Here is a 115343-nt window from a genome sequence, read left to right on the forward strand (position 1 = left end):
GGCATGTTCGCCTTGTTCCTGCTCACTGGCCGCTACCTCGAACGCCGCGCCCGCGAGCGCACCGCGGCAGCCACCGCGCAGCTGGTCAACCTGTTGCCGGCCTCGTGCCTGCGCCTGGACGCCAACGGCCAGGGCGAGCGCATCCTGCTCGGCGAACTGCAGTGCGGCGACCGGGTGCAGGTGCTGCCTGGCGCGGTGATCCCGGCCGACGGGCTGATCGTCGACGGTCGCTCCAGCGTCGACGAATCGCTGCTGACCGGCGAATACCTGCCCCTGGCGCGCCGCGTTGGCGACCGGGTGACCGGCGGCACCCTCAACGTCGAGAGCGCCCTCACCGTCGAAGTCCAGGCCCTGGGCCAGGACTCGCGCCTCTCGGCCATCGTCCGCCTGCTGGAGCGCGCCCAGTCGGAAAAACCGCGCCTGGCGGAAATCGCCGACCGCGCCTCGCAGTGGTTCCTGCTGTTCACCCTGGTGGCCGCCGCCGTGATCGGCGTGGTCTGGTGGCAACTGGATGCGCCACGGGCGTTCTGGATCGTCCTGGCCATGCTGGTCGCCACCTGCCCCTGCGCCCTGTCGCTGGCCACGCCGACTGCCCTCACCGCGGCCACCGGCAGCCTGCACAAGCTCGGCCTGCTGATCACCCGCGGGCATGTGCTGGAGGGGCTGAACCAGATCGACACGGTGATCTTCGACAAGACCGGCACCCTCACCGAGGGCCGCCTGGCCCTGCGCAGCGTGCGCCCGCTGGGCCAACTGGACAGCGACCAGTGCCTGGCGCTGGCCGCCGCCCTGGAAAACCGTTCCGAGCATCCCATCGCCCGCGCCTTCGGCCGCGCCGCCCAGGCCGCCGAAAGCGTCAGCACCCTGCCGGGGTTGGGCCTGGAAGGCGAGTTGGCCGGCCAGCACCTGCGCATCGGCCAGGCCGCCTTCGTCTGCGCCCTCAGCGGCGCCGAGGTCCCCGCCGTGCCGGAGCCACGCGGCCAATGGCTGCTGCTGGGCGACCGGCAAGGGCCGCTGGCCTGGTTCGCCCTGGACGACCGACTGCGCGATGACGCCCAGGACCTGGTGGCCGCCTGCAAGGCCCGCGGTTGGCAAACGCTGCTGCTGTCCGGCGACAGCTCGCCGATGGTCGCGGAAGTGGCCGCGCAGCTGGGCATCGACCAGGCCGTCGGCGGCCTGCGCCCGGACGACAAGCTCGCCCGCCTCAAGGCCCTGCAAGGTGAAGGACGCAAGGTGCTGATGCTTGGCGACGGCGTCAACGACGTGCCGGTGCTGGCCGCCGCCGACATCAGCATCGCCATGGGCAGCGCCACCGACCTTGCCAAGACCAGCGCCGACGCGGTGCTGCTGTCCAACCGCCTGCAAGCGCTGGTGCAGGCCTTCGACCTGGCCCGCCGGACCCGCCGCAATATTGTCGAGAACCTGCTCTGGGCGACGCTGTACAATGGCCTCATGCTGCCGTTCGCCGCGCTCGGCTGGATCACCCCGGTGTGGGCGGCGATCGGCATGTCGGTCAGTTCGCTGATCGTGGTGCTCAACGCCCTGCGCCTGACCCGGCTGCCCGCCGATGCGGCGCCGGCCGGGCGCGAGCCGGCGTCGCTCGAAAGGAAACCGCTATGCCCGCCCTCTACGTGATGATCCCCGCCGCCCTGCTGCTGGTCGGCGTCGCCGTGTACATCTTCTTCTGGGCGGTGGACAGCGGCCAGTACGACGACCTCGAAGGCCCGGCCCACAGCATCCTGTTCGATGACCAGGATCCGCGCCATCAGGCCGCCGTGAAGCCCGGGGACGAACAGCCCGACGACCAGGACCCCTCGCCACGTGCCTGAACTGATTCCGCTCCTGGGCTCGGCGCTGGTCCTGGGCCTGCTCGGCGGCGGCCACTGCCTGGGCATGTGCGGCGGCCTGATGGGCGCCCTCACCCTGGCCATCCCACCCGAGCAACGCGGCCGACGCCTGCGCCTGCTGCTGGCCTACAACCTCGGGCGCATCCTCAGCTATGCCGCCGCCGGCCTGCTGTTGGGCCTGGCCGGCGTGGCGCTGGCCAGCAGCCCGCTGGCCATCGGCTTGCGCGTCATCGCGGCGCTGCTGTTGATCTGCATGGGTCTGTACCTGGCCGGCTGGTGGAGCGGCCTGACCCGTATCGAGGCGCTCGGCCGCGGCCTGTGGCGCCATGTGCAACCCGTGGCCACCCGACTGCTGCCGGTGTCCAGCCTGCCTCGCGCCCTGCTGCTGGGCGCCCTGTGGGGCTGGCTGCCGTGCGGGCTGGTGTACAGCACCCTGCTGTGGGCGGCGAGCCAGGGCGATGCGCTGCACAGCGCGACGCTGATGCTGGCGTTCGGCGTCGGCACCTGGCCGGTGTTGCTGGCCACGGGGCTCGCGGCGGAGCGCGTGGGCGCCCTGTTGCGCAAGCGCGGTGTGCGCGTGGCTGGCGGATTGCTCGTGATCCTGTTTGGTCTGTGGACATTGCCAGGGCCGCATCAACACTGGTTGATGGGGCACTGATCGCGGGGCAAGCCCGCCCCACGCCAGCCCGGCGACGCTCGCCAACTCACCTTGATACAAATCAACACGACTTCTTACATCCGCCCCTAGACTCCGGACACTGCAGCTCTATCCGGGGACCACCCACATGCTCGACGACCTACGCTGGGACGCCGACCTGATTCGTCGCTACGATCTGGCCGGGCCACGCTACACCTCCTATCCGACCGCCGTGCAGCTGCACGGCGAAGTGGGCTCGTTCGACCTGCTTCACGCCCTGCGCGAAAGCCGCCGCGCCACGCGCCCGCTGTCGCTCTACGTGCACGTGCCGTTCTGCGCCAACATCTGCTACTACTGCGCCTGCAACAAAGTCATCACCAAGGATCGTGGCCGCGCCGCGCCCTACCTGCAGCGCCTGGAGCAGGAGATCCAACTGGTCGCCTGCCACCTCGACCCGAAACAGGTGGTCGAGCAGCTGCACTTCGGCGGCGGCACGCCGACTTTCCTCAGCCATGTGGAACTGCGCCAGCTGATGGCCACCCTGCGCCAGCACTTCCACCTGCTGGACGACGACTCCGGCGACTACGGCATCGAGATCGACCCCCGCGAGGCCGACTGGTCGACCATGGGCCTGCTGCGCGAGCTGGGCTTCAACCGCGTCAGCCTCGGCGTGCAGGACCTCGATCCGGCCGTGCAACGCGCGGTCAACCGCCTGCAGAGCCTGGAGCAGACCCGCACCCTGATCGAGGCGGCGCGCACCCTGCAGTTCCGCTCGATCAACCTCGACCTGATCTACGGCCTGCCCAAGCAGACCCCGGAAGGCTTCGCCCGCACCGTCGAGGAAGTGATCCGCCTGCAGCCCGACCGTCTGTCGGTATTCAACTACGCACACCTGCCCGAGCGCTTCATGCCCCAGCGGCGCATCGACAGCGCCGACCTGCCGGCACCGGCGACCAAGCTGGAAATGCTCCACGCCACCATCGACCAACTGACTGCCGCCGGCTACCGCTACATCGGCATGGATCACTTCGCCCTGCCCGACGACGAGCTGGCCATCGCCCAGGAGGAAGGCACCCTGCAGCGCAACTTCCAGGGCTACACCACCCACGGCCACTGCGACCTGATCGGCCTGGGCGTGTCGGCAATCAGCCAGATCGGCGACCTGTACTGCCAGAACAGCAGCGACCTCAACACCTACCAGGACACCCTTTCCACCGCCCAGCTGGCGACCCAGCGCGGCCTTTTGTGCAACCAGGACGACCGCCTGCGCCGGGCGGTGATCCAGCAACTGATCTGCCACTTCGAACTGGATTTCGAGGCGATCGAGCAGGCCTTCACCATCGATTTTCGCGGCTATTTCAAAGAGCTGTGGCCGCAGCTGCAGGCCATGCAGCGCGACGGCCTGATCAACCTGGACGCCAAGGGCATCCGCATCCTGCCAGCCGGCCGCCTGCTGGCGCGCTCGGTATGCATGGTGTTCGACGCCTACCTCGCGCAGCAGAATCGCCAGCGTTTCTCCCGGGTGATCTGAGGCGATTGAGGCGTTTCACCACATGGACAGCCCGCCTTTCGAGGCACACTATGGATAGTTGAACGGTAGCGGAACACCCCTTCCCTGCCGCCGCTAGCGTGCACCAAAAATGCGCACACTGGCCTACAGCCCATGCCACAGGTTATCCTTACGGCTTATGTGTGCTTTCCCACAAGGATCGAAAGAAATGTCCGAGCCAGTAAAACTGCGCCCACACAACCAGGCCCACTGCAAGGATTGCAGCCTGGCCCCCCTGTGCCTGCCCCTGTCCCTGAACCTGGAAGACATGGATGCACTGGATGAAATCGTCAAACGCGGTCGCCCGTTGAAGAAAGGCGAGTTCCTGTTCCGCCAGGGTGACAATTTCGGCTCGGTCTATGCGGTCCGCTCTGGCGCCCTGAAAACCTTCAGCCTCAGCGATGCCGGCGAGGAACAGATCACCGGCTTCCACCTGCCCAGCGAGCTGGTCGGCCTGTCGGGCATGGACACCGAAGCCTATCCGGTGTCGGCCCAGGCCCAGGAAACCACCTCGGTGTGCGAGATCCCCTTCGAGCGCCTCGACGAACTGTCGGTGCAACTGCCGCAGCTGCGCCGCCAGCTGATGCGGGTGATGAGCCGCGAGATCCGCGACGACCAGCAGATGATGCTGCTGCTGTCGAAGAAGACCGCCGACGAGCGCATCGCCACCTTCCTGGTCAACCTGTCGGCGCGCTTCCGCGCCCGCGGCTACTCGGCCAACCAGTTCCGCCTGAGCATGTCGCGCAACGAGATTGGCAACTACCTGGGCCTGGCGGTGGAAACCGTGTCGCGGGTGTTCACCCGCTTCCAGCAGAACGGCCTGCTCAAGGCCGAGGGCAAGGAAGTGCACATCCTCGACCCGATCCAGCTGTGCGCGCTGGCCGGTGGTGCGCTCGAAGCCTGATCGCCGCGTGAACAGGGTATACTGGCGCCGAGTTTTTCCAGGATACCCGCCCATGCACAGCGACACCTTCGACCTCAAAGCCCTGATCCGCCCGGTAGTGGACTTTCCCAAGCCGGGCGTGATCTTCCGCGACATTACCCCGCTGTTCCAGTCGCCGCGCGGACTGCGCTATGTCGCCGACCAGTTCATCGAGCGCTATGTCGAGGCCGAGTTCAGCCATATCGGTGCCATGGACGCGCGGGGTTTCCTGATCGGCTCGATCATCGCCCACCAGTTGAACAAGCCGCTGATCCTGTTCCGCAAGCAGGGCAAGCTGCCGGCCGACGTGTTGAGCGAGGGTTACCAGACCGAATACGGCGAGGCCTTCCTGGAAGTGCATGCCGACAGCCTCTGTGAAGGCGACTCGGTATTGATCTTCGATGACCTGATCGCCACCGGCGGCACCCTGCTGGCCGCAGCCAACCTGGTGCGCCGCACCGGTGCCCAGGTGTTCGAGGCGGCGGCGATCATCGACCTGCCGGAACTGGAAGGTTCACGCCGCCTGCAGGCGGCCGGGGTGCCGACCTTCTGCCTTACCGAGTTTTCCCTTAGCGAATACTGAGTTCGCGTCCAGAACGATCGCGGGGCAAGTCGCATCGGCGCACCGTCGCTCCCACGAGATCGACACGGATCGGCGTGGGAGCGGCGGTGCGCCGATGCGACTTGCCCCGCGATGCTTTACATGGACTTACAGCGAAATCGGCCTGCGCCCCGCGAAAGCATGGGCCAGCGTCCCGCCGTCCACCAGCTCCAGCTCCCCACCCAACGGCACGCCATGGGCAATGCGCGTGGCGGCCAGGCCCTTCTCGGCCAGCAGCTGGGCGATGTAGTGGGCAGTCGCCTCCCCTTCCACCGTGGGGTTGGTGGCCAGGATCACCTCGCTGAAGGTGCCCTGCTCTTCGATCCGCGCCATCAACTGCGGAATGCCTATCGCCTCCGGCCCCAGGCCATCGAGCGGCGACAGGTGCCCCTTGAGCACGAAGTAGCGGCCGCGATAACCGGTCTGCTCCACCGCGTACACGTCCATTGGCCCTTCCACCACGCACAGCTGGCTGTCGTCGCGGCGCGGATCGGCGCACTGCGGGCACAGCTCCTGCTCGGTCAGGGTCCGGCACTGGCGGCAGTGGCCGACGCCTTCCATGGCCTGGCTCAGGGCCTGGGCCAGGCGCGTGCCACCGCTGCGGTCGCGCTCGAGCAGCTGCAAGGCCATGCGCTGGGCGGTTTTCTGGCCAACGCCGGGCAGGATGCGCAGGGCGTCGATCAGTTGGCGGATCAAGGGGCTGAAGCTCATCTCGGCGGGCCGTCCAATTTCAGGAAACACAATGAACAAGGGAGCAACGTCCCGCAGGTCGTTGCTCCCCGGTGTGAAGCGATCAGCCGATCAGAACGGCATCTTGAAACCAGGCGGCAGTTGCATGCCGGCGGTCATGCTGCCCATCTTGTCCTGGCTGTTCTGCTCGATCTTGCGCACGGCGTCGTTCAGCGCGGCGGCGATCAGGTCCTCGAGCACTTCCTTGTCGTCCTCGTCGGTCGACATCAGGCTCTGGTCGATGCTGACGCGCTTGACGTCGTGGCGACCGGTCATCACCACGCTGACCAGGCCGCCGCCGGACTGGCCGGTGACTTCCGCGTTGGCCAGCTCTTCCTGCATCTTCTGCATCTTTTCCTGCATCTGCTGGGCCTGCTTCATCAGGCCGGCCATGCCACCTTTCATCATGGGGGTATACCTCGATTGGGTCATGTGATGCGGCCCCGCACAGGCGGGCCGCATGGTTATCCGTTCATTGGCCCTGGCTGGCCAGGGCGTCTACAGGCTCAATAGTATCCTGCCTGACCGTCGCGCCGAACTGCCGGATCATCTGCTGGATGAGCGGATCCTGCTCGATCGATACGACGGCGTCATGCTGGCGCTCGGCGCGCTTGCGCGAGGCGGCCTGGGCCGGCGTTTCCTGCTCGGGGCGAATCAACTCGATCTTCAGGCGGATCTCGCGGCCCAGCTGTTGGTTGAGCGCCTCGTTCAGCCGGCGCTGCTGGGTCGAGTTGAACAGCGCGCCCTGCCCCGGGTCCAGGTGCAGCAGCCAGTCATCGCCATCAGCGGCGATCAGCGTACAGTTTGCGGCGATGTTGCCTGTCATACCGGAGACAGGCAACTGTGGGAATAATTCCAGCCATTGCAGGGCCAGCCCGGTCGCCGGCATGGCCGCCGGCAGCGGCTCCGGCGCCTGGACGGGCGCCTCTTCCTGCACGTGCTCGGCCAGCTCGTCCAGGTAGCTGAAGCCGGCCGGGTCGCTGTCGGGCGTGTAGTAGTCCTCGTCCGCCGGCGGCTCGTCGTCCCGCTCCATGCCCGCTGGGCTGTAGGCCGACGGATCGAACGGCGGCTCGTCGTAGTCCGGCTGCGGGTTGGCGGCTTCGACCGCAGGTGCAGGCTCGGGCGGCTGCCCGGGTGCAACCGGCGCCGGCGCGGCAACGGGCTCCTCCCACGGCAGGTCGATGACCTCCTCGACGGGCTGCGGCTGTGGCTCGGGCTCTGGTTCCGATTGCGGCGCCTCGACAACCTCGGCAACGACCGGCACTTCGACGACTGGCGGCTCGGGCTGCTCGGGTGGCTCAGCCACGGGCACCGACGCGACCGCTTCAGCGACAGGGCTGGCGGCAGCGGGCGGCGCCACGGCCACAGCCGCCGCTGCCACCGGTTGGGCCGGATCAGCTGTGGCCTGGCTGATCCCCACCGGCTTTAGTAGCGGCTTCGGCGCATCGTCGGCGTCGGCCGGTCGGAACGCCAGCATGCGCAGCAGGACCATCTCGAAGCCGCCACGCGGATCCGGCGCCAGCGGCAGGTCGCGACGACCGATCAGGCCCATCTGGTAATAGAACTGCACATCCTCGGCCGGCAGGGCCTGGGCCAGCGCCAGCACGCGCTCACGGTCGCCCTGGCCGTTGTCGACCGCCTCGGGCAACGCCTGGGCGATGGCCACCCGGTGCAACACATTGAGCATTTCCGACAGCACGCCGTTCCAGTCCGGCCCTTGTTCGGCCAGATCGCGCACCGCCTCCAGCAATGCCCGGGCATCGCCTTCGAGCAACGCCTGCAGCACCCCGTACACCTGGCCATGGTCGAGCGTACCGAGCATCGCCCGCACATCGGCGGCCAGCACCTTGCCTTCGCCAAAGGCGATAGCCTGGTCGGTCAGGCTCATGGCATCGCGCATCGAGCCATCGGCGGCGCGGCCGAGCAGCCACAGGGCATCTTCCTCGAACGGCACGTTCTCGGCGCCCAGCACATGGGTCAGGTGCTCGACCACCCGTTCCGGGCTCATGTTCTTCAGCGAGAACTGCAGGCAGCGCGACAGGATGGTCGCCGGCAGCTTTTGCGGGTCGGTGGTGGCGAGGATGAACTTGACGTAGGGCGGCGGCTCTTCCAGCGTCTTCAACAAGGCGTTGAACGAGTGGGTGGAGAGCATGTGCACTTCGTCGATCAGGTAGACCTTGAAGCGCCCGCGGCTCGGCGCGTACTGCACGTTGTCGAGCAGTTCGCGGGTGTCCTCGACCTTGGTGCGACTGGCGGCGTCGATCTCGATCAGGTCAACGAAACGGCCTTCGTCGATCTCCCTGCACACCGAACAGGTGCCGCACGGCGTGGAGGTGATGCCGGTCTCACAGTTCAGGCACTTGGCGATGATCCGCGCGATGGTGGTCTTGCCCACGCCCCGGGTACCGGTGAACAGGTAGGCGTGGTGCAGGCGCTGGTTGTCCAGGGCGTTGATCAAAGCCTTGAGCACATGGGTCTGGCCGACCATTTCGCGGAACGAGCGCGGACGCCATTTACGTGCAAGAACCTGATAACTCATCAAAAAACCATCGTGACCGGAGCGGGCGGAAAGAGCGCTAATGCTAGCGGAGCGGGGCCGAAATTGCACCCTGCCGATCTCGTCTAAGCTCATTGGCGGGCACACCAGCGGCAGATCAGGGAGGATGAGGCGTGCGGCGAGTCCTGGCCATCCTGTTACTGTGGACCACCCACGGCCTGGCGCAACCGCCGGTGCTGCGCTTTTCCGTCGCCGAGAGCTGGAGCATGCCGTTGATGCGCACCGAAGACCAGCAACCGGTGGAAGGCATCCTGTTCGAGCTGATGCAGGCCATTGCCCGGGAGACCGATGCCCGCCCGCAATACCACGTGATGGCCCGCCTGCGCCTGCAGGAGGCGATGCAGGCCGGCGAAATCGACGTGCGCTGCTATGTCTCCACCCAGTGGCTGACCGACCGGCCGGGCGACTACCTGTGGAGCATCCCCATCATCGAGCAGCGCGACCTGCTGATCGGCCGCCCCGGCCACAGCGGCCCCACCCGCCCGGAAACGCTGCCGCCGCAAGCCATCGGCACCGTGCTCGGCTACACCTATCCCACCCTGGAGCCCCTGTTCAGCCAGGGCCGCCTGCAGCGAGAGGACAGCCGCAACCAGCTACTGGCCCTGCAGAAGCTCGAGGCCGGACGCTTTCGTCACGCGATCAGCAACCAGCTGTCATTGCAGTGGTACAACCGCTCACTGCCACCGGGGCAGCGCCTGCAAGCCTTGGCCGTGCTGGAAGAGCAAGCGCTGGGCTGCATGGTGCGCAACGATCCCCAACTGCCGACCCAAGGTGTGCTCAGGGCGCTGGTGCGGATCAAGGAGTCCGGGGAGATGCAGCGAATCGTCGAGCGGTATACCGATGATCGCCAGACCCGCCGGTTCGCCGATGACGAAGGGCCTCAAATACCTGCTGCCACGACACCCAGCGCCGCCAGGTAGAGGCCGATCCCGAACACGCAATGCGTCACCAGGCTGCGCAGACAACTCTTCAAGGGCGATGGCGTATTCGCAGCGAAGTACCCTGCACCCAATGCAGGCTGCACCACCACCAGCGGCACCAGCACCGAGACCACCCCGAACAGCAACGCGGGCCACAGGAACGGCGCCAGCAACCACCCCTCCCCGGCAATTGCCACCAGCAGCGCCGCAAACACCAGCCCCGTGGCATAGTGGAGCAACCAGCCCCATGCCAGTTCACCCCTGACCGGCGCTGCCTTGCCGATCGCCACATGCCGCCAGCGCCCCGCGAACAGGTGGCCCGCCCAGCGCCCGACCATCGCGTAGTTCAGCGTGGTGACGCCCAGGCGCCTGAGCAGCAGGGTCCACAGGTCCATGACCAGGGTAGCGCCGATGCCGATAAGCAAAATGGAAAATGCGAGAGAAGAAGCGCTCATGACGAAAGCCCTTGGCAGATTGACGGAAAGGTCGATGCCAAGCAGCATGCAAGTTGAAGTCAACTTCAAGTCAAGGGAGCTAAGATGGACATCGCCGATGTCGCCAGGCGCACCGGAGTGCCGGCGTCGACCTTGCGTTACTACGCGAACAAGGGCTTGCTCACATCGCTCGCCGGCCATGGCCAACGGCGGCAATTCCCGGCGGATACGCCAGAACGCCTGGCCCTGATCGCCCTGGGCCAGGCGGCAGGCTTTTCCCTGGACGAAGTGGCGGCGATGCTGGATGAGCAACGGGTTGACCGAGCGCTGCTGCTGGCCAAGGCCGATGAGATCGAGCGGAGGATCAAGCGCCTGCAGGCGATGAGCAAAGGGCTGCGGCATGCGGCAGTGTGCCCCGAGGAGAACCACCTGCAATGCCCGACCTTTCGGCGGCTGATGCAAGTGTCGGCCAGCAAGGGCAAGCGTGGGAGTCGCCCTGTCCCGCGATAAGGCCCGCCAGACCAAAGTACGACAGCGGGCTCAGTAGCCGTGCAACTCGCGGAACGGCTGGCCCTTGTGGTAGTTGATCCACTCTTCCACGTCATAGGGCAGGTACAACTGCCGACGCGCCCGCGACAGGGCGATGTACACCGCGCAGATCCGCGCATCGAAGGCGTAGGCGTCCTTGAAGCGCTGGGTGGTCATCAGCTCCGGCGTCAACAGCACCTGATCGAACTCCAGCCCACCGGCCTCCTCGGCCATCAACAGCGTGAGGCTGGCAGGCTGCGCGGCGACCCGCGCGTCCAGGCCGGTCAGGTCGGCAAGCTTGAAACCCGCCTCCAGCCGCGCCTCGACCCACTGGAACGCGGCATCGAAACGCTCGGACTCGCGCACCTGCTGCCAGTCGAGCAGGTGCGCGAAGTACGCATGCGGCCCTTCGGCGTCCTGTCCCGGTGCATAGAACGCCGCCCTGAACAGGCCAATCGCGGTGACCATGAACCGTCGCATGTCAGGCCAGTCGGGGAAGTTCAGCAGGCAGTTGGACTCGGCCATCTCCATGGCCCAGCGCATCGTGTCCCAGCGCGAGGCGGTCAGCACCACGCAGCCCTCGGGCGGGACGAACCCTTCGGGGAAGTGCTCGATGCCGACATCGACATGCCGCGCCGCCTCGAACGCGACCTTGGACTTCTTCGAGTGCACACCGATCAACGGGTTGATCAGCCGTTCCACCTTGGGCCCGGAGCGCACGGCGAAGGCCATGTCCTTCTGGCGCACCTGACGCTCGCGCCTGACCACCTCGCCGGAGGCCTTCTGGTACTCGTCGCCCAGGGTGATCAGCACCTGGCGGCCACGCTCGATAACCTGCAGCAGCGAGGCCGGCACGTCCTGGCTCTCGTCGATGATCACGTGGCTGAAACGCGCGGGCACGCTGCAGCCACCCAGGCTGGCGCGCTTGAGCAGCAGCAACGCCTCGAACCCGGTCTGCGCGCCCCAGGTCGGCTGCGCCTCCAGGTAACGCCACAGGCGGCTGGCGTACTCGAGCAGCACCTGGGCATCGAGGCCGGACAGCGCCTGGCGAAAATGCGGCAGGTGGCGGCTGGACAGGCTGTAGTCCCGCGACTCGCAATAGTTGCGCAGCACTTCCAGGCAGATATCCAGGGCGTGCTCGGCGTCGTACTGGCGCAGCCCGACGATCCCCAGCTCTTCGGCCAGCCGGCGCTTGCCGGGACCGCGCTGCGCCGTCCGGGCGGGAACCGGCCGGGTGTCCTTGAGCAGGGCCCGGGCGAACTGGCCAAAGGTCATGCCGACCTTGGCCTGGGCATCCAGCCCCATGCGTCGACGCAAGGTACCGAGCTTGGCCGGCGTGCGCGCCAGGGCCAGCACCCGGCCACGGGGCAGGCATTCCATCAGCGCGCCGAGCAGGTAGCTCTTGCCGATCCCGGCGTAGCCCTGCACATGGATGTCCTCGTCGAGGTTGGCCTGGATGACCTTGAGCAGCTTGTCCTGCTCGACGGTCAGCCAACGCTCGCTGTCGAAGCCGGTGGTCACCCGCTGGCTGAACGGGTTGTCACTGTGGTGCAGGCGGATACGGTAGTCAAAATCCCACTTGCCGTCCGCCAGCAGGTACTCCCGCGCCCGAACCTGTTCGGCATCGAGCAGGCGCAGCTTGGAGCCCTTGATCACCTCGAGACCAAAATAGAGCTTGCGCGCATCGAACAGCCGACGGGCCTCGGACAGCAAGCCCACGCCAGGCGAGTGCGCGCCATCGACCGCCCATGCCAACAGCTTGCCGAGCACCTTTTCCGCCGCCCGCGCATCGACCTGGCCCTGTGCCTGGGCCAGGTTCTGGATCACCAGTACGGCCGCCAGCTCCGGCTCGCCCAGGGCGTCAAGCGCAGGCGCGCCCTCGGCCTGCAGCAAGGCCTGGCACACCTCTGCGCTGACCGGCAGGTACACCGGATGGGAAAAGTCGAAGTGTTCGGGCTGCATGTCGGTATGGGTCCGGGGATCACTCAAGGTTTGTCGGATTCAGCGGCCTGACCCACCACCAGTTCGAAGCGGTAGGCCCCCAACGACCCCGACATGTCGCCGGGATAGCTGACACCCGCCCGCGGTGCCTCGAGGACGCCATCGAGCTCATGCAGCGCCAGTTCCAGCAGCTTGCGCAAGTCGCGCACCGACTGCGCCGACACCTGCACCTGCAGCTCGAAGGCCGCCGCATCAGCCGTTACTGCCACCGGCACGACCGCTGCCTCGAGGATGCGCTCGTGCTCTTCTTCCATCTGGTCGAGCACCTGCGACAGCTCCAGCACACGCTCGGGGCTGGCGGCCATCTGGTCCTTGATTTCCAGGCGGCGCAGCTGCCACTCGCGGATCTTCTGGCGGGTGAGGTCGTCGACATGTTCCACGGTCGTTATCTCCTGGCCGAATGGCCAACACGATGGGATGCATGATAAGGCGCTGCGCGGGATCGTGCAGGCGGAAAACAGTGCGAGGGTGTAAAGAAACGCGTCTGCTGGACGACGCCTGACAGGTACGCCGGAAAATTCCTGCGCCCAAAATGGAGGCGGCCCCACCAGCCACACCCCGGCACTCGATGTTCCCGCTATGGCTGCTCCCTTCCGGGCCTGACCAGGTTAACGGGTAATCAATGCGGGGGGACCGATGGGGCCACCACGACGGCTCGTCAGCTGACGAGCCGCGCCATTGTACAGCGCCGGGGCGAAGTTACAACCTTTGATCGTGAAAAAGCCATCATTTCTCAAGGACTTGTGGAAAATCTATCGCGGGGCAAGCCCGCGCCCACGCCTCATCACCCGCGGGAGCGGGCTTGCCCCGCGAAAGGCAAGCGGGTTCAGACGCCGATACCACGCTCCGCCAGGAAGCCCACGAACGCCTCCTCGTCCATCACCTCAACGCCCAGCTCGGCGGCCTTGGCCAGCTTGGAGCCGGCGCCGGGCCCGGCGACCACGCAGTGGGTCTTGCCGGACACGGAGCCCGCCACCTTGGCCCCCAGGCTTTCCAGCTTCTCCTTGGCGATATCACGGCTCATGCGTTCCAGGGTGCCGGTCAGCACCCAGGTCTGCCCGGCCAGCGGCAAGCCCTCGGCGGACTTCTTCTCGCACGACCAGTGCATGCCGAAGTCCAGCAACTGGGCCTCGATGGCACGGGCCAGTTGCTGGTTGGCCTCGACCTTGAAGAACTCGCGCACACCTTCGGCCTGCTTGGTGTTCAGGGCCTGGCGCAAGTCGATGCCATCGGCGGCGATGATCTTGTCCAGCGTGCCCAACTTGTCTACCAGCTTCTCGGCGCCGGTCGGGCCGACCGAGGGGATGTCGAGCTTGGCCAGCATTCCGGCCAGCGTGGTGCTGGCAGCGAACTCGGCGCCCAGCTCACCCTCGTCCTGCAACTGCATGCCGCAGGCCAGCAACTGCGCGATGACTTCGCGGTTGTGCGCGTCCTCGAAGAAGTTGTGGATCTCGTGGGCAACTTCCAGGCCGATGTCCGGCAGGTAGGTCAGTACCTGCGGCAACGCCACCTGCACTCGCGCCAGGCTGCCCAGGGACCGGGCCAGGACCTTGGCGGTCTCCTCGCCGACATCGGGGATGCCCAGCGCATAGATGAAGCGCGCCAGGCTCGGACGCTTGCTCGCCTCGATGGCAGCCAGCAGCTTGTTGCTCGACACCTCGGCAAAGCCTTCCAGCGCCACCACCTGGTCGAAGGTCAGGTGGTAGAGATCGGCCGGCGAGCGGATCAGGTTCTCGTCGACCAACTGCTCGACGCTCTTCTCGCCCAGGCCGTCGATGTCCATGGCCCGACGCGACACGTAGTGGATGATCGCCTGCTTGAGCTGGGCGGCGCAGCTCAGGCGCCCCACGCAACGGTACACCGCGCCTTCGCTGGTGGTTTCCTTGCCCTTGCTGCGCTTGACCAGCTGGGTGCGCTCGACCTGCGAGCCGCACACCGGGCACTGCGTGGGCACCTCGACCGGCCGGGCGTCCTGCGGACGGCGGTCGAGCACCACCTGCATCACCTGCGGGATCACATCGCCGGCGCGGCGGATGATCACCGTGTCGCCGATGCGCAGGCCCAGCCGGGCGATCTCATCCATGTTGTGCAGGGTGGCGTTGGACACCGTCACGCCGGCCACCTTGACCGGCTTGAGCCGCGCCACCGGGGTCACCGCGCCGGTGCGCCCGACCTGGAACTCGACGTCGAGCACCTCGGTGAGCTCCTCCATGGCCGGGAACTTGTGGGCGATCGCCCAGCGCGGCTCACGGGCGCGGAAGCCCAGTTCACGCTGGGAGGCCAGGCTGTTGACCTTGAACACCACGCCATCGATTTCGTAGGGCAGGCCGTTGCGGCGGGCGCCGATGTCGCGGTAGTAGGCCAGGCACTCCTCGATGCCGGCGGCATGGCGCAGCTCGCGGCTGATGGGCAGCCCCCAGGTCTTGAGTTTCTCGAGGATGCCGATATGGCTGTCGCCAAAGGCCTCGGACACCTGGCCGACACCGTAGCAACAGAACTCCAGCGGGCGGCTGGCGGTGATCTTCGAGTCCAGTTGGCGCAGGCTGCCGGCCGCAGCGTTGCGCGGGTTGGCGAAAGTCTTGCCGCCGGCTTCGGCCTGGGCGGCGTTGAGCCGGTCAAAACCCGCCTTGCTCATGTACACTTCGCCACGCACTTCCAGCACCGCCGGCCAGCCCTCGCCCTGCAGCTTGAGCGGGATGTTGCGCACGGTGCGCACGTTGGCGCTGATGTCCTCGCCGGTGGTGCCGTCGCCGCGGGTGGCGCCCTGCACCAGCTGGCCATCACGGTACAGCAGGCTCACCGCCAGGCCGTCGAGCTTCGGCTCGCAGCTGTAGTCCACCGCCGCCTGTTCGCCGCCCGGCAGGTCCAGCCCCTCCACCACACGGCGACCGAAATCGCGCAGGTCGTCTTCCTCGAAGGCGTTGCCCAGGCTGAGCATGGGCACTTCGTGACGGACCTGGCTGAACGCCGCCAACGCCGCGCCACCAACGCGCTGGGTCGGAGAGTCCGGGGTCACCAGGTGCGGGTGCTCGGCCTCCAGCGCCTTGAGCTCGTTGAACAGGCGGTCGTATTCGGCATCGGGCACGCTGGGTTCGTCGAGCACGTAGTAGCGGTAGTTGTGCTGGTCGAGTTCGGCGCGCAGGGCATGGATTCGGGATTCGGCGTTCATGTGTCGTCTTCTCTTGCAAAGCAAAAGAGCAGCCCCAGGCTGCTCTTTTGCTTGTGTCAGTGCGGCGCGGATCGAGGCTGGATCCGCCCGCTCGTAAACATCAGCGTTTCTGGGTCAGGGCGCGGCGCTCGAACTCGACGATGCGCTGGCGATAGTGCTCGATGGTCTGGGCAGTCAGCACGCTGCGCTGGTCGTCCTTGAGTTCACCGTTGAGCTCGTGGGCCAGCTTGCGCGCGGCAGCCACCATCACGTCGAAGGCCTGCTTGGGATGGCGCGGGCCGGGCAGCCCGAGGAAGAAGCTCACCGCACGGGTACTGAAGTGGTCGATGTCGTCCAGGTCGAACACGCCGGGCTTGACCGCGTTGGCCATGGAGAACAGCACTTCACCGTGGCCAGCCATGCTCTCGTGACGGTGGAAGATATCCATCTCGCCGAAGCGCAGGCCGCTTTCGAGGATGTTCTGCAGCAGTGCCGGACCCTTGAAGCCACTCTCGTCACGGGAAATGACGCTGATCACCAGCACTTCCTCGGCCGGTGGCAGCTCCTTGGCCGGCGTGCTCGGCGCGGTAAAGCCGTTGGCGCGGGTGTTGTCGGCGGCGAAATCGTCGTCGCCACCCTCGAACAGGTCGGGCTCGCGAGGCTCGGCGGCCAGGTTCAGGTCACCCTGCTGCGGCTCGCTGTGGTTGCGCTTGCCGCGCTTGGCCTTGGCCGGCCTGGGTTCGCGCTCGCGCTCCCGTTCGCGCGCAGGCGCGCTCACCGACGGCAGGTCGGACTCGTCCAGCTCGGGCTCTTTGTGGGTTTCCAGCACACGCGCAGGGCCGAGCACCTCGGCGCTGCCGCTGTCGTCGTCCGGGGCGTTGGCGTAGCTACGGTCCAGACGGAACTTCAACTTGCCCTTGCCGCCGCGCATGCGGCGCCAGCCGTCGAAAAGAATACCGGCGATGACAATGATGCCGATGACGATCAGCCACTCGCGCAGACCGATTTCCATGTAATCCCGTGCCTCTATAAAAAATATGCTTGAAAACAAAGGCTTCAAAGGCCTTTAACACGTGGCGCCAACTCTATGTTCTGACAGGCGTTTTACCCACGCAAAAAACAAGTGACATTAAGCTAGCACGACCAAAGGCAACTTTACACCGTCTGTCGCGTCTGCTGAGGCTTTTGCCTACATGTTCACACCCTTTCTTTACCCCTTACGCATCGACCATGGCCATAGCTTCTTCCACATCAACTGCTACAAGACGTGAACAGCCTGGCTCGTGCATGGTCACCCCCATCAACTGGTCGGCCATTTCCATGGCGATCTTGTTGTGGGTGATGTAGATGAACTGCACGGTCTCGCTCATTTCCTTGACCAGGCGGGCATACCGCCCGACGTTGGCATCGTCCAGCGGTGCATCGACCTCGTCGAGCATGCAGAACGGTGCTGGGTTCAGCTTGAAGATGGCGAACACCAGGGCCAGGGCCGTCAGTGCCTTCTCGCCGCCGGACAGCAGATGGATGGTGCTGTTCTTCTTGCCGGGCGGGCGCGCCATGATCGTCACCCCTGTATCGAGTAGATCTTCGCCCGTCAGTTCCAGATAAGCGCTGCCGCCACCGAAAACTTTTGGGAAAAGTGCCTGTAATCCAGCATTTATCTGATCAAAGGTATCCTTGAAGCGGTTGCGGGTTTCCTTGTCGATCTTGCGGATGACGTTTTCCAGGGTCTCCAGCGCCTCGACCAGGTCGGCGTCCTGGGCGTCCAGGTAACGCTTGCGTTCGGACTGCTGTTCGTATTCCTCGATGGCCGCCAGGTTGATCGCGCCCAGGCGCTGGATACGCGCCTCGAGCTGCTCCAGGGCCTGCTCGGTGCCCTGCTCGCTGGCGTCGGCCTCGAGCGTGGCGAGCACGCCCTGAAGATCGTAGCCGTCGGCGAGCAATTGTTCCTGCAAGGTCTTGCGCCGCACATCCAACCCCTGGGACTCCAGGCGCTGCTGCTCCAGCTGGCCGCGCAGCAGTTGCGACTGCTGCTCGGCCTGGGTACGGCGCCGCTCGGCATCGCGCAGCTCGCGATCGGCCTCATCCATGTGCAGGCGCGCCTGACGCATTTCCTCGTCGACGCTCATGCGTCGTTCCAGCAGTTCCTCGAGCTTGAGGCGCAATTCTTCCAGCGGTGCCTCGCCCTCCTCCAGGTTCAGGTTCAACTGCTCCTGACGCTCGCTCAAGCGCGCGGCCTGCTGCTCCAGGCGTTCAAGCGCCTGGCGGGTCGAGTCGTGCTGGGCGCGCAGCGAGCCCAGGCGCACGGCCAGCTGGTGGGCATGGTCCTTGTGCTGGCGGGCCTCCTGACGGATGCGGTCAAGGCCTTCGCGCAGGGTGTCGCGGCGCGCCATCAGCAGCTCGCGCTGTTCGGTATCCTGGGCCATCAGTTCCAGGGCTTCCTGCAGCAACAGGCGCGCCTCGCCCAGTTGCTCATGCTCCAGGGCACGCTGCTCCTGCAGCTCGGCCAGTTCTTCCTGCAGGCGGCGGCGACGCAGCTCCAGCTGTTCGGCACGGGCACGGCCGGCGGACAGGCGCGCCTTGAGCTCGCCATGCTGGCGGCTTTCGTCCTGGCTGCGACGGCGCAGTTGCTCGCGCTGCTCTTCCAGATCGAGCTGCTGCTCGCGCAGGCGTTGCAGCTGCTCATCGAGCTGCTCGAGCAAGGCCTCCTGTTCCAACTGCTCCCGGCCCAGGCGCTCGATCTCCTGGCCACGGGCCAGCACGCCACCTTGGGCCTCGCCCCCTCGGCTGACCCGCAGGAAATGCCGCCCGACCCAATAGCCGTCGCGGCTGACCAGGCTCTGCCCGGCGCCCAGCGAGGCCCGCCGGGCCAGGGCCTGTTCCAGGGTGTCCACCGGCATGACCTGGCCCAGCCAGGGCGACAGGTCGACGCTTCCTTCGACCTTGTCGAGCAGGCTGCCGGCGACGATCGTGCCCTCTCCCCCCGCCATCAGCAGGCGCAGTTCGCCCTGTTCCAGTGCGGCGAATTCCAGGCCGCTGAAGTCATCCAGCAGCACCGCCTGCAGGTCGGCGCCCAGCACCGTTTCCACCGCCAGCTCCCAGCCGGGCTCGACCCGCAGCCCCTCGGCCAGCCGCGGGCACTGCTCCAGGCCCTGGGTGCGCAGCCAGTCGGCGGCCCCTACACCCGGCTCCAGTGCGGCCTGCTGCAAGGCTTCGAGGGACGCCAGGCGTCCGCCCAGGCGCTGCAGGTCACCCTGCTGCTGTTGCTGCGCCTGGCTGGCCTGCTGCATCTGTTCGCGCAACGTTTCCAGTTGCTCGACCACCTGTTGCTCCTGCAACTGGAGGTCTTCGAGCAGCAACTCGCTGCCGGCCAGCTGTTCGCCCAGGTCGCTGGTCTCGGTATCCTGCGTATCCTCGCCGAGCTGGTCACGCTCTTCACCCAGCTTGCGCTGGCGCTCGGCCAGGCGCTCCAGGCTGGCCTCCAGCTGCGCCAGGCGCGCCTGCTGCACTTCGGCCTGGCGGCGCGGTTCGGCGGAACGGGTGTTGAAGCTGTCCCACTGCTCCTGCCAGCCGTGCATGCCCAGCTCGGCCTCCTCCAGGGTCGCGGCGGCCTCTTCGGCCGAGGCCAGGGTCAGCTCCTGCTCGGGCTCGAGCATCGCCAGCTCTTCACCGAGGGTCGCCAGCAAGGTGCGGTCGTGCCCCAGGTGCGATTCGGTTTCCAGGCGGCTGCGTTCGGCCTCCTTGAGGTCGTCCTGCAACTGGCGCAGGCGCTGCTGGCCGTGCTGGATGCTCTGCTCGACCCGGGCGATATCGCCGGCCACCGAATAAAAGCGGCCCTGCACCTGGTTGAAGCGTTCGGACAGCTCATGATGGCCGTCGCGCAGGCGCTCGATGCTGGCATCGGCATTGCGCTGCTCGGCCACAAGGGCCTCGAAGGCGATCTCCTGGTCGCCGATGACCGTCTCGCGCTGGCGCACCCGCTGGTCCAGGTCGCGCCAGCGCAGGGCCGCCAGGCGCGCCTTGAGCTGGCGTTCCTCGGCCTTGTACTCGCGGTACTTCTCGGCGGCCTGGGCCTGGCGGTGCAGGCGCTCGAGCTGGCGTTCCAGCTCTTCGCGCAGGTCGGTCAGGCGCGCCAGGTTCTCCTGGGTGCGGCGGATGCGGTTCTCGGTCTCGCGGCGGCGCTCCTTGTACTTGGAGATGCCTGCCGCCTCCTCGATGAAGTTGCGCAGCTCCTCGGGCTTGGCCTCGATCAGCTTGGAGATCATGCCCTGCTCGATGATCGAATAGCTGCGCGGCCCCAGGCCCGTGCCGAGAAAGATATCGGTGATATCACGGCGCCGGCACTTGGTGCCGTTGAGGTAATAGGTGTTCTGCCCGTCGCGGGTGACCTTGCGGCGGATCGAGATCTCGGCGTAGGCGGCGTACTCACCGACCAGGGAGTTGTCGCTGTTGTCGAATACCAGCTCGATGCTGGCCTGGCTGACCGGCTTGCGGCTGGTGGAGCCGTTGAAGATGACATCGGTCATCGACTCGCCACGCAGGTTCTTGGCCGAGCTTTCGCCCATCACCCAGCGCACCGCGTCGATGATATTGGACTTGCCGCAGCCATTGGGGCCGACCACGGCCGCCATGTTGCTGGGAAAGTTGACCGTGGTCGGGTCGACGAAGGACTTGAACCCGGCCAGGCGGATGCACTTCAGGCGCATCGATCAGACCCGCGCCAGCGCCGCCAGCACCAGTTCGCAACTGCGCTGGCAATAGGCGGTGAGCACCTCGCGGATGCGCGGCAGGTCGCGGGCGACCACGGCTTCGAGCAGGCGGGCGAACAGCTCCAGGTAATCGACCATGTTGGCCTGGCGCTGGTCCAGGGCCAGGTAGTAGGCGCGGCTCATCGCCGGCTGCAGGTTCTCGACGGTTTCCTGCAGGTACGGGTTGTTGGCGAACGGATAGGCGGCGCGCATCACCGCGAAGCTGTCGGCGACGAAGGCCTTGATGTCCTTGGCGGCATGGGCCTGCTTGAGGCGCTGCTGGATGTCCAGGAACGGGCGCAGGTCGCTGTCACTGCGCCAATGCTGGGCAACGGCGTTGCCCAGCAGGATGTAGAACTCGCCCATCAGGGTGCACAGGCTGCGCACGCTGTTGTCGTCCAGCTCGGTCACATGGGCCCCGCGGCGCGGCAGGATCGCCACCAGATGGCGGCGTTCGAGGATAAGCAGCGCCTCGCGCACCGAGCCACGGCTGACGTTGAGGGCCTGGGTGACCTTCTGCTCCTGGATGCGCTCGCCAGGTGCGAGTTCGCCGCGGATGATCCGCTCGGCCAGGTAGTGGGCAATTTGCTCGGAGAGGCTGTCCGGCGCCTTGAACGTCATGGTTTTCCTTCGCGATCTGGGTAGCTGTGCACAAGGGCGCGATTGTAGCGCACTTGTCCCGTGCCCGCGCAGCGGCGCGACGCGCTTTGTGCGACTGGCGGGTCAACTTTCCCACTCGGCGCGAACTATGCTTGGAGAAAGGCTCGATGAAGCGGTTCGGACGGCTTCCGGGCAAAATCTTGACCTTTGGGTCAGAAAATTATTGACCTCAGGGTCAAGCGTTGCTTAGAGTCCGCCCGAACAACAATAAAACCATTGCGAGGCCCTCCCCCGTGATCCAGTTTCTCGTCAACCAGGAGCTGCGCAGCGAGCACGCCCTGGACCCGAACATGACGGTGCTGCAGTACCTGCGCGAGCACCTGGGCAAACCCGGCACCAAGGAAGGCTGCGCCAGCGGCGACTGCGGTGCCTGCACCGTGGTCGTCGGCGAACTCGTCCAGGACGACCAGGGCAGCGACAGCATCCGCTACCGCAGCCTCAACTCATGCCTGACGTTCGTGTCCTCCCTGCACGGCAAGCAGCTGATCAGCGTCGAGGGTCTCAAGCACCAGGGCGAACTGCACAGCGTGCAGAAAGCCATGGCCGACTGCCATGGTTCGCAGTGCGGCTTCTGCACCCCCGGTTTCGTCATGTCGCTGTTCGCCCTGCAGAAGAACAGCGAAGGCCACGACATGCACCAGGCCCAGGAGGCCCTGGCCGGCAACCTGTGCCGCTGCACCGGCTACCGGCCGATCCTCGCCGCCGCCGAGCAGAGCTGCGCCCAACCCTGTCGCGACCAGTTCGACGCCCAGCAGGCGCAGACCATCGCCCGTCTCAAGGCCATCGCCCCGCAACAGACCGGCGAGCTCAACAGCGGCGACAAGCGCTGCCTGGTGCCGCTGACCGTGGCCGACCTGGCCGACCTCTATAGTTCGCACCCCGAGGCGCGCCTGCTGGCCGGCGGCACCGACCTGGCGCTGGAGGTCACCCAGTTCCACCGCACCCTGCCGGTGATGATCTACGTCGGCCATGTCGCCGAGCTCAAGCGCATCGACAAGACCGCCACCCACCTGGAGATCGGCGCCGCCACCCCGCTGACCGACTGCTACACCGCGCTCAACCAGGAATACCCCGACTTCGGCGACCTGCTGCACCGCTTCGCCTCGCTGCAGATCCGCAACCAGGGCACCCTGGGCGGCAACATCGGCAACGCCTCGCCGATCGGCGACTCGCCGCCCCTGCTGATCGCCCTGGACGCGCAGATCGTCCTGCGCCAGGGCGAGCGCCAGCGCACCCTGGCCCTGGAAGACTACTTCATCGACTACCGCATCACCGCGCGCCAGGACAGCGAGTTCATCGAGAAGATCATCGTGCCGCGCGCCAGCAATGACTGGGCGTTCCGCGCCTATAAAGTGTCCAAGCGCCTGGACGACGATATCTCCGCCGTGTGCGCGGCGTTCAACCTGAGCATCGAGAACGGCGTGGTCAGCGGCGTGCGCATCGCCTTCGGCGGCATGGCGGCGATCCCCAAACGCGCCCGCGCCTGCGAGGCCGCGCTGCGCGGCAAGCCATGGAACCAGGCCAGCATCGAGCGTGCCTGCCAGGCCCTGGCCGAGGACTTCACCCCGCTCAGCGACTTCCGCGCCAGCCGCGAGTACCGCCTGCTGACCGCGCAGAACCTGCTGCGCAAGTACTTCATCGAACTGCAAACGCCGCACATCGAAACCCGGGTGACCGCCTATGTCTAACCATCACGCCGTCAAGAGCCAGGCCGAGATGGCCGCACTGTTCAGCCAGGACCTGACCACCGGGGTCGGCCGCAGCCTCAAGCACGACAGCGCCGACAAGCATGTGGCGGGCGAGGCGGTGTACATCGACGACCGCCTGGAATTCCCCAACCAGCTGCACGTCTATGCGCGCACCGCGGATCGCGCCCATGCGCGCATCCTGCGCATCGACACCACGCCCTGCTACCAGTTCGAAGGCGTGCGCATCGCCATCACCCACGAGGACATTCCGGGGCTCAAGGACATCGGCCCGGTGGTGGCCGGCGACCCGCTGCTGGCCATCGACAAGGTCGAGTTCTTCGGCCAGCCGGTGCTCGCCGTGGCCGCCCGCGACCTGGACACCGCCCGCCGCGCGGCGATGGCGGCGATCGTCGAATACGAAGACCTGGAACCGGTGCTCGATGTAGTCGAGGCGCTGCGCAAGAAACACTTCGTGCTCGACAGCCACACCCACAAGCGCGGCGATTCGGACGCGGCCCTGGCCAGCGCCCCGCACCGCATCCAGGGCAGCCTGCACATCGGCGGCCAGGAGCACTTCTACCTGGAAACCCAGATCAGCTCGGTGATGCCCAGCGAGGACGGCGGCATGATCGTGTACTGCTCCACGCAGAACCCCACCGAGGTGCAGAAGCTGGTCGCCGAGGTGCTCGACGTGCCGATGCACAAGATCGTCGTCGACATGCGCCGCATGGGCGGCGGCTTCGGCGGCAAGGAAACCCAGGCCGCCAGCCCCGCCTGCCTGTGCGCGGTGATCGCGCGCCTGACCGGCCAGCCGACCAAGATGCGCCTGCCCCGTGTCGAAGACATGATGATGACCGGCAAGCGCCATCCGTTCTACGTCGAGTACGACGTCGGCTTCGACGACAGCGGCCGCCTGCACGGCATCAACTTCGACCTGGCCGGCAACTGCGGCTACTCGCCGGATCTTTCCGGCTCGATCGTCGACCGCGCCATGTTCCACTCCGACAACGCCTACTACCTGGGCGACGCCACGGTGCACGGCCACCGCTGCAAGACCAACACCGCCTCCAATACCGCCTACCGCGGCTTCGGCGGCCCGCAAGGGATGGTCGCCATCGAGCAGGTGATGGACCATATCGCCCGCCACCTGGCGCTGGACCCGCTGGCGGTGCGCAAGGCCAACTACTACGGCAAGACCGAGCGCAACGTCACCCACTACTACCAGACCGTCGAGCACAACATGCTCGAGGAGATGACCGCCGAGATCGAGGCGAGCAGCGACTACCACGAGCGCCGCGAATCGATCCGTCGCTTCAATGCCAACAGCCCGGTACTGAAAAAGGGCCTGGCGCTGACCCCGGTGAAGTTCGGCATCTCGTTCACCGCCACCTTCCTCAACCAGGCCGGTGCCTTGATCCACATCTACACCGACGGCAGCATCCACCTCAACCACGGCGGCACCGAGATGGGCCAGGGCCTGAACACCAAGGTTGCCCAGGTGGTGGCCCAGGTGTTCCAGGTCGACTTCAACCGTATCCAGATCACTGCCACCAACACCGACAAGGTACCCAACACCTCGCCGACGGCGGCTTCCAGCGGCGCGGACCTGAACGGCAAGGCGGCGCAGAACGCCGCCGAAATCCTCAAGAAGCGCCTGACCGAGTTCGCCGCCCGGCACTACAGCGTCACCGAGGAAGATGTCGAGTTCCGCAACGGCCATGTACGCGTGCGCGACCAGATCGTCAGCTTCGAGCAACTGGTGCAGCAGGCCTACTTCGCCCAGGTGTCGCTGTCGACCACCGGTTTCTACCGCACGCCGAAGATCTTCTACGACCGCGCCCAGGCCCGCGGCCGGCCATTTTACTACTACGCCTTCGGCGCGGCGTGCGTGGAGGTAATCGTCGACACCCTGACCGGCGAGTACAAGATGCTGCGCGCCGACATCCTGCACGACGTCGGTGACTCGCTGAACCCGGCCATCGATATCGGCCAGGTCGAAGGCGGCTTCGTCCAGGGCATGGGCTGGCTGACCACCGAGGAGCTGGTGTGGAACGCCAAGGGCAAGCTGATGACCAACGGCCCGGCCAGCTACAAGATCCCGGCGGTGGCCGACATGCCGATCGACATGCGCGTCAAGCTGGTGGAGAACCGCAAGAACCCCGAGGACACGGTGTTCCATTCCAAGGCCGTGGGCGAGCCGCCGTTCATGCTCGGCATCGCCGCCTGGTGCGCGATCAAGGACGCAGTGGCGAGCATCGCCGACTACCGTGTACAGCCCGAGATCGACGCACCGTCGACGCCGGAGCGGGTGTTGTGGGGCTGCGAGCAGATGCGCAAGGCGGTGGCCGCGGCTCAGCCTGCCGAACAGCAACTGGAACCCATGACGCACTGACGCCGCGCTCCCTGTAGGCGCGACCTTGCGTTGCGCCCACAGGGGACCGAGGAGGACTGAAGACATGCACCAATGGATCAACGCCCTCGCCGACCATCAAGCCCGCGGCGAACCCTGCGTCCTGGTGACCATCATCGAGGAACGCGGCTCCACGCCGCGCAACGCCGGCTCGAAAATGGTGGTCAGTGCCAGCGCGTTGTACGACACCATCGGCGGCGGCCACCTGGAATTCAAGGCCCTGCACATCGCCCGGCAGATGCTCGAGGAACATCGCAGCACCCCGCATCTGGAGCGCTTCAGCCTTGGCGCGAGCCTCGGCCAGTGCTGCGGCGGCGCCACCGTGCTGCTGTTCGAGCCGATGACCGGTGTGCAGGCCGAGATCGCCGTGTTCGGCGCGGGCCATGTCGGTCGCGCTCTGGTACCCTTGCTCGCCGCGCTGCCCTGCCGTGTGCGCTGGATCGACTCGCGCGAGCAGGAGTTCCCCGACGTCATCCCCAACGGGGTGAGCCGGATCGTCAGCGAAGAGCCGGTCGACGAAGTCGCCGACCTGCCCGCCGGCAGCTACTGCATCGTCATGACCCACAATCACCAGCTGGACCTGGAACTGACCGCCGCGATCCTCAAGCGCAACGATTTCACCTGGTTCGGCCTGATCGGCTCGAAGACCAAGCGCGTCAAGTTCGAGCACCGCCTGCGCGAGCGCGGTTTCGACGACGCCCTGATGGCGCGAATGCGCTGCCCGATGGGCCTGGCCGAGGTCAAGGGCAAGCTGCCGATCGAGATCGCCGTGTCCATAGCCGCCGAGATCATTGCCACCTACAACGCCTGTTTCGGCCAGCACGACGCTGCCGCCAACTCAGGCCCCATCGCCCAGTTGCTGCCGTCCTCGCGACGCAGCCAGACCCTTTGACGAGAGCCCCATGAGCGCAACCCGCAAAGCCTACCGAGCCGCCATCCTGCACAGCATCGCCGACCCCGCCGAGGTCGGCCTGGAGGCGTCCTGCGAATACTATGAAGACGGCCTGCTGGTGGTCGACAACGGCCGCATCAGCGCCCTGGGCCACGCCAGCGAGCTGCTGCCGACCCTCGACGCCGATATTCCGGTGCAGCACTACCAGGACGCCCTGATCACCCCGGGCTTCATCGACACCCACATCCACTTCCCGCAGACCGGCATGATCGGCTCCTACGGCGAGCAACTGCTGGACTGGCTGAACACCTACACCTTCCCCTGCGAGAAGCAGTTCGCCGACAAGGCCCACGCCGACCAGGTGGCGAAGATCTTCCTCAAGGAACTGCTGCGCAACGGCACCACCACCGCCCTGGTGTTCGGCAGCGTGCATCCGGAGTCGGTCAATGCCCTGTTCGAGGAGGCCGAGCGCCTTGACCTGCGCATGATCGCCGGCAAGGTGATGATGGACCGCAACGCCCCCGACTACCTGACCGACACCGCCGAATCCAGCTACCGCGACAGCAAGGCGTTGATCGAACGCTGGCACGGCAAGGGCCGCCTGCACTACGCGGTCACCCCACGCTTCGCGCCGACCAGCACGCCGGAGCAGCTGAGCGTGGCCGGCCAGTTGCTCAAGGAGCACCCGGGCGTGTACATGCACACCCACCTGTCGGAGAACCTCAAGGAGATCGACTGGGTCAAGTCGCTGTTCCCCGAGCAGAAAGGCTACCTGGACGTCTATGACCACTTCGAGCTGCTCGGCGAGCGCTCGGTGTTCGCCCACGGCGTCCACCTGTGCGACGACGAATGCCAGCGCCTGGCCGAGACCGGCTCGGCCATCGCCTTCTGCCCGACCTCCAACCTGTTCCTGGGCAGCGGCCTGTTCAACCTGCCCCAGGCCGAGCGTTTCAAGGTCAACGTGGGCTTGGGCACCGACGTCGGCGCCGGCACCAGTTTCTCGCTGCTCAATACCTTGAACGAGGCATACAAGGTGATGCAGTTGCAAGGCGCGCGCCTGCACCCGTACAAGTCGCTGTACCTGGCCACCCTCGGCGGCGCCCGCGCCCTGCGCCTGGACGACCGCATCGGCAGCCTGCACCCGGGCAATGACGCCGACTTCGTGGTGCTCGACTACAAGGCCACGCCGCTGCTGGACTACCGTCTGCAGCAGTCGAAGAACATCGAGGAGACCTTGTTCGTGCTCACCACCCTGGGCGACGACCGCACCGTACGCGAGACCTACGCCGCCGGGCGTTGCGTGCACCAGCGCTAAGGCTTTTTCGCCAGGCCTCGATAGAGCGCACCGCCGATCGCCGCGCCGATCAGCGGTGCCACCCAGAACAGCCACAGCTGCTGGACGGCCCAGCCACCGACGAACAACGCCGGCCCCGTGCTGCGCGCCGGGTTCACCGAGGTGTTGGTTACCGGGATCGAGATCAGGTGGATCAGGGTCAGCGCCAGGCCGATGGCGATCGGCGCGAACCCCGCCGGCGCCCGGGCATCGGTGGCGCCCATGATGATCACCAGGAACATCGCGGTCATCACCACCTCACTGGCAAAGCCTGCCGCCAAGGTGTACCCGCCGGGCGAGTGCTCGCCGTAGCCGTTTGAAGCCAACCCATTGGCCAGCTCGAAACCGGCCTTGCCGCTGGCGATGAAGTAGATCACCGCCGCGGCGAGGATCGCGCCGATCACCTGGGCGATCACATAGGGCAGTAATTCCTTGGCCGGGAAGCGCCCGCCCACCACCAGGCCGAAGGAGACGGCGGGGTTGAGGTGACAACCGGAGATATGACCGATGGCGAAGGCCATGGTCAGGACAGTCAGGCCGAAGGCGAAGGCGACACCGAGGACACCGATGCCGACCGGAGAGCTTGCAGCCAGCACCGCGCTGCCACACCCGCCAAGTACCAACCAGAACGTGCCGACCAGCTCGGCACCCATGCGCACACCCAGGGACGAACTCATGGAGCATTCCTCAAGTAATTGGACGCAACGACTGCGCAAGCCCAACTGCCTGATGAAGGTTTGCTGAAGAGAAATCTAGCAGACCTTTGGCCGGTGGCCAGAAACGACCAGGGGCCGCAAAGCGGCCCCTGGTTCATGCAGGCAAACGATCAACCCTTGGCGGTGGCCTTGGGCTTTTTCAGCAGGTGCGAGAACACCGCGTGCAGATCGTCCGAGGCGCTCTCCTCGTCGAGGTTGAGCTTGCTGTCGATATGATCCATGTGGTGCATCATCAGGCTCACCGCCTGTTCGGCGTCACGGGCCTCGATGGCGTCGATCAGTTGCATGTGCTCGTCGTACGAACAGTGCGAGCGGTTGCCGCTTTCGTACTGGGCGATGATCAGCGAGGTCTGCGACACCAGGCTGCGCTGGAAGCTCACCAGCGGCGCATTGCCTGCGGCCTCGGCCAGCTTGAGGTGGAACTCGCCGGACAGGCGGATACCGGCGCCGCGGTCGCCGCGGGAGAAGCTGTCGCGCTCCTCGCGGACCATCTGGCGCAGTTCGTTGAGCTGCTCGGCGGTGGCGTGCTGCACGGCCAGTTCGGTGATGGCGCGCTCGACCATGCGCCGAGAGAAGAACACCTGGCGCGCCTCTTCCACCGTCGGGCTGGCCACCACCGCGCCGCGGTTCGGCCGCAGCAGCACCACGCTTTCATGGGCCAGGCGCGACAGGGCGCGGCGGATGATGGTGCGGCTGACGCCGAAGATTTCGCCCAGTGCTTCCTCGCTCAACTTGGTGCCCGGGGCCAGGCGCTGCTCGAGGATCGCCTCGAAGATGTGCGCGTAGACGATGTCGTCCTGGGTACCGCTGCGGCCGGCCTTGCCGGTACGCGCAGGTTTTTTCAGAGGTTGCAGCTGTTCGTTCATGGGCGCTCGAGCACAAGGGATCTGCCAGTCGGACCGTGACTGTAATGCCCGTCGACGGGGGGATGGCAAGTCCGGAAAGAAGATAATGGGCCAAGGTATGGCGCCATTGTACACAGGCTGACCCGTTTCTGCAGGTGGCCTTTTACCTATATAGCCGTTGTACGACCGTTTGTACGCACAAAAGATAAAACATTATTTGCTTTATTTGTACACAAAAGCATAATCCTGCGAGCAACTTCCTGACCCATAAGTCAACAAAATGGTCGGACGTCTGCCACACCCTCCCTCGCGAAGCCCCCAAGTGCATCGGCTCAGGACCAGGCTTCGAACAACAAGAAAGACTTGAGGAGTACTCGCTGTGGAAAGCCGCAAATCCGAAGCACCTACGCTGGATCTCGCCCCACCGCTCGAATCGGGCTGGCTGGAGCGGATTTTCAAACTCAAGCGACACGGCACGACCGTCAGGACCGAACTGATCGCCGGGGTGACCACCTTCATCACCATGGCCTACATCATCTTCGTCAACCCCAACATCATGGCCGACGCCGGTATCGACCACGGCGCGGCGTTCGTCGCCACCTGCATCGCCGCCGCCCTGGGCTGCCTGCTGATGGGCCTGTACGCCAACTGGCCTGTGGGCCTGGCGCCGGGCATGGGGCTCAACGCCTTCTTCACCTACACCGTGGTCGGCACCATGGGCTACAACTGGGAAACGGCGCTGGGGGCGGTATTCGTCTCGGGCGTGCTGTTCATGTTCCTGACGGTTTCGCGGGTGCGCGAGTGGCTGCTCAACAGCATCCCGGTAAGCCTGCGCCATGCCATGGGGGCCGGCGTCGGATTGTTCCTCGGGCTGATCGGCCTGAAGACCGCCGGCATCATCGTCGACAGCCCGGCCACCCTGGTCAAGCTGGGCTCGCTGCATGAGCCCGGCCCGCTGCTGGCGGCCGTGTGCTTCCTGTTGATCGCCATCCTCAGCTACAAGCGGGTGTTCGGCGCGATCCTGATCAGCATCATCGGCGTCACCCTGGCCGGCTGGGGCCTGGGCTTGGTCAAGTTCGGCGGGGTGATGTCGATGCCGCCGAGCCTGGCGCCGACCTGGATGGCCATGGACGTGGCCGGGGTGTTCAACGTCAGCATGATCAGCGTGGTGCTGGCGTTCCTGTTCGTGCACATGTTCGACACCGCCGGCACGCTGATGGGCGTGGCCCAGCGCGCCAACCTGGTGGCGCCGGACGGGCGCATCGAGAACCTGTCACGGGCGCTCAAGGCCGACAGCACCTCCAGCGTGTTCGGCGCGGTGGTCGGCGTGCCGCCGGTGACCAGCTACGTGGAAAGTGCCGCGGGCGTGGCGGCGGGTGGGCGTACCGGCCTGACGGCCGTGGTGGTCGGCGTGCTGTTCGCTGCCGCGATGTTCTTCGCCCCGCTGGCCGGGATGATTCCGGCCTATGCCACCGCCGGCGCGTTGATCTACGTGGCGATGCTGATGATGGGCAGCATGGCGCATATCGAGTGGGACGAAGCCACCGACAGCATTCCGGCGATCGTCACGGTGATCATGATGCCGCTGACCTTCTCGGTGGCGGACGGCATCGCCCTGGGCTTCATCAGCTACGTGGCGCTAAAAGCAGGGACCGGCAAGTTCAAGGAGATTTCGGCCAGCCTGTGGGTGCTGTGTGCCATCTTCATTGCGAAGTTTGTGTTCCTCTGATCTTCACGGCCTTAACAGAGGGCGCTTCGGCGCCCTTACTTGTTGATCTTGATGATGTAGTTTTTTTCCTCGCGAAAATGCCCGTCCGCGAAAGGTTGGCTGGCTTTGTGTCAGGCGGAACCTCTTTTACAATTTCAATGACATCATAAGCCGCTGGCAGGATCGCGGTCACATCAAACGCATCCTTCTTGTAGCCTATGCCTGGTACCAAACTGACACCTTCTTGAAGAAGTGCCACTAAGGTAACACCCTCTATAGCGGCTTTACGGTAGCGTTCCACATATGCAGAATTTGGGCCGAGATAGAGAGCCTCCCCTTGAGCTTGCCTACCTGGCCTTGAATGGCCTCGGGCAACACCTTGCAACAGCCCTTGTACATTAAATCCATCTGTCGCATGAAACCCAAGCAATACACGCGGCGCAACCTTATTCAACAACATCACAGATGATCTAACATGGCCGCTCGGGTCTTGGTTGTTCACCGGATCCCTTTCACAGTAGCTGTATGCGTTCAAACCACCTATGGCGAACGGACTCAAACTGTCCGGGCTATTGAAATTCATTAAAGTCGGATTGTACGCTCTGTAACCATTACCCAAAAGGTAATGACCTGTTGCCTTTTCCACCCACTCGCCAGTGAACCCGAGCGAAAGTTGACCGAGCCGACGGTAGCCATAGGGTGCATATGCATATGTAGTGCTCATCAGGCGGGACACTCCAATGCGACTTGAAACCCGATGATCTCAAAAGACCGACAGACAGGCCACTGACAAAAATGTCAGTGGCACGCTCAACCCCTCCTGAAAAAGCTTATTCGGCAGACGAAAAAAAGCCCGCCAGTGTGAGAGCGGGCCAAGGACCTACGAAGATTCTTCTAGCGACCAACTAGCTTCCACGATAGGTCGAATAGCTGTACGGCGAGATCAGCAGCGGCACGTGGTAGTGCTCCTGCTGCTCGTCGATACCAAAGCGCAGCACGACCACGTCGAGGAACGCGGTGTCCGGCAGCTTCACGCCCTTGACGCGGTAGTAGTCACCGGCGCTGAACTGCAGTTGATAGACGCCGGTGCGGTAGTCGTCGCCCTGCAGCAGCGGCGCGTCGACACGGCCATCGCTGTTGGTCAGGGCGGTGTTCACCAGCTCCAGCTGCTGGCCTTCGACGCGGTACAGCTCGACCTTGATCGAGCTGCCCGGGCAGCCATGTGCGGCGTCCAGTACGTGTGTGGTCAAACGTCCCATTTGCTTGTCGCCTCTTGTCGTATGCGTGGGCAAAAAATACACGGCAATCACCGGGCACGGGGCCTACGGCGTGCGGGAATGACGACATTAAGACAGTTTTCCGTTAAATTGTACACAATTTTTTATCCCCTCCTGCGCAACCTCTACAAAACAAGCCACCAGTCGCGAAGACAAGCGCCATGCTGCCGCTCTCACCATTTACTGACCAATCGGGCAGGTTTCTTGCAAGCCATTCTCACGGGACAAATGGGAAGAAATGCGGAAAAACAGGCTTACAAAAGATTTCAGAAGTTGTATACAATCAGCCCATCCGGTGGTGCGACATCCCGACGCGGCCCGCCCCACCCACCGCATTAACGAACAAGAAGGAAGACTGCAGTGAGCGCTGACTACCCACGCGACCTGATCGGTTACGGCAACAACCCACCTCATCCGCAATGGCCGGGGAATGCCCGCATTGCACTGTCCTTCGTGCTCAACTACGAAGAGGGTGGCGAGCGCAACATCCTGCACGGCGACAAGGAGTCCGAAGCGTTCCTTTCCGAAATGGTCGCCGCCCAGCCGCTGCAGGGCGTGCGCAACATGAGCATGGAGTCGCTGTACGAATACGGCAGCCGCGCCGGCGTCTGGCGCCTGCTCAAGCTGTTCAAGGACAGCGGCGTGCCGCTGACCATCTTCGCCGTGGCCATGGCCGCCCAGCGCCACCCCGATGTGATCCGCGCCATGGCCGAGGCCGGCCACGAGATCTGCAGCCACGGCTACCGCTGGATCGACTACCAGTACATGGATGAAGCGCAAGAGCGCGAGCACATGCTCGAGGCCATCCGCATCCTCACCGAGATCACCGGCGAGCGCCCCGTGGGCTGGTACACCGGCCGCACCGGCCCGAACACCCGGCGCCTGGTGATGGAGGAAGGCGGCTTCCTCTACGACAGCGACACCTACGACGACGACCTGCCCTACTGGGAACCGAACAACCCGACCGACAAGCCGCACCTGGTGATCCCCTACACCCTGGACACCAACGACATGCGCTTCACCCAGGTCCAGGGCTTCAACTGCGGCGAGCAGTTCTTCCAGTACCTGAAGGACGCCTTCGACGTGCTCTACGCCGAGGGCGCCGAGGCACCGAAGATGCTCTCGATCGGCCTGCACTGCCGCCTGGTCGGCCGCCCGGCGCGCCTGGCCGCGCTCAAGCGCTTCGTCGACTACGCCAAGAGCCACGAACAGGTCTGGTTCGCCCGTCGCGCGGACATCGCCCGCCACTGGCACGCCACCCACCCGTACAAGAAAGAGAACGCCTGATGACCGCCTTCAAGACCCTCAAGCCTTCCACCCTCGAGCGCGCCGCCTTCGTCGCCGCCTTCGCCGACATCTACGAGCACTCGCCGTGGGTCGCCGAGAAAGCCTACGACCTGGGCCAGCTGGCCGAGCTGGACGAGATCGAGGCGCTGCATCAGCGCATGAGCGACATCCTGCTCAGCGCCAGCCATGCCGAGCAACTGGCACTGATCAACGCTCACCCGGACCTGGCCGGCAAGGCGGCCATCCAGGGCGCGCTGACCGAGTCGAGCACCAACGAACAGGCCGGCGCCGGCATCCACCAGTGCACCGCCGAGGAGTTCGCCCGCTTCACCGAACTGAACGACGCCTACAAGGCCAAGTTCCAGTTCCCGTTCATCATGGCGGTCAAGGGCAGCAACCGGCACCAGATCCTCGCCTCTTTCGAAAAACGCATCCACAACGACCAGGATGCCGAATTCAAGGAAGCCCTGGCACAGATCAACCTGATCGCCCTGTTCCGCCTGCTGCAGCTTTGAGGACTGCGTGCCCGCCTCGCCCGAGTGCGTGACGCGTCCGCACCCAGGGCCCGGCAGGCCGGTCCACCAGAATCCAGAACAACGAACATACAAGAGAGACCCGCATGCGCACCCTGATGATCGAGCCCCTGACCAAAGAAGCCTTCGCCCCCTTCGGTGACGTGATCGAAACCGACGGCAGCGACCACTTCATGATCAACAACGGCTCGACCATGCGCTTCCACAAGCTCGCCACGGTCGAGACCGCCGAGCCCGAGGACAAGGCGATCATCAGCATCTTCCGCGCCGACGCGCTGGAGATGCCGCTGACCGTACGCATGCTGGAACGCCATCCGCTGGGCAGCCAGGCTTTCATCCCGCTGCTCGGCAACCCCTTTCTGATCGTGGTCGCGCCAGTTGGCGATGCACCTGTATCAGGCTTGGTCCGAGCCTTCCGCAGCAATGGCAGGCAGGGCGTTAATTACCATCGCGGCGTCTGGCACCACCCGGTGCTGACGATCGAAAAGCGGGATGACTTCCTGGTGGTTGATCGCAGTGGTTCTGGCAACAACTGCGATGAGCATTACTTCCCCGAGGAACAGATGTTGATCCTCAATCCCCACCAATAAGAAAGGGTCGGTCATCGAGATGGTGACTGGCGAGAGGTACATACTGTGGAAGCACACCTTCACGAATGGCTGAACCTGAGCATTCGCTGGGTTCACATGATCACCGGCGTGGCCTGGATCGGTGCATCGTTCTACTTTGTCTGGCTGGAGAACCACCTGAACCGAAGCAACCCGCGCGATGGGTTGTCGGGTGACCTCTGGGCCATCCACGGCGGTGGTATCTATCACCTGGAGAAATACAAGCTCGCGCCGCCGAAAATGCCCGAGAACCTGCACTGGTTCAAATGGGAAGCCTACTTCACCTGGATGTCCGGGATCGCCTTGCTGTGCGTGGTGTTCTATTGGAACCCGAGCCTCTACCTGCTGGCGCCCGGCAGCACCCTGAGCGGCGCCGAAGGGGTGGCCATCGGGATCGGTTCGCTGGTTGCCGGCTGGTTCATCTACGACTTCCTGTGCGATTCGCCCCTGGGCAAGCAGCCGGCCCTGCTGGGCGCCGTGCTGTTCGTGCTGATCATCGCCGCCTGCTGGGGCTTCAGCCTGGTGTTCAGCGGCCGTGGCGCCTACCTGCACACCGGCGCGATCATCGGCACCATCATGGTCGGCAACGTGTTCCGCATCATCATGCCGGCCCAGCGCCAGCTGGTGGCGGCGATCGAGAACAACCAGACCCCCGACCCGGTGCTGCCGGCCAAGGGCCTGCTGCGCTCGCGCCACAACAACTACTTCACCCTGCCGGTGCTGTTCATCATGATCAGCAACCACTTCCCGAGCACCTACGGCAGCCAGTACAACTGGTTGATCCTGGCCGGGATCGCGGTGGCCGCGGTATTGATCCGTCACTACTTCAACACCCGCCACGACAGCAACAAGTACGCCTGGACCCTGCCCGTCGGTGCCCTGGCGATGATCTGCCTGGCCTATGTGACCGGTCCCAAGCCGCTGCCAACCGCACCCGAGCAGGCCGCCGCCAAGGTCGAGTACCAGCCGCTGCCGGCCACTGCCGTCGGTGGCAAGACCGCCGCCGAACTGCGCGCAGAGGAGGCCGCCAAGCCTGCCCAGGCACCCGCTGCGGAACCTGCCCAGGCTACGGCCCAGGCGGCCACCGGCAGCTTCGACAAGATCCACACCGTCATTCAGGAACGCTGCACCGTGTGCCACTCGGCCAAGCCGACCAGCCCGCTGTTCAGCGCCGCCCCTGCCGGCGTGATGTTCGACACCCCGCAGCAGATCCAGGCCCAGGCCGCGCGCATCCAGGCGCAGGCCGTCGCCAGCCAGATCATGCCGCTGGGCAACATCACCCAGATGACCGTCGAGGAGCGCAAGCTGGTCGGCGACTGGATCGCCAAAGGCGCGCAGGTCAACTGAGACACCCCACGATTGCGTGGGAGCGGGCTTGCCCCGCGATGAGGCCGGTACTCCCGGCCTCGCTTCCAAGCTCTACGTAACAAGCAAGCATCGAGCGTTCGGCTTCACGCGGGTCCCCAGCCTCCTTCACCGGAGCCTGCCACGTGAAGCCGCCCGCTTGGATCCGAGAATAAAAACAAAACTCGAGGTGCTGCATGTCCGAGTCACCCAAGGCGTACATCCCTGTTGCGCCACCACGACAGCCCCTGCCCTTGTTCCAGCTGATCCTGGTGGGTCTGCAACACGTTCTGCTGATGTACGGGGGCGCCATCGCGGTGCCGCTGATCATCGGCCAGGCGGCGGGCCTGTCCCGCGAAGAAGTCGCCTTCCTGATCAACGCCGACCTGCTGGTCGCCGGCGTTGCCACCATCATCCAATCCTTCGGTATCGGCCCCGTGGGCATCCGCATGCCGGTCATGATGGGCGCCAGCTTCGCCGCCGTCGGCAGCATGGTGGCCATGGCCGGCATGCCCGGCGTCGGCCTGCAGGGAATCTTCGGCGCGACCATCGCCGCCGGGTTCTTCGGCATGCTGATCGCGCCGTTCATGTCCAAGGTCGTGCGCTTCTTCCCGCCGCTGGTGACCGGCACGGTCATCACCTCGATCGGCCTGTCGCTGTTCCCGGTGGCGGTCAACTGGGCCGGCGGCGGCCATGAGGCGCAAGCCTTCGGCGCGCCGATCTACCTGATGGTCGCCGGGCTGGTACTGGCGGTGATCCTGCTGATCAACCGCTTCATGCGCGGCTTCTGGGTCAATGTGTCGGTACTGGTGGGCATGGGCCTGGGCTATGTGCTCGCCGGCTCCATCGGCATGGTCGACCTGTCGGGCCTGAGCGAGGCACCGTGGCTGCAGGTGGTCACCCCCCTGCACTTCGGCATGCCGACCTTCAGCCTGGCGCCGATCCTGTCGATGTGCCTGGTGGTGGTGATCATCTTCGTCGAGTCCACGGGCATGTTCCTCGCCCTGGGCAAGGTGACCGACCGTGAAGTCACGCCGGGCATGCTGCGACGCGGCCTGCTGTGCGATGCCGGCGCGTCGTTCATCGCCGGTTTCTTCAACACCTTCACCCACTCTTCGTTCGCCCAGAACATCGGCCTGGTGCAGATGACCGGGGTTCGTTGCCGCTACGTCACGGTGATGGCCGGCGCCCTGCTGATCCTGCTCAGCCTGCTGCCCAAGGCGGCCTTCCTGATCGCTTCGATTCCGCCCGCGGTACTGGGGGGCGCGTCCATCGCCATGTTCGGCATGGTCACCGCCACCGGGATCAAGATCCTCCAGGAAGCGGACATCGCCGACCGACGCAACCAGCTGCTGGTCGCGGTCAGCGTCGGTTTCGGCCTGATCCCGGTGGTGCGGCCGGAGTTCTTCGCGCAGATGCCGCAGTGGATGGAGCCCATCACCCACAGTGGCATCGCCATGGCCACCCTCAGCGCCCTGGTGCTGAACCTGCTGTTCAACATCCTCGGCGGCGCCGACCGCGCCGCGCACAACGATGCCTGTCACCAGCATTGAGTGACCTGGGGCGGTGCCGTAGCGGCCGCCCCGTTCCAACCACGCGGTAACGCTGGACCGTCGGCCCGCCGGAATGGGCCGCCCGGGGCGCTTGCGCGCCGAAAAAGCCCTTACAAAAACAATAAGTCCGGGAATCACAACATGAAGCGCATCACCACGTCCGTCCTGCTGGGCAGCAGCCTGCTGGCCACCCTCCCCGCCCACGCCGGCGAATGGCTGCAATGGCACGGCGAAAGCCTGTCCTACCTGTACGGCAAGGACTTCAAGGTCAACCCCGACATCCAGCAGACCATCACCTTCGAACATGCCAACAAATGGAAGTACGGCGACACCTTCCTGTTCGTCGACAAGATCTTCTACAACGGCAAGGCCGACCCCGGCAAAGGCGTGACCACCTACTACGGCGAGTTCAGCCCGCGCCTGTCGTTCGGCAAGATCTTCGAGCGCAACCTGGCCTTCGGTCCGATCAAGGACGTGCTGCTGGCCATGACCTACGAACGTGGCGAGGGCGACAACGAGGCCTACCTGATCGGCCCCGGTTTCGACCTGAACGTGCCGGGCTTCAACTACTTCACCTTGAATTTCTACGTGCGCAACACCGAAGGCAGCCGCCCCGGCGACAACGTCTGGCAGATCACCCCGGCCTGGTCGTACACCATCCCGGTGGGCAAGTCCGACATCCTGATCGACGGCTACATCGACTGGGTGGTCGATAACGACCAGACCCGTCGCGGCACCTACCACGCCAACCTGCAGTTCAACCCGCAGGTCAAGTACGACCTGGGCAAGGCCCTGAACCTGGGCGCCAAGCAGCTCTACGTCGGCTTCGAATACAGCTACTGGAAGGACAAGTACGGCATCGACAGCCGCGGCAACGTGGACAGCAACCAGAGCGTGGCCAGTGCCCTGGTGAAGGTGCACTTCTGAAAAACTGACCGAACGCCCAAATTTGCACCACCGTGCTCCAGGACGGAGCACTTGAGGCCCGGCGCGCAAGTGAGTAATCTGCGCGCCCCCTCGATCGGGGCGGGAAGGATCCCGCCCGCGTTTGCTGACCGCTCAGTCAATGTTTCCGGGCGGTTGGCCAACGTGTTGCCAGCGTGAAATACCCATTTCATCCGTTCAGAAAGACGTCGAGCAGGATGGTTGTGCCCAACGTGGAAAAGTTGGCGCAGCTCTTGCCAAACAGCTGTGGCCAATTGAAAAAAGCTGACCCAAAAGACAAGAACAGCGCCCGAGCGCTGACAACAGATCCAATCAAGGGAGCGACACTCGCAATGCGTACCATCAATAGCCTGATCCTCGCCGGTGGTCTGCTGGCCTGCGGCGCCAGCCAAGCCGGCGACCTGCTGCAATGGCAGAACAACAGCCTGACCTACCTGTGGGGCAAGAACTTCAAGGTCAACCCCGAGATCCAGCAGACCGTGACCTTCGAGCACGCCGATGCGTGGAAGTACGGCGACAACTTCTTCTTCCTCGACAAGATCTTCTACCAGGGCAAGAAGGACGCCAACAACGGCCCCAACACCTACTACGGCGAGTTCAGCCCACGCCTGTCGTTCGGCAAGATCTTCGACCAGAAGCTCGAGTTCGGCCCGGTCAAGGACGTGCTGCTGGCCATGACCTACGAGTTCGGCGAGGGTGATACCGAGTCCTACCTGATCGGCCCCGGCTTCGACCTGGCCATCCCCGGCTTCGACTACTTCCAGCTGAACTTCTACCAGCGCACCACCGACGGCAGCCGTCCGGGCGACAATGTCTGGCAGATCACCCCGGTGTGGTCCTACACCATTCCCGTGGGCTCGTCCGACATCCTGATTGACGGTTTCATGGATTGGGTGGTCGACAACGACGAGAACCGTCGCGGCACCTACCAGGCCAACCTGCACTTCAACCCGCAGGTCAAGTACGACCTGGGCAAGGCGCTGCACCTGGGCGAGAAGCAGTTGTACGTGGGTATCGAGTACGACTACTGGAAGAACAAGTACGGCATCAAGGACAGCGATGCCTTTACCACCGATCAGAACACCATGAGCTTCCTGGTGAAAGTGCACTTCTGATCACACAGCGCTCAGGCTCTGTCTGACGTGGGAGCGGGCTTGCCCCGCGATCGCTATCGCGGCGCAAGCCCACTCCCACGCCCCTGCGCTACTCAATGCGCAGGGCGTAGCGCCTGCCACAGCTTGCCGACGACGCTCACCACCGCCAGCACCACAGCTCCCGCAATCACCCCCGCCACACCATTGAGCAGCGCCCCGGTCAACGCCCCGCCCCGCCCTTCGCTGAACGCCTCGATGGCGTGATGCAGCGGCGCGATGCCGTGCACCAGGATGCCGCCGCCGACCAGGAACATCGCCGCGGTGCCGATCACCGACAGGCTCTTCATCATGTACGGCGCGGCGCGCAGGATACCGTTGCCCACCGCCTGGCTCAGCGCCGAAGCTTTCTTGGTCATCCACAGCCCCAGGTCATCGAGCTTGACGATGCCTGCCACCAGGCCATAAACCCCCAGGGTCATGACGATGGCGATCCCTGACAGCACGATGATCTGCTGGCTCAACGGCGCATCGGCCACGGTGCCCAGGGTAATGGCGATGATCTCGGCAGAGAGGATGAAATCGGTGCGCACCGCGCCCTTGATCTTGCTCTTCTCAAAAGCCACAAGGTCGACCTGCTCGTCCGCCACAGCCGCCTTGCGCGCCTCGTGCTGCGCCTCATCCTCGGCCTTGCTGTGCAGGAACTTGTGCGCCAGCTTCTCGAAACCCTCGAAGCACAGGTAGGCGCCGCCGACCATCAGCAACGGAATCACCGCCCAGGGAATGAACGCGCTGATCAGCAGCGCCGCCGGCACCAGGATCGCCTTGTTCACCAGCGAGCCCTTGGCCACCGCCCACACCACCGGGATCTCGCGCTCGGCGCGCACACCGGTGACCTGCTGGGCGTTGAGCGCCAGGTCATCACCCAGCACCCCTGCGGTCTTCTTCGCCGCGACCTTGGTCATTAACGAGACATCGTCGAGTACCGTGGCGATATCGTCGATCAATACCAGTAAGCTGCTTCCTGCCATGTCAAAATGTTTCCAGTAGGTTCGTATGGCCGGGATTCTAGCCCAAAGACGCTGCCTTGAGCGCTCGTCCGGGCGGGTGCTACCATGCCGGACCCCATTTGCAGGGGGCCAGACAACAGGAAGACCCCTGACAATGAGCACCATTCGCGAGCGCAACAAGGAACTGATCCTGCGCGCGGCCAGTGAAGAATTCGCCGACAAGGGCTTCGCCGCCACCAAGACCAGCGACATCGCGGCCAAGGCCGGCCTGCCCAAGCCGAACGTGTACTACTACTTCAAGTCGAAGGAAAACCTCTACCGCGAGGTGCTCGAGAGCATCATCGCGCCGATCATGCAGGCCTCGACGCCGTTCAACGCCGACGGCGATCCGAAAGAGGTGCTCAGCGCCTACATCCGCTCGAAGATCCGCATCTCCCGCGACCTGCCCCACGCCTCCAAGGTGTTCGCCAGCGAGATCATGCATGGCGCGCCGCACCTGTCGCCGCGCCAGGTCGAGCAGCTCAACGAGCAGGCCCGCCACAACATCGAATGCATCCAGCGCTGGATCGAGCGCGGTCAGATCGCCCACGTCGACCCGCACCACCTGATGTTCAGCATCTGGGCGGCGACGCAGACCTACGCGGATTTCGACTGGCAGATCGCCGTGGTGACCGGCAAGGCCAAGCTGGCCGACAGCGACTATGACGCGGCGGCGGAGACGATCATCCGCCTGGTGTTGAAGGGCTGCGAGCCCGAGGCGGCCTGATAGGGCCAATGGGGCCGCAGAGCGGCCCCAAAATGCCGAGCCTTACGCAGCAACCCCCGCATCCGCCGTCAGCCCCACCTCTTCGATCGCACTGATCGCGCACTGCTCGTCGATATCCGAGGTATCGCCGCTGATCCCGACGGCCCCCAGCACCTTGCCGTCACGATCACGGATCAGCACCCCGCCCGGCACCGGCACCACCGGCCGCTCGCCCAGCCCGTTCAGCGCGGCATAGAACGCCGGCCGCTGCTGCGAATCCAGCGCCAGCAGGCGCGAGCCCTTGCCCAGGGCCACCGCGCCCCAGGCCTTGCCGATGGCCACCTGCGGACGCAGCAGGGTGGCGCCATCCTCGCGCTGCAGCGCCAGCAGGTGCCCGCCGGCATCCAGCACCGCCACGGTCAGCGGCGCGGCGTTGATCTTGCGGCCCGCGGCCAGCGCGGCGTTCACCACGCCGACAGCGTCTTTGAGGGTCAATGCGTTCATGAAAAGGTCCTCTTCTTGTTGTGAGAAGCCCTGAGGGCAGTTGAAAACCAGTAGACAGAATAGAACACAACGAAGGCACGTTTTGTATACAATTATTTGGCTCAATCTCGCCAAGTGCGACGAAATGCCGCCTCATCGCCCAATGACCACTCAGTCAACGCCGCCGACGAAAATGGATTGACCTTTTGCGCCGAGCATGAATACACTCTGCCGCAACGCAAGTTGTATACAATTACAAAATCGATGAGGCACAAACCATGAGCAAAATGAGAGCAATCGATGCAGCCGTTCTGGTCATGCGCCGTGAAGGTGTAGATACCGCGTTCGGCATTCCGGGGGCTGCCATCAACCCGCTGTACTCGGCCCTGAAGAAAGTCGGTGGCATCGATCACGTCCTCGCTCGCCACGTCGAAGGTGCCTCGCACATGGCCGAGGGCTACACCCGCGCCAACCCGGGCAACATCGGTGTGTGCATCGGCACCTCCGGCCCTGCCGGCACCGACATGGTCACCGGCCTGTACAGCGCCTCGGCCGACTCCATCCCGATCCTCTGCATCACCGGCCAGGCACCGCGCGCACGCCTGCACAAGGAAGACTTCCAGGCCGTCGACATCACCAGCATCGTCAAGCCGGTGACCAAGTGGGCAACCACCGTCCTGGAACCAGGCCAGGTGCCCTACGCCTTCCAGAAAGCCTTCTATGAAATGCGCACCGGCCGCCCGGGCCCAGTGCTGATCGACCTGCCGTTCGACGTACAGATGGCCGAGATCGAATTCGACATCGACGCCTACGAGCCGCTGCCAGTACACAAGCCACAAGCCAGCCGCGTACAGGCCGAGAAAGCCCTGGCCCTGCTCAATGACGCCGAGCGCCCACTGCTGGTGGCCGGTGGCGGCATCATCAACGCCGACGCCAGCGACAAGCTGGTCGAGTTCGCCGAACTGACCGGCGTGCCGGTAATCCCGACCCTGATGGGCTGGGGCACCATCCCGGACGACCACGAACTGATGGTCGGCATGGTCGGCCTGCAGACCTCGCACCGCTACGGCAACGCCACCCTGCTCAAGTCCGACCTGGTGTTCGGCATCGGCAACCGCTGGGCCAACCGCCACACCGGCTCCGTCGACGTCTACACCGAAGGCCGCAAGTTCGTGCATGTGGACATCGAGCCGACCCAGATCGGCCGCGTATTCACCCCGGACCTGGGTATCGTTTCCGATGCCGGCAAGGCACTGGACGTGTTCCTGGAAGTAGCCCGCGAGTGGAAAGCCGCCGGCAAGCTCAAGTGCCGCAAGGCCTGGCTGGAAGACTGCCAGCAGCGCAAGGCCACCCTGCAGCGCAAGACCCACTTCGACAACGTGCCGGTCAAGCCGCAGCGCGTGTACGAAGAGATGAACCAGGTGTTCGGCAAGGACACCTGCTACGTCAGCACCATTGGCCTGTCGCAGATCGCCGGCGCGCAGTTCCTGCACGTGTACAAGCCACGCCACTGGATCAACTGCGGCCAGGCCGGCCCGCTGGGCTGGACCATCCCGGCCGCCCTCGGCGTGGTCAAGGCCGATCCGAAGCGCAAGGTCGTCGCGCTCTCCGGTGACTACGACTTCCAGTTCATGATCGAAGAGCTGGCGGTGGGCGCGCAGTTCAACCTGCCGTACGTCCACGTGCTGGTGAACAATGCCTACCTCGGCCTGATCCGCCAGGCCCAGCGTGGCTTCGACATGGATTACTGTGTACAACTGGCCTTCGAGAACATCAACGCCACCGACGCCGCCACCTACGGTGTCGACCACGTCGCCGTGGTCGAAGGCCTGGGCTGCAAGGCCCTGCGCGTGTTCGAACCGGCCGACATCGCTCCTGCCCTGCTCAAGGCGCAGAAGATGGCCGAAGAGTTCCGTGTGCCGGTGGTGGTCGAAGTGATTCTCGAGCGCGTGACCAACATTTCCATGGGCACCGAGATCAACGCGGTCAACGAGTTCGAAGACCTTGCCCTGGTCGGCAACGACGCGCCGACCGCCATCTCGCTGCTGGACTGATCGCCTGACGCCCCCGCGCCTTGCGCGGGGGTCTTCAACGCAAGGAGACGACCTATGCCTCGCTTCGCCGCCAACCTGTCCATGCTGTTCACCGAACAGGACTTCCTGGCCCGCTTCAAGGCCGCCGCCGACGCTGGTTTCAGCGGTGTCGAATACCTCTTCCCGTACGATTTCAGCGCCGCCGAGATCAAGCAGCAGCTCGACGCCCACGGCCTGACCCAGGTGCTGTTCAACCTGCCGGCCGGCGACTGGTCCAAGGGTGAGCGCGGCATCACCTGCCACCCCGACCGCGTCGAGGAGTTCCGCGCTGGCGTCGACAAGGCCATCGAGTACGCCAAGGTGCTGGGCAACACCCAGGTCAACGCCCTGGCCGGCATTCGCCCCGAGGGCCTGGACTGCGCCACCGTGCGCAAGACCTTCGTCGACAACCTGCGCTACGCCGCCGACAAGCTCAAGGCCGCCGGGATCCGCCTGGTCATGGAAATGATCAACACCCGCGACATCCCGGGCTTCTACCTGAACACCACGAAACAGGCCCTGGAGATCCAGGCCGAGGTGGGCAGCGACAACCTGTTCCTGCAGTACGACATCTACCACATGCAGATCATGGAAGGTGACCTGGCCCGCACCCTGGAAACCAACCTGAAGCTGATCAACCACGTGCAGCTGGCCGACAACCCGGGCCGCCACGAGCCGGGCACCGGCGAGATCAACTACCGCTTCCTGTTCGAGCACCTGGACCGCATCGGCTACCAGGGCTGGGTGGGCGCGGAGTACAAGCCCAAGACCACCACCGAGGCGGGCCTGGGCTGGCTCAAGACCCACAACGCAATTTAAGACCCACGCGGAACTGTTGTAGGAGCGGCCTTGTGTCGCGAAAGGGCTGCGCAGCAGCCCCCGGCAATCTTCCGGCGTGACTGAGATCGTGGGGCCGCTACGCGCCCCTTTCGCGACACAAGGCCGCTCCTACAGGGGCCTGGTCGCCTGTTCATACAAATACAAAGAGGCAGAACTCTCATGGCTAAAATCGGTTTCCTCGGCACCGGCATCATGGGCAAGCCCATGGCCCAGAACCTGCAAAAGGCAGGTCACAGCATCTTCGTTTCCACCCACCACGACGCGGCACCGGCCGACCTGATCGCCGCCGGCGCCGTCGCCCTGGCCAACCCGAAAGAGGTTGCCCAGGAAGCCGAGTTCATCATCGTCATGGTCCCGGATACCCCGCAGGTCGAGAGCGTCCTGTTCGGTGAGAACGGCGTCGTCGAAGGCGTCGGCCCGAACAAGGTGGTAATCGACATGAGCTCGATCTCCCCCACCGCCACCAAGGCCTTCGCCGAGAAGATCAAGGCCACCGGCGCCGCCTACCTGGACGCCCCGGTGTCCGGCGGCGAAGTCGGCGCCAAGGCCGCGACCCTGAGCATCATGGTCGGCGGCTGCCCGAAGGCCTTCGAGCGTACCCTGCCGCTGTTCGAAGCCATGGGCAAGAACATCACCCGCGTCGGCGGCAACGGCGACGGCCAGACCGCCAAGGTGGCCAACCAGATCATCGTCGCCCTGAACATCCAGGCCGTCGGCGAAGCGCTGCTGTTCGCCGCCAAGAACGGCGCCGACCCGGCCAAGGTGCGCGAAGCACTGATGGGCGGCTTTGCCTCGTCGAAGATCCTCGAAGTGCACGCCGAGCGCATGATCAAGGGCACCTTCGACCCGGGCTTCCGCATCAACCTGCACCAGAAGGACCTGAACCTGGCCCTGCAAGGCGCCAAGGAACTGGGCATCAACCTGCCCAACACCTCCAACGCCCAGCAAGTGTTCAGCACCTGCGTGGCGCTGGGCGGCGGCAACTGGGACCACTCGGCGCTGATCAAGGGCCTGGAGCACATGGCCAACTTCTCGATCCGCGACGACAAGTAAGGCCCAATCGCGGGGCCTAACGCTCTGATACGTGGGAGCGGACTTGCCCCGCGATGAATTTCACACCGCCTGGGTGCCAGGCGGTGACACCGAGCAACACCCGCCCCTGGTTCGGCCTGCACGGAGGCAGTTCCAGGGGCGTTTTCGATTGTGCAAAACAACAAGAATCTGGGAGCCTGCCATGTCGGTCGATCCACAAAAACTCCTGCGCGAGCTGTTCGACACAGCCATCGCCGCCGCCCACCCCCGTCAGGTCCTCGAACCCCACCTGCCCGCCGACCGTAGCGGCCGGGTCATCGTCATCGGTGCCGGCAAGGCCGCCGCCGCCATGGCCGAAGTGGTCGAAAAGAGCTGGCAAGGCGAAGTCTCCGGCCTGGTGGTCACCCGCTACGGCCATGGCGCCAGCTGCCAGAAGATCGAGGTGGTCGAAGCCGCCCACCCGGTCCCCGATGCCGCAGGCCTGGCCGTGGCCAAGCGCGTGCTCGACCTGGTCAGCAACCTGAGCGAAGACGACCGCGTCATCTTCCTGCTGTCCGGCGGCGGCTCGGCCCTGCTGGCCCTGCCCGCCGAAGGCCTGACCCTGGCCGACAAGCAGCAGATCAACAAGGCCCTGCTCAAATCCGGCGCTACCATCGGCGAGATGAACTGCGTGCGCAAGCACCTCTCGGCGATCAAGGGCGGCCGCCTGGCCAAGGCCTGCTGGCCGGCCACCGTCTACACCTACGCGATTTCCGACGTACCCGGTGACCTCGCCACGGTCATCGCCTCCGGCCCCACCGTGGCCGACCCGAGCACCTCGGCCGACGCCCTGGCGATCATCAAGCGCTACAACATCGACGCCCCCAAGGCCGTCATCGACTGGCTCAACAACCCGGCCTCCGAGACCGTCAAGGCCGATGACCCGGCCCTGGCCCGCAGCCACTTCCAGCTGATCGCCAGGCCCCAGCAGTCGCTGGAGGCCGCCGCGGTGAAAGCCCGCCAGGCCGGCTTCAGCCCGCTGATCCTCGGTGACCTGGAGGGCGAGTCGCGCGAGGTGGCCAAGGTGCATGCCGGCATCGCCCGGCAGATCGTCCTGCACGGCCAACCGCTCAAGGCCCCCTGCGTGATCCTCTCCGGCGGCGAGACCACCGTCACCGTGCGCGGCAACGGTCGTGGCGGGCGCAACGCCGAGTTCCTGCTCAGCCTCACCGAAAGCCTCAAGGGCCTGCCGGGTGTGTACGCCCTGGCCGGCGACACCGACGGCATCGACGGTTCGGAGGACAACGCCGGCGCCTTCATGACCCCGGACAGCTACGCCCGCGCCGAGGCCCTGGGCCTGTCGGCCAGCGATGAGCTGGACAACAACAACGGCTATGGCTACTTCGCCGCCCTCGACGCGCTGATCGTCACCGAGCCGACCCGCACCAACGTCAACGACTTCCGTGCCATCCTGATCCTCGAGACTCCGCAATCATGACGCCTGATAAAAAAGTCAAAATCCTCGCCACCCTAGGGCCTGCGATCAAAGGCATCGATGACATCCACCAACTGGTCGAGGCCGGGGTGAACATCTTCCGCCTCAACTTCAGCCACGGCGAGCACGCCGACCACGCCCTGCGCTACCAGTGGATCCGCGAAGTCGAGCAGCAGCTCAACTACCCGCTGGGCATCCTCATGGACCTGCAGGGTCCGAAGCTGCGGGTCGGCCGCTTCGCCGACGGCAAGGTCCAGCTGCAACGCGGCCAGGCCCTGCGCCTGGACCTGGACAAGACCCCGGGCGACAGCCGCCGGGTCAACCTCCCGCACCCGGAGATCATCGCCGCGCTGGAGCCGGGCATGGACCTGCTGCTGGACGACGGCAAGCTGCGCCTGCGCGTCACCGCCAAGCACGGCGACGCCATCGACACCGAAGTGCTGGCCGGTGGCGAGTTGTCCGACCGCAAGGGCGTCAACGTGCCCCAGGCGGTGCTGGACCTCTCCCCGCTGACCGAAAAGGACCGCCGCGACCTGGCCTTCGGCCTGGAGCTTGGCGTGGACTGGGTGGCGCTGTCGTTCGTCCAGCGCCCTGAGGACATCGTCGAGGCCCGCCAGCTGATTGGCGAGCGCGCCTACCTGATGGCCAAGATCGAGAAGCCCTCGGCGGTCGAGCAACTGCAGGCCATCGCCGAGCTGTCCGACGCGATCATGGTCGCCCGTGGCGACCTCGGCGTGGAAGTGCCGGCCGAGAGCGTGCCGCAGATCCAGAAGGGCATCATCAATACCTGCCGTCAGCTGGGCAAGCCGGTGGTGGTGGCCACGCAGATGCTTGAATCGATGCGCTTCTCCCCAGCCCCGACCCGCGCCGAGGTCACCGACGTGGCCAACGCCGTGGCCGAAGGTGCCGATGCTGTGATGCTGTCGGCCGAGACCGCCTCGGGCGACTACCCGCTGGAAGCGGTGCAGATGATGAGCAAGATCATCCGCCAGGTGGAAAACGGCCCGGACTACCAGGCCCAGCTCGACGTCGGCCGGCCCAAGGCCGAAGCCACGGTGTCCGATGCCATCAGCTGCGCGATCCGCCGTATCAGCGGCATCCTGCCGGTGGCGGTGCTGGTCAACTACAGCGAGTCGGGGGCCTCGACCCTGCGCGCCGCCCGCGAGCGGCCACGGGCGCCGATCCTCAACCTGACGCCGAACCTCAACACGGCGCGCCGCCTGAGCGTGACCTGGGGCGTGCACTCGGTGGTCAACGACCGCCTGCGCCAGGTCGACGAGGTGGTCTCCACGGCGCTGGAGATCGCCCAGGCGCAAGGCATGGCCAGCCGTGGCGACACGCTGCTGATCACCGCCGGTGTGCCTTTCGGCAAGCCGGGTTCGACTAATACGCTGCGCATCGAGACCTTGGTCTGAGATCGCCGGGGGCGCTGTGCGCCCCTTTCGCGACACAAGGCCGCTCCCACAGGGATCACACCCAGGCCTGAACACACGATCCCTGTGGGAGCGGCCTTGTGTCGCGAAAGGAGGGCGCAGCCCTCCCCGTACACCGATGCAACAGAACTGCGGATAACCCGAGGCCCAAAGAGGCCCACCGCTCCCCCACCCACCTTGCCGACTGCCCATGTACACCAAGAATTTCGTCAACCCGTGCCCGGACTGGGCCACGGCCTTGCTCAACGGCTTCAGCCAGGTGCTGCTGCTGCGCAACCCCCTGTGCGGCCTGTGCTGCCTGCTGGCCATTCTGCTCACCGCGCCCGACCTGGTCGGCGGCGCCCTGCTCGGCGCCCTGGCCGGCCTGCTCACCGCCCAACGCCGCGGCTACGACCGCGCCGACCGCCAGGCCGGGCTGTATTGCTACAACGGCGTGCTGATCGGCATCCTGATCAGCGCCGTGCTGCCCTGGTCGGCGATCCTGCCGCCGCTGATCATCGCCGCCGGCGGTCTGTCGAGCATACTCACCCACCAGTGGCGCAAGCGCGGCGGCAAGCTGCTGGTCGCCTACACCGCGCCCTTCGTGCTGCTGGGCTGGGCCACCCTGCTGCTGGCCGAGCCATCGGCCAACGGCTATGTCGAGGCAGACCCTGTGTATGCCCTGCTGCGCGGCGTGGGGCAGATCTTCCTGCTCGACAAGCCCATGGCCGGCCTGCTGATCGTCATCGGCATGTACTTCGCCAACCCCTATGCCGCCACCTGGGCGGTGATCGGCTCGGCCATCGGCGGCGGGGTCGCGCTGCTGGCCGGTGAAGCGCAAGGGGCCTGGTTGGGGCTTTATGGCTTCAATGCGGCACTGGCCGCGCTGGCCTTCAGCCGCCAGGGTGAGAAACCCTGGGTGACCTTGCTCGCCATCGTCTGTGCCTTGCTGCTACAGCCACTGTTCAACCTGCTACCGCTCGCCGGGCTGACCGCGCCGTTCGTCACCGCCTGCTGGCTGATGCACCTGGGCAACCATCTGGCCCAGCTCAACCAGCGCCGTAACGCGCCTCGCTTGCACAGCTGAAACACAGCCCCTAGGCTCTGCCCATTCGCACAATGGAACGCGCCCATGGACAACCCTTCGAGCCTGCGCGAGCGGCTCTACGTCATCGTCTTCCAGACCGACACCGTCGCTGGAAGACGCTTCGACAAGATCCTCCTGCTGATCATCCTCGCCAGCCTGGTCACGGTGATCCTCGACAGCATCGACGAAATTCACCAGAACTACGCCGGGCTGCTGGCCGGCATCGAGTGGGGCTTCACGGCGATCTTCCTCGCCGAGTACATCACCCGCCTGTACTGCTCGCCCAAGCCGCTGCGCTATGCCTTCAGTTTCTACGGGCTGGTCGACCTGCTGGCGATCGTGCCCGGGATCATCGCCCTGTACTACAGCGACGCCCAGTACCTGCTGATCATCCGGGTGATCCGCATGCTGCGGATCTTCCGCGTGCTCAAGCTCAGCCCCTATCTGAAGCAGGCCCACTACCTGCTGGCGGCGCTGCAGGGCAGCAAGCAGAAGATCATCGTGTTCCTGGTCAGCGTGTCGACCCTGGTCACGGTGTTCGGCACGCTGATGTACGTGATCGAAGGGCCGGAGCACGGCTTTACCAGCATTCCCAAGGGCATCTACTGGGCCATTGTCACCCTGACCACGGTAGGCTTCGGCGATATCGTGCCGAAGACGCCGCTTGGACAGGTGCTGTCGTCGCTGGTGATGATCACCGGTTACTCGATCATTGCCGTGCCCACCGGCATCTTCACCGCCGAACTGGCCAATGCCCTGCGTGGCGAGCAGTTGCAGCATGACTGCCCGACCTGCGCCAAGCACCACCACGAGCATGGCGCGGCGTTCTGTTCGCGCTGTGGCAATGCGTTGTTTCCAAAGCAATAGGCAGCGTCCCAAGGCGGGGCAAGCATAAGCAAAGAGCCATTTGATCTTTAGCGACCAAAGCGCCAAACGCTATAGTCGCTGGCATATCGCCAACCCTTTGAATCAGAACAAGGAATGCCCCCAGTGAAAAAACTCTTCAGCGCCTCGCTGCTCGCCGCGGGCCTGGCCCTGGGCAACCTCGCCCAGGCCGCCCCGACCCTGCTCAACGTCTCCTACGACGTGATGCGCGACTTCTACAAGGACTACAACCCGGCGTTCCAGAAGCACTGGGAGGCCGAGCACAAGGAGAAGGTCAATGTGCAGATGTCCTTCGGCGGCTCGAGCAAGCAGGCGCGCGCGGTGATCGATGGCCTGCCGGCCGACGTGATCACCATGAACATGGCCACCGACATCAACGCCCTGGCCGACAACGGCAAGCTGGTGCCGGACAACTGGGTGAGCCGCCTGCCGAACAACAGCGCGCCGTTCACCTCGGCCACCGTGTTCATCGTGCGCAAGGGCAACCCCAAGGCGCTGAAGGACTGGCCGGACCTGCTCAAGGACGGCGTGCAGGTGATCGTGCCCAACCCCAAGACCTCGGGTAACGGCCGCTATACCTACCTCTCGGCCTGGGGCTACGTGCTCAAGCAGGGCGGTGACGAAACCAAGGCCCGCGACTTCGTCGGCAAGCTGTTCAAGCAGGCGCCGGTCCTGGACACCGGTGGCCGCGCCGCCACCACCACCTTCATGACCAACCAGATCGGCGACGTGCTGGTGACCTTCGAGAACGAGGCCGAGATGATCGCCCGCGAGTTCGGCCGCGACCAGTTCGAAGTGATCTACCCGAGTGTGTCGGCCGAGGCCGAGCCGCCGGTGAGCGTGGTGGACAAGGTGGTAGCCAAGAAAGGCACCCAGGCCGTGGCCGAGGAATACCTGAAGTATCTGTGGTCGCCCGAGGCCCAGGAAATCGCCGCCAACAACTACCTGCGCCCGCGTGACGCCACCGTGCTGGCCAAGTACACCGACCGCTTCCCGAAAGTCGACTTCCTGTCCGTTGAAAAAACCTTCGGCGACTGGCGCACCGTGCAGAAGACCCACTTCAATGACGGTGGCGTGTTCGACCAGATCTATACCAACAAGTAACCGCCGTTCTCAGGCTCAGACCTGAGGGAGCGGTTCTATGGTAGTGGCCCGCTCCCACGCACCTTCCAGTATCAACAAGGGTCAGGCCTGCTGGCGGAACACCAGCGCCTTCAGGCCACCCTCCGGATCCGCATCCGGAAACTCCGGCGGATTCTTAAGCCGCTCGACAAACACCAGCCCCGGCGCCTGCTCGGCCATCCCCTCGATGAGAAACTGCGGCCCGATCCCCGGATCGTTGACGCAGGCCAGCACCGTACCGCCTTCAGTCAACAACTCCGGCAAACGCCGAAGGATCTTGGCGTAGTCCTGGGTCAGCACGAAGCTGCCGCGCTGGAAGGTCGGCGGGTCGATGATGATCAGGTCATACGGCCCGTACTTGCGCACCTTGCCCCATGACTTGAACAGCTCATGCCCCAGGTACGCGACCCGCGAGGCGTCATGGCCGTTGAGTCGGTGATTGTCGCGGCCCCGGGACAGCGCCGACTTGGCCATGTCCAGGTTGACCACCTGCTCGGCGCCGCCGGCGATCGCCGCCACCGAAAAGCCGCAGGTGTAGGCGAACAGGTTGAGTACGCGCTTGCCGGCCGCCTGCTCGCGTACCCAGCGTCGGCCATAGCGCATGTCGAGGAACAGGCCGTTGTTCTGGCGCACGCCCAGGTCGAGCAGGTACTTCAGGCCATCCTCGACCACCTCGCGCTGCTGGCACGGCTCGCCCCACAACCACTGGCCAGGGCTGTCCTGAAGGTAGCGGTGCTGCAGCAGGATGGCATGGCCGGTCCACTGCGGGCGCTCGGCCAGCGCCATCAGCATCGCTTCGAGCTCGGCCAGCTGGCCCTCGGGCGGCTCGCGGAACAGCGCCACCAGCAACACGCCGTCGAGCCAGTCGACGGTGATCTGCTCGAGTCCCGGCCAGCAGCGGCCACGGCCATGGAACAGGCGGCGGGTCTCCCGGGGGGCGGGATCGAGGGCGGCGAGCAGGTGCTGCTCGAGGGTGGCGATGGCTGGGCTCATGTCGGCTACGGTCAGGCAAAAGCGCCATTCTACCCGCTCAAGGCCGGGCCGGGCGGTCATCAATGAAGGGGATGAGAGGGTTTGCGGCACTTTTGTCGCTTTTTTCTTGCCGGGGCGCTGTGGATAGTGCGGCCATCCCTCCCTGAAACCGGATCACTGCCATGTCACCCCTGAAAGTCGAATTCTTCCACGATGTCGTCTGCGGCTGGTGCTTCGTCCTCGCCCCGCGCCTCAAGCAGTTGCAGGACGAACTCAACCTGGACATCCAGCACCGCAGCTTCATCCTGCAGACCAGCCGCGAGGCGATGGTCGAGCGCTTCGGCTCGATGCCCAAGGCCAAGGAAACCATCCTCAGCCACTGGCTGTCGTGCTCGCGCGCCGAGGACGTCAAGCGCATCAACATCGAAGCCATGCGCCAGCAGGACTTCGAATACCCCACCGGCCTGCTCTCGGGCCTCGCCTGCCAGACCGCCAAGGCGCTGGGCGGCAACGAAGGCCACGAGCGTATGTTCGACCGCCTGCAGGAAGCCCACCTGGTGCAGGCCCGCAACATCGGCGACCGCGCCACCGTGCTGGCCGTGGCCGCCGAGGCCGGCTTCGACCCGCAGGCCTTCGCCACGGCATTCGACCAGCAGGCCCCGCAGATGCTCGAGGAAGAACTGGCCCTGGGCCGGCGCCTGGGCATCAGCTCGGTGCCCAGCCTGGTGATCGATGGCCGCTACCTGGTCCCCGGCGCCCTGAGCCTCGAGCAACTGCGCCAGACCTTCATCCAGGTCCGTGCCAACCAGAACCAGGCGCAAGGAGCCGCCCAATGAAAAACCGTTACTGGATCGCCGCCGGCACTTCCCTGTCGTTGCTGGCCATGGCCCTGCTGCCCGCCCCGGCGGTAGTGGCCAACGACGCCCCCGCCGCCCAGGCCAACGCCACCCCGGTGGCGGTCGCCCGGGTGCAGTCCGGCCCCATGCCGCAGGTGCTCAGCGCCGTCGGCACCCTGGAGGCGGTGCACCAGGTCAATGTCTCGCCGGAAGTCGGCGGGCGCATCACCGCGCTGGAGTTCACCGCCGGCAAGGCCGTGGCCGCAGGCCAAGTGCTGGTCAAGCTCAACGACGCGCCCGAGCGCGGCGAGCTGGCCAAGCTGCAGGCCCAGGCCAAGAACGCCAAGCTGGCCCTGGAGCGCACGCGCAAGGTCCTGCCGCTGGCCTCCACCCAGGCCCAGCTGGACCAGGCCCAGGCCAACTATGACCAGTTGCTCGGCGAGATCGCCCAGGTCCAGGCGCAGATCGCGCAGAAGACCATCCGCGCCCCGTTCGCCGGCGTGCTGGGCATCCGCAAGGTCAACCTCGGCCAGTACGTCAGCCCCGGCGACAGCCTGGTGACCCTCACCGAGCTGTCGCGCCTGCACGTCAACTTCCCGCTGCCCGAGCAGTCCGCCGCCGCCCTGCAGGCCGGCCAGGCCATCACCCTCAAGGTCGACGCCTGGCCGCAGCAACGCTTTGTCGCCGCAGTGACCACCCTGGAGCCGCAGATCGACCCGGGCGCCCGCTCCATGCAGGTGCAGGCGACCCTCGACAACCCCGGCCAGCAACTCAAGCCGGGCATGTTCGCCAACGTCAGCATCGAGCTGCCGAGCCACGCCGACGTGCTCAGTGTGCCGGAAACGGCGATCAGCTACAGCGCCTACGGCAACTCGCTGTACGTGCTGCGCGAGAAGGACGGCGCGCTGCGCGTGGAGCAGGTGTTCGTCAAGCTCGGCGCGCGCCGCGACGACCGCGTGGTGGTGCTCGATGCGCTGACCCCGGGCGACCGCGTGGTGGTGTCCGGGCAGATCCGTCTGAGCAATGGCATGCCGGTGCGGGTCACCGACGACACCCTGGCCGCCAGCACCACGCGCAAGCCGGACCTGGCCCAGCAGTAATGGGTTTGCGTGCCACTGAAAAGGACCTGTAGCACCATGAAATTCACCGACCTGTTCATCCGCCGCCCGGTACTGACCCTGGTGGTCTGCGCGATGATCGTCATGCTTGGCCTGCTGGCGCTGCTGAACCTGCCGATCCGCCAGTACCCGCAGCTGGAAAGCGCGACCATCACCATCACCACCGAATACCCCGGCGCCCGCTCGCAGCTGATGCAGGGCTTTGTCACCCAGCCCATCTCGCAGGCCGTGGCCTCGGTCGACGGCGTCGACTACCTGAGCTCGACCTCGACCCAGGGCAAGAGCGTGATCAGCGTGCGCCTGAAGCTCAACGCCGACTCCAACAAGGCCCTTACCGAGATCATGGCCGCCGTCAACCAGGTCAAGTACCGCCTGCCCGAAGGCGCCTACGACTCGGTGGTGGCCAAGTCTTCCGGCGAAGGCACGGCGGTGATCTACGTCGGCTTCTCGAGCAAGGACATTGGCCTGCCGGCGATCACCGACTATATCTCCCGCGTGGTGCAGCCGCGCCTGGCGGCCATCGACGGCGTGGCCGAAGCGCAGATCCTCGGCGGCCAGAAGCTGGCCATGCGCCTGTGGCTGGACCCGGCGCGCATGGCCGCGCGCAACCTGTCGGCCAGCGACGTGGCCGAGGCCATCCGCCAGAACAACTTCCAGGCCGCCCCCGGCCAGACCAAGGGCCAGTACGTCTCGGCCAACATCAACATCAACACCGACCTGACCAGCGTCGACCAGTTCCGCCAGATGGTGGTGCGCCGCGACGGCGACACGCTGATCCGCCTGAGCGACATCGGCACCGCCGAGCTCGGCGCCACCTCCTATGACACCAGCGGCATCATGGACGGCGAGCCGGCGGTGTTCATCGGCCTGCACGCCACCCCCGCCGGCAACCCGCTGACCATCGTCGGCGCGGTGCAGGAGATGATGCCGCAGATCCGCGAGACCATGCCGCCGGGCATGACCGCCAACATCGTGTTCGAGGTGGCACGCTTTATCCAGGCGTCCATCGATGAAGTGGTCAAGACCCTGATCGAGGCCGTGGTGATCGTCGCCGTGGTGATCTTCCTGTTCCTCGGCTCGCTGCGCAGCGTGCTGATCCCGCTGGTGACCATCCCGCTGTCGCTGATCGGCGCGGCGGCGATCATGAGCCTGTTCGGTTTCAGCATCAACCTGCTGACCCTGCTGTCGATGGTCCTGGCCATCGGCCTGGTGGTGGACGACGCCATCGTCGTGGTGGAGAACGTCCACCGCCATATCGAGGAAGGCAAGTCGCCGTTGCAGGCGGCGCTGGTCGGCGCCCGCGAGATCGCCGGCCCCGTGATCGCCATGACCCTGACCCTGGCCGCGGTGTACGCCCCGATCGGTCTGATGGGCGGGCTGACCGGCGCGCTGTTCAAGGAGTTCGCCTTCACCCTCGCCGGCGCCGTGGTGGTGTCCGGCGTGGTGGCGCTGACCCTGTCGCCGGTGATGAGCGCCTTCCTGCTCAACCGCCAGGCCAGCGAAGGGCCGATGGCCCGTGGCGCCGAGCGCTTCTTCCAGTGGCTGGGCAAGGGCTACGGCCGCGTGCTGGACGTGTCCCTGCACCACCGCTGGCTGACCCTGGCGATTGCCGCGGCGGTGTTCGTCAGCCTGCCGATCCTCTACCTCGGCGCCCAGCGCGAGCTGGCGCCGGTCGAGGACCAGGCCCAGGTGCTGGCGGTGGCCAAGGCCCCGCAGTACGCCAACATCGACTACACCGAGATGTACGCGCACCGCATGGACCGCCTGTTCGCCACCTTCCCGGAAACCGACATCACCTGGGTGGTCAACGGCAACGACGGCCCGCGCACCGCGTTCGGCGGCGCCAACCTGAGTACCTGGGAAAAACGCCAGCGCAGCGCCGACCAGTTGCAGGCCGAGATCCAGAAAGCCGTCGGCGAGATCGAGGGCGTGGCCATCTTCGCCTTCCAGCTGCCGCCGCTGCCCGGTTCCACCGGCGGCCTGCCGGTGCAGATGGTGATCCAGAGTTCCCAGGACCACCGCGTGGTGTTCGACGCCATGGACAAGATCAAGCAGGCGGCCATGGCCAGCGGCCTGTTCGCCGTGGTCGACTCCGACCTGGACTTCAACAGCCCGCTGGTCAACATCAACATCGACCGCAGCAAGGCCAACGACCTGGGCATCAGCATGCAGGCCATCGGCGACGCCCTGGCGGTGCTGGTGGGCGAGAACTACGTCAACCGCTTCGCCCTCGACGGCCGCTCCTACGACGTGATCCCGCAGGTGGCACGAGCCCAGCGCCTGTCGGCGGAAATGCTGGTCGGCCAGTACGTCAAGGCCGCCAACGGCGCCCAGGTGCCGCTGTCGACCCTGGTCAGCTTCGACATGTCGATCGAGCCCAACAAGCTGACCCAGTTCAACCAGCTCAACTCGGCCACCCTGCAGGCGGTGCCGGCGCCGGGCGTGAGCATCGGCGACGCGGTGCAGTTCCTCGCCGCCCAGGCCAATGCCCTGCCCACCGGCTTCAGCCATGACTGGCTGTCCGATGCCCGCCAGTTCGTCCAGGAAGGCAGCGCCCTGGTGGTGACGTTCATCTTCGCCATCCTGGTCATCTACCTGGTGCTGGCGGCGCAGTTCGAAAGCCTGCGCGACCCGCTGGTGATCCTGGTCAGCGTGCCGATGTCGGTGTGCGGCGCGCTGATCCCGCTGTACCTGGGCTACGCCACGGTGAACATCTACACGCAGATCGGCCTGGTGACCCTGGTCGGCCTGATCAGCAAGCATGGCATCCTCATGGTCGAGTTCGCCAACGAGCTGCAGCAGGCCGACCAGCTCGATCGCCGCACGGCCATCGAGCGCGCCGCGCAGATCCGCCTGCGGCCGATCCTGATGACCACCGCGGCCATGGTGGTGGGCTTGGTCCCGCTGCTGCTGGCCAGCGGCGCCGGTGCCCACAGCCGCTTCAGCCTGGGCCTGGTGATCGTCATCGGCATGCTGGTCGGCACGCTGTTCACCCTGTTCATCCTGCCCACCGTGTACTCGCTGCTGGCCAAGGACCACCGCGCCAGCGAAGACCCACGCCTGCAGGAACTGGCCGCCTACACCCAGCCGGCCTGACCCCTTCGCCCGCCCTCCCCTGTGGCAGCCGTGATCGGCTGCCCCTGGGAGCGGCCGGCCCGGATAAAGAGAAACGACATGCTACGTAAGACCCTTCTGCCCCTGCTGTTCCTGGCGCCCCTGGCCCAGGCCGTTGCCGCCGAGCGTGCGACGCTGATGTCGGTGTACGCCCAGGTGGTCGAGCACAACAGCGACATGGCCGCCGCCCGCGAGAACTACCTGGCCCGCCGCGAGGCCGTGCCCCTGGCCCGCGCCCGCCTGCTGCCGCAGGTGGCCCTGGATGCCGAGGCCGGCGACGTGCGCAGCGACCGCCGCCAGGTCGAACAGCGCAGTGGCAGCCTGTACCGCCTGAGCCTCGACCAGCCGCTGTTCGACCTCAGCCGCTGGTTCGACTTCAAGGCCGCGCAATCCGAGAACGAACAGGCCGAACTGGACTTCTCGGCGTTCCAGCAGCAACTGATCCTCGACACCGCCAGCCGCTACTTCGACACCCTGCTGGCCGAGGACAACCTGGCCACCGCCAAGGCCGAGCTGCGCGCCTTCGACCGCCAGTTGCAGCAGACCCGGCTGAGCTACGACGCCGGCCTGTCCGACCAGAACGACATGCTCTCGGCCCAGGCCAGCTTCGACCGCGCCAGCGCCAACTTGATCGACAGCCAGCGCCGCAGCGAAGACGCCTACCAGGCGCTGATGCGCCTGACCGGGCAGGCGCAACCGGCATTGGCCGGGATCCGCCACAGCCTGCCGGTGCAAGCGCCGGTGCCCGCGCGCGCCGAGGCCTGGGTCGAACAGGCCATGGCGCAGAACCTGCGCCTGCGCGCCAGCCAGGCCGCCGTCAGCCAGGCCGGCCAGACCCTGCGCAGCAGCAAGGCCGATCACCTGCCGACCTTCAACCTGAGCATGGGCTACGCCGAGGGCGACAGCGACCTGATGGATTCCAGCGCGCACTTCGGCCAGCGCTCCGGCAACCAGCGCGACAGCTCGGTGATGGTGCAGATGAAGCTGCCGCTGTTCAGCGGCGGCGGCACCAGCGCGCGGGTACGCCAGGCCACCCATGAGCTGGCGCGCACCGAGTACGGCCGCACCAGCCTCGAACGCGAGGTGCTGGAAGGGTCGCGCAACGCCTTCCGCGCGGTGGTCAGCGATGTCGAGCAGGTGCGCGCGCGGCGCCAGAGCATCATCTCCAGCCAGGGCTCGTTGCGGGCCACCGAGGCGGGGTATGAGGTGGGCAGCCGCAACATCGTCGATATCCTCGATGCCCAGCGCGACCTGTACAACGCGGTGCGCGACTACAACGTCTCGCGCTATGCGTACATCGTCGACAGCCTGCGGCTCAAGCAGCAGGCCGGCAGCCTGAGCCCGGATGACCTGCGCGAACTGGCGGGGTATCTGAAGCTGGATTACGAGCCGGAGCGGGATTTCCTGCCGAGTGATTTGCGCGGGTAAGGTATTGGCAACACCGGCCCTATCGCGGGGCAAGTCGCAGCGGCGGTGCGCCGCTGCGACTTGCCCCGCGATAGGGCCATCGGATCAACAGCGGCGGTTCATACCAAGCTCCATGTCATCGATCAACGCCTTGGCCATGGCGCTCAACATGCGCGCTGCGCTGCCCGCCATCAGGTCGCCTTCCATCTCGGCCTCGCAGGTGAGGTGGCGAATGCAGCCAAGCAGCACCGACAACTCGCTGAAGGCATCCGCGAAGGGAATGCCCGGCTCGACCTTGAACAGGTCCATGCAGCGGGTCCGGCCTGCGGTACGTGCGTTGGTCATGGCTGCACCTCTGGCTTGTGTTCGAGCAAGGCACAGGCCAGCTGGCCGAGGTAGTCGCTGGCGGCGAACAGACGGTCCTGGGCTTCGCCAGGGTCGGTCTTGAAGTAGATATCGAGGACATCGGAAATGGCGGTGGCCACTTCGACGGCGGCGGCCATGGCTTCTTCGCGGGTGAGGGTCGGGCGGATAGCGATGAAGGGGGCTAGACGGGGTGGGTCTGGGACGATCTTTTTCATGGTCAACACTCCTGCGCAGTTCAAGAATGCTGCCCTCCGGCGCCTTTCTCACGGGACAAAGGGTGGCAGCCGTGCACGGGGTGAGAAACCGAGGCGCAAGAGAAACTCGGCCAGACCGAAGTCTGCCCGGGCACGGCTGCCATAACTGGATTGCCGATACTTTACGCCTCGGGTTCTCACACCCGGTCACCTGATATGGCGACCCCGTGAAGTTATCCGTGGGGTATTTCCCCGACAACGCAGCAGCTTCCGGCAAGCGCGTAGGATAGTTCCCAAGCTTTGCCGGCTGAAGCATTTGGTTTCAGGTTCGGAAACATCTGACAGTTTTCGAGATGGCCGGGGCTGCTGCGCAGCCCTTTCGCGACACAAGGCCGCTCCCACAGGGACCGCGCCATGGCAGAACCGGCACATATCCTGTGGGAGCGGCCTTGTGTCGCGAAAGGGCCGCGTAGCGGCCCCGGCGAGCTAAAGCCAAACGCTGACTCAGAACACCTTGAACGGCGGGGACCTGGAATCGACACCGCAATGAAGCGCACATCAAGCTGCCCCAACAATCACCCCGGCCGATACTCCCGACACCGCTCCCGCAGTATCTGCGCCAGCAACCGCACCTCGGGACTGTGCCGGTACTCCTCGGGATACCCCATGTACATCGGCACCTCCCGCTCCCGCTGATGCTGCAGGTTGACCCGCACCAACCGCCCTTGCGCCAGCCCCTGCTGCACCCGATGCTCCGGCAACCAGGCAAAGCCCATCCCCCGCTCGACGAAGCTCTCGGCCGCCGCCAGGCTGCTCACCGTCCAGCGCTGCGAGGTCCCCAGCCAGCCACTGTTCTGCGAATTGCGCGTGCCGGAATCGCGGATCACCACCTGCCGGTGGTTCTTCATGTCGTCCAGGCTCAACTCCCCCTGCGCCGCGCTCAGCGGGTGGCTGGCCCCCACCACGCAGACCAGCGAGACATTGAGCAGGAACTCCTGCAGGTAACCGGAAGGCAGGCTGCTGGCGATGCCCAGCTCGACCTTGCCATCCTCCAGCAGCTCGCGGGCCCCGGACAATGCCGTTTCGTACAGGCGGATACGGTGATCCTTGTACTCCAGGGCAAACTCCTGCAATGCCTGTTGCAGCAATTCGATGGGGAACAGCACATCCACCGCCAGCGCCTGCTCGGTAAACAGCCCCGGCTGGTACTGGTTGGCCAGGTGCTCGAGCTTCTGCGCCGCCCCCAGCAGGTGCTTGGCCTGGGGCAGCAGGGCCTTGCCCAGGGAGGTGAGTACGGCCTTGCGGCCTTCGATGATGAACAGCTCCTGGCCCAGGAGCATTTCCATGCGGTTGACCGAGTGGCTGATGGCCGACTGCGACTTGTACATGTGCTCGCCGGCCTGCTGGAAACCGCCGCACTCGACCGTGCAGACGAACGCGCGCCACTGATCGAGACTGATCTTGGAAAACACCATCACCTCCTTGTGTACCCGAAAACCGGGCGACGAATCCTGTGTCCTGCGGCGTTGTACCACAGCTGCGCACGACACATGAAGACCATGCCGCGATGCACGCACTTTTTGTCACTATTCGCCCAGGCCACTTCGTGCGACAACAACGTCCCGGACAGTGTCCGGCACTAATGGATGAATAATGGACAAGGAGCGTCCCCCATGCAGAGATGCACACGCGATACGGCCTAAACCAACAGCCGGAACAACACGGCAAAGTATGCGGCGATAACGCCATAAAATTTTCATATTAATTTAATTGAAAATTTTAATTGCCATATTGTTCAACACCCTCTCCCAAACCTTTATGGAAGCCGCGTGGCAGCACGGGGCCTGCGCCTGCGCGCACTAAAAAACGCATAACTTAATAGCCAAAAAAACCATGAACAGGCGTCATCAATCCCATCGGAATTATTCGCTTTTTTTGGCAAAAGCTTCAGCCGCAATAATTAAATGGCCAGCAGGGACTGGCACCGGAACAACAAGACCGGTTGTGTATTTTGGGATTTTTTCAACAGTGAAAAATAATTGGGCATACACATGAAAATCGGCATTGATGATATTGGGCTGTCTGTACCGCAACACTTTTTCGCACTGGAAGAACTTGCCGAACGGCATGGTATCGATCCGCAGAAGTACCTGGTCGGCATCGGCCAGGAGTTCATGGCCGTGCCGGCCCCTGACGAAGACATCGTGACCCTGGCGGCCAACGCCGCCCTGCCGCTGCTCGATGACGCCACCCGCGCCTCGATCGCCACGGTGATCCTCGCCACCGAGAGCGGCATCGACCAGTCCAAGGCCGCCGGCCTGTTCGTCCACAGCCTGCTCGGCCTGCGCGCCGACTGCCGCGTGGTGGAGTTCAAGCAGGCCTGCTACGGCGCCACCGCCGGCTTGCAGATGGCCCGCGCACTGGTCGCCCAGCGTCCTCACGAGAAGGTGCTGGTGATCGCCACCGACATCGCCCGCTACGAGCAGAACTCCGAGGGCGAATGCACCCAGGGCGCCGGCGCCGTGGCCATGATCGTGGCCGAGAACCCGCGCCTGCTGGAGCTGCACCCGCACCAGGGCCGCTACAGCCTGGACGTCTCGGACTTCTGGCGGCCGAACCTGCGCAGCACCGCGCTGGTCGACGGCAAGCTGTCGATCGAGGTCTACCTGGAGTCGCTGCGCAACGCCTGGCAGAGCTACCGCGCCGACGGCGGCCTGGGCCTGGAAGACATGAGCTTCCTGTGCTTCCACCAGCCGTTCACCAAGATGGCGAAGAAGGCTTTCTCGGTGTTCGAGGCGATCGAGCCTGAAGCAGCCAAGGCCCTGGGCGAGAAGGCCTACTCCACCAGCCAGCTGTACGGCAAGGCCATCGGCAACTGCTACACCGCCTCGCTGTACATCGCCCTGCTGTCGCTGCTGGACAACAGCGACGAGGACCTGACCGGGCGCAACATCGGCCTGTTCAGCTACGGTTCGGGCAGCGTCGGCGAGTTCTTCAGCGCCACCGTGGTGCCGGGCTACCAGGCCCATTCGCGGCGCAAGGCGCATGCGCGCATGCTGGCCAGCCGCACCCGCCTGGGCCATGAGCAGTACAGCAGCTGGTTCTACGGCGACAACCACCCGGCCGTGGCCGACTACAGCACGCCGTACGTCACCGGCGGCGCGTTCCGCTACGGCGGTTGCGAGGGCTATCGCCGTCAGTACGAGAGCACCGCCCTGTCCCTGAAGATGGCGAGCTGACGACCATGAGCGACGTGCTGCTGAGCTGGCCGCAACCTGCGGTCGCCTGCCTGACCCTGAACCGTCCGCATGCCGGCAACGCCCTCGACGAGGCCCTGCTCGGGGCCTTGCACGAGCAGTTGCAGGCCCTCGCCGAGCACCCGGGGCTGCGCGCCCTGGTGCTCGACGGCGCCGGCGAGCACCTGTGCACCGGGGCGGACCTGGAGTGGATGCGCCGCAGCCGCGAGTTCGACCATGCGCGCAACCTGGAGGACGCCAGCCTGCTGGCCAACGTCCTGCAGCGCCTGGACGATTTCCCGGTGCCGGTGCTGATGCTGGCCCGCGGCGCGGTGTTCGGCGGGGCTTTGGGCCTGCTGTGCTGCGCCGACCACGTGCTGGCCGCCGAGGATGCGCGGTTCTGCTTCAGCGAGGCGCGCCTGGGCCTGGCCCCGGCCTTGATCAGCCCCTACGTGGTGCGCGCCATTGGCGTGCGCCAGGCACGGCGCTACATGCTCTCGGCCGAGGTGTTCGGCGCCGAGGACGCGCTGCGCCTGCAGCTGGTCCACCGCCTGGTGCCCGCCGCCGAGCTGGCGCAGGCCCGCGACCGCTGGCTGGCCACCCTGCTGCAGACCGGCCCCCAGGCCAGTCGCGAGATCAAGCAGATGCTGGCGCGCCTGGCAGGCCGCGACCACCTGCTCGACGAGCAGGGTTGCAACCTGCAGCTGATCGCCCGCCTGCGCACCTCCAGCGAGGGCCAGCACGGTCTTGCCGCCTTCTTCGAACGCAGCCGCCCCGACTGGGCGCAATGAACCCTGGGTGCGCGGACCACGAAGCCCGCGCCGTTCCGGCGTCGCCGACGACGCCCGACCTATGAGAAAAGGATTTTGCCATGTGTGGTTTCATCGGTGTCTACCAGTCCAAACGCAACAGCATCAGCGACCAGTCGATCCTCGACGCCCTGGCCGCCATCAACCACCGCGGCCCGGACGAGCACAGCCTGTGGCGTGACCCGGGCGAGCGCGCCGTGCTCGGCCACACCCGCCTGAGCATCATCGGCCTGGACAACGGCATGCAGCCGATCGTCGCCGACGAAGGCGACCTGGCGGTGATCGTCAACGGCGAGTTCTACGACCACGAGCGCATCCGTGCCGAACTGCAGGCCGAAGGCGCGATCTTCAAGACCGCCTCGGACAGCGAGATCGCCCTGCACCTGTACCGCCGCTCCGGCATGGCCGGGCTCAAGGAGCTGCGCGGCGAGTTCGCCATGGTCCTGTTCGACCGCCGTCGCCGCCTGATGCTGGCGGTACGCGACCGCCTGGGCATCAAGCCGCTGTTCTACACCCAGCATGAAGGCAACTGGTACTTCGCCTCCGAGATCAAGGCCCTGCTGGCCGCCGGCGTCAACCCGACCTGGGACGAGAACGCCTACGCCAGCCGCGCCTTCTACCTGCGCGACCACACCCTGTTCGAAGGCGTGCGCAGCGTACAGCCGGGCTGCTGGGTGATGGTCGACCACGGCGGCCTGCACAGCGGCCGCTACTGGGACATGGAATTCGCCCGCCGCGACACCCCGGCGCCGAGCGACGAGGCCGGCATGATCGAATCCGTGCGCGCCGCCATCGAGGAAGCGGTGCGCCTGCGCCTGCGCGCCGACGTGCCGATGGGCGTGTACCTGAGTGGCGGCATCGACTCCTCGGCGATGCTGGGCATGGCCACCGCCCTCAAGGGCGAGCCGCTGGACGCCTTCAACCTGTCGTTCACCGACATGGACGACTACGACGAGAACCGTTTCGCACGCATGGCCGCCGAGCACAACGGCGCGCGCTTCCACACCATCGAGATCACCCAGGACGACCTGGCGGACAACTTCGAGCAGGCCGTGTGGCACAACGAGACGCCGTTCTTCAACGCCCACGGCGTGGCCAAGTACATCCTCAGCAAGGAAGTGCGCAAGGCCGGCCTGAAGGTGGTGCTGACCGGCGAAGGCGCCGACGAAGTGTTCGCCGGCTACCCGCACTTCCGCCGCGACATGCTGCTGTACAACAACGAACAACAAGACCCGAAAGTCATCGACCTGCTGCGCCAGCGCATCCAGGCCAACGAGCAGGGCTACACCAACGCGCACATGCCCCACGACATCCACTGGATGGTCGACCAGCTCAAGCACGGCGTGTCGTGGCTGGACAACCAGGCCGGCTGGTTCAAGGCCCTGGAGAGCCTGTACCGCGGTGACTTCCGCGACCACTTCACCGGTGTCGACCCGTATCGCCAGTTCTTCGACCGCCTCGACCACGGCAAGCTCGCCGACCGCGACCCGGTGCACAACTCCATGTACCTGTGGGCCAAGTCGTACCTGCCGAACTTCGTCCTCACCACCCTGGGCGACCGCATGGAGATGGCCAACAGCATCGAAGGCCGCGTGCCGCTGCTCGACCACCACGTGGTCGAACTGGCCTGCCAACTGCCGGTGTGGATGAAGGTGCGCGGCGCCACCGAGAAGTACGTGTTCCGCGAAGCCATGCGCCCTTACCTGCCCAAGGCCCTGTACGAGCGCAAGAAGCACTACTTCCGCGCCCCGCCGGCCACCCTGCAGCAGCAAGGCCGCCTGTGGCAACTGGTGCAGGACACCCTGCACAGCCGTGACCTGGACGCGCTGCCGTTCTTCGACGCGGCCAAGGTCCGCACCCTGCTCAAGCAGCTGCCGACCCTCAGCGCCCAGGAACAGGGCCTGCTCGACCCGATGCTGATGGAGCTGACCAGCCTGTGCCTGCTGCAACGCCGCTACCGCATGAGTGGCCAGAGCTGGAACACCTTGAACGAGGTGGCCGCATGAAGATCGCGATCATCGGCGCCGGCCTCAATGGCCTGGCCTGCGCCCTGATTCTCAAGCGCTTCGGCCTCGAGGCCACGGTGTACGAGCGGGCCAATGGCCCGCGCGACTCGGGCACCGGTATCTACGTCTGGCCCCAGGGCGTGCAGGTGCTGCGCTTCCTGTTCAACGACACCGGGTTCATCGGCCGCGGCAAGGCCATCGAGTTCCTCGACACCCATGGCCGCGACGGTCGCCTGATCCACAGCCAGCCGGTGCGCCCGGACGGCCTGGGGATCCCGGCGCCGGCGGTGATGTTCCCGCGTCCCGAGCTGTTCGGCCTGCTGCGCGAACGCCTGGCCCCCGGGCAGATCCGCTACCAGATGGGCTGCGAGAAGGTGGAGAAGGTCGGCGAACAGGCACGGGTCACCTTCAGCAACGGCGAACAGGAAGACTTCGACCTGGTGATCGGCAGCGACGGCGTCGGTTCCACCGTGCGCCAATGCCTGGAGCCGGGCCTGACACCCTACGACACCGGGCTGGTGGCCAGCCGCGGCATGGTCGAGTTCGACTCGCCGCTGCTGCTGCCCGACCGTTGCCAGATCTTCGCCTCGGAGTTCTCGCGGGTGGTCACCTACCCGCTGGCGGCCGACCGTCCGTACCGCTACTGGTTTGCCGCCTACCAGCACCGCAACCAGCCGCTGCTCGACCGCGACGGCTTGGTACGGCTGTTCGCCGACCTGCCGCCGGATGTGGTGCGGATGATGCAAGCCACCGAGCACGAGCAGATCCTCACCCACAAGATGATGGCGCTGACCGGCGCCGGCTGCTGGCAGAACGGCCGCGTGGTGATGCTCGGCGACAGCATCCACGCGATGCTGCCGACCCTTGGCTACGGCCTGACCCTGGGCCTGGAGAACGCCTTCATGCTCGCCCAGGCCCTGGTCGGCTGCTGCGACGAGCGCCTCGACAGCGCCCTGCAGCGCTACGAGATCCGCGCCGCCGAGCGTTCGCGGGTGATGCTGGAAGTGATGCGCGACATGACCGACCTGTACTACTTCGAGGAGGACAGCGCCATGACCTCCTCGCGGATCCGGCCGATCGTCGAGCGCTTCCACGACCTGGCCCTGACCACGGTGTTCTGAGGAGATCGCCATGAGTGAAGCATACCGCCAGCGCCTGCAGGCCTTCGTCAGCGAGCGCATCACGCCGAACGTGGCGGCCTGGGAGCAGCTCGGCGCCTACCCGGCCACGCTCAACCGCGAGGCCGGCGCCGCCGGCCTGCTCGGCCTGGGCCACGACCACCGCCAGTTGCCGGACGACCCGCGGGCCGTGGCGGTGCTGATCGAGGAGCTGACCCGCAGCGGCGCCCAGGGCATCACCATGGGCCTGGGCTCGCACTTCGTCAGCCTCAAGGCAGTGCAGGCCACCGGTCACCCGATCGTCCACGACCTGGTGCCGGCGGTGCTCGACGGCCGCCAGAGCATCGCCCTGGCGATCACCGAGCGCCAGGCCGGCTCCGACCTGCGCGCCCTGGAGTGCCGGGCCACGCGCCAGGCCGATGGCTACCGGCTGAACGGGCACAAGGCGTTCATCTGCAACGCCACCCGTGCCGACTGGCTGCTGATGGTCGGCCACTGCGAGGACGGCCTGGCGCTGTTCCTGGTCGAAGGCTCCGCCGCCGGCATCCGCCACACCCCGCGCCAGGCCCTGGGCTGGCGCTGCCTGCCGCTGGCCGACCTGGAGCTTGTCGACGTGCCAGCGCTGCGCCTGACCGGCAAGGGCGGCGTCGGCCGCCTGCTGCAGGCCAGCCTGCAGCAGGAGCGGCTGAACCTGGCGGTGATGGCCATCACCAGCGCCGACATGGCCCTGCAGGCCGCCATCGACTGGTGCAAGAGCCGTCAGGTCGGCGGCAAGCCGCTGTTCGACAAGTCGGTGATCCGCCAGCGCCTGGCCGAGCACTACGCGCAGCTGACGGTCAGCCGCCAGTTCGTCGACACCTGCGTGGCCCGCCAGGCCGAAGGCACCCTGGACGCGCACCAGGTGGCCATCGCCAAGAACAGCGCCGTGCAGACCCTGGAAACCCTGGCCCGCGACGCCGTGCAGCTGCATGGCGCCCACGGCTGCGTCGAGCCCTCGCTGGTCGAACGCATCCACCGCGACGCCCGCCTGCTGGCCATCGGCGGCGGCACCCACGAAATCATGCTGGAAATCATTGCCCGGCACCTGTGAAGGATCACACCATGAGCACCATCAGCGACCACGCCGCCGCGCACTCGCGCGCGCTGCTCGAACACGCCTACCAGCGCTACTGCGGGCTGGAAATGCTGGAACAGTCCCCCGGCCAGTGCACCTGCCGGCTGACCGTCACCGATGCCATCGACAACCTCAGCCAGACCCTGCACGGCGGGGTGATCTACTCGATGCTCGACGTCACCAGCATGCTCGCCACCCTGCCCTTGCTGGGGCCGGACGAGTACGCCCTGACCAACAGTTTCAACACCCTGCTGCTGTCGGCCACGCCACGGGACACCGAGGTGCTGTTCCACGCCAAGGTGATCCGCGACGGTCGCAACCTGATGTTCACCCAGGCCGAGGCCTGGCGGGTCAACGCCGACGGCAGCCAGACACGCATCGCCAGCGCGCAGCTGAGCAAGTTCAGGCTCAAGCGCGAGTGGTAATGGCGTAATCACCCATCACGTTCATCGCGGGGCAAGCCCGCTCCCACGCGATTTGTGGGAGCAGGCTTGCCCCGCGCTCGTTCCAGCCCAGAGCCCCTGGCGATACATGACAACCTTAAGGGTAATACCCTGATTATCTGCGCTTTTCACTCCCGCCCGATTGCTCAAGACTGGCTATCACACACATCACAGAAAGGATTCGCGCAATGAATCACAAGGTCCTGGTCATCCGCTCCTCGATCAAGTCCGATGGCGGCTTCTCCGGCCAACTGGTGGACAACTTCCTCAAGCAGCTCAAAGAGGTCAACCCCGAAGCGTCGGTGGCGGTACGCGACCTGCACGCCCAGCCTATCCCGCACCTCAATGCGGTGACCATGGACGCCCTGTTCGGCGGTGACGCCAGCAGCATCGAGGCGGCCGCGGCGCTGAAGCTGTCCAACGAACTGATCGAAGAGATCCAGGAAGCCGACCGCGTGGTGATCGGCCTGCCACGCTACAACTTCGGCGCACCGTCGATCCTGCACACCTGGGTCGACTACATCGTGCGCGGCGGCGTCACCTTCACCTACGTCGACGGCGCCCCGGTCGGGCTGCTCGACGACAAGCCGGTGCACGTGCTCAACGCCAGCGGTGGCATCTACAGCCAGGGCACCGACACCCTGGCTGGCTGGCTGTCACAGACCCTGGGCTTCGTCGGCCTGAACAGCGTCGAGTTCATCTACGCCGAAGGCCTGGGCATGGGCGAAGAGAGCCTGGCCGCAGGCCTGGCCGCCGCCAACCTGAAGATCCAGCACAGCATCGCCGCCCTCGGCGAACGCCCATGCCCAAGCCTGGCCACCGCCGTAGGAAGGTAAGATGACCCGCAGCCAAGACAACCCGTCGGTCCAGGAGCTGTTCCTCAGCGAACTGGTGGCCGAGCCCAACCGCTACCACCTGTACATCTCCCACGCCTGCCCGTTCTCGCACCGGGTGCACCTGGTGCAGAGCCTGCTGGGCCTGGAAGACGCGCTGGACGTCACCTCGGTGGCGGCCCGCCGCCACGACCAGGGCTGGGAGTTCGACGAGCACGACCAGGACCCGCTGCACAAAGACGTGACCCTGCTGTCGAGCCTGTACGAGCGTTCGCGCCCGGGCTTCACCGGCAACCAGTCGGTGCCGGTGCTGTGGGACCGCCAGCAGAACCGTATCGTGCACAACGATTCGGCGGAGCTGGCGCTGCAGATGGCCACCCGCCTGCTGCCCCTGGCCAAGACCCCGATCGACCTGGTGCCCGACCGCTCCAGCTGCGACATCGTCGAGCTCAACCAGTGGCTGCACACCAACATCAACCGCATGGTCTACCACATGGGCTTCGCCCCGGACCAGGAGAGCTACGACCAGGCCTTCCAGCAGTTCTTCGCGGCCATGGACACCCTCGAGCACCGGCTGCGCAAGCAGCCGTACCTGGTGGGCGGCAAGCTGAGCCTGTCGGACCTGTTCCTGCTGCCCACGCTGATCCGCTACGAGGCGGTGTACTACGTGCACTTCAAGACCAACCACAAGACCCTGGCCGAGTACCCGGCGCTGTACCAGTACCTGGTGCGCCTGACGCAGATCCCGGCGATCTACCGCACCATCGACATGGCGCATATCAAGCTGCATTACTACTACTCGCACAACCACATCAACCCGACCCGGATCGTGCCCCAGGGGCCGGCGTTGAGCTGGTTGAACTGAGCTGTTGGCGTTTGCGGCCCTTTCCGGCCGGTCCGACGCCTCGGCAAGGCCGCTCCCACAGGAGGCCGCATCCCCCTGTAGGAGCGGCCTTGCGCCGCGAAAGGGCTGCATAGCAGCCCCGGCAGGTTGAAGCCGAATGCAGACTTCGAACAGCTTGAACTAACCGCGCTCAAGCAGGTGCAACATGGCACACCGGCACATCCGGCCACGTACCCTCGACCGACAGACACACTACATCCTCAGTACTGTCGTCAAAAGAACGGCAAAGCTCACCCACGCATTTCATGGAAGGTGACCACCGGGCCATACTCCTGATCGGAGTTAATAGCTTCTACGTGAAATCTTCTATCAGGGAATTGCGCCTTCAACACCATTCGCCAGGACATGGCCAGCACATCGGACAGCTGCTCAAAAACCACCTCGTCCACCGAAGATCCACACCCTGAAAACACATCGTACAGATGGGTGTGATTCAGCATCCCTTCAACACCAGCTTTATCGCCTGAAAAATGATCAAGCCACACACGAAATGCGGGCTCGTCAAATTTCATTTCCAGTATCACCGAATCCTCGAACACGACGAAATCAGGGAAAAGCCATTTGCAAAAAATCAAACTGTCCTCTGGACTGACGACATCTCCAATATAGGAAAACAGGTCGACAGATGCTGGTTCCTGCCAGCCGGCTCGCCAAGCCGCAAACTTTTTAAGCCCTGTCAATCTTGCAAAGGATTTGATTATTTTCATATTCGTGCATTAATGTGCAAAAGCGCAGTATAAATCGGGAACAGACCCACATCCACTCCCTTTCTTCGACACTGCCAGCGACATATAAACTACCTATATTCCACATGATCCAAATAGGCATCTAGCGGTGCCGAGACGGTTAAATACTCCGAAAAGCATCAATAAGCCGTACAACCTCACTATCAAACCTATTGGGTAAGAGACCAAGCACATCTTCCAACTCACAACACTCCATAACAAGATCGCAGACAACTGAAGAAATTCCCTTCCTTCTAAAAACACTTGCCACACCCGGCGAGAACAACAAGCGCTCTACTTCATCCAGTTCGATGACACCCGCCCTGACTGATGAAAGTAATCCAATCGCAGCCATCGCTAGAAAACGTCCAGCTTCATCAGCATTAAAAATTTTCACCTCCAGCGCCATATCGGTCACTTAACATTCCTCCAGTCGGATTTTTATCGACGCCGCCCCACTTTAATTCTAATAAATAAGAAAAAACAAATGACACTGCTTGCTTTCGAAAAGGGGACGGGACGAAAAGGGGACGGATTTATTTTCTCTACTCTAATTTCGGCCTGCCCTGCATGGTTGCTAGATCCCTTCGCCACCAGGAACCGAAATTAGAGTAAAGAAAATAAATCTATCTCCTATTCTCTTCGCCGCCCCTTTTTCGCTCTTGGGCCCATCAATCAGCATCACCAGACCTTAACTTATAAAGTACAGATTTTTGATCCGAACTTCTAAGCGCCAATGTGCCGGAAAAATAATACGCCATCAACCTAACCGCATCAGGACTCTTCGCTCTCGCCCTCATCAGCTCTTTTATAATCAATGAAGCACTTAGCCGACGCGAAAACAAACGCCCTACAAACTGCCTTATAGTATTACTCCCTCCCCTTTCCAGCAGCTCCCTCATCAACTGCACCTGCTGCCGCTCTGCCAAATGCACTCGTGCGGCGACAGCAGCAGCGAGGCGAACATTAAAAGTTATCAGCTCACAAATAATCTGTAACTTTTCATCTTCTGAAACCGACCTAACCTCATAACACAATTCATTTTCATCGCATGAATTTCTATTGAGCGACAATCTGGCGATCAGCTCTCCAACTTGCTCACTCCTCGTTTGCCCATTCATATTCCGTTCACTCATACACTTATAAAAATATCTTGCGACAATTTGACAACAGGGAATTGGACAGATTTACTTCTCCGACCAAAAGGGGACAGATTTATTTTCTCTACTATGATTTCGGTCTCCCCTGCATCGCTGCTAGAGCCCTTCGCCCTCACAAGAGCTAAAAATTAGAGCAGGAAAATAGATCTTTCCCGAATGCCACATCCGCTTTTATTGTGCAAGATCAAGCCAATCCAAACCTCGTAAAGCACTCAAAGACTTCTCTAGCATCTGCCAGCATCACAGCCCCATCTTCGAACAACTGACAACGCTCTTCAATTTGCAAACTGAAATATACTTCCAAAAACTCAGAGGCTACATCTTGAGTAAAATTATCCTCCGCTACAAATGCCAACCCAGCCTTGACAGGAACTATAAACAATGAGACATAAGCAGCCAAGCGCACGCCCCCAACCTTAGACTTCAAATAGTTATCCATTTCATCATAGGCGTAACCAAAAGCCTGATACAATGTCAGACCTCGCTCACTAACCCCTCGTTCAAACATCACCTCCATCTCGGATCGAATCTCTAAATATTTCATAATCACCTCAGAAATCAATTCCGCGCAAATATATTCAACTGAATATTTATCGAAAGTTTGTAGATTTATTTTCTCTACTCTAATCTCTGTCTGCCCTGCATGGCTGCTAGATACTTTCAACACCGCAGGGACCGAAATTAGAGCAAAGAAAATAAATCTGTCCGCTTTTCCGGCCATCCACGTTACGACAAGAAATTACAACCACTTTTACACCACATAATCAACCGAGAATGACGAGAAGCAGAAGGACAACCTCCCATCCTCATGATCGCAAAACTGATAACGTATCCTGTCAAGACCAGAATCCAGCTTACTCACGTTCATATGCATCAACTGAGTTAATCCGCCGCCAAAATCTCGGGAGGTAAATTGGCTTACATCAATAAAGCTGATACGTACCGCATCAGTCCATGCTTCTTCAGACGCCGCAATTAATAGAGACAAATCATAGGCCATAGTATTTTCATCAAACTGCATACTCATGAAATGCAAGCAATTATTGGCAATGAGCAACTCATTCAAATCCGAAACATTAATCATTGCTTACTCCAAAATAAAAAATGGACAAAACAGGTCCGCTCCATAACAGCGAACGGCGAGAACCAATAACTATATCGCTAAGTTGTTATTATCAGGAGACTGCCACATTTCTGCCAGCCCAAGCTGAGCTTTCACACTGCCGCTAGATCACGAAAAAGGGAACAGATTTATTTTCCCTACTGCCAGGAGCCGGAATTAGAGTAGGAAAAATAAATCAGGAATAATAAATCTGTCCCCTTTTCCGGTCCAATGTTTCGCCACCAACCTTCCCCTCAGCAGTTACAACTGGAAAACTCATCTTTCACCTCTTCAAATAACCAGCGTTCTTCAACATCACCAACAGCTCAGCATTTAGTGACTCATCACTAATTCCTTCAGTTTTTCCTGGCCCCCGCCAATGCCAGATAAGCTGTAGAGCCAAACTATCAACCTCGATGAACTCCTCATGAAAAACCTCACTAAGACGTACATTACCAATAGTAGGATCGACTTTTATCAGATCTCTAAAAACCTGACACGGCAATTTACCTTCGCCAATATCTTCAAGCACAAAACCTCCATTAAAATATACCTTCTCATAGGAAAAATAAATCTGTCCCCTTTTCGGCCCTTTTCCGGTCCCCTTTTCCGACTAGCAAAATAGACCTGCAAACCTTTCGCTAATTTAGCGCGAAACCTTCTCAATTTTGTCAAATGCATCTATGTAAGCAGCCTTCAAGGCAAGACCAACAGCATTTAGCGTCTCGGATTTCAGATAGACCAGATCCTGATTAACCAGCTCCTGGCCTGCCATTTTTATTTTAACACGCGACTGCCCCGTATATTTGGCCGCGCCAACATATACCGAGAGCCTGGCCTCGCACGCATAATAATCAGGACTATTCCAAGTCTTGACGAAAATCCGGTCAATCTCGACTCTGGTTTTTATGCTCGCATCTGCATCAGATCCGATAGACTGCTTGGCAAAATCAGACCAATCGGTGACTGGGACATTAGCGAATCCCTCATACAAACCCACTTTGTAGTTGGCCGCATGCCACACAACCTTACTATTCTCAGAACATTGAATGCAGCGTTCATCGCCGGACACGCCTATTATCGTTGAATGAATTATTTTATTTTTGATAGCAGATTGTTCTGCGCCTGTAGTGTAGGCGGCGAAGTGTAGTTGATTGGTTACACAGCCGGACAAAACAAAGAACAAAACTAAAAATATATTGAGTCTCACTGCCACCCTTCCTTCTCTCATAAATACTCAAACATCCACGACACCGTCAATCAGAAAAACCAGCAAACAGGGACAGATTTATTTCCCTTGACCTGCATGATTATCTGACCCCTTCGACCCCATAGGGACAAAAATTAGAGTAGAAAAAATAGATCCGCCCAACGTTTAGCCCCTTTCATGCTTTCATGCCCAAGATCAATAGTAAATCAGCTGGTCATTTGGCTCTTAAATGGCATAATCTGACGAATCGTTGACGACAACCTCACCCGCTTGATTTAGCGAGAACAGTCCACATGCAGCCAGTCATACAACACCCTTGGGATATAACCCCAAGCGAGGCCACCGATCTACAGATACGACTATCCAAACTTGTAGTCAAGCAAGATCAGCTTGGGCCTATCTCTAGTATCGCAGGCATTGATGTCGCCTACCACAAAGAAAACGATACACTCATTGCCTCTATTGTTGTGGTTGACGCAGAAAGCCTGGACATCATCGAAGAGCATGCATGGTCGGATACGACTTCGTTTCCCTATGTGCCTGGTCTTTTTTCGTTTAGAGAGCTGCCTTCAATCGTAAAACTCTTATCAACTATAACCCACCGACCGGATCTGATCATCTGCGACGGGCAAGGTATAGCTCACCCTCGTCGGTTTGGCTTGGCATCGCATTTGGGGGTACTTTATGACATACCCACTATTGGATGCGGAAAAAGTCGCTTCATTGGTGAATACGCCCCTCCCCTTGATGAAAGGGGATGCCAATCAGGCCTGTTCGACGGCGACGAACTAATCGGGGCCGCGCTCAGGACTCAAAAACATGTAAAACCTGTGTTCGTTTCAATCGGCCACCGAATCTCCCTTGAAACTGCCTGTCACTGGGTATTGAATGCAACACGCCACTATCGACTACCAGAAACGACCCGACTTGCAGACCGATATGGAAGGCAATTCTACGAACAGAACAAACACCCCATTACCCCTCCAAACTAACCTTCCGATTATTTAAATATACGTCACATTCGGGACGAAGTACCTGAAACTGGACGCACCCTTCACGCCACCAGTCAACGCAATCCTTAGCAGCCACAACTTTCAATACACTCAACTGCTGATAATTTTTCAAACACTGCAGAATTTCCGGTGTCCCATTGACACCATCCAGCTCTAACTCTCTGATACAGCGCTCATTGTCGCCCATAAAAATGTAATCAACCACAGCCTTGTCAATACCATCTCCAATGAGTGAAACCCGGGCCGCACACTTAAGAGAGGAGAGCTCCGCTTTATCACGTAACACAGGAAACCTTATGCACCCGATCACTTGCGGTAGCTTAGAAAAATAGTCACCCAACAGAGTCAACCGCGTCAGACCTTCCAATGAAAATTTCAAGGAAAACATAAAAATATTATTCTGGTGAACCGTCATCGCTTCCAGTCCACCGCCTTCGAACCACTCATAACTCTGTGGAACATCCTCCCCGATCTCGACAGTACGGAACTGTCCATCTGGGAAATATGTTACTTCCTCTATCACCCAGCCATATTCATACAAGCGCTCGCTGACACATACATTTCCACTGAACTCATAGGAAAATCCATTGTAGACACTATCTCCCAAATAAAACTGCTTCCCCGTATAGTCTCGCTCCATTTCGATACTGTTACGCACCTCCCCAATAATAAACTCGCTACGGTAGACATCAACATAGCGGCCATCTTCATACATACCTCCCCCAACCAAATGACCATTCGAGAATTCCAACGCGCCCCCGGTGTAGGGCACGCCCCGAAAAGTCCACAATCCGCCCTGGTTGCTTATCGCATTTCTTTTGATAATCATCAGTGCTTCCTTCCGGTAATCACATCGGCATCCTTCAGTACACCGCTACAGTTAGAGCACGCTTCGAATTTATCCCCTTGACCCTGCTTTCAGTAAAAAATGGGACAAATTTATTTAGGCATGACGGCATCCTCCCTGGATCACCTTGACGACTGATGAATCAGGAGAATGACATGACTGCTCGACCCCTTCGACCCCACAAGGGCCGATATTAGAGTAGGAAAAATAGATCTGTCCCCTTTCCCCCTGGTCCCCTTCCCCCCTCTTTTCCCCTCAAATAATTCTCAACAAATCACCACAAACTAAAACCTTAAGAGCACCTTTGTTTTCAGCAGCCAAAATTTTCAAAAAATCTAACAAATCAACACCTGCCTCTGTGACAACATCAGTATTCGAATCATAGTGATAGACAGCATCACTTAACGAGGTCTGGAGAAAGTAATACTGCGTTTCGGATACAAGCGAAAAAACAAAAGGCTTATTCAAGAAACCGTAGTGACCTGCCTCCTGCATTTGCGAGAAGAAGTCAACCTGAAAAAGCAAATGTTCCCTCACCATCCAAGAGGTGCGATACAACTGAACCTGAGAGTCTCCGATCAACCCCCCGTCGCATTTTCCCATCCCGCTCAAGAACAACTTAAGTTGCCCCTCTATGCGAATATCGTACAAACGGGAAATCTTGTCCAGCTCGCGCTCACTATAACCAACACAATTGACAACACCCTGCTCATCTCCGAACAAATCGGCTAAGAAATCTTTATTATTCATGGATTCACTCCAGAACTGCCCTCAAAGAACCTAACACTGAAAGACGGATTACTCTCCGCAAAACTTTTACTTGTAACCGTGCACCCAGAACACATACCAGGATTCGAAGCGGATGTGTTTTGCACCCCAAGCGAAACCTTCGCACTCTTCCCAGCGTACACATCTTGGAAATAGCTCATAAGCTTTTGCTCAGCGTGATTAAAGTTAGTTGAACCATTCAAACCATTTACAACGCTTTCGACCGCTTTTGAATCAACTTTTACAACCTTATACTCAACCCCAGCAAGGGTGACTACATCCGGAGCATCGCCTCTCCAACCCTTTCCACTTACCGACAGAAAATACTGCGTTTGCCCCTCTATTTCCACAGATCCCGCTGCGATTGAAAGGCTATTTTTGTTTGCACTTCTGACGAATGGAGTCAAATTGTCACGCAGGAGAGCAGGATCAATCGCCGCATCTGGCACCTTGTCAAGCGAGTGCACGGACAGGTTCTTAGGGAAAGTACTTGCCTCGGCCATTGCAGCACTAACCCGCTTGGCCAGCAACGCCCGCAACACAGCAGGCGCCCCTGTCATCGCCAAAGCGACATCCAGGTCCACCGTTACATCCTTCACACCGCCCGTGGCAATGACCGAGATTCGCTCCATCAGGTCTTTCATTTCCGCCGGGCTGCTTGAGACCTGCCCAATCTCGCGCATGTAGATCGCGGCATTCTTCTCACCAAACTGCCGCTTCCATGCCTCGGGCACCGTATCGACTTCACCGGCCCAGCTGTTACCCGACGCCTGCGTCCATTTCGAGTCGGTATTGAACAACCCGTGGTCCTGGAACTGCTTTCCAGTGGACTGGAATGCTTTGACCTCATCACCATCGGCCGTGATCGGACGGCCATCCTTCCAGGTCAGGACGATGTCCTGGGCCGCCAATTTGGCAATGCTCTGCTGGGCGATCAGCAGATTTTCGGCAAAATGCTGCCCCTCAGGTTTTTTCGGGTCGTACATCTGCAGAAGCGCCTGCAGCCGCTTGTTCTCCGTCTCATCTACCTGCGCGTTGGCAGCCAGCAGCAGCAAGTCGTCCCAGGACAAATCGGTCCCTGGCTTGCCAAGTCGCTTCTGCAGTTCTGCTGCCTCGGTCGTAAGCGCCTTCTTTTCGGCGTCATGCAACAGGCGATTGTAAGAGGTTGCACTGCTCGCGACCCACGACCCCGTCTGCAGGTCCTTGGCGTCGCCGCCAGCGGCGGCAGCGGTCAATACGCCAATGAGCTGCGAGTTCATCATCAACAGCCGGTTTTTTTCTTCTTTCGGCATCTTGGTGTACTGATCGGCCAGCAGTCCGACCACAGCTTCGTTCACACCAGCTGACAGGGCCCCCATCCTGAAGTTGCCTCCCGCAGCCTCCGCTGCAAGGCCGCCCATGAGCGCATGGAGCGCGATCTTGGGTAACCCCCCATCCTTCAGGTTGAGTTTGTTCTCTGCGCTGATATCACCAACCCATTTGAATCCAGCCGCCGCAAAGGTGTTGACCAGGCTATTGCGCAATGCATCGCTGAACGAGCTGTTGCCGCCCAGTGCGCGGTCGAGCACAGCGGACGTACCGTTCTGCAACATCTGGCTACCGGCGAAACGCCCGATACCGTCCAGCGTGGAAAGCCCGCCCGGCGGCAGCACCGCAGTTGTCTTCGCAACGACCCCGGTCGCGCCAGCCGCACCAGCAACGTCAGTCTTCGTCTCCATCCACCCGTCGAACAGCCCCGCGGTCAGCCCGGCGGTGATACCCGAGACGGCGTATCCTCGCAGCGCATCCTTGGACGTCACGTCCTTGAGCACCAGACTCAGGTTGCCCTTGTTGTTGATCGTGCTGATGGCTGCATTGCTGGTCATGCCCATAGCGCCTGCAGTCACCATTGCGTTGGCCCAACCAATACCCTGCAAGGACGCCCCCGTACCGGCCGCCCACATGCCACTGGCTGTAGTCGCAGCCGTGGAAGCACCTGCGGCCGAGGCCCCGCTGGCAACCAGCCCGCTGGCCGCACCTGCCGTGAAATAGGCAATCAGGATGGCAATGACCATCTGCGCCCCAGCCCCAAGCCCGGAATGGCTGTACTTGAAGGAATCATGCACTTCCTTCACCTGCCGCCAGTCCACATCCCCGCGCTTCTCGACTTCCTTCAGCCAAGCCAGCTGTGGATCGGCCGCGACCATTGCGTCGATGCTCTGGCTGATGGTCGCCTGGTCGACATGTTTCACATCGACCTTCAAGCCATCCACCGCCTTGATCACCAGATCACCCTTGGCGGTCAGCTGGCTCTGACGCAGGGTCTCGTCGGTGCTGCCCTTGCCCTTCATGCTGTTCCAGGCAAGGTCACCCTTGGACTTCTCGTGACTCTCCTGATGCATGTCCTTGACCGCTTCGAAGGTCACCGAGCCGCCGCTGTCGATGGTCAGGTCCGCACCGGAGGCGAGTTTCGCGCCCTGGTACAGCTGGTCACCGCCGCTCTCGAGGGTCAGGTCGCCACCACTGGTGATCTCACTGCCCACCGCCTTCACGTCGGTCACTTCATCACGCTGGGTCTTCTTGCTCCCCCAGCCTCCCTTCTTGTTCATGTCATACAGAGAGTACTGGCTGTCGTTGGCAGCCAGCAGCTCGAGCTTGTCGCCGGCCACCAGGTAGGCTTCGTCGCCGGCGCTGGCCTTGCTCGCCACCATGCGCAGGTCGCGCCCGGCGTCGATGGTCAGGTCGCCGCCGGCCTTCACTTCGGCCGACTGCTGCTCGACGTCGTCCTTCTGCCGCTCGAACTTGGTCTTGCCTTCCTTGCCCTTGACGTAGCTGTGCTCCTCATTCGCCGCTGCGGCCAGGGTCACGTCGCGCCCCGCCTGCAAGGCCAGGTCGCGGCGTGCCTCGATCTCGCTGGCGACGATGCTCAGGTCCTGGCCGGCCGTGGCGGTGAGGTTGCCGCCGGCCTTCACCTCGCTGCCGTACTGGGTGATCGTGATGTCATGACCACGCTCACGGCGGCGCTGGTACTCGTGGCTGTCGAGACCTTCCTGGCTGCCGATGTACAGGTCGCGACCGGCGTCCAGGTCGATGTCGCGCCCGGCCTGGACCGCCCCGCCGACAATGCCGATATCGCGCCCGGCGGTGATCGTCAGGTCGTTCGCCGCCTCGATGCGCGCAGCGGTGTCGACCAGGTCCTTGATCACGTGCTCCTCACGGGCACGACCTTCGAGGCGGGTGACGCTGCGTTCGTTGATCACATCGCCGGTCAGCGCGGTAAGGCTCACTTCGCGCCCGGCGATGATCCCGCCCTGGGCGTTGCGGATCGAGTCAGTAGCCAGCATGTCCAGGCGCCCACCCGCTTCCATCAACCCGGCGTTACCGATGTTGATGGCGCTGACGGCGAGGTTGTTGGTGGCGCGCAAGGTGCCTACGTTGACCAGTTCGCCGCCGCTGATCAGGTTGACGTCGCGGCCCTGGATCAAGGCGCCGTTGGGGGCCACGCGGCCGTTGGCGTGGGCCAGGTACAGCACCGGGGCGAGCACCTTCTCGCCGTTGACCTCGACCTGCTCCATCCAGACGATGTCGTGGGTCAGCGCCGCCACCTGCTCGGCGCTGAGCGACACGCCCACGCTCAGCGAGAGCTTGTCCTTGCTGGCAATGGCGTTGTCCATCAGGTAGCGGAACAGCGTCTCGTCGCTGGTCATGCCGTCGATGTAGCGCTGGCCGGTGCGGGCCACCACCGCTTCGCGGATCAGGCGCTGCTCGTAGAGGCCGTCACCCAGGCGCTTGATCGCCTGGTCCGGCTTGATATTGAGCTGGCCCAGCATGTAGTCGGAGCTGAGGAACTGCTTGAGGTCGGTCAGGACCGGGTTGGTCTCCACCAGGTACTTGTGCGAGACACTCGGCACGCTGCGCTCTGGCACGCCCTGGACCAGCTTGACGCCAGCGGCCAGGCCGCCCAGCGCCACGCCGGAACCGGCCACGGCGCCTTGGGCAGACGCCGCGCTGTCGGCGCCGAGCGCCTGCGCCGCACGGCTGTCGGCGCTGGCCGTGGTGGCCAGCGGAGCGATGAAGATGCCGCTGCCGGCCTGGGTGCGGTCAGCGGTCGCGCCCAGCGCATCGCCGCTGCTCGCGGCCTGGCCGGCCTGGCTGCTGATGCGGAACAGCCCATTGCTGCCCTGGGGCAGGCTGAAACTGGGCAGGGTCACCGGGTTGACCTGGCGCTGGGCCAGGTCCGGTGGCAACTGCGGGTTGAGCGCGCGCACCTGGGTCTGGGCCTGGCGCGGGTCGGCGCTGACGTCGCCCCGGGCACCGATGGTACCGGCCCCGGCCTGGTTGGCGCGCACCACGCTGTTGTCGATGCGCTGGGTGGCGTTGATGGTCACTGCACCCGCAGCCTGGATCACTGCGGGCGCCACCACGGCACCGGCGATCGGCGTCTTGTGGTCGATGAGGTCGTAGATACTGTGTTGCGGGTAACCCGATGCCGCCAGGACCTGGTCCAGGGTCAGCGAGCCGGGGTTCTGGTTGAACTGGTTCTTGGCCTGGATGAAAGCGTTGTACTGGCCGCGGTTGCGGGTATACATGCTGGCTGTCAGGTTGCGCTGTTCGCCGCCACCTGCCGCCTTGTTCTCGAACACCGCCGTGTTGATGACGATGTCGCCCGCCGCGGAAACGCTGCTGTAATGGTTGCGGAACGCGCTACCGGCAAACGCCAGCTTGCCACCGGTGGTGATGAACGCGGTCGGCGAGTCCTCGGCAATCACGTCTTCCCAGGTTTCCACCGCGCTGAAGTGCAGTTTGCACCCCTTGCCCTTGCAGTGGTCGTCGGAATAGATATTGACGTTGCCGGCAGTCAGTTTCTTCGTGGAGGTGAGTTTTTCCTTGCGGTTGAGCAGCGTATCGACCGCCAGGGTCATGTTGCCGGCGCTCTCCAGACTGCCGGAGATATTCTCCAGCAACACGGCGCGGGCGCTGCCGTTGCCGGCCAGGTCCAGGCCACCCAGGCTGTAGATATCGCCGTAGTAGTTGCTCAGGCTGCCCACGCGCAGGGTCATGTCGTTGCCGCTGAACACCAGGCCGCGCTGGTTGCTCAGGGTGTTGGCAGCAAGTGTCACCGCCGCGGCACCGCCGAGGGTGCCGCGGTTTTCCAGGCTGGCGGCGTTGACCGTAAGGCCACCGAGGGCGGTCAGGCGACCGTCGTTGCTCAACAGGTTGCGGGCGGTCACCACGCTGCCCGCGCCGCCAGCCAGGCTGGCGGTACTGGACAGGCGAATGTCGGTGGCGCTCAGCCCCAGGCTGCCGAGGCTGCTCAGGCGGCCGTTGCCGTCATAGTTGCCGGTGAGGTCGAGTTGCAGGCTGCCATCGCTGGCCAACAGGCCATGGTTGGTCCAGTCGCCGCCGCGACCCTTGAAGCTCTCGACCGCCAGCAGCTTGCCGCTGGCCGTCTGCACAAAACGCCCGATGTCCAGCTCCAGGCGCCGGGCCTGCAGCACGCTGTCGTTGGTCCAGCTGGCGGCGCCGATGCTCAGCAGGCCATCGGTATGCAGCACGCCGCCGGCCTGGGTGACCTTGTCCGAGGCCAGGCCGAAGGTGCCAAGGCCGGTGTGCAGCAATTGCCCGCCGCTGTTGCTCAGGCCGCCGATCTGCAGGTCGAGGTCGTGGTTGGCGGTGGCCAGCACGCCGTTGTCGTTGAGCAGGTTGCCCGCGACGATGAAGCGGCTGGTGCCGGTCTTGCCGAGGGCGCGCAGGTTGCCCGCGCGGTTGTCGAGCTCGCTGGCGTGCAGCAGCAGGTCGCTTTCGCTTTCCAGCTGGCCGAGACCGTTGTACAGCGCGCCGCTCAGGCCGAAGTCGATGCGCCCGGCGCCGATCTTGCCGCGCTGGTTGAGCAGTTGCTGGCCCTGCAGGTGCAGCAGCCCGGCGGCGTACAGGCCGCCGCCCTGGTTGTCGAACTCGGCGGTGACGAGCTGATTGTCGCCACCCAGGGCCGAGAGGTAGCCGCCCTGGTTGTTCACCCGGGTGTCGGCCTTGATGTCCACCGTCTGCGCCTGGGTGGTGCCGCCGCCGTTGTCGAACAGGCCGGCGAAAACGCCCTTGAACAGGCCCTTGGCCGCGCTGAGCATGCCGCTGCCACTGTTGTCGAGGCTCGCGGCGTGCAGCTCGAGGCCGCCTGCCTGGCTCTCCAGGCGCCCGCCGTGGTTGTTCAAAGCCTTGTCCAGGCGCACTTCGATGCCGCCCTGGCTCTTCAGCGTACCCGCCTGGTTGTCCAGGGCATTGGCGTGGATGTCGAGCTTGCCGTGTTCGCTGAACAGCAGGCCATCCTGGCCGTTGAGCAGGTCGCCACTCAGGCGCAGTACCAGGTTTTGCTGGCTGGCCAGGTTGCCGCCGCGGCTGTTGTCCAGCGTCGTCGCGTCGACACGCAGCAGGCCGTGGCTGATCAGCTTGCCGCCGTTGTTGGCGATGCTGTCGACCTTGAGCAACAGGTCGGCGCCACTGACCAGGCGCGCACCGTCGGTGTTGAGCAGCGCCTCGGCCAAGGTCAGGTCAAGCAGCGCGCGGCTGGTCAGCTGACCCTTGGCGTTTTCCAGGCGTTTGCCTTTGACCGTGATCACCTGGCCGTTGATCTGCCCGCCCTGGTTGTCGATGACGGTGCCGTCCTGGTCGAACGCCAGGTCGCCGGTGGCGGAAATAAGGCCGCCGCCGCTGTTGTCGAGGCGGTCGGTGACACTGAGGGTAACGGCCTGTTCTGAAGAGACGATGCCTTTGCTGTTGCGCAGGTTGGCCGCAGTGATCTGCTGGCCAGCCTTGCTGACCAGGGCGCCCTGGTCGCGGTTGTCGAGGGTACCGGCCAGGGTCACGGTCAGGTCGCCGTCCTTGCTGGACAGGGTGCCCTCGCCGCTGTTGTTCAGGTCGGTGCCCTTGACCAGCAGGCCTTGCGCCCCGGAAATCAGGCCCTTGTTGCTGTTGTCCAGCCGTGGCGCCTCCACGGTCAGCCGGCCATCGCTGAGGATGCGGCCCTGCTGGTTGTCGATGCGCTGGGCGAGCAGGCTGTAGGAATGCTGGCTGGTGACTTCGCCGGCGCTGTTGTCGAGCTTGCCCAGGTTCTGGATGGTCAGTGGGCCGTTGGCGCTGATCAGGCCGCCCTGGTTCAGCAGGTCGCCGCCGTTCAGGTCGAGGTCGAGTTTCTGTTCGCCGATCAGCCGCCCCTGGCGCTGGATCAGCTCGCTGACCCGCAGCAGCAGGTCGCCCTTGGCGGAAATTTCACCGCCCTGGCTGGAATCGACCTGCCCCGCCACCAGCGTCAACGCGCCATCGCTGTGGATCCGGCCGCCACGCAGCAGGGCATCGGCGCCGTTGCGCAGGTCGCCGGTGGTCAGCTTCATGGCCTGCTTGCTGCTCAAGGCACCGCCACGGTTGTCGAGCGCGGCGCTGTCGACGGTCATCGCCGCCTGGCTGATGAGCTGGCCGCCCTGGTGGTTGTCCAGCTGGCCGGTGGTGACGGTCACGCCGGTGTTGCCCGACAGCAGGCCGCGCTCGCTGTTGAGCAAGCCGGCGCTGGTCACGGTCAACGCGCCGACGGCGGACAGGATGCCTTGGTCGTGGTTGTCGAGCTGGCCGCCGATCGTGGCCTTGAGGGCCTGGCCGCTGGCCAGGCTGCCGCCGGTGTAGTTGTCGAGGCGGGTGGCCTCGACCGTGAGGTCATGGCTGGCCGACAACACGCCTTGAAGGCTGTTGTCGAGGACGCCGGCGATGCGCAGGGTCAGGTCTTGGGCACTGATCACTCGCCCGCCACGGTTGTCGAGTTTGTTGGCAACCAGGCTGAAACCGTGATTGCTGGAAATCTCGCCCGTCTCGCGGTTGTCCACCACTCCGATCTGACGCAACAACAGGCTGCCCGGAGAACGCAGCAGGCCGCCGTTGCGGTTCACCAACTGGCCGTGCTGCAGGTCGAGGTCGATACCGGTTTCGCTGACCAGTTGCCCGTGGTCGTTCTGGTCGAGGCCGGTCAGCGTGGCATCGATCTGACCGGCGGCGCTGATGCGCCCGTAGGCGTTGTTGTCGAGCTGGGTTCCAACCAGCAGCAGGCTGCCGGCACCGATATTGCCCTTGGCACTGTTGTCGATGGCGCCGCTGCGCAACTCGGCGTGGTCCTGGGCGCTGATGACGCCGAGGTGGCTGTTGTCCAGGCGACCGGCCTTGAGCAGCAGCCCGGTGTTGGTCACCAGGGTGCCGCCCTGGTTGTCCAGCAACCCCTGGCTGGTCAGGTCCAGGGCCGCGTTGGCCGAGACCTTGCCGCCCTGGCGGTTGTGCAGCGTGCCGGCATTCAGGGTAACGCTGGCGTCACTGACGATCAGGCCGGCGTCGCTGTTGTCCAGCTTGCCGTCCAGGGTGACGTCGATGTGCTGGCGGCTGCTCAGCTTGCCGCCGTTGTTGAGCAGCTCGGTGCCGTGCAGGCTCAGGCGGTCATGGCCACTGAGCAGGCCCTTGTTCTGGTTGAGCAGGCGCTGCACGGTGAGGGCCAGGCCACGGTCGCCGATGATCTTGCCGCCTTGGTTGTCCAGCAATTCGCTGGCATTCAGGACGACCTTGCCGGCGCTGGAAATCTCGCCCTGCTGGTTGAGGATGCGCGCCGCGCTGATGTCGGCCACGGTAGTCGCGCCAATCTTGCCGCCCTGCTGGTTGTCGATCGTGTCGGCGGTGAGCAGCAGGCTGCCCAGGCTGGTCAACTTGCCGCCTTGATGGTTCAAGGTGCCCAGGTGGGCCTCGAGATCGCCCTTGGCGGTGATGTTGCCCAGGCGCTGGTTGTCGAGCGTGCCGGCGATCAGGTCGAGACGGCCATCGCTCTGCAGGTGGCCGGCATCGCTGTTGGACAGGCTGGCGACGTCGATGTGGGCCTTGCCCTTGGTGGTGGCCGCGCCCTTGTCGCGGTTGTCGAAATGCCCGCCGGTGACGGTCAGCGAGCGGTCGGCGAGGACCAGGCCGCCACGGTTGTCGAGACGCTCGCCGTGCAGGTTCAGGTCGCCGAGGCTCGACAGCAGGCCGTTGTCACGGTTGTCCAGGGTCGCCACCTTGACGCCCAGTGTGCCGTCGCTGCGCAGGTTGCCCTTGCCGCTGTTGTCCAGGCCCACGGCCTTGAGGTCGAGCAGGCGCTTGGCCGAAACCAGGCCCAGACGGTTGTCGATGTCGGCGCTGGCGTTGATCAGCACATCGCCGCCAAGCAACTGGCCGCCACCGTTGAGCAGGCCGGCGGTGCTGATGTCCAGGCGATCCGCACTGAGCTTGCCACCGTCCTGGTTGTCCAGCAGCGCATGGGTGGTCAGCTTGGCCTGCCGGTCGCTGCCGACCAGGCCTTTGTCACGGTTGTCGAGCTGGGTGGCGGTGACCTGCAGGCCACCCTGGCCCACCAGGCGGCCGCCCCGGTTGTCGAGGGTTGCGCTGACATCCACCACGGCCTGGCCCTTGCCTTGCAGCAGGCCCTGGTCACGGTTGTCGATCGCGTGGGCGTTGACCGTCAGGGTGTCGTCGGCCAGTACCTGGCCTTGGCGGTTGTCCAGCTGGCCAGCCGTCAGCGTGGTCGCTCGGCCTTTGAAGGTGCCGCCCTGGTTGTCGAGGGTGGTGCTGCCGGTGGCCTCCAGGGTGCGGTTGGCCACCACGCTGCCACGGTTGCGCAGGGTCTGGCCCGTGAGGGTCACGTCGCCGTGGGCATTACGGGTGTTGTCCAGCTCCACGCCGGCTTCGATGATGCCCTGGTTGTCGATCCGCGCGCCGGCCACGGTGATGCTGCCCCTGGCGGCGAGGCTCTGGCCGACGGTCACATCGTCACGCACGCGCACGGTGGCATTGCCGGCGGCGTAGGTCTTGCCGGTCAGCTCGGCGCTCTGCGCGGCGACCGTCAGGTTGCCGGCACTGGACGTCTGCGCCAGGGTCACCTTGCCGTTGGCGTCCACCTGGATGTCGCCGGTGGTGGCGGCCATGTTGCCGGCCAGCTTGACGCCCACGCCCTGCTCGGTACCGACCAGGCGAATGGTGTTTGCATACATGCCACCCAGCGCCGAGCTGTCGATGGCCAGCAGCGGCTTGTCGCCGCCCTCGTCGGCACGCGGCGTGGCCTGCAGGGTGTCGGCCTTGACGTCGTTGCGCCCGGTGACGACGTTCAACTGCTTGGCGTGCAGTTCGGTGTTGAGCTTGGCGCTGCGGGTGATCAGGTCGAACTGGTCGAGGTTGGTGGCATTGAGCGCATCGCCTTCGATGGCGATGTCGCCGCCGTCCACCTGGAAGCGGTCGAGGCGCTCGCCGTCCATGATCGGCTTGCCGGTGGTGAGGGTGGCCCGCGGCGTGTTGATGAAGCCGCAGCCCTTGCAGGTGATGCCATGGGGGTTGGCGACGATGACCCGGGCCGCCTGCCCCGCCACCTCTGTGTAGCCCTGCAGGGTACTGCGGTTGCCACCGGTGACCTGGTTGAGGATCACCTGGGCCGCCTGGCCCCTGAGGTTGGGGTTGCCGACGATGATGCCGCCCAGCTGGGTCGACTGGGTCTTGCTGGTGGCGTTGTTGAGGATCAGCCCGTTGCTGCCGACGTTGTAGTCGCGGAAGGTGTTGGTCGACAGGCCGCTGCCATTGGGCGTGGCGATGTTGACGATCGGCACCCCGTTGCCGGCCTGCTTGATGCTGGTGTTGGCATTGGCCGCCGCATCGACGGTCAGTTGCGCGGCCGTGGCGACGATGGGGTTGAGGAACAGCACCCCCGCGACGATCAGGGCGATGCATTGGTTCAGTGGGGTGCGGATATCCATGTCGAACAAACTCCAGGCGCGGGCGGCGGTGTCACGGGCAAAGGGTGGGTCGGGACTCAGAAGAACGCGTCGACTCGGAAATAGATCGGGTGTTCGCGGCGGGTGATGACGTCAGGGCGCTCCAGCGAGCGGGCGAAGGTCGCGCTGGCGGCGAAGTACTGGCCGCGCACGTTGAACTCGAAGGCGTTGCCGCTCAGGCGACCATGGTCCTGGCCATTGCCGTGCTGACCCTTGATCACCCCGGCGTCATAGGCGAAGGCCATGCCGTATTCGCGCAGCCACGGCTGCAGTGCTGCCCAGGTCACAGGGCGGCGCCAACGCAACTGGTTGCGCCAGTAACCGCCGCTGTCGCCGGTGAGGGTCTGCTCCTTGAAGCCGCGCACCGAGGTCAGCCCGCCGACGCTGATGCGCTGGCCACTGTAGAGGGCGTCTTCGCTGCGCTGGCCGGTGGCCAGGCTGTCGAAGCTGAACTGCTCGCCCCACAGCTGGAACGGCTGCAGGTAACTCAGGGTGAGGGTGTACTTGTTGTAGCGCGCCACCGGTTCGTTGCCGCGCGGATCGCCCGCGCCCTGGGCGTCGAGCGCGCCGATGCCCTGCTGCCAGCCGGCATCGAGGTTGACGAAGGCGTTGCCGATGCGCCGGCCGTGGTTGACGCCCAGCTGGCGTTCGGTGATACGGGTGCTGGAGACGTCGATCAGGGTGTCGTCCAGGTAGTTGCGCGCACGCAGGTGGCTGACGCCGGCATTGACCGCGGTCTTGCTCAGGCTGTCGCGGTGGATCACCCGTTCGGCCTGGAACTGGTGCACGCTGTTGTCGCCGTCGAGCTTGAAGGGGAAACCGCTGGAGGTGTCGCGGGTGCGGTAGTAGTTGTGGTTGTAGCTATAGTTGAAGGTCCACCAGCCCCACGGCAGGCTGTAGTTCAGGCCGTGGCTGTCGGAATGGCGCCAGTGGTCGCTGACCACGTCGCGCCCGCCGCGCAGGCTCAGCTGATCGGCCAGGCCCAGCGGGCTGTCCCACTCCAGGCCGAGGTTCATCTGCTGTTCGCCACTGCTGGCGTCACCGTTGTTGTGACGGCTGGCGGAGACCCGCCAGGGCTTGTCACGCTGGCCCTTGAGCTGGACGCGACTGCCGCCGACCTCCTGGCCGGGGATCAGCTCCACCTCGACCTGGCGTGAGGGCAGGCGGCCAAGCTGGTCGACCATCTGTTCCATGTCACGCAGGTTGAGCACCTCGCCGGTATTGCCGGGGAAGGCCATGGCCATTTCCCGAGGGCTGGCCAGGGCGGAGCCGTCCAGCCCTTCCAGGCGGCCTTCGACAATGATGATCTGCAGCACGCCGGAGCCCAGGTCCTGCTGTGGCAGGTAGGCACGGGTGGTCAGGTAGCCACGGTTCAGGTAATGGTCGGTGATGCGCTTGAGCAGGTCGTTGAGCTGGCCGACTTGCAGGCACTTGCCTTCGTAGCCTTCGAGCAGCGCCTTGCGCTGTGGCTCGTCGAGCAGGCTGGCACCTTGCAAGTCGATGCGCTGGATCTGGAAGCAGCGCCCTTGCTCGGTGGGCTGGGCGGGCGCCTGCGGTGCCTGCCTTCCCGGCAGTTGCTGAAGCTCCTCGAGACGCTTGCGCTGCTCCTGCAGCAAGTTCTCCTGGCGATCGCGGATCAGGTCACGGTCGCCGGGTGTCTGGAACGGTGCGGCACCGGCGAGCAAAGGCAAGAGTACCAGGCCTGCGGCCAGGAAGCGGGTAGGAAGGGGCATGGGGCGTGTCCATCACTTAAAGCCGAGCGCATCACTGCGAAATAGTCGCGCAGGGTACTAGAGGACAGCAGTGCTATCAATAAGCCACCTTTCCCCTGTATTGCCGGATAAGTTCTCTACGCCGGGAAGCCGCCCGTCATTGCTTTACTGTTGTCGCGCAGGCTTGCCGGCAGGCCGGAACCACCACCCCTGCTGCATGCCGGCAGCAGCGAGCAGAATCAGCCCGACTCCCAACCACTGCAACGCTGCCAGGCGATGGTCGAAGGCCAGCCAGTCGACCAGGATCGCGGCGATCGGGTAGATGAACGACAGCGCTCCGGTCAACGCCGTTGGCAGGCGCTGGATGGCGCTGTACAGCAGCACGTACATCAACCCCGTATGCAGGATGCCCAGCGTGACCAGGCTGCCAAGCGCCGGCAGTTCACCCGTCAGCCCGCCCAGTTGCACCCAGGGCGCCAGCAGCAGGACGCCGGTGCTCACCTGGATCAAGGCAATGAGGTGCGGCGGCGTGCCGGTCAGGCGCTTGATGATCAGCGCCGCCACGGCATACAGAAACGCCGCACCCAGTGCCAGGGCGATGCCCTGCAGGTACTCGCCACCACTGGCCTGCCCCGCGCCGTGAGCGCTGACGATAGCCAGCATGCCGAGGAACGCCACGCTCAGCCAGGTCAGCTTGGCCACGGTGATCTTCTCGCCCAGGAACAGCGCCGCCAGCCCCACCAGCATGAACGGCTGGACGTTGTACACCGCGGTGCCGATGGCGATCGATGCCCGCGAGTAGGAGGCGAACAGCAGTACCCAGTTGCCGACGATCGCCACCCCGCTGGCCACCGCCAGCAGGAAGGTGACGCGGGTCAGCACGCCCGGTTTGAGAAAGCCCATGGCCGCGCAGATCAGCAGCAAGGTGCCGGCGCCGAACACGCAACGCCAGAACACCACCTCCAGCACCGGCTGCCCGGACACCAGCACGAACCAGCCAATGGTCCCGGAGATCAGCATGGCGGCGATCATTTCCAGCGAACCACGGCGCAGCGAATTGTCCATCTCACACCTCCTGTCGACGATGGGCACAGTATGCGGAGGGTCGGGGGCGACCTTCCAGCGGATAACCAAGGCATATCGGTGCTCTCGCCTTTACTATCAAGGCATTTATTGAAAATCACCTAACGAGGTTGCCATGACCGATACCATCGACCAGTTGCTGATCAACGCCCTGATGGAAGACTCGCGCCGCTCGCTCAAGGCCTTGGCGCAGATCAGCGGCCTGTCGGCGCCCAGCGTCAGCGAGCGCCTGCGCCGCCTGGAGGAGCGCGGCGTGCTGCGCGGCTATACGGTGGAGGTTGACCCGCGCTGTTTCGGCTACCAGTTGCAGGCCATCGTGCGCATTCGCCCGCTGCCGGGGCAGTTGCAGGAGGTGGAACGGCAGATCGTGGCCATTCCCGAGTTCACCGAATGCGACAAGGTTACCGGCGAGGATTGTTTCATCGCCCGCCTGCATGTGCGCTCGATGGAGCAGCTGGACACGCTGCTCGACCGCCTCAACGTGCTGGCCGAGACCAATACGGCAATCATCAAGAAAACGCCGGTGAAGCGGCGGTTGCCGCCGATGGACTGAGAAGGTCCGGCAGTGCAGACGTCAGCCGACGCATACTTCAGCCGGAACACGCACCGAACGTGTCCAGAAGTTGATCGAGAGCGACGTACTCAACGACGTGACTTGATGAAACCAGCCTTCAGGCAAGAACAGCAGGTCGCCGGGCCCCAGCTGAACGGGCAGGAATTCCACATTCCGGGCTGTCGGGAAATCCTCCCAGTTCGGCTTGTCCGGATTGAAATCACATCCTTCCAGGCCTCCATCCGGTGAAGTCGCCCAACTGCCCAAGGCCTCGCGATGATGCGGTGCGGCCAGCAGTATCAGTTTCTCACCCCACACCTGGGCAAACAGATTGTCGCTGTCATCTCGGTGAAGTGGCGTCAGCGTGCCCTTCGGGCCCAGCCAGAACCTTGGCGCTATGTACTGTGAGCGCTCGAACCACTCGGGGAACTGGATCAAGTGCAGCCATTGCCGCGGCAACTGGTTGTTTCCCATATACGCGGCTGGTTCGTCGCTGGCCGGTTGGTCTGCCGGTTCCATCCCGGCGACGAAATCCACCACCCTGGTGGCCTTGAACTCACGCCCGGAAGAGAACGCATGGTCGGCGTAGTATCCGTGCCGACTGATGCCCTGTACGTCGGCAAAATGCTCCAGAGCTTGCCCCATCGACATCTTCGCCAATGGCCAATCATCGAGTGCCGAGCTGAGCACCAAGGGTTTACCGAGTGCCCGGTACCGAGTTGTGAACTCGTGTAACGAAAGCTGTCGCGCGGCACGCCGCTCGATCCCTCCACGCATGTCCAGACGAGCCGATAATTGCTCGCTGAAGCGAGGCTGGGCCGGGTAGCGGCAGTCCATCTCCACCCCTACACTATCGCCGCCATGCAATGCTCGACTGACCAAGCGCGGAAGTAATGTCGCCAGACCGAGGCGGCCGTCGATTTTCAGCCGCCCTTGGGCGAAGAGCGCTTCGATATCGGACTGCCCCTGCATGATTGCGAGAAACACTGACGTGTCCATGGCGATGGTCACATCTGCCTGTGGATGCATGCCCGTATGAACCTGGGTGCAAGCCGGCGCACGCACCCAGAAGTGTTGCTGCCCGGAAAACACGAACTGGAAGGTACCGGCAACCCCCACTTCATTGGCTCGCGCAAACAATGACGACAGCGCGGATTGCACTAACATGTCGACCTCCGATCAAGTCGCTTCAGGCTACTTTGCCAAGACAGTTCCGTGCCCACGCGTCACACCCTCCATTTCGGAGCGTTCGGCCAATGCGCCATCGAACGAGATCAACCTGTCCGTCGTGGCTTTCCAGTCGGCCAGACGGTGATAGGCATTGATGAACCAGCTGAGATTCTCGCAAAGGTTGCCGAACGCCGAGTTGATCTGCATGACGTCACCAAACTGTATGGCACCGGAAAAGAAGCGCGGAACCGCCAGCAGGCTGCTGAACACCAGCGAGAGCTGGCTGTAACTCTCGGTGAACAACGAAAGACGCATCTTCACGCGGATAGTGCGGCGCATGTTGGCCAGGCTGACATCGAGCTTTTCACTGATGCGGTCTTTTTCGCCATTGCGGCCTGACGGATCCTCCTGCTCGCAGGAGTGGTCACGGAAGCGGATGAGGAAATATCGCAGGTCCGCCTCGGAACGCTGTTGGTTGTTGCTCAAGGAGACCAGTTTGAAGCCAATTTTCTGGCTGATGAACGTGCCCAGCAACGCGTAGAAAATGGCAGCCCAGAACATGTAGGCGGGGATACTCAAGCCCCACAGTTGCGCACTGCCTGAAATGCTGATCAATACCACGCTGAACGAGACCACGCTGGCCAGGGTGTAGAACAGGCCGCAGGCCAGATCGATGGTCTCGAACGTGAATTTGTTGATGTCCTCGGCGATGCGCTGATCGGGGTTGTCGACCTGCTGCTCGATCTGGTCGGGGCGATTCGACTCGACCACCCATGCCGACAGATAGTGATTGGTCAACCAGCGCCGCCATCTCAATGCGAAGACGTCGACCCAATAGGTGATCAAGACAGAGCGCATTACCGACAGCAGTACGATGGCAACGAATACCAGCACCAGTCGATAGAAGGAATAGGCATCGAGTGCCTGGATGGCATTGTAGAAGTGCTTGTACCATTCGTTGATAGCCAACGCGGTGGCTACGGCCAGCAGCGACAACACCGCCAAGGCCGCCAGTGAGCACCAGGCGAATAGCTTCTCTTCACCCTTCCAGTACAACGACACCAAACAAAAGGTCTTGCGCAAAAAAGACGCATCTTCAGGGACGCTATCATTCCCGCTAGCGATTTTCGAGTTCATTGACATCACGGAATAAATTTCATTATTAGCGGAGTGTGTATCACTCCTTATATACAGCCTGCACGCACAACCAGAGCCTTGCGCGCAGGGTCGCGAACCGGCCACAGAAAACCAAGAGCAACTGCCTTATAGTTTACTTCCACGCAATACTCGTAGCGACAGCGTTATCACCACCGACATCAATGCGTATTTGATGAATTTATCAAGCATCCAATAATCGGCAGCCGTACCCACGGCTATTCCGATCAAGATGATTACGACCATCGCACCGAAAGCATTCATCAGTACTACTCCAGATCATCTATCGTCTGACTTTTTTGTCGAAACAAGGCCATATGCCACTACTCACAGTCAGTGTATCGCCACCCGGCCGCACCCTACACCCTACAGGTGTAGGGATGGTGCTAGTTGGCTCGCCCAGTCGAAAAGAAGCTGAAACACCCCAGCGAATCCGAGATATTTCAGCCTCTTTCTGACCTTGCAGCGCTCAACCGGTCAAAATTGACCGCGCTGCCTGCCCTGATGGTGGGCCATCGAAAGCACTTTGCAGCCACCCTGTTGTTGCACAGCTGCAAGGCAATTGAGCTTTACACGCGAGCAGCAACGTGCCTAGAACCACTTGGACAACGATGGGTGAACAACAAAATAAATGAACAGGTAGATTACCGGCACCGATACCAGCCCCAGCACGCTGTCAGTGTTCCAACCAAACCTGCCCTTCAGCAAGCCGGCGACCTTTTTGAAAATCACTGCCAACAGCAAGGCCGACAGCAAGTCCATAACATATATCAACCTTCCCTCCATCCTGTGAGCATTTATTCAACTTGCCATCGTGAGAAAAGAACTGCTCTCACCTCGAAATCACCACCATCGGGATAGACACTCAAGCACCCGTCGAACCACTGCCCCACAAACGCGATCCATTACCTGTAATCACTCCGCCAGCAAAACCTGTGGTCGTCCCCGCAGCAATGCTGCCGATGCCGGCAGGGCCGGTAACAGCGCCTATCAGAGCACCAGCCCCTGCCGCCAACGCCAGATCAGCTCCATTAATACTTCCACCACCGGTCTGGCTACCGAGATAAGTAGCAACTCCAACTGCCGCACCACCGACTGCCCCAGCAGGACCAAAGGCGCCTGCTACCATCTCGAGTTCTTCTACTGTGATATCTCGCATCATTAAACCCCCTATATTTTTTTGAAAAGATATTTAAACTTCAGTCTTTCGACTACGCTCGCGAACTGCCAACTATTCAAAACGAAAATTTCGACAGCACAAGTTTCGCACAGACAGGCCGGTCGCTCACCTGACATAAAAAAGCAAAAATTGCAGACCGATCTCCGCCATCAACACGCAGTTTATCGCCGCCACCTCACACCCTACAGGTGTAGGGATTGTTCTACGCATGAAAAAATTACATCAACCTAGTGTGGTTTTTTTGCAAATACCACACTGGACACCCTCGCTGTAACCGTCCTGGTGACGTTCATACTGCACGGCTTAGCGCGCAAGCTCATGCTGCGTCTATACCGGTAACGGAAACAGCTTGGCACAGAGCAAAGCTACCGAAATCGCGATGGGGATCATGATAACTGCCTTGAGGGCCTGAGGTACGCTACGTCGCCTAAAGCGCTCAAACCCGTAGAGAAGCAGGCGCGACAATGCCAGCACGATCATCCCCCAGGCAAAAATATTAAAAAACTCATGAAACGAAAAAACTTCCATTACCTCATCCTTGTTCCGTGAACCTTCAACGGTCTTCGTAAACATTGTCTGCCCGAAGCCCCGACCCAGAATGGCCGGGGCTGCATCAAACTCAGGCGCCGCTGGATCCTCCTCCTGCACGGGCAACATATCCGCCCGCCAACCCTGCATAGATACCTGCCACCGCAAGGCCTATCGATTGAGCTGTAGTGGTTGGTGTATAGAATCCTGCAACCGCACCTGTAACCATTGCACTGGCAGCACCGCTCCACGTGGCAGTCGTACCAGCGCCAGCCTGGGCTCCGACATAGGCAGCGCCCGCCGCAACTGCGCCGGCGGCAGCCCCCCAAGGTCCTACGGCACCAGCTACTGCTTCAAACTCTTCCGATGTCAACTCTCGCATTTCCATATCCTTAAAAAATTCATACCTGGACGCCGCCTGAGCGCGGTGAACTTCACATTGCTCAGGCATAAAGGCCGTGGCAAGCAGACACCGCTCGCCAGACCTGCAAGCAACTGCACTCAGAGCGCCCAGAACCCCAGGCGCCCCAGGCTCGCCGCCAGACGCAATCGCGCACGGTGCCAACCATTCAATGCAGCAATATGCTCCTGCTCCGCCATTGCATAGGCGGAAGAAGCATTGAGCAGCTCGATCATGCTGCCCACTCCAGAGCGATAACGGCCCTGGACCACGTTTAGGGCGAGCATTGCCTGCTCGACCCACTCGGCGGTTCTGTCCAGCGCTTGGGTCTCGATACCCAGCGCCTGGTAACTGGCCCACAGCTCCAACGCCACACGCTGTCGAACATCGGCCAGTTCTGCTTCCTGGGCCTGCACCCTGGCCCGGGCACCCCGAACCTGATAGGTACGCCCGAACCCTTCGAACAGCGGGATGCTGAGCTGAACCCCCACACTGTTGTCACGGATATGGCTATCGCCGTTATATTCCATGGTCTGATGGGTCGTGACATCCGATAGCGAGGCAATCAACGACAGCGATGGGCGGCCGGCAGCCTCGCGCTCGGCAACGGCTGCCTGTGCCGCCTCCAGTTTCGCCCTGGCGGCGATCAACGCAGGGTGGTCGTTGCCTGCCTGCTCGAGCAGTGCATCCAGGCCTTTGACGAAGGCGGTATCCGGCCGTCGTGTCAGCGTTTGCGCCAGAATCAGCCGCGTCTGCGGCGCCAGCCCCATGCGCAAGGCGATCTGGCCTTTGGCATCACGCACCGCGCCCTGGCCGCGAACCAGGTTCAGGCTGGCCTGCGAGTAGGCGGTCTGCGCCTGGAGGCGGTCGCTCAGCGCGGCGGCGCCAGCGTCGAACTTGGCGCTGGCATCCTTGAGGTTTTCAGCGGCCAGCGCAGCAACCTGCTCGGCGGCCCGCTGCCTGTCCTGAGCGGCCAAGGTGTCGTAATACAGGCTGGCTGCCTGCACAAAGGCCTCCTGCAAGCGCTCATCCTGATTGGCATTGGCCGCCACCAGCAACTGCCGCGCATTGCGCAGGTCGGCTTCACGCCGGCCGGAATCGAACAGCACCCAGCTCAGGCTCAGACGATGGTCAAGCCGACGTTGGCGTCCCTGGACCGAGGCGTCCACCGCTTCGTAATGGCTGTCGTTGCGCCCACGGCTGTAGGTGGCTGTGGCATCCAGCCTGGGCAGGTACGCCGACTGCGCAACCCCGACCTGCGCCGCCTGAGCCTTGGCCTGCGCCCAGGCGTGCCGGGCCTGGGGGTCGTGGCACAACACCCGCTCGACCATGACCTCCAGGCTGAGCACCTCTGGTAGCGCCCCATCCACGCAGGCCGTACCCAGGCCTGCGCCCTGAAGCATGGCCGCAGGCGCCACGGCGTCGGCGGTCGAGAACACGTCCAGTGCAGCGGCACAGGACGCCCATGTGCATAGAAGCACCAGCAGGCAACGATTGAAGACACCTGCACTCATGGCGTGACAGCTTCGTCCAGGTACGACGACACGCTCGCCACCCGCTGATCAAGCACCATCCGCCCCGCCTCGAGACGCACTACGCGATCTGCGGAAGCGATCGTCTCGGCGCGGTGGGCAACGATAATTCGGGTCACGGCGAGTGCCCGCACCGCAGCATTGACCCGCTGCTCACTGGCCGCATCGAGATGGCTTGTCGCCTCGTCAAGAATGAGGATATCCGGCCGCTTGTACAGTGCCCTGGCCAGCAGCAAGCGTTGCTTCTGGCCTCCCGACAGCACCGTGCCCATGTCGCCCACCAAGGTGTTGTAGCCCATTGGCATGGCCATGATTTCGGCATGAATGGCCGCCATGCGCGCGCATTCCATGGCCCACTCCAGGTCGGGGCTCGATTCGAAGAAGGTGATATTGTCCGCGAGCGAGCCGGCGAACAGGCAGTCGTCCTGCATCACCGTGCCAATCCGCCCGCGCCAGGACGCCATGTCCAGTTGGCGCAGTTCATGTCCGCCCATGCGAATCTGTCCGCTGGTGGGCGGCAATATCCCCAGCAACACATTCACCAAGGTACTCTTGCCGCACCCAGAGGCACCGGTGATGGCAACGGACTCCCCGGGCGCAATGCGCAGGTCAATGCCATCGAGCACCAGCGGCTCGTGCTCGGAGTAGCGATAGCTCAAGCCCTGGATGTCGATGGTCATCTGGCGCGCGGGCCAGTCCACGCTCTGAGGGGCGTCCCGCTGTTCCTCGGGGGGGTGCATGACGATGTCGGCCAGCCGCTCGCCCTGCAAACGCAACATGTGCAGTTCGAACAGATGATCTACCAGACTAGCTACACGGCTGACGAACTGCCCCTTGTACGCCATGAACGCCATCAGCACGCCCACCGTGAAGTGATTGTCCATGACCAGCGATGCACCTAGACCGATGGTGCAAAGATTCTCCAGGCCGAAGATCAGCGCGTTGAGCTGGGTATAGAGCAACTGCAGTTTCTGCGTGCGCAATCCGGCGTTGATCTGGGCCACCAACAACCCGAGCCAGGTGGAGCGCCGCTCGCCTTGACGCTGGAACAATTTGAGCGTGCGTACCCCTCGCAGCGTTTCGAGGAAATGGCTCTGCTGGCGTGCCGCATGAACGATCTGTTCCTCGCTGGCACGGCGCAGTGGGCCATACCACGCCCAGCGAACCAGGATATAGGCCACCATCGCCAGTACAGCGATCATCGCCAGCGACGGGCTGTAGAGAAACATCAACACAAGGGTGGCGACAGTCATCAGGCCGTCGAGTATCGCCGAGAAGAACGCCGCGGTCAGCGTATGCTGAATCTGATCGACAGCCCCGAAGCGGGACACCACGTCACCCAGGTGACGCTTCTCGAAGTACTGGATCGGCAGACGCAGCAGGTGAGTGAAGAGGTTCGCCCGCCACTGCACGCTGAGCAACGTGCTCATGTGCATCATGACCCAGGCGCGCGTGGCGCTGACCAGCTGCTGCATCAACAGCAACAGGCCGAAGCCGATCATCAGCGTGGTCAGCAGATCCCGGTCCTGGGTGACCACCACGTTGTCGAGGGTCCATTGCAACAGGAACGGACTGACCAGCGAGAACACTTCCAGCACCAGCGCCAACAGCAGCACCTGGGCCAAGCCACGGTACAGCCCGCTCACACGGCCGAGCATCTTGGTCAAGCCCAACCGGGGCTTGGCGGCCTGCTGCGCGAAACCCTGCTCGGGCCATACCTCCAGGGCAACACCGGTAAAGCATTCGCTGGCTTGGGCAAAGCTCAGCTGGCGTACCCCTTGACCGGGATCATGCAGGGTCAGGTGCTGCCCATGGACAGCCTTGAGCACCACGAAATGGTTGAAGTTCCAATGCAGCACACAGGGCAGCTTGAGCTTGTTCAGATCGCTCAGCTCCAGCCTGACCGCACGGGTGCCCAGGTTGAGGCGCTCGGCAGTCTGCATCAGTTGCCTGAGGGTGATGCCTTTGAGCGAAACACTGAACTGCCGGCGCAGCTCCATCAGGGTCGTATGATGGCCGTGCATGCCTGCGATCATGGCCAGGCAGGCCAGTCCGCACTCGGTGGCCTCGGTCTGCAGGATCAGCGGGAGACGGCGCCCCAGGCTCGGGGTGATGGCGTCGATGTAGTTCATGCGTCCATTCCTAGAGTTTGCCCGTCAGGCTGTAGAGCGGTTCGAGCACCCACTCGTAAAGACGCCGGGTTTCCTGCAGCACATCCGCCTCGACCAGCATGCCGGCCTGCAATGCCCGGGACTCCCCGTACGCCTGCACCGACTGCCTATCGATCGCCACGCGAATGCGATAGATCTGTTCACCGTTGCCTCCCAGGCCGGGCACGCTCCCGACCACATTGGCAAGCTCGGCAGCGGAAAGCGTGGTCCTGGACACCGATATGACCTGGCCATGGTGCTGGCCAAATTTCTGATAGGGGTAGGCCTGGTAGCGAAGCAGTACCGCATCGCCCGCCTGGATAAAGCCAATGGCTTTGCTGGGGGCATATAGCTCTGCCTGCAGGTTGGCATCCGCCGGTACCAGGCTCATCAGCGCGCGCGAACTATCCACCACCTGCCCCGGCCCCACCAGGATGGCGGTGGCCACGCCTGGCTGGGGCGCCGTAATGACCAGCGAGCGCTTGGCTTCGCTTTCGATCAGCGCCTGCTGCACCGACGACAGCGATCGGCGAATGCTGGCCAACTGATTACCATGCAGCGCCTCCAGCCCTGCCCGTTCATGCTGTCGCTCGACCAACTGCTGCCTGAGCACGGTCGATTCGCGCACCAGGCCCTGAAGACTCTGGCGCTGCCCCAGAAGCTCGGCCTGGCGCTGTTGAAGCTGGTCCATGGAGATATAGCCCTTATCCATGAGCCCCTGATAGCGCTCGGCCGCATTGCCGGCCAGTTGCACGAGCCGCTGCTGGCTGGCGATCTGCTGCGCCAGCGTGTCCAGTTCCTGAGTGAGGCTTCGCAGCTTGCTATCCAGACTCTGCCGCGCCTCAACCTGCAGTTGCTGCTGCTTACGCAGCTCTTCCTCCAGGGAACGACGCTGGCCCTGAAGCTGATCGCTGACCTCTGCCTGGACAGGCCCCGAGTCGACCGAGCGCTCACTGGAAATCAGGAACAGCCGCCCGCCCTGCTCTACCTGCTGCCCTTCCTCGACGTAACGTTCCAGCACGACACCGTACTGCGACGAATGAATTTTCAACTGTCCGGACGACGGCACCAGCTGGCCAGGAACGGTGCTACGCCTTGTATAACTGCCATAGAAGAAAAAACTGACGACCATCAGCGCGAGCAACAACGCCACGACTGTCATCACGGTGAAGGAAACAGGCCTGACCAGCACGATGTCACCCAGCCAGGTGCTCTGTCGCGCAGCCAGCGCTTCGCTTCGAAACAAGGGGGCCTTACCTGTCACGCAGTCATCCTTTACCCGGCCGGGTGGCTTCACACCGGGCCCGACCTCAGCGGGTCGACTTGATTACGAAGGTGCCCTCAAAGGACAACAAGCAAAAATCATGTGCGGCCCAACTAAATTTTTGACGCCGTCGCTCGTCCCCCCCCACCATGAACAGGACAGCACACAGAGCCACTTGACTTTGTCATCCGCCGCCTGACATTCGGCAACCGCAACACAAAGGAAACATGCGTTGAACATCACGGAACGAGAACACGACGTTATTCATTGCTTATCGAGAGGGTTGACCAACAAGGAAATCGGACAACAACTGGGTATCAGCCAACACACCGTCAGGGACCATTTGTCCTCGGTATTCAAAAAGCTGAATGTTGGCAGCCGCATTGAATTGGCCATACTGTTCAGCACATCAAACGAACCCCCGCCCTCGCTTCAACACAAAGCCGCAGGCAATACGTAATTATTCACATTCTTGAAGCGCAGGCCATCCTACACCTGTAGGGTGGCACTTTGATATGCCAGCAGGGTATAAACGTCAACATGCCCGCCTTGCAGAGCCGCGCGCCGTAACGGGCCTCCCCGGCCTTGACACGCCTCGACTAATTGCCAGAACTTGTTCCGTCCAGATGATCGCCCCAGACAATGAAGTGGCGCAACTCAACGAGTTGCACGAAGTATTCGTCCCTTTTGAAACGGAATATATCGAGGGTTGCGAAGTTATTTATCTTAACGAGGCGCTGTGTGAACGGCAGAACTCGACTGACTTGCTGGCCTCTTACAGCTACATTATCCGGACCGATACCGTGCCCCGGCGCGCCAATGCAACACGCAAGACCTTCATGGCTGAACGTTACGGCGGCGACGGCATTCTCAGCAACGGCGGTGGTGCACGCTGCGGTTTTGATGGTGTTTGGCAACTAAAGGGGCTCGGGGCCAATCCGCTGGTTGGCCACGATGTAGATGCGGGCCACGGTGATGGCAACTTGTCGTTGACCACCGCACTCTATGAGTCGGTCTGGGCAGAAATCATCGCGTCGGTGCTGCCTTTCGGGGCCACACGGACCGTTGCCATCCTCGACACCGGCCTGACCTATGAGACCTGGCGCGGGACGTTGAAACGCGGTCTTCTGGTTCGCCAGCCGGTTGTGCGCCCTGCGCATTTCATCAGGTCAATCTATTTCAGACAACAGCGGCTGAATTGCCTGGGCGAAGATGCCCTGCGGGTTAAACAGGTCATTCAACGCCTTGTCGACTTCCTCCCCGGAGTACAGGCCTCGACCGCTCTTATGCCCTCACTCGAACAACGCCTGGAAAATGGCCTGGTCGAGTTGGCCGGGCGCTACGCCGAGCAGTTCGCGGCCGCGCGCGCCAAGCACATCATCCATTACAATGTCAGTGCATCCAACGTTTCCCTTACAGGTGGCTGGCTGGACCTGAGCGGCATTTGCCTGTTCACTCACTTCATCAATGGCGACCGCTCCAGCATCGACCGCTTCAACAGCGAATACCTGCCTGCCCTGCAGAGCCTGCAGAGCCTGTGCTACTACCTGGGCAAGTACGCAGTCGTGGACAACGAGGTGTCGCTACACCTCTGGCAAAAAACCCTTGAGCACTTCAACCAACGCTACAGCCATTACCTGAATCTGTATCAGGTCGCCCAGGCCGGATTCCCACTCTGGTTGTTGCGCCGCCTGGAGAACGCCCCGGAATTCAACGCCTTTGCCACTGCACTGCAGCGCTTTCTGGCGCTTGACGATTTCACTGTTACCGCCATCGCCGAGACTACGGGCTGGGACGGTTATCAACGCTGGACTGGACGACTCTTTCACGCGCTGCTGTCGCGCAACGGCAAAGATGGCGATCTGGCTTGGCTGGGGAGCGATGCCACGCTGACCGACCCATTGTGCTCAAGCTACGACCTGCTGTTTACCAGGATTGCGCAGGCGGCTGGCGAGTACAACATAGACCGCCATAACCTCCAGCTCACCCTGCTGATCAATGCCACCCGGCTGAACCGGAGCCACCGTGTGCTGCATGAGCTGCAAAGCCTTATCGAGGCTATCGATACAGAACCGGTCGGCGACCGAAGAGCGGCCTTGCATGCACTGCAAGACCACGCGCTGCTGGCTGGTCGCTTCAATCTCGGCCACGAACAGCCGGATGCCCTGCCGTTCTGGTCAAGTGCCACGCTAGCCATCTACTTCAACCCGCAAACCGGCCGGTTCACCCTGTCGGAGCGCGATACAACCCCGCTGACGCTGGAGGCGTTGTCGGCAAAGGCCGAAGGCCATGAAGAAATCAGGCAGGCATTGAACTTCTACCCTGGCCTCGTGAGGTAAACAAATGAACAAACATTACACTCTGCAGACCAGCTGTCGAGACGCCAAGCTCAATGACAAGGCAACGATGCTGGGGCATGCCGCCATGGTCATGGCCGGCTGCCGACGCTCTTCAGGCTTCCAGATACGCACGTTGTACTACTGGCTCGCACCCGCTATCGAGCACGCACAGATCATCATGCTCTTCGACTCGACCTGTGCGCCGAGGGGCTTTCTCATCTGGGCGCACCTGGCGCCCGACACCGAGCAACGTCTGCTCCAGGACCCGAACTTCCTGCTGCACCCGAGTGAATGGAATGAGGGTGGACGCGCCTGGGTCATCGATTTCTGTTTCCCGGGGGGAGCTGTCAAAGAGGCGCTTTCCATGCTGAGACAGCATTTGCGCGAGGCTGGCATCGACCAGATTTCCTGGGTGCGCAGGCGCGCAGACTATTCGATCCGACGAATCGGCAGCTGCAGGACAGAGAAGAAAACCAGATGAATAGTTGTACACATAAATGTCACGTTTAGTGCCATTTTTGTGTGCACTTTATCGGGGTAACGCCCCAATAGGTTACACATCCCTCATCAAGAAAATTGACCAAATGATCAACTAAATCAACACTATAAAATTTAAACCTGTTCATTCGGTCAATTTATAGCTCAATATTTTCATCTACTTACCATTTAAATAGATAGGTTCGAAATAACGGTTACCTAACACTCCTGCTCCTGCTGGCATGGAACTGGCTTTTGTGTGCTTGTGTTTTGTATACAAGTTTTACGAAACATAAATACACAAAAACCCGCAGCGTCGCCCCGTCGGCGACCGTTGCGCCCAGAACCCAGTGATGCCAACGCCTGCACCGACGAGATGGCGAGCCCGTGCGCCAGCGCCCGCTCATCGCAGTCACACGCATCAGGAGCCACCGGAATGAGTAGCAGCCTCCCCCTTGCCCCTGAACTTTCCGTTGCCAGCCCCCATCCCTCGACCACGACCCTCGAAGGCCACCCGGCCGATCTCGAGCTGAGCCCTCGCCTGCACAACCGCGACCTCGCCCCGACCAAACTGGCAGGCCGCCGCTGGGGCGGCTACAGCATCTTCGCGCTGTGGACCAACGACGTGCACAACATCGCCAACTACTCCTTCGCCATGGGGCTGTTCGCCCTCGGCCTGGGTGGCTGGCAGATCCTGCTGTCGCTGGCGATCGGCGCGGCGCTGGTGTACTTCTTCATGAACCTGTCCGGTTACATGGGGCAGAAGACCGGCGTGCCGTTCCCGGTGATCAGCCGCATCGCCTTCGGCATCCATGGCGCGCAGATCCCGGCGCTGATCCGCGCGGTGATCGCCATCGCCTGGTTCGGCATCCAGACCTACCTGGCCTCGGTGGTGCTGCGGGTGCTGTTGACCGCCGTGTGGCCACAGGTGGCCGCCTATGACCACGACAGCATCCTCGGCCTGTCGAGCCTGGGCTGGGTGTGCTTCGTGGCGATCTGGCTGGTGCAGTTGGTGATCCTCGCCTACGGCATGGAGATGGTGCGCCGCTACGAGGCCTTCGCCGGCCCGGTGATCCTGCTGACCGTGGCGAGCCTGGCGGTGTTCATGTACTTCAAGGCCGATGCGCGCATCGCCTGGTCGGTCGCCGAGCCCCTGAGCGGCTACGAGATGTGGCGCAACATCTTCGCCGGCGGCGCGCTGTGGCTGGCGATCTACGGCACCCTGGTGCTCAACTTCTGCGACTTCGCCCGCTCCTCGCCGTGCCGTAAAACCATCCGCGTCGGCAACTTCTGGGGCCTGCCGGTGAACATCCTGGTGTTCGCGGCGATCACCGTGGTGCTGTGCGGCGCGCAGTTCCAGATCAACGGCCAGGTCATCGACAGCCCGACGCAAATCGTCGCCAGCATCCCCAACACCGCGTTCCTGGTGCTGGGCTGCCTGGCGTTCCTGATCGTCACCGTGGCGGTGAACATCATGGCCAACTTCGTCGCCCCGGCCTTCGTGCTCAGCAACCTGGCGCCGCGCCACCTGAACTTCCGCCGCGCCGGGCTGATCAGCGCCACCCTGGCGGTGCTGATCCTGCCGTGGAACCTGTACAACAGCCCGCTGGTGATCGTGTACTTCCTCTCCGGCCTGGGCGCCCTGCTCGGCCCGCTGTACGGGGTGATCATGGCCGACTACTGGCTGCTGCGTAAGGGCCGTATCAACGTGCCCGAGCTGTACAGCGAGAATCCCGCCGGCGCCTACCACTACACCCGCGGCATCAACCTGCGCGCCGTGGCCGCGTTTATCCCGGCCGCGCTGCTGGCGATCATCCTGGCCCTGGTACCCAACTTCCACGGTATCGCGCCGTTCTCCTGGCTGATCGGTGCCGGTATCGCCGCCGCCGTCTACCTGCTGATTGCGCCACGCCACCGCCAATACCTCGATGTCAGCGGCGAATGCATCGCCGTCGACCACAGCAGCCACTGAATTTCAGGGAGATCCGTCATGCGTATTCTGATCGCCAACGTCAACACCACCGAAGCCATCACCGAAGCCATTGCCGAGCAAGCGCGCAGCGTGGCCGCGCCCGGTACCGAGATCGTCGGCCTGACCCCGTGGTTCGGCGCCGAGTCGGTGGAGGGCAACTTCGAGAGCTACCTGGCCGCCATCGCGGTGATGGACCGGGTGCTGGCCTACGACCAGCCCTTCGATGCCGTGATCCAGGCCGGCTATGGCGAGCATGGCCGCGAAGGCCTACAGGAACTGCTGGACGTGTCGGTGGTGGACATCACCGATGCCGCCGCCAGCACCGCCATGTACCTGGGTCACGCCTACTCGGTGGTGACCACCCTGGACCGCACCGTGCCGTTGATCGAGGACCGCCTGAAACTGTCCGGGCTGTACGAGCGCTGCGCCTCGGTGCGCGCCAGCGGACTGGCGGTGCTGGAGCTGGAAAGCGACCCACGGCGTGCGGTGGAAGCCATCGTCGAGCAGGCCGAACGGGCTGTGCGCGAGGACAAGGCCGAAGTGATCTGCCTGGGTTGCGGCGGCATGGCCGGGCTTGACGAGCAGATCCGCCAGCGCACCGGGGTGCCGGTGGTGGACGGCGTGAGCGCTGCGGTGACCATTGCCGAATCGCTGGTGAGGCTGGGGTTGAGCACCTCCAAGGTGCGCACCTACGCCACGCCGCGGGCGAAGAAGGTGGTGGGCTGGCCGATGCGTTTCGGTCGCTGATTGACCAGTAGCGCCCGTCGCAGGGCAAGCCCACTCCCCTGGCGTCAAAAGCAACCCGTGGGAGCGGCGATGCGGCGACCCGACTTGCCCCGCGATGAGGCCAACAAGGTCAGCGCAACAGCCTCGCCAGCCGCTCGCCACTGCCACACGCCAAGGTGAACCCCAGTGCACCATGCCCCAGGTTCAGCCACAGGTTGCGATACCGTGTGGCACCAATGATCGGCACCCCGGTCGGCGTCGCCGGCCGCATACCCGCCCATTCCACTGCCTGCCCGTAGTCGGCGGCATCGGGCAAGGTTTCCCGGGCCAGCCTCCGCATGCTCGCGAGCCTGCCGGCATCCACCGACTCGTCGTAACCGACGATGTCCACCATAGCCGCCACACGCAGCTGATCCTCCAGCCGGGCATAGACGATCTTGCATTCGTAGTCGGTGATACTTACCTCGGGTGCCCGATGCGCGGCGCCGACCGGCGCGGTCAGGCTATAGCCTTTCAAGGGATAGACCGGCAAATTCAAGCCCGGCAAAGCCAGGCCGGCGCTACGGTGCCCGGCGCTGAGCACCAGGCGCTGCACGTCCAGCTGTTCATTGCCCATCTCAAGGGCCAGCACCTGATCATCGTGCGCAATCAGCCGTGTCACCGGCCGCCCCAACAGCAACCGGCATTGCCCGGATGCCTCCAGGCGCTCGGCCAGGCGCAGGCAGAAACGGTGGCAATCGGCGACCTCTTCGTCCGGGGTGAACACGCCGCCAACGAACGGTGCCTCGCAAAGCGCCGGGTCGAGCTCGCGCAGTTCGGCGGCATCCAGTGTTCGCTGGCTGTGGGGATCAAGCAGGTGTTGGCGCCCACGGTCGAATGCACGCTGGGTACGAAATGCAACCAGCTTGCCGTTGCGCCGCCAGGCGAAATCATCAAGGCCGTCCTGCTCGCGCCAGCGCTGTAACGCCGCCTGGCTTTCGAGCGCCAGGCTCAGCAACTGAGCAGCATTACGGCGATTGACGGAGGTGCGGCACGCCATGACGAAAGCCGCCAGCCAACGCCACTGCGCAGGGTCCAGACGCAACCGAAGGCGCAATGGCGAGTCCCCCTGCAACAACCAGCCAAGCGCCTGCCACGGTACTCCGGCATCGGCCAGAGGCGCCACATAACGATACGAAAGCTGTCCACCGTTGGCGAAGCTGGTGGCGCTGGCCAGGCTGTCACGGGCTTCGACCAGGTCGACCTGCCAACCGTCGCGCACCAGCGCATAAGCCGTCGCCAGGCCGACCACCCCGCCGCCGATCACTGTCACCCGCTGGTTCATGCGTCCATTCCCGTCCAGGCCTTATGGCCAGACAGTAACAGCAGGTCAGGTCGGACAGCCAGGCTCACCGTGATCGAGCCCCTGACGCACGCTACGGCTGAGCAGGGTAGCCTTGCCCTCGCGCCAGGTCAGCGTGAGCACGTACAAGGTATCGAAGTCGTCGCGATGCCAGTCTTCGGTGAGCACCCGCTCCTCCCCCAGGGCCTTGCCGGCCACGGTGTTGATCAATTCCGGGAGGTAACCGCGGGACCAGGCGGTGTAGACCGTGGCATTGCGATACTTGCTACTGAGCAATTCGTCAGCCAGATCGTCGGTGTCGTTTGCGCCATAGTCGATGTTCACCGGCAAGCCGAGGCGAATGGCGCTGGGGCTGATGGTCATCAACGGGCGGATATAGCTGTAGCGCTCATCCTGGCTACCTTCCTCGACACCCCGCGAAGGGTTGGCGGCGAATACGTAATCAGCCTTGCCGAAGCGCTCGGGCAACAAGGTGGCGAGATCCAGGGCGCGATTGAGCCCCTGGCAGTTCAGCTGTCCCAATCCCTCGCCGGGCTTCTCGGCATGGCGCAGGAAGACCAGCGTCTGGGTGCCATCCACGGGTTGCGCACGGCTCTCGAGCACGGCCAAGGCCAATGGCACGGCCGCAGCGGCGAGCGTCAGGCTCAACAACAGGTGACGACGACGGCGAAGGAAGGTGGGCAGCTTCATCTGGGGCGGACTCTTGTGGCCAGGGTACTGGGTTGCCCCGCCACATGGTCCCGCAGCCTTGGCTGCGGGCCGTCCCTGTTGTGAATGCCATCCGTGGCAGCGAGTGAGGCTCAGAGTGCCCTCGACCCGTTTGGTTCCTCCCTGGGCGCACAGGCCGTTCCATCGACAAAGGCCACGTTAACGCATGTGTGTTGCTGAATTATTGCTCGTGGCTCAATCGTCGCGGGTCAGCACAGTTTCGGTCTATCGCAGGACCGGTGAGCCCCAAAGGCTTGAGTCAAAGCGTTGGGAGAGCAACGTCACATCGCATCCTTGTAGCGGTCTCTGAATACAATCAGGCATACACCCAGCACGATAGCGAAAGACTTCCACAGCACCACATCAACACCAGTGAGCGTTTCACGGTGCAAGAACAGCATACCAAGCCCCCCCATAGTGAGAAGACTCACGCCAAGCCAGGTACGCAGCCGGGGTGACCTCAACCAGCGATCAATGGCAAAGCCTATGAACAGCGACAGGGCGATCTGAACAGGATCCTCGTACATTGGGGGCTCTCACTCTGTGGCATGCGGAGCATCTCCTCCGTAAGGCTCTGGACAACGATCCAAATGAGCTTGGGACGATAGCTCCGGGCATGCCTCTCAAGGCACCAATTGACGTCTGATGTTCAAGTGGGAAATTTCCCAAATCAAACAATTAGCATCGCGGCGCCAGGTTTTCATGATCCGGTTTCTTTGCATGGCGCACATTGATGGGCTGGATGACCTCGATTTTCTGCCATTTGTTCAACGGGTAGAAGCGCATTGACCATACCGAAGGCCGCATCTCAGTCTTCCCGGGTCAGCACTTCCAGCAGCTCGATCTCGAAGGTGAGGTCCGAATTCGGTGGAATCGAACCGACCGGGCGCTCGCCATAGCCCAGGTGCGCCGGGACCAGCAGCTTGCGCTTGCCGCCCACGCGCATGCCCATCAAGCCTTGATCCCAGCCCTTGATCACCCGGCCGGTGCCGATCACGCACTGGAACGGCTTGCCGCGCGACCAGGACGAATCGAACTCGCTGCCATCGGCCAGGGTGCCGCGGTACTGGGTGGTGATCAGCGCGCCCTTGACCACGGCCTTGCCGTCGCCTTCCTGTAGATCGATGACTTGCAACTCACTGCTCATGGCAGGTTCCTCGAGACGGTTTTGGTGGGCGCCCTTTTCTCAGGAATGCGTGGGTTTGGCAAGGCGGGTCGGCTCAGGACGGGGCGAACTGTTCGAAGATCTGTTGGCCGGTGAGGTCCTTGGTTTCGTTCTTGAAGCAGTACCAGGCGGGCTTTTCGTCGATGAAGATCTGCTCGGTGAAGGTCCAGTTTGCCTTACCGTCGAGCAGGCCGACTGGTACGACATAGAGGTTGCTCTCTTTCAGGCGGTAGAACAGGTGCGTGCCGCACTGGCCGCAGAAGCCGCGCTGGGCCCAGGGGGAGGAATCATAGACGCTCGGGGTTGAGCCTTCGAACTGCGGGGGTTCGGCGCAATGGACGGCCAGCAGTGGGCCGCCGGTCCATTTGCGGCACATGCTGCAGTGGCAGGCGCTGACGTGGTTGTTATCGACCTTGACGGTCAGTTTGGTGGCTTGGCATAGGCAGGTGCCTTGGTTTTCCTGGGGCATGGGGGGCTCCTTGCTGTTGTTTTTGGGAGTTGGAGTATAGGTGGTGGGTTCGGGTTCGGGTTCGGGTTCGGGTTCGGGTTCGGGTTCGGGTTCGGGTTCGGGTTCGGGTTCGGGGATGATTGTTTTGGATTTTGTATGCGCATTCATTGGCTATGGTGACGCATAGTCACCTTTTCGCCATTACGGCGACCTACTTTTGTCTTGGGCAAAAGTAGGCAAAAGCCGCTGGCTCCATTCATCCGGCCCCTGCGCTTCGCTCCGGGGTTCCCTCGCTCCGTTCTTGCTCCCGTGGGTACCGCGCTGTACGGCCCATCCTGGGCCGCAGCGCTCGACGGCCATCCATGGCCGTCGCCCCACTACGCAAGAACTCCGCTCGGCCTCCTGAAGTCGCAATTGGCGGCGCCTGGGCTATCGCGCGCTTAGAAGCAAGAGCAAGAGCAAGAGCAAGAGCAAGAAATGGGAAGTTATTTATTTGGCAGTTAATTATGTATTGGTTGTTCCGACCCTTTCGCGGGGCAAGCCCGCTCCTACAGAGATCTATATAACGGCAATTGTCGTGTAGGAGCGGGCTTTCCCCGCGATGCGATCGAGAGATTAATTAAGTCTCAACTAGCGATAGCTGCGCCAGTTCAGGCGCCGCCCGTAACTTCGCGACTTCAGGAGGCCGAACGCAGGACTTGCGGAGGGAGGTGACGGGCATGGATGCCCGTCAAGCGCTGGGGCCCAGGATGGGCCCTGCAGCGCGGTCCTCCCGGGAGCAAGGCCGGAGTGAGGGGACCCGGAGCGAAGCGGAGGGCCGGATGAATGGAGCGAGGATTTTTTGGTTCCTTTTTGATCCTTCAAAAAGGGACCCGCCGTAAGGGCGGAAAGGTGACTATGCGTCGACATCGCAAACGAATGCACTTACAACCATTAAAACCAGCGCCGACCGACTTTGACTTTGACCTTTAGAGCATGTGTTTTGAAAACTATATGCGCATTTATTCGCGATGGCGACTAAGCGTCAACATCGCAAATAAATGCGCATACAACTTTCAAAACAACCAAACAAACTTAACTGTCCCGCCGCAGGTCCTCAGGAATAGGCAAATCCTTCTTCAACGGCTCCGGCGCCTTCCCCCTCCCGGCCCGATACTGCCGAATCTGGAACACATAGGCCAACACCTGCGCCACCGCCAGGTACAACCCCGCCGGAATCTCCTGCTCCATCTCGGTGGAGTAGTAGATCGCACGCGCCAGGGCCGGCGACTCGAGTATCTGCACGTTATGCTCGACCCCGATCTCACGAATCTTCAAGGCAATGAAATCAGTCCCCTTGGCAACCAGCAACGGCGCCGTCCCACCCTTGTCCGGGTTGTACTGCAGGGCCACCGCGTAATGGGTCGGGTTGGTGATGATCACATCCGCGTCAGGCACCGCCGCCATCATCCGTCGCTGCGACATCTCCCGCTGCAACTGCCTGATACGCTGCTTGACCTCAGGCTTGCCTTCGCTGTCCTTGTACTCGTCCTTGACCTCCTGCTTGGTCATCTTCATCTTCTTGTTCGTCTGGAACAGCTGGTATGGCACATCCAGCCCGGCAATCAGCAGCAACCCCGCCGCCATCCACAAGGCGCTCCAGCCCACCACCTGCACCGCATGGATGATCGCCTGCTCCAGCGGCTCGTTGGCGATGGCCAGCAGCGCCTCGCGGTCACTGGCCAGCACCAGCAGCGCCACCAGCAGGATCATGATGAACTTCGCCATGGCCTTGAGCAGCTCGGTCAGCGCGTTCATCGAGAACATGCGCTTGATCCCCGACAATGGGTTCATCCGGCTGAACTTCGGCTGCAGCAGGCTCCCGGAGAACAGGAAGCCGCCCAGGGCAATAGGCGCAACGAAGGAAATCACGAACAGCAGAATCAGGATCGGTTGCACCGACCAGATCGCCATCTTGCCCGAGGCCAGCAGGAACGCGCCCATGCTGCGCTCGTCGACGATCACTTCGCGCGTCAGGCTGAAGTTCATGCGCATCAGGGTCATCAGCGTCTCCGCCAGATAACCGCCGAACGCCAGCAAGCCACCAGCGCCCGCCAGCGTCACCGCGACCGTGTTCAGCTCCTTGGAGCGGGCGACCTCACCTTTTTCCCGCGAGTCGCGTTTGCGCTTCTCGGTGGGTTCTTCTGTCTTGTCCTGACCGCTTTCGCTCTCTGCCATGCTCAGCGCGCCCGTGCCAGCTCACGCAGCCACTGCAGCGCTTCGCTGGCCAGTGCCTGGTAGTGTGGAAGGATATCGGCCAGGCCGACCCAGAAAATCCCCATGCCCAACACCAGGGTCAGCGGGAAACCGATGGAGAAGATGTTCAACTGCGGGGCGGCGCGGGTCATCACGCCGAAGGCGATGTTGACCACCAGCAGCGCGGCGATCGCCGGCAGGATCAACAGCAACGCAGCCCCCAGCACCCAGCTCAGGCGCCCGGCGATCTCCCAGAAATGGTTGACCACCAGGGCACTGCCCACCGGCAGCGTGGTGAAACTCTCGGTCAGCACCTCGAACACCACCAGATGGCCGTTCATCAGCAGGAACAGCACGCTCACCAGCATGGTCATGAACTGGCTGATCACCGCGACGTTGACGCCGTTGGCCGGATCGACCATGGAGGCGAAGGCCATGCCCATCTGCACGGCGACAATCTGCCCGGCGATGACGAAGGCCTGGAACAGCAACTGCAGGGAAAAGCCGAACAACGCACCGACGATGACCTGCTCGGCGCACAGCAGCACGCCGCGCACGCTCAACGGATCGATCTCGGGCAGTGGCGGCAACCCCGGCACGATGACCACGGTGATCGCCACGGCAGCATACAGGCGCACCCGCGCCGGCAGCATCTTGGTGCCGAAGATCGGCATGGTCATCAGCACCGCCATCACCCTGAACAACGGCAGGATGAAGGTGGCGACCCAGGTGCCGATCTGCGTATCGGTCAGCTCCAGCATAGCGGCCTCAACCGATCAGCTGCGGGATGCTGGTGTACAGGCCGATGAAGTACTCCATGAACTTCTGCACCAACCAGGGCCCGGCGACGATCAGCGTGATCAGCATCACCAAAAGGCGCGGCAGGAAGCTCAGGGTCTGTTCGTTGATCTGCGTGGCGGCCTGGAACATCGCCACCACCAGGCCGATCAGCAGGCTCGGCACCACCAGCACGGCGACCATCAAGGTAGTCAGCCACAACGCATCACGGAACAGGTCGACAGCGACTTCAGGTGTCATGCAAGGCTCTCCTTGGCGGCGTCAGACGCCACCGAAACTGCCGGCCAGGGTGCCCATGATCAGCGCCCAGCCATCGACCAGCACGAACAGCATGATCTTGAACGGCAACGAAATGATCAGCGGCGACAGCATCATCATACCCATGGCCATCAGCACGCTGGCGACCACCATGTCGATGATCAGGAACGGGATGAAGATCATGAAACCGATCTGGAACGCGGTCTTGAGCTCGGAGGTAACGAACGCCGGCACCAGAATCGTCAGCGGCACCTGGTCGGGCCCGGCAATGTCGGTGCGCTTGGACAGGCGCATGAACAGGTCGAGGTCGCTCTGTCGGGTCTGCGCCAGCATGAAGTCCTTCAACGGCCCCTGGGCCTTGTCGATGGCCTGCTGGGCGGTCACCTGCTCGGCCAGGTAGGGCTGCAGGGCGTCCTTGTTCACCCGGTCGAACACCGGCGCCATGATGAACATGGTCAGGAACAGCGCCATGCCGGTGAGCACCTGGTTCGATGGCGTCTGCTGCAGGCCCAGGGCCTGACGCAAGATGGAGAAGACGATGATGATGCGGGTGAAGCTGGTCATCAGGATGACGAACGCCGGGATGAAACTCAGCGCCGTCATGATCAGCAGGATCTGCAGGCTGACCGAATATTCCTGCTGCCCGTCCGCCCCACTGGACAGGGTGATGGCCGGGATCGACAGCGGGTCGGCGGCCAGGGCCAGTGGTGCTGCCAACAGCAGCGCCAGGGTCAACAAAAAGCGCAGCGCGCCGCTCATCACGTCTTGTCCTTCTGATCCTTGCCCATCAGCTCGAGCAGCCGTTGGGCGAATTCCGGCGCGGCCTGGCGCGCCGTAGCGGGCACCTCCACGGGCTCGGCCAGCACATGCAAGGCCTCGATGCTGCCGGGACTGTGACCGATCAGGATCTGCTCCTTGCCCACCTGCACCAGCAGCAACCGGTCGCGCGGGCCGATGGCCCGGCTGCCGACGATCTCGATCACCTGCGCGCCACGCTGAGCATTGCCCTGCATGCGGCGCAGCAACCAGGCCAGGAAGAAGATAAGCCCCACCACCAGCAGCAGACCGAAGACCATCTGCGCCAACTGCGCGCCCAAACCGCCGGGCAACGGCGCGGCAGCCGAGGCGTTGGGCTCGGCCGCGGCGATCACCACTTCACTGACCAGCAATGCACCGAGGGCAATCAGGCCCCGCACCATGCGCTTCACTCAGCGCAGCTTCTTGATACGTTCGCTGGGGCTGATCACGTCGGTCAGGCGGATGCCGAACTTCTCGTTGACCACGACCACTTCGCCATGGGCGATGAGGGTGCCGTTGACCAGCACGTCCAGCGGCTCGCCCGCCAGGCGGTCCAGTTCGATCACCGAACCCTGGTTGAGCTGCAGCAGGTTGCGGATGCTGATCTCGGTGCTGCCCACCTCCATGGAGATGCTCACCGGAATGTCCAGGATCACATCCAGGTTCGGGCCTTCGAGGCTGACGTGCTCGTTGGGCTTGGGCGAACTGGCGAATTCCTCCATCGGCAGGCGATCGCCACCAAGGTGGCCGGCATCGCCACCGAGCAAGGCATCGATGTCGGCCTGCCCGGCATCACCCGTCTCTTCCAGGGCAGCAGCCCATTCGTCGGCCAAGGCCTGTTCCTCGGGAGAGTTGATCTCGTTTTCGTTAGCCATGATTTCCTCGACAGGCATTCAATACGTTGGAGCGATCGGCACGCCGTCAGCGGCGCTCGATCGGGTCGATGATCTGCAGCGACAGGGTGCCCTTGTGCGAGCCCAGCCGCGCCTTGAACGACGGCACGCCGTTGGCGCGCAGCACCAGGTGCTCCGGCAGCTCCACCGGAATCACGTCACCCGGCTGCATGTGGAGGATGTCGCGCAGCTTCAACTGGCGGCGGGCGACCGTGGCCGACACCGGCACATTGACGTCCAGCACGTCTTCGCGCAGGGCCTTGACCCAGCGTTCGTCCTGGTCGTCCAGATCGGACTGGAAACCGGCGTCGAGCATTTCGCGCACCGGCTCGATCATCGAGTACGGCATGGTCACGTGCAGATCGCCGCCACCGCCGTCGAGCTCGATGTGGAAGGTCGAGACCACCACCGCCTCGCTGGGGCCGACGATGTTGGCCATGGCCGGGTTGACCTCGGAGTTGATGTACTCGAAGGTGACCGGCATGATCGCCTGCCAGGCTTCCTTGAGGTCGACGAAGCACTGGTCCAGGACCATGCGCACCACGCGCAGCTCGGTCGGCGTGAACTCACGACCCTCGATCTTGGCGTGACGGCCGTCGCCACCGAAGAAGTTGTCCACCAGCTTGAACACCAGCTTGGCGTCGAGGATGAACAGCGCGGTGCCGCGCAACGGCTTGATCTTGACCAGGTTGAGGC

The 115343-nt window shown here is 63.3% G+C and carries 99 protein-coding genes, 1 other RNA gene and 1 pseudogene (2 of these 101 cut by a window edge); 48 read left to right on the forward strand and 53 right to left on the reverse strand.

Annotated features, from left to right (window positions below; translation table 11 throughout):
- The 6 genes from ACVWZ5_RS10630 to ACVWZ5_RS10655 all read left to right on the forward strand — a co-directional run.
- Positions 1-1635, forward strand: the 3' portion of a protein-coding gene (locus tag ACVWZ5_RS10630; protein ID WP_062574685.1) for a heavy metal translocating P-type ATPase. 837 nt of this gene lie to the left of the window's left edge; only the last 1635 of its 2472 coding nucleotides appear in the window; its start codon lies off the left edge, out of view; it ends in the stop codon at positions 1633-1635.
- The gene (gene ccoS / locus ACVWZ5_RS10635; RefSeq protein WP_062574686.1) at positions 1617-1829 is read left to right on the forward strand and encodes a cbb3-type cytochrome oxidase assembly protein CcoS; all 213 of its coding nucleotides are present in this window, start codon (positions 1617-1619) and stop codon (positions 1827-1829) included. The genes ACVWZ5_RS10630 and ccoS overlap by 19 nt, the downstream gene beginning before the upstream one ends.
- Positions 1822-2505, forward strand: coding sequence for a sulfite exporter TauE/SafE family protein (locus tag ACVWZ5_RS10640; protein ID WP_062574687.1), 684 nt, complete (start codon positions 1822-1824; stop codon positions 2503-2505). The genes ccoS and ACVWZ5_RS10640 overlap by 8 nt, the downstream gene beginning before the upstream one ends.
- Positions 2506-2632: 127 nt before the next feature.
- Positions 2633-4015 (forward strand): oxygen-independent coproporphyrinogen III oxidase, encoded by a 1383-nt coding sequence (hemN, locus tag ACVWZ5_RS10645; protein WP_457340598.1) that lies wholly within the window; start codon positions 2633-2635, stop codon positions 4013-4015.
- 187 nt (positions 4016-4202) lie between these two features.
- Positions 4203-4937: a Crp/Fnr family transcriptional regulator FnrA gene (gene fnrA / locus ACVWZ5_RS10650; RefSeq protein ID WP_011533044.1), complete on the forward strand. Its 735-nt coding sequence runs from the start codon at positions 4203-4205 to the stop codon at positions 4935-4937.
- A gap of 52 nt (positions 4938-4989) precedes the next feature.
- The gene (locus ACVWZ5_RS10655) at positions 4990-5538 is read left to right on the forward strand and encodes an adenine phosphoribosyltransferase (RefSeq protein ID WP_028692867.1); all 549 of its coding nucleotides are present in this window, start codon (positions 4990-4992) and stop codon (positions 5536-5538) included.
- A gap of 126 nt (positions 5539-5664) precedes the next feature.
- On the opposite strand, the gene recR is transcribed toward ACVWZ5_RS10655, so the two are convergent.
- The 3 genes from recR to dnaX all read right to left on the reverse strand — a co-directional run bounded on the left by recR (position 5665) and on the right by dnaX (position 8824).
- A complete protein-coding gene (gene recR, locus ACVWZ5_RS10660; protein ID WP_028692866.1) occupies positions 5665-6267 on the reverse strand; it encodes a recombination mediator RecR in 603 nt (200 codons plus the stop codon).
- A 90-nt stretch (positions 6268-6357) separates the two neighbouring features.
- Complete coding sequence (locus tag ACVWZ5_RS10665; protein WP_028692865.1) at positions 6358-6693, reverse strand: YbaB/EbfC family nucleoid-associated protein; 336 nt, start codon at positions 6691-6693, stop codon at positions 6358-6360.
- A gap of 64 nt (positions 6694-6757) precedes the next feature.
- Entirely contained in the window at positions 6758-8824 is a 2067-nt protein-coding gene (gene dnaX, locus ACVWZ5_RS10670; RefSeq protein WP_062574688.1) for a DNA polymerase III subunit gamma/tau, read from the reverse strand.
- A gap of 131 nt (positions 8825-8955) precedes the next feature.
- Here dnaX and ACVWZ5_RS10675 point away from each other — a divergent pair, with 131 nt between their 5' ends.
- On the forward strand, positions 8956-9762 hold the full coding sequence (locus tag ACVWZ5_RS10675) for a substrate-binding periplasmic protein (RefSeq protein ID WP_084942225.1): 807 nt from the start codon (positions 8956-8958) through the stop codon (positions 9760-9762).
- On the opposite strand, the gene ACVWZ5_RS10680 is transcribed toward ACVWZ5_RS10675, so the two are convergent.
- Positions 9723-10217, reverse strand: coding sequence for a DUF2938 family protein (locus ACVWZ5_RS10680; RefSeq protein ID WP_062575757.1), 495 nt, complete (start codon positions 10215-10217; stop codon positions 9723-9725). The two genes, ACVWZ5_RS10675 and ACVWZ5_RS10680, sit on opposite strands and share 40 nt — an antisense overlap.
- A gap of 84 nt (positions 10218-10301) precedes the next feature.
- On the opposite strand from ACVWZ5_RS10680, the gene ACVWZ5_RS10685 reads away from it, so the two are divergent.
- Positions 10302-10706: a helix-turn-helix domain-containing protein gene (locus ACVWZ5_RS10685; RefSeq protein WP_062574690.1), complete on the forward strand. Its 405-nt coding sequence runs from the start codon at positions 10302-10304 to the stop codon at positions 10704-10706.
- Positions 10707-10736: 30 nt separating this feature from the next.
- On the opposite strand, the gene ACVWZ5_RS10690 is transcribed toward ACVWZ5_RS10685, so the two are convergent.
- The 7 genes from ACVWZ5_RS10690 to ACVWZ5_RS10720 form a co-directional block, all read right to left on the reverse strand.
- The gene (locus tag ACVWZ5_RS10690; RefSeq protein WP_062574691.1) at positions 10737-12686 is read right to left on the reverse strand and encodes a hypothetical protein; all 1950 of its coding nucleotides are present in this window, start codon (positions 12684-12686) and stop codon (positions 10737-10739) included.
- Between the two features lie 23 nt (positions 12687-12709).
- Positions 12710-13105 (reverse strand): hypothetical protein, encoded by a 396-nt coding sequence (locus ACVWZ5_RS10695; RefSeq protein ID WP_062574692.1) that lies wholly within the window; start codon positions 13103-13105, stop codon positions 12710-12712.
- Positions 13106-13267: 162 nt separating this feature from the next.
- Positions 13268-13364, reverse strand: an RNA gene (ffs, locus tag ACVWZ5_RS10700) — signal recognition particle sRNA small type.
- A 187-nt stretch (positions 13365-13551) separates the two neighbouring features.
- Positions 13552-15894 (reverse strand): NAD-dependent DNA ligase LigA, encoded by a 2343-nt coding sequence (gene ligA / locus ACVWZ5_RS10705; RefSeq protein ID WP_062574693.1) that lies wholly within the window; start codon positions 15892-15894, stop codon positions 13552-13554.
- A gap of 100 nt (positions 15895-15994) precedes the next feature.
- A complete protein-coding gene (gene zipA / locus ACVWZ5_RS10710; protein ID WP_084942227.1) occupies positions 15995-16885 on the reverse strand; it encodes a cell division protein ZipA in 891 nt (296 codons plus the stop codon).
- A gap of 205 nt (positions 16886-17090) precedes the next feature.
- A complete protein-coding gene (gene smc, locus ACVWZ5_RS10715; RefSeq protein WP_062574695.1) occupies positions 17091-20579 on the reverse strand; it encodes a chromosome segregation protein SMC in 3489 nt (1162 codons plus the stop codon).
- A 3-nt stretch (positions 20580-20582) separates the two neighbouring features.
- The gene (locus tag ACVWZ5_RS10720) at positions 20583-21242 is read right to left on the reverse strand and encodes a GntR family transcriptional regulator (protein WP_062574696.1); all 660 of its coding nucleotides are present in this window, start codon (positions 21240-21242) and stop codon (positions 20583-20585) included.
- A 272-nt stretch (positions 21243-21514) separates the two neighbouring features.
- Between ACVWZ5_RS10720 and xdhA the strand changes: the two genes are divergently transcribed.
- The 4 genes from xdhA to guaD all read left to right on the forward strand — a co-directional run bounded on the left by xdhA (position 21515) and on the right by guaD (position 27586).
- Complete coding sequence (gene xdhA / locus ACVWZ5_RS10725) at positions 21515-22969, forward strand: xanthine dehydrogenase small subunit (protein WP_062574697.1); 1455 nt, start codon at positions 21515-21517, stop codon at positions 22967-22969.
- On the forward strand, positions 22962-25361 hold the full coding sequence (gene xdhB / locus ACVWZ5_RS10730; RefSeq protein ID WP_062574698.1) for a xanthine dehydrogenase molybdopterin binding subunit: 2400 nt from the start codon (positions 22962-22964) through the stop codon (positions 25359-25361). Before xdhA ends, xdhB begins: the two co-directional genes overlap by 8 nt.
- Before the next feature lie 64 nt (positions 25362-25425).
- The gene (xdhC, locus tag ACVWZ5_RS10735; RefSeq protein ID WP_050706593.1) at positions 25426-26271 is read left to right on the forward strand and encodes a xanthine dehydrogenase accessory protein XdhC; all 846 of its coding nucleotides are present in this window, start codon (positions 25426-25428) and stop codon (positions 26269-26271) included.
- 10 nt (positions 26272-26281) lie between these two features.
- Positions 26282-27586: a guanine deaminase gene (gene guaD / locus ACVWZ5_RS10740; protein WP_457340599.1), complete on the forward strand. Its 1305-nt coding sequence runs from the start codon at positions 26282-26284 to the stop codon at positions 27584-27586.
- Here the strand turns inward: guaD and aqpZ are convergent.
- Positions 27583-28281, reverse strand: a complete 699-nt coding sequence (aqpZ, locus tag ACVWZ5_RS10745; RefSeq protein WP_062362537.1) for an aquaporin Z — start codon at positions 28279-28281, stop codon at positions 27583-27585. The genes guaD and aqpZ overlap by 4 nt on opposite strands.
- A gap of 149 nt (positions 28282-28430) precedes the next feature.
- Positions 28431-29186 carry a GntR family transcriptional regulator gene (locus tag ACVWZ5_RS10750; protein ID WP_028692849.1) on the reverse strand — a complete coding sequence of 252 codons (756 nt, stop codon included), beginning with the start codon at positions 29184-29186 and terminating at the stop codon, positions 28431-28433.
- A gap of 358 nt (positions 29187-29544) precedes the next feature.
- Between ACVWZ5_RS10750 and ACVWZ5_RS10755 the strand changes: the two genes are divergently transcribed.
- Positions 29545-30894, forward strand: coding sequence for an NCS2 family permease (locus ACVWZ5_RS10755; RefSeq protein ID WP_457340600.1), 1350 nt, complete (start codon positions 29545-29547; stop codon positions 30892-30894).
- A gap of 448 nt (positions 30895-31342) precedes the next feature.
- Here ACVWZ5_RS10755 and ACVWZ5_RS10760 read toward each other — a convergent pair.
- Together ACVWZ5_RS10760 and uraH are read right to left on the reverse strand one after the other, a co-directional pair.
- A pseudogene (locus tag ACVWZ5_RS10760) lies at positions 31343-31582 on the reverse strand (RHS repeat-associated core domain-containing protein); the annotation flags it as partial.
- Positions 31583-31778: 196 nt separating this feature from the next.
- Positions 31779-32132, reverse strand: coding sequence for a hydroxyisourate hydrolase (gene uraH / locus ACVWZ5_RS10765; protein WP_062574702.1), 354 nt, complete (start codon positions 32130-32132; stop codon positions 31779-31781).
- 378 nt (positions 32133-32510) lie between these two features.
- Between uraH and puuE the strand changes: the two genes are divergently transcribed.
- From puuE to ACVWZ5_RS10800, 7 genes are all read left to right on the forward strand, one after another.
- Complete coding sequence (gene puuE / locus ACVWZ5_RS10770; protein ID WP_028692846.1) at positions 32511-33437, forward strand: allantoinase PuuE; 927 nt, start codon at positions 32511-32513, stop codon at positions 33435-33437.
- Positions 33437-33952 carry a 2-oxo-4-hydroxy-4-carboxy-5-ureidoimidazoline decarboxylase gene (uraD, locus tag ACVWZ5_RS10775; protein WP_457340601.1) on the forward strand — a complete coding sequence of 172 codons (516 nt, stop codon included), beginning with the start codon at positions 33437-33439 and terminating at the stop codon, positions 33950-33952. The genes puuE and uraD overlap by 1 nt, the downstream gene beginning before the upstream one ends.
- Positions 33953-34056: 104 nt before the next feature.
- Positions 34057-34560, forward strand: coding sequence for an ureidoglycolate lyase (locus ACVWZ5_RS10780; RefSeq protein WP_011532943.1), 504 nt, complete (start codon positions 34057-34059; stop codon positions 34558-34560).
- A gap of 45 nt (positions 34561-34605) precedes the next feature.
- The gene (locus ACVWZ5_RS10785; protein ID WP_028692844.1) at positions 34606-35925 is read left to right on the forward strand and encodes a urate hydroxylase PuuD; all 1320 of its coding nucleotides are present in this window, start codon (positions 34606-34608) and stop codon (positions 35923-35925) included.
- 194 nt (positions 35926-36119) lie between these two features.
- Positions 36120-37475, forward strand: a complete 1356-nt coding sequence (locus tag ACVWZ5_RS10790; protein ID WP_028692843.1) for a nucleobase:cation symporter-2 family protein — start codon at positions 36120-36122, stop codon at positions 37473-37475.
- A gap of 141 nt (positions 37476-37616) precedes the next feature.
- Entirely contained in the window at positions 37617-38402 is a 786-nt protein-coding gene (locus ACVWZ5_RS10795) for an outer membrane protein OmpK (protein WP_062574705.1), read from the forward strand.
- Between the two features lie 350 nt (positions 38403-38752).
- Positions 38753-39535 (forward strand): outer membrane protein OmpK, encoded by a 783-nt coding sequence (locus tag ACVWZ5_RS10800; protein WP_062574706.1) that lies wholly within the window; start codon positions 38753-38755, stop codon positions 39533-39535.
- Positions 39536-39627: 92 nt separating this feature from the next.
- On the opposite strand, the gene ACVWZ5_RS10805 is transcribed toward ACVWZ5_RS10800, so the two are convergent.
- Positions 39628-40542 carry a DUF808 domain-containing protein gene (locus ACVWZ5_RS10805; protein ID WP_062574707.1) on the reverse strand — a complete coding sequence of 305 codons (915 nt, stop codon included), beginning with the start codon at positions 40540-40542 and terminating at the stop codon, positions 39628-39630.
- Positions 40543-40675: 133 nt separating this feature from the next.
- Between ACVWZ5_RS10805 and ACVWZ5_RS10810 the strand changes: the two genes are divergently transcribed.
- Positions 40676-41287 carry a TetR/AcrR family transcriptional regulator gene (locus ACVWZ5_RS10810; protein WP_028692838.1) on the forward strand — a complete coding sequence of 204 codons (612 nt, stop codon included), beginning with the start codon at positions 40676-40678 and terminating at the stop codon, positions 41285-41287.
- 42 nt (positions 41288-41329) lie between these two features.
- On the opposite strand, the gene ACVWZ5_RS10815 is transcribed toward ACVWZ5_RS10810, so the two are convergent.
- The gene (locus ACVWZ5_RS10815; RefSeq protein ID WP_028692837.1) at positions 41330-41770 is read right to left on the reverse strand and encodes a GlcG/HbpS family heme-binding protein; all 441 of its coding nucleotides are present in this window, start codon (positions 41768-41770) and stop codon (positions 41330-41332) included.
- A gap of 257 nt (positions 41771-42027) precedes the next feature.
- Here ACVWZ5_RS10815 and gcl point away from each other — a divergent pair, with 257 nt between their 5' ends.
- The 8 genes from gcl (at position 42028) to ACVWZ5_RS10855 (ending at position 51655) form a co-directional block, all read left to right on the forward strand.
- Positions 42028-43803, forward strand: coding sequence for a glyoxylate carboligase (gene gcl, locus ACVWZ5_RS10820; RefSeq protein ID WP_011532933.1), 1776 nt, complete (start codon positions 42028-42030; stop codon positions 43801-43803).
- A 54-nt stretch (positions 43804-43857) separates the two neighbouring features.
- On the forward strand, positions 43858-44640 hold the full coding sequence (gene hyi / locus ACVWZ5_RS10825; RefSeq protein ID WP_028692836.1) for a hydroxypyruvate isomerase: 783 nt from the start codon (positions 43858-43860) through the stop codon (positions 44638-44640).
- A 180-nt stretch (positions 44641-44820) separates the two neighbouring features.
- Positions 44821-45714 carry a 2-hydroxy-3-oxopropionate reductase gene (locus ACVWZ5_RS10830; protein WP_028692835.1) on the forward strand — a complete coding sequence of 298 codons (894 nt, stop codon included), beginning with the start codon at positions 44821-44823 and terminating at the stop codon, positions 45712-45714.
- A gap of 181 nt (positions 45715-45895) precedes the next feature.
- On the forward strand, positions 45896-47170 hold the full coding sequence (locus ACVWZ5_RS10835; protein ID WP_062362549.1) for a glycerate kinase type-2 family protein: 1275 nt from the start codon (positions 45896-45898) through the stop codon (positions 47168-47170).
- On the forward strand, positions 47167-48582 hold the full coding sequence (pyk, locus tag ACVWZ5_RS10840) for a pyruvate kinase (protein ID WP_336197791.1): 1416 nt from the start codon (positions 47167-47169) through the stop codon (positions 48580-48582). The genes ACVWZ5_RS10835 and pyk overlap by 4 nt, the downstream gene beginning before the upstream one ends.
- A 208-nt stretch (positions 48583-48790) precedes the next feature.
- Positions 48791-49666: an urea transporter gene (locus ACVWZ5_RS10845; protein WP_343581574.1), complete on the forward strand. Its 876-nt coding sequence runs from the start codon at positions 48791-48793 to the stop codon at positions 49664-49666.
- A 45-nt stretch (positions 49667-49711) separates the two neighbouring features.
- A complete protein-coding gene (locus tag ACVWZ5_RS10850; RefSeq protein WP_062574710.1) occupies positions 49712-50533 on the forward strand; it encodes an ion transporter in 822 nt (273 codons plus the stop codon).
- Between the two features lie 123 nt (positions 50534-50656).
- Positions 50657-51655, forward strand: coding sequence for a sulfate ABC transporter substrate-binding protein (locus ACVWZ5_RS10855; protein WP_028692830.1), 999 nt, complete (start codon positions 50657-50659; stop codon positions 51653-51655).
- Between the two features lie 81 nt (positions 51656-51736).
- Here the strand turns inward: ACVWZ5_RS10855 and ACVWZ5_RS10860 are convergent, their stop codons facing one another.
- A complete protein-coding gene (locus ACVWZ5_RS10860; RefSeq protein ID WP_457340602.1) occupies positions 51737-52666 on the reverse strand; it encodes a class I SAM-dependent methyltransferase in 930 nt (309 codons plus the stop codon).
- A 161-nt stretch (positions 52667-52827) separates the two neighbouring features.
- Here ACVWZ5_RS10860 and ACVWZ5_RS10865 point away from each other — a divergent pair, with 161 nt between their 5' ends.
- The 4 genes from ACVWZ5_RS10865 to ACVWZ5_RS10880 all read left to right on the forward strand — a co-directional run bounded on the left by ACVWZ5_RS10865 (position 52828) and on the right by ACVWZ5_RS10880 (position 59141).
- Entirely contained in the window at positions 52828-53481 is a 654-nt protein-coding gene (locus ACVWZ5_RS10865; RefSeq protein WP_280060800.1) for a DsbA family oxidoreductase, read from the forward strand.
- Complete coding sequence (locus ACVWZ5_RS10870) at positions 53478-54581, forward strand: efflux RND transporter periplasmic adaptor subunit (protein WP_051555770.1); 1104 nt, start codon at positions 53478-53480, stop codon at positions 54579-54581. The genes ACVWZ5_RS10865 and ACVWZ5_RS10870 overlap by 4 nt, the downstream gene beginning before the upstream one ends.
- Positions 54582-54617: 36 nt before the next feature.
- Positions 54618-57695 (forward strand): MexW/MexI family multidrug efflux RND transporter permease subunit, encoded by a 3078-nt coding sequence (locus tag ACVWZ5_RS10875; protein WP_028692827.1) that lies wholly within the window; start codon positions 54618-54620, stop codon positions 57693-57695.
- A gap of 78 nt (positions 57696-57773) precedes the next feature.
- On the forward strand, positions 57774-59141 hold the full coding sequence (locus ACVWZ5_RS10880; RefSeq protein ID WP_435767893.1) for a TolC family outer membrane protein: 1368 nt from the start codon (positions 57774-57776) through the stop codon (positions 59139-59141).
- Positions 59142-59225: 84 nt separating this feature from the next.
- Here the strand turns inward: ACVWZ5_RS10880 and ACVWZ5_RS10885 are convergent, their stop codons facing one another.
- From ACVWZ5_RS10885 to ACVWZ5_RS10895, 3 genes are all read right to left on the reverse strand, one after another.
- Positions 59226-59465 (reverse strand): DUF3077 domain-containing protein, encoded by a 240-nt coding sequence (locus ACVWZ5_RS10885; protein ID WP_028692826.1) that lies wholly within the window; start codon positions 59463-59465, stop codon positions 59226-59228.
- Positions 59462-59701: a hypothetical protein gene (locus ACVWZ5_RS10890; protein WP_036986827.1), complete on the reverse strand. Its 240-nt coding sequence runs from the start codon at positions 59699-59701 to the stop codon at positions 59462-59464. Before ACVWZ5_RS10890 ends, ACVWZ5_RS10885 begins: the two co-directional genes overlap by 4 nt.
- Positions 59702-60255: 554 nt before the next feature.
- The gene (locus ACVWZ5_RS10895) at positions 60256-61152 is read right to left on the reverse strand and encodes a LysR family transcriptional regulator (RefSeq protein ID WP_052896062.1); all 897 of its coding nucleotides are present in this window, start codon (positions 61150-61152) and stop codon (positions 60256-60258) included.
- Between the two features lie 579 nt (positions 61153-61731).
- On the opposite strand from ACVWZ5_RS10895, the gene ACVWZ5_RS10900 reads away from it, so the two are divergent.
- The 8 genes from ACVWZ5_RS10900 (at position 61732) to ACVWZ5_RS10935 (ending at position 70104) form a co-directional block, all read left to right on the forward strand.
- Positions 61732-62919, forward strand: coding sequence for a hydroxymethylglutaryl-CoA synthase (locus ACVWZ5_RS10900; RefSeq protein WP_062360730.1), 1188 nt, complete (start codon positions 61732-61734; stop codon positions 62917-62919).
- Between the two features lie 5 nt (positions 62920-62924).
- Positions 62925-63707 (forward strand): enoyl-CoA hydratase-related protein, encoded by a 783-nt coding sequence (locus ACVWZ5_RS10905; RefSeq protein ID WP_457340603.1) that lies wholly within the window; start codon positions 62925-62927, stop codon positions 63705-63707.
- Between the two features lie 80 nt (positions 63708-63787).
- Entirely contained in the window at positions 63788-65731 is a 1944-nt protein-coding gene (gene asnB, locus ACVWZ5_RS10910) for an asparagine synthase (glutamine-hydrolyzing) (RefSeq protein ID WP_028692823.1), read from the forward strand.
- Complete coding sequence (locus ACVWZ5_RS10915; RefSeq protein ID WP_062574716.1) at positions 65728-66852, forward strand: FAD-dependent oxidoreductase; 1125 nt, start codon at positions 65728-65730, stop codon at positions 66850-66852. Before asnB ends, ACVWZ5_RS10915 begins: the two co-directional genes overlap by 4 nt.
- Before the next feature lie 10 nt (positions 66853-66862).
- Positions 66863-67939, forward strand: coding sequence for an acyl-CoA dehydrogenase family protein (locus ACVWZ5_RS10920; protein WP_028692821.1), 1077 nt, complete (start codon positions 66863-66865; stop codon positions 67937-67939).
- An 11-nt stretch (positions 67940-67950) separates the two neighbouring features.
- Positions 67951-68388, forward strand: a complete 438-nt coding sequence (locus ACVWZ5_RS10925; protein ID WP_028692820.1) for a PaaI family thioesterase — start codon at positions 67951-67953, stop codon at positions 68386-68388.
- A 206-nt stretch (positions 68389-68594) separates the two neighbouring features.
- On the forward strand, positions 68595-69242 hold the full coding sequence (locus tag ACVWZ5_RS10930) for an FMN-dependent NADH-azoreductase (protein ID WP_051555769.1): 648 nt from the start codon (positions 68595-68597) through the stop codon (positions 69240-69242).
- 1 nt (position 69243) lies between these two features.
- On the forward strand, positions 69244-70104 hold the full coding sequence (locus tag ACVWZ5_RS10935; protein ID WP_051555768.1) for a glutathione S-transferase C-terminal domain-containing protein: 861 nt from the start codon (positions 69244-69246) through the stop codon (positions 70102-70104).
- Positions 70105-70373: 269 nt separating this feature from the next.
- On the opposite strand, the gene ACVWZ5_RS10940 is transcribed toward ACVWZ5_RS10935, so the two are convergent.
- From ACVWZ5_RS10940 to ACVWZ5_RS10970, 7 genes are all read right to left on the reverse strand, one after another.
- Positions 70374-70850 (reverse strand): hypothetical protein, encoded by a 477-nt coding sequence (locus ACVWZ5_RS10940; protein ID WP_110739290.1) that lies wholly within the window; start codon positions 70848-70850, stop codon positions 70374-70376.
- 139 nt (positions 70851-70989) lie between these two features.
- Positions 70990-71277, reverse strand: a complete 288-nt coding sequence (locus ACVWZ5_RS10945) for a DUF3969 family protein (RefSeq protein WP_280071389.1) — start codon at positions 71275-71277, stop codon at positions 70990-70992.
- A 262-nt stretch (positions 71278-71539) separates the two neighbouring features.
- Complete coding sequence (locus tag ACVWZ5_RS10950; RefSeq protein WP_280071388.1) at positions 71540-72004, reverse strand: hypothetical protein; 465 nt, start codon at positions 72002-72004, stop codon at positions 71540-71542.
- A gap of 208 nt (positions 72005-72212) precedes the next feature.
- Positions 72213-72749 carry a hypothetical protein gene (locus ACVWZ5_RS10955; RefSeq protein ID WP_280071387.1) on the reverse strand — a complete coding sequence of 179 codons (537 nt, stop codon included), beginning with the start codon at positions 72747-72749 and terminating at the stop codon, positions 72213-72215.
- Positions 72750-72779: 30 nt separating this feature from the next.
- Positions 72780-73112 carry a hypothetical protein gene (locus ACVWZ5_RS10960; protein ID WP_280071386.1) on the reverse strand — a complete coding sequence of 111 codons (333 nt, stop codon included), beginning with the start codon at positions 73110-73112 and terminating at the stop codon, positions 72780-72782.
- A 301-nt stretch (positions 73113-73413) separates the two neighbouring features.
- Positions 73414-73662 carry a hypothetical protein gene (locus ACVWZ5_RS10965; RefSeq protein ID WP_280071385.1) on the reverse strand — a complete coding sequence of 83 codons (249 nt, stop codon included), beginning with the start codon at positions 73660-73662 and terminating at the stop codon, positions 73414-73416.
- Between the two features lie 114 nt (positions 73663-73776).
- A complete protein-coding gene (locus tag ACVWZ5_RS10970; RefSeq protein WP_280071384.1) occupies positions 73777-74340 on the reverse strand; it encodes a hypothetical protein in 564 nt (187 codons plus the stop codon).
- A 293-nt stretch (positions 74341-74633) separates the two neighbouring features.
- Between ACVWZ5_RS10970 and nfi the strand changes: the two genes are divergently transcribed.
- Positions 74634-75332: a deoxyribonuclease V gene (gene nfi, locus ACVWZ5_RS10975; RefSeq protein WP_280071383.1), complete on the forward strand. Its 699-nt coding sequence runs from the start codon at positions 74634-74636 to the stop codon at positions 75330-75332.
- Here the strand turns inward: nfi and ACVWZ5_RS10980 are convergent.
- From ACVWZ5_RS10980 to ACVWZ5_RS11000, 5 genes are all read right to left on the reverse strand, one after another.
- Positions 75316-76182 carry a hypothetical protein gene (locus ACVWZ5_RS10980; RefSeq protein ID WP_280071382.1) on the reverse strand — a complete coding sequence of 289 codons (867 nt, stop codon included), beginning with the start codon at positions 76180-76182 and terminating at the stop codon, positions 75316-75318. The genes nfi and ACVWZ5_RS10980 overlap by 17 nt on opposite strands.
- 273 nt (positions 76183-76455) lie before the next feature.
- On the reverse strand, positions 76456-76950 hold the full coding sequence (locus ACVWZ5_RS10985; protein ID WP_280071381.1) for an SMI1/KNR4 family protein: 495 nt from the start codon (positions 76948-76950) through the stop codon (positions 76456-76458).
- Positions 76947-87743 carry a two-partner secretion domain-containing protein gene (locus ACVWZ5_RS10990; protein WP_457340604.1) on the reverse strand — a complete coding sequence of 3599 codons (10797 nt, stop codon included), beginning with the start codon at positions 87741-87743 and terminating at the stop codon, positions 76947-76949. Before ACVWZ5_RS10990 ends, ACVWZ5_RS10985 begins: the two co-directional genes overlap by 4 nt.
- 56 nt (positions 87744-87799) lie before the next feature.
- On the reverse strand, positions 87800-89494 hold the full coding sequence (locus ACVWZ5_RS10995; protein WP_457340605.1) for a ShlB/FhaC/HecB family hemolysin secretion/activation protein: 1695 nt from the start codon (positions 89492-89494) through the stop codon (positions 87800-87802).
- A 144-nt stretch (positions 89495-89638) separates the two neighbouring features.
- The gene (locus ACVWZ5_RS11000; RefSeq protein WP_457340606.1) at positions 89639-90538 is read right to left on the reverse strand and encodes a DMT family transporter; all 900 of its coding nucleotides are present in this window, start codon (positions 90536-90538) and stop codon (positions 89639-89641) included.
- Between the two features lie 133 nt (positions 90539-90671).
- Between ACVWZ5_RS11000 and ACVWZ5_RS11005 the strand changes: the two genes are divergently transcribed.
- Positions 90672-91109, forward strand: coding sequence for an Lrp/AsnC family transcriptional regulator (locus tag ACVWZ5_RS11005; protein ID WP_062574726.1), 438 nt, complete (start codon positions 90672-90674; stop codon positions 91107-91109).
- Between the two features lie 21 nt (positions 91110-91130).
- Here ACVWZ5_RS11005 and ACVWZ5_RS11010 read toward each other — a convergent pair whose 3' ends face one another.
- The 8 genes from ACVWZ5_RS11010 to ACVWZ5_RS11045 all read right to left on the reverse strand — a co-directional run bounded on the left by ACVWZ5_RS11010 (position 91131) and on the right by ACVWZ5_RS11045 (position 100470).
- Complete coding sequence (locus tag ACVWZ5_RS11010) at positions 91131-92276, reverse strand: cupin-like domain-containing protein (RefSeq protein WP_062574727.1); 1146 nt, start codon at positions 92274-92276, stop codon at positions 91131-91133.
- 27 nt (positions 92277-92303) lie between these two features.
- Entirely contained in the window at positions 92304-93416 is a 1113-nt protein-coding gene (locus tag ACVWZ5_RS11015) for an SbmA/BacA-like family transporter (RefSeq protein WP_172402416.1), read from the reverse strand.
- Between the two features lie 126 nt (positions 93417-93542).
- Positions 93543-93698: a hypothetical protein gene (locus ACVWZ5_RS11020; protein WP_155721678.1), complete on the reverse strand. Its 156-nt coding sequence runs from the start codon at positions 93696-93698 to the stop codon at positions 93543-93545.
- 327 nt (positions 93699-94025) lie between these two features.
- On the reverse strand, positions 94026-94196 hold the full coding sequence (locus tag ACVWZ5_RS11025; protein WP_155721679.1) for a hypothetical protein: 171 nt from the start codon (positions 94194-94196) through the stop codon (positions 94026-94028).
- A gap of 745 nt (positions 94197-94941) precedes the next feature.
- Positions 94942-95271 (reverse strand): hypothetical protein, encoded by a 330-nt coding sequence (locus ACVWZ5_RS11030; RefSeq protein WP_155721680.1) that lies wholly within the window; start codon positions 95269-95271, stop codon positions 94942-94944.
- A gap of 372 nt (positions 95272-95643) precedes the next feature.
- Entirely contained in the window at positions 95644-97056 is a 1413-nt protein-coding gene (locus ACVWZ5_RS11035; RefSeq protein ID WP_062574731.1) for a TolC family protein, read from the reverse strand.
- Complete coding sequence (locus ACVWZ5_RS11040; RefSeq protein WP_062574732.1) at positions 97053-99206, reverse strand: peptidase domain-containing ABC transporter; 2154 nt, start codon at positions 99204-99206, stop codon at positions 97053-97055. Before ACVWZ5_RS11040 ends, ACVWZ5_RS11035 begins: the two co-directional genes overlap by 4 nt.
- 10 nt (positions 99207-99216) lie before the next feature.
- Positions 99217-100470 carry an HlyD family secretion protein gene (locus ACVWZ5_RS11045; protein ID WP_062574733.1) on the reverse strand — a complete coding sequence of 418 codons (1254 nt, stop codon included), beginning with the start codon at positions 100468-100470 and terminating at the stop codon, positions 99217-99219.
- 250 nt (positions 100471-100720) lie between these two features.
- Between ACVWZ5_RS11045 and ACVWZ5_RS11050 the strand changes: the two genes are divergently transcribed.
- The 5 genes from ACVWZ5_RS11050 (at position 100721) to ACVWZ5_RS11070 (ending at position 106023) form a co-directional block, all read left to right on the forward strand.
- On the forward strand, positions 100721-100948 hold the full coding sequence (locus ACVWZ5_RS11050) for a response regulator transcription factor (protein ID WP_081100324.1): 228 nt from the start codon (positions 100721-100723) through the stop codon (positions 100946-100948).
- A 166-nt stretch (positions 100949-101114) separates the two neighbouring features.
- Positions 101115-102827, forward strand: a complete 1713-nt coding sequence (locus ACVWZ5_RS11055) for a hypothetical protein (protein ID WP_457340607.1) — start codon at positions 101115-101117, stop codon at positions 102825-102827.
- 4 nt (positions 102828-102831) lie between these two features.
- The gene (locus ACVWZ5_RS11060) at positions 102832-103308 is read left to right on the forward strand and encodes a toxin-activating lysine-acyltransferase (RefSeq protein WP_062574735.1); all 477 of its coding nucleotides are present in this window, start codon (positions 102832-102834) and stop codon (positions 103306-103308) included.
- Positions 103309-103740: 432 nt separating this feature from the next.
- Positions 103741-105276 (forward strand): NCS1 family nucleobase:cation symporter-1, encoded by a 1536-nt coding sequence (locus ACVWZ5_RS11065; RefSeq protein WP_062574736.1) that lies wholly within the window; start codon positions 103741-103743, stop codon positions 105274-105276.
- 18 nt (positions 105277-105294) lie between these two features.
- Complete coding sequence (locus ACVWZ5_RS11070; RefSeq protein WP_457340608.1) at positions 105295-106023, forward strand: aspartate/glutamate racemase family protein; 729 nt, start codon at positions 105295-105297, stop codon at positions 106021-106023.
- A gap of 109 nt (positions 106024-106132) precedes the next feature.
- Here the strand turns inward: ACVWZ5_RS11070 and ACVWZ5_RS11075 are convergent, their stop codons facing one another.
- The 12 genes from ACVWZ5_RS11075 to fliM all read right to left on the reverse strand — a co-directional run.
- A complete protein-coding gene (locus ACVWZ5_RS11075; RefSeq protein ID WP_457340609.1) occupies positions 106133-107326 on the reverse strand; it encodes a D-amino acid dehydrogenase in 1194 nt (397 codons plus the stop codon).
- Positions 107327-107371: 45 nt separating this feature from the next.
- Positions 107372-108034 carry a histidine phosphatase family protein gene (locus ACVWZ5_RS11080; RefSeq protein ID WP_084942247.1) on the reverse strand — a complete coding sequence of 221 codons (663 nt, stop codon included), beginning with the start codon at positions 108032-108034 and terminating at the stop codon, positions 107372-107374.
- Between the two features lie 299 nt (positions 108035-108333).
- Positions 108334-108579, reverse strand: coding sequence for a hypothetical protein (locus ACVWZ5_RS11085; protein ID WP_457340610.1), 246 nt, complete (start codon positions 108577-108579; stop codon positions 108334-108336).
- A 281-nt stretch (positions 108580-108860) separates the two neighbouring features.
- Positions 108861-109199, reverse strand: a complete 339-nt coding sequence (locus ACVWZ5_RS11090; protein ID WP_062574741.1) for an FKBP-type peptidyl-prolyl cis-trans isomerase — start codon at positions 109197-109199, stop codon at positions 108861-108863.
- Between the two features lie 73 nt (positions 109200-109272).
- Complete coding sequence (locus ACVWZ5_RS11095; RefSeq protein ID WP_028692806.1) at positions 109273-109686, reverse strand: GFA family protein; 414 nt, start codon at positions 109684-109686, stop codon at positions 109273-109275.
- A gap of 1053 nt (positions 109687-110739) precedes the next feature.
- Entirely contained in the window at positions 110740-111882 is a 1143-nt protein-coding gene (gene flhB / locus ACVWZ5_RS11100) for a flagellar biosynthesis protein FlhB (RefSeq protein WP_028692805.1), read from the reverse strand.
- 2 nt (positions 111883-111884) lie between these two features.
- Positions 111885-112661: a flagellar biosynthetic protein FliR gene (gene fliR, locus ACVWZ5_RS11105; RefSeq protein WP_028692804.1), complete on the reverse strand. Its 777-nt coding sequence runs from the start codon at positions 112659-112661 to the stop codon at positions 111885-111887.
- A gap of 7 nt (positions 112662-112668) precedes the next feature.
- Complete coding sequence (gene fliQ, locus ACVWZ5_RS11110; protein ID WP_023630488.1) at positions 112669-112938, reverse strand: flagellar biosynthesis protein FliQ; 270 nt, start codon at positions 112936-112938, stop codon at positions 112669-112671.
- A gap of 21 nt (positions 112939-112959) precedes the next feature.
- Positions 112960-113715, reverse strand: coding sequence for a flagellar type III secretion system pore protein FliP (fliP, locus tag ACVWZ5_RS11115; protein ID WP_062574742.1), 756 nt, complete (start codon positions 113713-113715; stop codon positions 112960-112962).
- A complete protein-coding gene (gene fliO / locus ACVWZ5_RS11120; RefSeq protein WP_088852884.1) occupies positions 113715-114155 on the reverse strand; it encodes a flagellar biosynthetic protein FliO in 441 nt (146 codons plus the stop codon). Before fliO ends, fliP begins: the two co-directional genes overlap by 1 nt.
- A 9-nt stretch (positions 114156-114164) precedes the next feature.
- Positions 114165-114629: a flagellar motor switch protein FliN gene (fliN, locus tag ACVWZ5_RS11125; protein ID WP_028692801.1), complete on the reverse strand. Its 465-nt coding sequence runs from the start codon at positions 114627-114629 to the stop codon at positions 114165-114167.
- Between the two features lie 46 nt (positions 114630-114675).
- A protein-coding gene (gene fliM / locus ACVWZ5_RS11130) for a flagellar motor switch protein FliM (RefSeq protein WP_028692800.1) crosses the window boundary here: on the reverse strand, positions 114676-115343 show its 3' portion. It continues 301 nt past the right edge of the window; the window shows 668 of its 969 coding nt (coding positions 302-969); its start codon lies off the right edge, out of view; the stop codon is at positions 114676-114678.

This window comes from Pseudomonas sp. TE6283, from assembly GCF_054060555.1.

Bases quoted from the DNA above. Each gene is read 5' to 3' on its own strand.
- guaD (WP_457340599.1), top strand. From the start codon at position 26,282: ATGAGCGCAACCCGCAAAGCCTACCGAGCCGCCATCCTGCACAGCATC.
- ACVWZ5_RS10955 (WP_280071387.1), bottom strand. From the start codon at position 72,749: ATGGCCGGAAAAGCGGACAGATTTATTTTCTTTGCTCTAATTTCGGTC.
- hyi (WP_028692836.1), top strand. From the start codon at position 43,858: ATGCCTCGCTTCGCCGCCAACCTGTCCATGCTGTTCACCGAACAGGAC.
- recR (WP_028692866.1), bottom strand. From the start codon at position 6,267: ATGAGCTTCAGCCCCTTGATCCGCCAACTGATCGACGCCCTGCGCATC.
- zipA (WP_084942227.1), bottom strand. From the start codon at position 16,885: ATGGAAATCGGTCTGCGCGAGTGGCTGATCGTCATCGGCATCATTGTC.
- fliN (WP_028692801.1), bottom strand. From the start codon at position 114,629: ATGGCTAACGAAAACGAGATCAACTCTCCCGAGGAACAGGCCTTGGCC.
- ACVWZ5_RS10925 (WP_028692820.1), top strand. From the start codon at position 67,951: ATGAGCACCATCAGCGACCACGCCGCCGCGCACTCGCGCGCGCTGCTC.
- ACVWZ5_RS10680 (WP_062575757.1), bottom strand. From the start codon at position 10,217: ATGAGCGCTTCTTCTCTCGCATTTTCCATTTTGCTTATCGGCATCGGC.
- flhB (WP_028692805.1), bottom strand. From the start codon at position 111,882: ATGGCAGAGAGCGAAAGCGGTCAGGACAAGACAGAAGAACCCACCGAG.
- ACVWZ5_RS10830 (WP_028692835.1), top strand. From the start codon at position 44,821: ATGGCTAAAATCGGTTTCCTCGGCACCGGCATCATGGGCAAGCCCATG.
- ACVWZ5_RS11085 (WP_457340610.1), bottom strand. From the start codon at position 108,579: ATGTACGAGGATCCTGTTCAGATCGCCCTGTCGCTGTTCATAGGCTTT.
- fliQ (WP_023630488.1), bottom strand. From the start codon at position 112,938: ATGACACCTGAAGTCGCTGTCGACCTGTTCCGTGATGCGTTGTGGCTG.
- ACVWZ5_RS10985 (WP_280071381.1), bottom strand. From the start codon at position 76,950: ATGAATAATAAAGATTTCTTAGCCGATTTGTTCGGAGATGAGCAGGGT.
- ACVWZ5_RS11070 (WP_457340608.1), top strand. From the start codon at position 105,295: ATGCGTATTCTGATCGCCAACGTCAACACCACCGAAGCCATCACCGAA.
- ACVWZ5_RS11035 (WP_062574731.1), bottom strand. From the start codon at position 97,056: ATGAGTGCAGGTGTCTTCAATCGTTGCCTGCTGGTGCTTCTATGCACA.
- ACVWZ5_RS10865 (WP_280060800.1), top strand. From the start codon at position 52,828: ATGTCACCCCTGAAAGTCGAATTCTTCCACGATGTCGTCTGCGGCTGG.
- ACVWZ5_RS11005 (WP_062574726.1), top strand. From the start codon at position 90,672: ATGACCGATACCATCGACCAGTTGCTGATCAACGCCCTGATGGAAGAC.
- gcl (WP_011532933.1), top strand. From the start codon at position 42,028: ATGAGCAAAATGAGAGCAATCGATGCAGCCGTTCTGGTCATGCGCCGT.
- dnaX (WP_062574688.1), bottom strand. From the start codon at position 8,824: ATGAGTTATCAGGTTCTTGCACGTAAATGGCGTCCGCGCTCGTTCCGC.
- ACVWZ5_RS10930 (WP_051555769.1), top strand. From the start codon at position 68,595: ATGAATCACAAGGTCCTGGTCATCCGCTCCTCGATCAAGTCCGATGGC.
- ACVWZ5_RS10860 (WP_457340602.1), bottom strand. From the start codon at position 52,666: ATGAGCCCAGCCATCGCCACCCTCGAGCAGCACCTGCTCGCCGCCCTC.
- ACVWZ5_RS10790 (WP_028692843.1), top strand. From the start codon at position 36,120: ATGTCCGAGTCACCCAAGGCGTACATCCCTGTTGCGCCACCACGACAG.
- ACVWZ5_RS11020 (WP_155721678.1), bottom strand. From the start codon at position 93,698: ATGAATGCTTTCGGTGCGATGGTCGTAATCATCTTGATCGGAATAGCC.
- ACVWZ5_RS10810 (WP_028692838.1), top strand. From the start codon at position 40,676: ATGAGCACCATTCGCGAGCGCAACAAGGAACTGATCCTGCGCGCGGCC.
- ACVWZ5_RS11030 (WP_155721680.1), bottom strand. From the start codon at position 95,271: ATGTTGCCCGTGCAGGAGGAGGATCCAGCGGCGCCTGAGTTTGATGCA.
- ACVWZ5_RS10905 (WP_457340603.1), top strand. From the start codon at position 62,925: ATGAGCGACGTGCTGCTGAGCTGGCCGCAACCTGCGGTCGCCTGCCTG.
- ACVWZ5_RS10945 (WP_280071389.1), bottom strand. From the start codon at position 71,277: ATGGCGCTGGAGGTGAAAATTTTTAATGCTGATGAAGCTGGACGTTTT.
- ACVWZ5_RS10990 (WP_457340604.1), bottom strand. From the start codon at position 87,743: ATGGATATCCGCACCCCACTGAACCAATGCATCGCCCTGATCGTCGCG.
- fliO (WP_088852884.1), bottom strand. From the start codon at position 114,155: ATGGTGCGGGGCCTGATTGCCCTCGGTGCATTGCTGGTCAGTGAAGTG.
- fliR (WP_028692804.1), bottom strand. From the start codon at position 112,661: ATGCTGGAGCTGACCGATACGCAGATCGGCACCTGGGTCGCCACCTTC.
- smc (WP_062574695.1), bottom strand. From the start codon at position 20,579: ATGCGCCTGAAGTGCATCCGCCTGGCCGGGTTCAAGTCCTTCGTCGAC.
- ACVWZ5_RS10835 (WP_062362549.1), top strand. From the start codon at position 45,896: ATGTCGGTCGATCCACAAAAACTCCTGCGCGAGCTGTTCGACACAGCC.
- hemN (WP_457340598.1), top strand. From the start codon at position 2,633: ATGCTCGACGACCTACGCTGGGACGCCGACCTGATTCGTCGCTACGAT.
- ACVWZ5_RS10805 (WP_062574707.1), bottom strand. From the start codon at position 40,542: ATGGCAGGAAGCAGCTTACTGGTATTGATCGACGATATCGCCACGGTA.
- ACVWZ5_RS11075 (WP_457340609.1), bottom strand. From the start codon at position 107,326: ATGAACCAGCGGGTGACAGTGATCGGCGGCGGGGTGGTCGGCCTGGCG.
- nfi (WP_280071383.1), top strand. From the start codon at position 74,634: ATGCAGCCAGTCATACAACACCCTTGGGATATAACCCCAAGCGAGGCC.
- ACVWZ5_RS11065 (WP_062574736.1), top strand. From the start codon at position 103,741: ATGAGTAGCAGCCTCCCCCTTGCCCCTGAACTTTCCGTTGCCAGCCCC.
- fnrA (WP_011533044.1), top strand. From the start codon at position 4,203: ATGTCCGAGCCAGTAAAACTGCGCCCACACAACCAGGCCCACTGCAAG.
- ACVWZ5_RS11010 (WP_062574727.1), bottom strand. From the start codon at position 92,276: ATGTTAGTGCAATCCGCGCTGTCGTCATTGTTTGCGCGAGCCAATGAA.
- ACVWZ5_RS11055 (WP_457340607.1), top strand. From the start codon at position 101,115: ATGATCGCCCCAGACAATGAAGTGGCGCAACTCAACGAGTTGCACGAA.
- uraD (WP_457340601.1), top strand. From the start codon at position 33,437: ATGACCGCCTTCAAGACCCTCAAGCCTTCCACCCTCGAGCGCGCCGCC.
- ACVWZ5_RS11040 (WP_062574732.1), bottom strand. From the start codon at position 99,206: ATGAACTACATCGACGCCATCACCCCGAGCCTGGGGCGCCGTCTCCCG.
- ACVWZ5_RS11090 (WP_062574741.1), bottom strand. From the start codon at position 109,199: ATGAGCAGTGAGTTGCAAGTCATCGATCTACAGGAAGGCGACGGCAAG.
- ACVWZ5_RS10780 (WP_011532943.1), top strand. From the start codon at position 34,057: ATGCGCACCCTGATGATCGAGCCCCTGACCAAAGAAGCCTTCGCCCCC.
- ACVWZ5_RS10960 (WP_280071386.1), bottom strand. From the start codon at position 73,112: ATGATTAATGTTTCGGATTTGAATGAGTTGCTCATTGCCAATAATTGC.
- ACVWZ5_RS10980 (WP_280071382.1), bottom strand. From the start codon at position 76,182: ATGATTATCAAAAGAAATGCGATAAGCAACCAGGGCGGATTGTGGACT.
- ligA (WP_062574693.1), bottom strand. From the start codon at position 15,894: ATGAACGCCGAATCCCGAATCCATGCCCTGCGCGCCGAACTCGACCAG.
- ACVWZ5_RS10690 (WP_062574691.1), bottom strand. From the start codon at position 12,686: ATGCAGCCCGAACACTTCGACTTTTCCCATCCGGTGTACCTGCCGGTC.
- xdhC (WP_050706593.1), top strand. From the start codon at position 25,426: ATGCACCAATGGATCAACGCCCTCGCCGACCATCAAGCCCGCGGCGAA.
- ACVWZ5_RS10935 (WP_051555768.1), top strand. From the start codon at position 69,244: ATGACCCGCAGCCAAGACAACCCGTCGGTCCAGGAGCTGTTCCTCAGC.
- ccoS (WP_062574686.1), top strand. From the start codon at position 1,617: ATGCCCGCCCTCTACGTGATGATCCCCGCCGCCCTGCTGCTGGTCGGC.
- pyk (WP_336197791.1), top strand. From the start codon at position 47,167: ATGACGCCTGATAAAAAAGTCAAAATCCTCGCCACCCTAGGGCCTGCG.
- fliP (WP_062574742.1), bottom strand. From the start codon at position 113,715: ATGAGCGGCGCGCTGCGCTTTTTGTTGACCCTGGCGCTGCTGTTGGCA.
- ACVWZ5_RS10870 (WP_051555770.1), top strand. From the start codon at position 53,478: ATGAAAAACCGTTACTGGATCGCCGCCGGCACTTCCCTGTCGTTGCTG.
- ACVWZ5_RS10995 (WP_457340605.1), bottom strand. From the start codon at position 89,494: ATGCCCCTTCCTACCCGCTTCCTGGCCGCAGGCCTGGTACTCTTGCCT.
- ACVWZ5_RS11095 (WP_028692806.1), bottom strand. From the start codon at position 109,686: ATGCCCCAGGAAAACCAAGGCACCTGCCTATGCCAAGCCACCAAACTG.
- ACVWZ5_RS10795 (WP_062574705.1), top strand. From the start codon at position 37,617: ATGAAGCGCATCACCACGTCCGTCCTGCTGGGCAGCAGCCTGCTGGCC.
- ACVWZ5_RS10875 (WP_028692827.1), top strand. From the start codon at position 54,618: ATGAAATTCACCGACCTGTTCATCCGCCGCCCGGTACTGACCCTGGTG.
- ACVWZ5_RS10665 (WP_028692865.1), bottom strand. From the start codon at position 6,693: ATGATGAAAGGTGGCATGGCCGGCCTGATGAAGCAGGCCCAGCAGATG.
- ACVWZ5_RS10800 (WP_062574706.1), top strand. From the start codon at position 38,753: ATGCGTACCATCAATAGCCTGATCCTCGCCGGTGGTCTGCTGGCCTGC.
- ACVWZ5_RS11015 (WP_172402416.1), bottom strand. From the start codon at position 93,416: ATGAACTCGAAAATCGCTAGCGGGAATGATAGCGTCCCTGAAGATGCG.
- ACVWZ5_RS10655 (WP_028692867.1), top strand. From the start codon at position 4,990: ATGCACAGCGACACCTTCGACCTCAAAGCCCTGATCCGCCCGGTAGTG.
- aqpZ (WP_062362537.1), bottom strand. From the start codon at position 28,281: ATGAGTTCGTCCCTGGGTGTGCGCATGGGTGCCGAGCTGGTCGGCACG.
- ACVWZ5_RS10885 (WP_028692826.1), bottom strand. From the start codon at position 59,465: ATGACCAACGCACGTACCGCAGGCCGGACCCGCTGCATGGACCTGTTC.
- ACVWZ5_RS10815 (WP_028692837.1), bottom strand. From the start codon at position 41,770: ATGAACGCATTGACCCTCAAAGACGCTGTCGGCGTGGTGAACGCCGCG.
- ACVWZ5_RS10900 (WP_062360730.1), top strand. From the start codon at position 61,732: ATGAAAATCGGCATTGATGATATTGGGCTGTCTGTACCGCAACACTTT.
- ACVWZ5_RS10920 (WP_028692821.1), top strand. From the start codon at position 66,863: ATGAGTGAAGCATACCGCCAGCGCCTGCAGGCCTTCGTCAGCGAGCGC.
- ACVWZ5_RS10850 (WP_062574710.1), top strand. From the start codon at position 49,712: ATGGACAACCCTTCGAGCCTGCGCGAGCGGCTCTACGTCATCGTCTTC.
- ACVWZ5_RS10845 (WP_343581574.1), top strand. From the start codon at position 48,791: ATGTACACCAAGAATTTCGTCAACCCGTGCCCGGACTGGGCCACGGCC.
- ACVWZ5_RS10890 (WP_036986827.1), bottom strand. From the start codon at position 59,701: ATGAAAAAGATCGTCCCAGACCCACCCCGTCTAGCCCCCTTCATCGCT.
- ACVWZ5_RS10720 (WP_062574696.1), bottom strand. From the start codon at position 21,242: ATGACGTTCAAGGCGCCGGACAGCCTCTCCGAGCAAATTGCCCACTAC.
- asnB (WP_028692823.1), top strand. From the start codon at position 63,788: ATGTGTGGTTTCATCGGTGTCTACCAGTCCAAACGCAACAGCATCAGC.
- ACVWZ5_RS10915 (WP_062574716.1), top strand. From the start codon at position 65,728: ATGAAGATCGCGATCATCGGCGCCGGCCTCAATGGCCTGGCCTGCGCC.
- ACVWZ5_RS10940 (WP_110739290.1), bottom strand. From the start codon at position 70,850: ATGAAAATAATCAAATCCTTTGCAAGATTGACAGGGCTTAAAAAGTTT.
- ACVWZ5_RS10685 (WP_062574690.1), top strand. From the start codon at position 10,302: ATGGACATCGCCGATGTCGCCAGGCGCACCGGAGTGCCGGCGTCGACC.
- ACVWZ5_RS10950 (WP_280071388.1), bottom strand. From the start codon at position 72,004: ATGAGTGAACGGAATATGAATGGGCAAACGAGGAGTGAGCAAGTTGGA.
- uraH (WP_062574702.1), bottom strand. From the start codon at position 32,132: ATGGGACGTTTGACCACACACGTACTGGACGCCGCACATGGCTGCCCG.
- ACVWZ5_RS10880 (WP_435767893.1), top strand. From the start codon at position 57,774: ATGCTACGTAAGACCCTTCTGCCCCTGCTGTTCCTGGCGCCCCTGGCC.
- ACVWZ5_RS10750 (WP_028692849.1), bottom strand. From the start codon at position 29,186: ATGAACGAACAGCTGCAACCTCTGAAAAAACCTGCGCGTACCGGCAAG.
- ACVWZ5_RS11080 (WP_084942247.1), bottom strand. From the start codon at position 108,034: ATGAAGCTGCCCACCTTCCTTCGCCGTCGTCGTCACCTGTTGTTGAGC.
- xdhB (WP_062574698.1), top strand. From the start codon at position 22,962: ATGTCTAACCATCACGCCGTCAAGAGCCAGGCCGAGATGGCCGCACTG.
- ACVWZ5_RS11000 (WP_457340606.1), bottom strand. From the start codon at position 90,538: ATGGACAATTCGCTGCGCCGTGGTTCGCTGGAAATGATCGCCGCCATG.
- ACVWZ5_RS11025 (WP_155721679.1), bottom strand. From the start codon at position 94,196: ATGGACTTGCTGTCGGCCTTGCTGTTGGCAGTGATTTTCAAAAAGGTC.
- ACVWZ5_RS11060 (WP_062574735.1), top strand. From the start codon at position 102,832: ATGAACAAACATTACACTCTGCAGACCAGCTGTCGAGACGCCAAGCTC.